The following is a 115343-nucleotide window of genomic DNA, read 5'->3' as shown; positions in this document are numbered from 1 at the left end:
GTGACGATCAAGCCACCGGCCGATGTCGTGGCCGGCGTCGCCGCCTGACGCACCACGCAGGCCATCTGCGGAGCCCCGCCCGGCACCAGCCGGGCGGGGCTCCGTCGATTCCGCCGGGGCGACCGGTGGCATCCGCACGGATCCGTGGGGCGGCGGGGACGGAGCCTGGTGCGGTGGCTCGACCACTCCCCGTCGGCCGATCGTTTATACGATGACCAGACCCGTACATTCCCGGACGTTTCGGGCCGCTGCCGGTGCCGGGCGTCCGTCCTCAGGAGGAGAGCTGGATGTCTGTGGTCACGAGCACGCTGGCCGACGCCGACCGCGCCGTCGTGGGGGAGGCGCTCCAAGGCGCCCTGGTCGATCTGGTGGATCTCTCCCTCGTCGCCAAGCAGCTGCACTGGAACGTTGTCGGCCCGCGGTTCCGTTCCGTCCATCTCCAACTCGACGAGGTGGTCGCCGTGGCGCGCACGCACGCGGACACGGTCGCGGAGCGGGCGTCCGCGGTGGGGGTGCCGCCGGACGGCCGGGCGGCGACGGTCGCGCGGAGCACCGGTATCGCGGAGATGCCGGAGGGATGGGTCGCCGACGAGGCCGCGGTCACCGCGCTGGTCACCGCGCTCGGCACGGTCATCGGGCGGATGCGGCAACGGATCGACGCGACCGGGACGCCGGACCCCGTTACCCAGGACCTGCTCATCGGCCTCACCGGTGACCTGGAGAAACACCACTGGATGTTCCAGGCCGAGGCCCGCTGACGGACGCCGGACGCCCGCCGCGCGGGCCGGTTCGCAGGGGTGCCGGCCGGGGACGGCGTACGGGCCGTGCGCGGGGTCCCGGCCCGTGGGCGGGTACGGCGGGGACGCGCGCCGGGGGAGCGCCGATGCGCCCTGTCCCGCCGTCGTGGGGCGCCACTAGCGTCGTACGGGGCAGGGGGCGAGGCCCGGACGGCGGCCGGCCGGAGGAGGCGGCGATGAGCGGACACGGAGCGGGGCGGCGCGCATCGGCCGGCCGGAGGGCCGGCGGCCGGCCGGGGGGTCCGCGGGGCGGTGCCAGGGGGCGGATCGTCCTCGCGGTGGTGGCCGGGGCGGTGTGGTGGTGGGCGGTGGCCCGGCTGGTGTGGTGGCCCGCCGCCTCGGGGCCGGTCGAATCGGCGGTGGCCGCGGGGGGCTGGGGACTGAGCCTGCTGCCGGTGCACTGCGTGCCCTGGGCGGGGCGGCGCGCGGCGCCCCGGCGGGGCGGCGGGAGGGGGCCGGGTGTGCTGCCACCCGGTGGTCTCCGCCGGGCGGGCGGGGACGCGGTGCGGAGCGTGCTGCGGTGGGCCCGGGAGGGGCGGATATCGGGCGGGTCGGGGGAACGGGGGTGACCTGGGGGGACGCTGGGGGGCTGGACCTGGATCTGGACGGGTGGAGGAGGCATGGGGCGTGGCCTGCGGCGGGGTGGAGGGGCTTGGGGCTGGCTCCGGATGGGGTGCGCCGGTGGGGCGGGTGGGCCGGGGCCGGTGCGGGGGAGGGCTGAGGGCGGGGCCGGAGGGGGGAGCTGGTCCGCCGTGGGGGCGTTTTGCCTGGTGGGGCAGTGGGGCGGGACGGGCTGGGGCTCGGTACGGATGGGTGGAGCCGGGAGCCGGGAGCCGGGAGAGGGACGGGGCGAGGTGCGGGTGGGCTGACGGGCCGGTGCGCGAGGAGGCGGGGCGCGTCGAGGTGCGGGCGTACGGGGGAGGAGGTGCGCCGGTGTGGGGGAGCGTCGGGGCATGGTGCCGGGCGCGGGCGCGGTAGAGGGCCGAGGGGTGCCGGGGCTGGAGTTCGAGGGCGGCAGGCGGGCCGAGGGGCGGGGGTCGGACCTGGGGTTCTGGTGGGCTGAGGGCGGGAGTCGGGACCAGGTCGGTGGTGGGGCGCTCGCCGGAGGGGCGCGGGCGCCGGACGGGTGCGGGGCGGTCGGCGGGCCGGGGCGGGAGTGGGGCCAAGAGGGGCCGGGCCCGGTGCGGGGCGTTTCGCCAGGAGGCGCCGAAGGCGGGACGTGCGCCGGGCGTGGGCGGTGCGGGCGTTCACCGGGCCTGGGAGCGGTGCGGGGCGTGCGCCGGGGCGGTGGGCCAGGTCAGGTGTCCGGGGTGGGCGCCGGGTGGGTCAGGTGTCCGGTGCGGGGCCCGGTTGGCAGGTCGGGCACCAGTAGGTCGTCCGGGCGTCGGGTGTCGGGCCGTGCGGTTGGTGGCGTACGGGGGTGCCGCAGCGGTGACAGGGGCGGTCGGCGCGGCTGTAGACCCACAGGCGGCGGTCGGGGCGGGCACCGGGGACGGTGCGCCGCTCGGGGCGGTCCTTGTTGGCTTCCAGCAGTTTCCGGGCCAGGGCCGGTGCGCGGGCGGGGTCGGGGAGCTGTCCGACCGGCAGCCAGGGGGAGGCGCCGAGGAGGAAGCACAGCTCGCACCGGTAGACGTTCCCGATACCGGCGAGATTGCGCTGGTCGAGCAGGGCGTCGCCGAGGGGGCGTTCCGGGGCGGCGAGCAGACGGCGCAGCGCCTCCTCCGGGTCCCAGCCGGGACCCAGCGGATCGGGCCCCAGATGGCCCAGGGCCCCTTCCTCGGAGGTGGTCCGCATCAGTTCCAGCACGGGTAGCCGGAACCCGACAGCGGTGCGCCGCGCCGTGCCGAGCACCGCCCGGATCTGGTGCGCGGGGCCGCCGCGCCACCGTTCCCCGGGCGCGTAGATCCGCCAGGCGCCGTCCATCCGCAGGTGGGAGTGGAGGGTCAGCCCGCCCTCGACGCGGGTGAGCAGGTGCTTGCCGCGCGGTACCACCTCCAGGACCGTCCGGCCGGACAGGTCGACCGTCGCGAGCCGCGGCACCCGTAGATCGCACCGGAGCAGTACGTCCCCGGCCAGCGCTTCGTGCAACTGCCGGGCGACCCGCCAGATCGTGTCGCCTTCGGGCATACGGCCATGATGCCGGGGCGGGGGCGTCGGGGCGGGGTGGCGCGGTGCGTGGGGTTGGTCGGCGAGGGCGGCGGGCTTTGCTGGGGCGGGGGTTTCCGTCGTGCGGGTGCAGGGGTGTGCCGGCCGGGTGGGTGCGGGGTTGCGGGGCGGGCACGCGAGGTGGGCCGTGTGGGCGGGCGGGGTTCGGCCGCGGGTGGTGGAGGAGCCCGGGGACGAGGGCGCGGGATGCGGTGTGGGGCGGGCACGCGAGGTGGTGTGCGGGCGGGTTCCGGCTGGGCGTGGCGGGTGGGGCCCGGCTGGGAGGGGGCGGGTGGGTGCGTGTGGCGGGCGGGGCTCGGGGCGGGCGTGAGGACGCACGAGGTCACCCGGGCGTACGAGGTGGGGGATGTCCGCCGTTGAGGTCGTCGCCCGGTGCCGCCTCCTGGACCGACGGGGCGGGGGCGGGGGCCGCTCCACCCCGGCGCCCCGTCCGTTCCGGCTCCGGGGCGTGGAGGGACAGGCCCCCGCCCCGCTCATGCCCGCAGGCGCAGGCCCCGGGGTGTGGGGTGGAAGCCCGCTTCCTCCAGGAGGGGGGCGAACGGGGAGGTCAGGGCGGATATGCCGTTGATGCGCTCGGTGGTGATCGTGCCCAGGGCGCCCGCGCGGGCGAGGGCGGTCAGCGCCTCGACCGCCTGCCGCAGCCGGGCGTCGGGCCGGGGCGCTTCCGTGCCGAGCGGCCAGAGCAGCAGGGTCTTGCCGCCGCGTTCCATGTAGAGCGTCAGCTCACCGTCGACCAGGACGACCAGGGAACCGGCCTTCCGGCCCGGCTTGTGGGTGCAGCCCGGGGGCGGCTCGGGCCACGGCAGCGCCGCGCCGTAGGCGTTCGCCGGATCGGCCGCCGCGAGTACCACCGCCCGCTGCGCGTCCTCGCCCTGCCCGGCACCGCCCGGACGGTCCGGGGCGAAGCCGTCCGCGCTCTCGCGCTCGCGGCGGTTGTGCACCGCGCGGAGCCGGTCGACCGCGCCGTCCATCGCGAACTGCGCGGCGCCCAGCCCCTCGACGACGTAACCCCGGCGGGCCTGCCCGCTCTCCTCGAACGCGGACAGTACGCGGTACGCCGCCGAGAAGCCGCCCTCGACGCCCTCCGCCGCGACCGCGCCACGGGTGACGATGCCGTGGCGGTCCAGGAGCGTGCGGGCCAGGGCGTGGGCGCGGTGCGTCGGATCGGGCTCCGGGGCGGGCAGCAGAGACCAGCGGCCTCCCGTGGTCGGCGGGCCGGAGCGGGACGCGGGCGGGCGGCCGGCGCGCATCGTCGAGGCGCCGTACCGGCCGCGGGGTACCGAGCGGCGGGCGCGGTGCGCGGTGGCACCGGCCGTGCGGCCCGAGCCCAGGAGTGCGCGCAGCGGTGCCAGGGTGTCGTTGGTGAGCCGGCCCGACCACGTCAGCTCCCAGAGGGCGTCGGCGAGTTGCGGATCGGTGACCTCGGGGTGGGTGGTGGCGCGGACCCGGTCGGCGAGCTGCCGGAAGAACAGGCCGTACCCGGGCGCGAGGGCGTCCAGGACGGAGGCGTGCAGCGCCGACACCTCCAGGGGCAGCGGCGGCGCCAGTGACAGTGGCGCGGTGTCGGCGAGATGGAGGGTGAGCCAGCCGTCCTTGCCGGGCAGCGCGCCCGCGCCCGCCCACACCACCTCGCCGGTGGCGGTGAGTTCGTCCAGCAGCGCGGGGGAGTAGTCCGCGACCCGGGACGGCAGGACGAGCTTCTCCAGCGCGGAGGCCGGCACCGGCGCGCCCTGCAACTGCTCGACCGCGCGCACCAGTCCGTCGATCCCGCGCAGCCCGGGGGCGGCGCCCTGCGGCGGCCGTGCGGTGCCCGGGGGACGGACCGCGCCGACCTGCTGCCACCGGGGCAGGAACGCGGCCAGCGCGGCGGGCGGCACCGGTTCCAGCTCCTCGCGCAGCGCCGCCAGCGAACGGCGCCGCAGCCGCCGCAGCACCTGGGCGTCGCACCACTCCTGGCCGGTGCCGTGGAGAGGGGCGGTGCCCTGTGTTTCCGGGGCGGGGTGGGCGCCGGGCGGGCGGAACTCGCCCTGCACCAGACGGCCGGACGCCGCCAGACGCTGCAGCGCGCCGTCGGTGACGGCCGGGCCCAGCCCGAAGCGGGCCGCCGCCTGCTCGGAGGTGAACGGGCCGTGGGTGCGGGCGTACCGGGACAGCAGATCGCCCAGCGGATCGGCCACCGGCTCGGTGAACGCCTCCGGGACACCGACCGGCAGCGCCGTGCCCAGGGCGTCGCGGAGCCGTCCGGCGTCCTCGATCGCGGCCCAGTGCGCGGTGCCCGCCAGCCGTACCGGGATGGCGCGGCGGGCCGTGGCCAGCTCCGCGGCCCACGCCGGATCGGCGCCCCGCTCGGCCAGCTCGGCGTCGGTCAGCGGTCCCAGCACCCGCAGCAGGTCGGCGACGCCCTCGGCGTCCTTGACCCGGCGGTCGTCGGTGCGCCACTGCAACTCCCGCTCCAGCTCCGCCAGTACCTCCGGGTCGAGCAGTTCCCGCAGCTCCGCGCGGCCCAGCAGCTCCCCCAGGAGCCGGGAGTCCAGCGACAGCGCGGCGGCACGGCGCTCGGCGAGCGGGGAGTCGCCCTCGTAGAGGAACTGCGCGACGTAGCCGAAGAGGAGGGAGCGGGCGAACGGGGACGGCTCGGGGGTGGTGACCTCGACCAGGCGGACCCGGCGGGCCTCGATGTCGCCCATCAGCTCCGTCAGCCCGGGGACGTCGAACACGTCCTGGAGGCATTCGCGGACCGCCTCCAGGACGATCGGGAACGAACCGAACTCGCTCGCCACCTGGAGGAGTTGCGCCGCGCGCTGGCGCTGCTGCCACAGCGGGGTGCGCCGGCCGGGGCTGCGCCGCGGCAGCAGCAGGGCGCGCGCCGCGCACTCCCGGAAACGGGAGGCGAACAGCGCCGAGCCGCCCACCTGGTCGGTGACCAGCTGATCGACGTCACCGGGGTCGAGGACGACATCGGCGGCGCCGACCGGCGACTGCTCCGGGTCGAACTCCGCGCCCGCCGGGGGGCCCGCACCGCCGTCCGGCCCGTCGAGGAGGTCCAGGCCCAGCAGGTCCGCGTCGGGCAGCCGCAGCACGATGCCGTCGTCGGCGTGCATCACCTGGGCGTCCAGACCGTGGCGCTCGGCGAGCCGCGCGCCGAGGGCGAGCGCCCACGGGGCGTGCACCTGCGCGCCGAAGGGGGAGTGCACCACGATGCGCCAGTCGCCCAGCTCGTCGCGGAACCGCTCGACGACGACGGTGCGGTCGTCCGGCACATGGCCGCACGCCTGGCGCTGTTCGGCGAGGTAGCCCAGGACGTTGTCGCAGGCCCAGTCGTCGAGACCGGCGGCGGCGAGCCGGGCCCGCGCGTCCTCGGGCGCCAGCGCCCCGATCTCGCGGAGGAACGCGCCGAGCGCCCGGCCCAGCTCCAGGGGGCGGCCCAGCTGGTCGCCCTTCCAGAAGGGCAGCCGGCCCGGCACCCCGGGGGCGGGGGTGACCAGGACGCGGTCGCGGGTGATGTCCTCGATGCGCCAGGAGGTCGTGCCGAGGGTGAAGACGTCACCGACGCGGGACTCGTAGACCATCTCCTCGTCCAGCTCGCCGACCCGGCGGCCACCGCCCTTGCCGTCGCCACCGGCCAGGAAGACGCCGAACAGGCCGCGGTCGGGGATGGTGCCGCCGGAGGTGACGGCGAGCCGCTGGGCCCCGGGGCGGCCGGAGACCGTCTGCGCGACGCGGTCCCACACCACGCGCGGCCGCAGCTCGGCGAAGGCGTCGGACGGGTAGCGCCCGGCGAGCATGTCCAGGACGGAGGTGAACGCCGACTCAGGGAGGGAGGCGAACGGCGCCGCCCGGCGCACCAGGGTCAGCAGCTCGCCGACGTCCCAGGTGTCGAGCGCGGTCATCGCCACCAGCTGCTGCGCCAGGACGTCCAGCGGGTTGGCGGGCACCCGCAGTGCCTCGATGGCGCCCGTCCGCATCCGCTCGGTGACCACCGCCGCCTGCACCAGGTCACCGCGGTACTTCGGGAAGACGATGCCCTTCGACACCGCGCCCACCTGGTGTCCGGCGCGGCCCACCCGCTGGAGACCGGACGCCACCGACGGCGGCGACTCCACCTGGATCACCAGGTCGACCGCGCCCATGTCGATGCCCAGCTCCAGGCTGGAGGTGGCGACGACGGCCGGCAGCCGGCCCGCTTTGAGGTCCTCCTCCACCAGGGCCCGCTGCTCCTTGGAGACCGAGCCGTGGTGGGCGCGGGCCAGCACCGGTGGCGCGCCCCTGGCGGCGCCGGACTCGGCCATCAGCTCGGCCGGGGAGTGGTCCTCCGGCAGCGGTTCGCCGGTGGCCCGCTCGTGGGCGATCTCGTTGAGGCGGTTGCAGAGCCGCTCCGCCAGGCGGCGGGAGTTGGCGAAGACGATGGTGGAGCGGTGGGCCTGCACGAGGTCGGCGATGCGCTCCTCGACCTGCGGCCAGATCGACGGCTTCTCGCCCGCCTCGCCCTCCCGGGCGGGCGCGCCGCCCAGCTCGCCCATGTCCTCCACAGGGACGACCACCGACAGGTCGAACCGCTTCCCGGAGGGCGGCTGGACGATCTCCACCCGGCGCCGCGGCGACAGGTAGCGGGCCACCTCCTCCACCGGGCGGACCGTCGCCGACAGTCCGATACGGCGGGCCGGGCGCGGCAGCAGCGCGTCCAGCCGCTCCAGGGACAGTGCCAGGTGCGCGCCGCGCTTCGTCCCGGCGACGGCGTGCACCTCGTCGAGGATCACCGTCTCGACGCCCTCCAGCGCCTCCCGCGCCGACGACGTGAGCATGAGGAACAGGGACTCGGGGGTGGTGATCAGGATGTCGGGCGGGCGGGTGGCGAGCGCGCGGCGCTCGGCGGGCGGGGTGTCGCCGGAGCGGATGCCGACGGTGAGGTCCGGCTCGGGCAGCCCGAGCCGGACGGACTCCTGCCGGATGCCGGTCAGCGGGCTGCGCAGATTCCGCTCGACGTCGACCGCGAGGGCCTTCAGCGGCGAGACGTACAGCACCCGGCAGCGCTTCTTGGGCTGGGCCGGGGGCGGGGTGCTCGCGAGTGCGTCCAGCGAGGCGAGGAAGGCGGCCAGCGTCTTGCCGGAGCCCGTCGGCGCGACCACCAGGACGTCCGAGCCCTCGCGCAGCGCGCTCCAGGCGCCTTCCTGCGCCGCCGTCGGCGCGTGGAAGGCGCCGGTGAACCAGCCGCGGGTGGCGGCGGAGAAGGAGTCGAGCGCTGTCCCGTCCATGCCCCCCATCCTGCACCGCACCACTGACAACGCCGCCGGAACGCGGCGTCCGTGCAGGTCGGCGCGGGTGCGGCGGCCCGGCCGCAGCCGCGGGGAGCGGCCGTGCGCCGACTCCGCGTCCCGGCCCCGGCCGCTCCCCGCTCAGGCGGGCGTCCGCCCGTACGCCCGCAGCGTCAGCAGGGCCCGCAGCGTGGCGGCCGGGCGGTTCTCCGCCGCCGAGACCGGTGCCCGGACGTCCCCGTCGGCGGGCCAGCCGCCGTCCGCGCGCTGGAGCGCGGCGAGGTGGTCCAGCGACCGCGCCAGCTCGGCGTCGGTGAACCAGCCGCGGGCCAGCGAGCCGGGCGTGGCCGCGTAGTCGTACGCGAAGTGGTGCTCCCCGGGGGCGTACCCCGGGGCGACCGGCGTGTGCGGGGCCCGCGCCGGATCGAGGACGACCAGGCCCCGGCCCCGTACCAGGGCGCCCAGACGGTGCGCGGCGGCCGCGGCGCGGGGGCGGTCCGGGACGCCGTCCAGGAAGGCGAGCGCCGCCCGGACCTCGTAGGGGTGGGTGTCGGTCAGGGATTCCACGGCGGCCCAGCAGTACTCCGTGGCCCGGAACAGCCACGCGTGCCAGGCGTCGTTGCGGTGCAGCACGCCCACCACGGGCCCGGTGGCCAGCAGGGAACTGCGCGGTTCACCGGTGGCCGGCAGCCACGGGACGGCCGGGTACCCGTGCGCCACCGGGTGCAGCGCGGGCAGCGCCCCGTCCCGGGTCGAGATCCGCGTCAGATAGCGGCAGACGTGCTCGATGTGGCGGCTGCCGCACCGCCCGATGCCGTCCAGCACCCCCAGGGCGTACGCGGTGTGCAGCGGCTGGCTGGCCGGACCGCGCAGCTGCGGCGCCAGCGCGTGGCCGTAGCCGCCGTCATCGTTGCGGTACGCGGCGAGGGCCGTCTCCACCGGGCCGTCACCGCCGTCGCGGAAGTGGAACGCGAAGAGCCGCTGTTCCAGCACCCGGGCGGTGAACCACATGAAGCGCTCGGCACGGGCCAGCGGGGACGGCGACGGGCTGGTGTTCTCGGCCATGCCCCGCACCGTAGGGCCGGATCGCGCCCCGGCGCACCGCCCCGGGGCCCGTGCCCTCCCAGGGCGGGACCTCCGGGGCGCCGCATTGACGGCGGCGGGCCCCGGCGGGAAGGGCATACGCTGCGGAGAGCCACGGTGCGCTGCCGGCCGCGGACCGGCGGACGGAGGGCCGGGCCAGGAGGAGACGGGATTCATGAGGCTGACGGATTTCTGGCAGCGGATGGCGGACCACTTCGGACCGGCGTACGCCGACTCGTTCGCCCGCGACCACGTGATGTCCGGCCTCGGGGGCCGCACCGTGCACGAGGCGCTGGACGCCGGCTGGAGCGCCAAGGAGGTGTGGCGGGTGGTCTGCGCCACGATGGACGTCCCGCAGGAACGGCGCTGACCGGCGCGCACGGGGCCCGCGCCCGGGGCGGGGCCGGCCCGCGCGCCCCGGGGCGGGTGGCCCGCCGCCGAACACCGGGCGACGGCCGGGATTGTCGTACGGGTGCGCGACACTGGGCCGGTGCCCGCGAATGAAGACACGCTCACCGACGACCGACGACCTCCCCAGCCGCCGGACGCGCGGATGCCGCGCTGGCTGCCGCGCGCCATGGTGCTGGCCCTCGCGCTGGTGGCCTGTTTCCAGCTCGCCAGCTGGGGGTTCCACCAGCTGATCAGCCTGCTGCTGAACATCCTGATCGCCTTCTTCCTCGCGCTGGCCGTCGAGCCCGCGGTGGACTGGATGGCGGCGCGCGGCGTCCGGCGCGGGCTGGCCACCGGCGCGGTCTTCCTCGGCATCCTCGTCGCCGCGGCGGGTTTCTTCGCCCTTCTCGGATCGATGGTCGCGGGCCAGATCGCGACCATGGTCGAGGAGTTCCCGCAGTACCTGGACTCCGTCATCAGCTGGTCGAACAGCACCTTCCACACCCACCTGTCCCGGCTGGAGGTGCAGAACAACCTCCTCAACTCCGACTGGCTCCAGAAGTACGTCCAGGACAGCGCCAACAACGTCCTCGCCGTCTCCGCGACGGTGCTGGGCAGCCTGTTCAACCTCCTGACGGTGGCGCTGTTCTCGTTCTACTTCGCGGCCGACGGGCCCCGGCTGCGCCGTGCGCTGTGCTCCGTGCTGCCGCCGCACCGCCAGGCGGAGGTGTTGCGCGCCTGGGAGATCGCGGTCGCCAAGACGGGCGGCTACCTCTACTCCCGCGGTCTGATGGCCCTGATCTCCGGGATCGCCCACTACGTCCTGCTGGAGATCCTCGGGGTGCCCTACGCACCGGCGCTGGGCGTCTGGGTCGGCCTGGTCTCACAGTTCATCCCGACCATCGGCACCTACCTCGCGGGCGCCCTGCCCGTCCTGATCGCCTTCACCGTGGACCCCTGGTACGCCCTGTGGGTCTTCGCGTTCGTCGTGGTCTACCAGCAGTTCGAGAACTATCTGCTGCAGCCCCGGATCACCGCGCGCACGGTGGACATCCACCCCGCCGTCGCCTTCGGCTCCGTCATCGCGGGCACGGCACTGCTGGGCGCCGTCGGCGCGCTGATCGCGATCCCCGCGACGGCCACCCTCCAGGCGTTCTTGAGCGCGTACGTCAAGCGGTACGAGGTGACCGACCCGAGGGTCCACGGCGGCCACCGCTCCCGCCGCACCGCGCGGGCGCTGGCCCGGGTCCGCCAGGGGCTGCACCGCGACGCACCCGGGGGGTCCGGGGCACCGGGGGACGGTGCCCCGGAGGGGAAGGAGCCGCCGGGGGACGCCCGGGGGCGCTGACACTCACTCCTCCAGCGCCGCCGCGATGCGGTCGAGGTCGGTCAGGAGCGCCGCGGCGCGCCGGGGCGGGACGGCGTCGGCCATGCGCTGCTCCACGGCGCGGACGGCGGTCCGGACCTCGGCCAGCCGCGCCCGGCCCTCCTCGGTGAGGCGGGCGGGCCGGGCCCGCCCGTGATCCGCCGCGGCGGGGCGGGTGATCAGCCCGGACTCCTGGAGCCCCCGCAGGACGACGTTCCCGGACTGCCGGGTGACGAAGGTCGCGCGAGCGAGCTCGGCGTTGGACATCCCGGGATGCTGCGCCAGCAGTTCGAGCGTGGAGTACTGCGGCACGGTCAACCCGTGTTCGCGCAGCGCCCTGTCCATGGCGCCACGCAGCGCCGCCTGGGCGCGTTTGAGCAGGTAGCCCAAGTGGTGGGTGACATCGTCCGCGGGCGTGGACGGTTCCGGCGACACGCTCTCCTTCATGTCAGTATTTTGACATGCCTCTTCCGTCGCCCCTAATCTCCCTCATGTCAAAGTCCTGACATTGAAATCCTGCGACAAAGCGAGGGAATCCCATGTCTGTTGCCGTCGACGGTCCCGTCTTCGCCGCCCTCCAGGTCCGTGACGTGGAGGGCGCCGCGGCCTTCTGCGAGCGGCACCTGGGGATGCGCCGGGCCGCGGTCTCGCCGCCCCACGGGGTGGTCTTCGACACCGCGCCGATCCCGTTCGCCGTCCGCGAGCTGTTCCCGGACACCGATCTCTCCGACGCCGCCCGCCCCGGCCTCGGGGTGGTCCTCTGGTTCCGGACCCCCGACGCCCGGCAGCTCCACGACCGGCTCGTCGCCGACGGCGTCAAGATCCTCACCCCCCTCGCCGACAGCCCCTTCGGCCCGATGTTCTCCTTCGAGGGCCCGGAGGGGTACCGGCTCACGGCGCACAGCGGGTGAGGGGGGTGCGAGGCGGCGTTCCGGCCCGGTGGCCGGAGCGCCGCATCCGTCCGGTCATGTCGCGAGGCGGCGGACGGGCCGCGGGGTCCGCTTGACAGTAAAATCGAACATCCATTCTCATGAGGATCCGACCTGTACGCCGGAGCGGGAGTTCCGGGGCTTCCCCGCCGAGTTGTCCACAGGCCGGAGCCGGGTCCGGGCGCATTGTCAGTGGCAGGCGTTAGCGTCGTGGACGTGAAGCGATCGACTCAAGCAAATCGGGTGGAACCCATGGCAGGCACTGACCGCGAGAAGGCGCTCGACGCCGCGCTCGCACAGATTGAACGGCAATTCGGCAAGGGCGCCGTGATGCGCATGGGGGAGCGGCCGAACGAACCCATCGAGGTCATCCCCACCGGGTCGACCGCGCTCGACGTGGCGCTGGGTGTCGGCGGCATCCCCCGCGGTCGCGTCGTGGAGGTCTACGGACCGGAGTCCTCCGGTAAGACGACCCTGACCCTGCACGCGGTGGCCAATGCCCAGAAGGCCGGCGGCTCCGTGGCGTTCATCGACGCCGAGCACGCGCTCGACCCGGAGTACGCCAAGAAGCTCGGCGTGGACACGGACGCCCTGATCCTGTCCCAGCCGGACAACGGTGAGCAGGCCCTGGAGATCACGGACATGCTGGTCCGCTCCGGCGCTCTCGACCTCATCGTCATCGACTCCGTCGCGGCCCTGGTGCCGAAGGCGGAGATCGAGGGCGAGATGGGCGACTCCCACGTCGGCCTCCAGGCCCGGCTGATGAGCCAGGCGCTGCGCAAGATCACCAGCGCGCTCAACCAGTCCAAGACCACCGCGATCTTCATCAACCAGCTCCGCGAGAAGATCGGCGTGATGTTCGGCTCGCCGGAGACCACGACCGGTGGCCGTGCCCTGAAGTTCTACGCCTCGGTGCGTATCGACATCCGCCGTATCGAGACCCTCAAGGACGGCACGGAGGCGGTCGGCAACCGCACCCGCTGCAAGGTGGTCAAGAACAAGGTCGCCCCGCCCTTCAAGCAGGCCGAGTTCGACATCCTCTACGGCCAGGGCATCAGCCGCGAGGGCGGCCTGATCGACATGGGTGTGGAGCACGGCTTCATCCGCAAGTCGGGCGCCTGGTACACGTACGAGGGCGATCAGCTCGGCCAGGGCAAGGAGAACGCCCGCAACTTCCTCAAGGACAACCCCGACCTCGCCAACGAGGTCGAGAAGAAGATCAAGGAGAAGCTGGGCATCGGCGTCAAGCCGCAGGACCCGGCGGCGGAGCCCGGTCCGGACGCCGCGGGCCCGGCCGAGCCCGCCAAGACGGTCCCGGCGCCCGCGGCCAAGAGCACCAAGGGTGCCAAGGCCACCGCGGCCAAGAGCTAGTCCGGCATGACGCGGCGAACGGAATGGCCCGAGGGTGGCCACGCCATGGGCGGCGTGGAGCACCGTGAGGGCCACGGCGGCCGTGACGACAGCGGGGACCCCTCCTCGTCGAGGGCCGGGCAGGGGTCTTCGCGTACGCCCGAGGAGCAGGCGCGGGCGATATGCCTGCGCCTGCTCACCGGGTCACCGCGCACCCGCAGCCAGCTCGCGGAGGCCCTGCGCAAGCGGGGCATCCCGGAGGAGGCGGCCGAGGAGGCGCTCTCCCGCTTCGTGGAGGTCGGACTCATCGACGACACGGCGTTCGCCGACGCGTGGGTGGAGTCCCGCCACCACGGGCGGGGCCTGGCCCGGCGGGCACTCGCCCGGGAACTGCGGACCAAGGGCGTCGAGTCCGACGTCATCGACCGGGCGGTCGGCCGCCTCGACCCCGAGCAGGAGGAGGCCACCGCCCGGGAGCTGGTCGAGCGCAAGCTCCGCTCCACCAGAGGGCTGGAGCGCGACAAGCGGCTGCGGCGCCTCGCCGGGATGCTGGCCCGCAAGGGCTACTCCGAGGGCCTTGCCCTGCGGGTGGTCCGCCAGGCACTGGAGGAGGAAGGCGAGGACCCCGAGCTGCTGGAGCACTGGGAGCGGGGATAGCGCTCCGGGGCCCGGCGCCCGCCGCGGCTCGTCACGCCCCGCCCGCCACCGGTGCGGGAAGGGGCGAGCCGGGAGCGCCGAGCACACCGGAGCCACCCGGGCCGGTCGTCCCGCCGTACCCGGGCTCTCCGGGGGTGCGGTGCGGCCGGGGCAGGCATCGCCGGGCGAGGCCGGTGCCCCGAGCGCCGGTCTCCCCCGTCACGCTCCGCCCGCCGTGACGCGGCACGACCGGCCGAAGCGCCGTCGAATGACCTGACGTCGCTCCGTACCGGTCACCCCGGAACATCCGGCCTTCCAGCGGTGCGGCACGGCCGGCCGGGACGTTCCGGCACGCCGACGCCGACGCCGACGCCGACGCCGACGCCGACGCCGACGCCGACGCCGACGCCGACGCCGACGCCGACGCCGACGCCGACGTGCTCCCCTACCGGCCGCCCCGCCGCCTCGGCCTTCCGGTGGCGTGGCATCCCCGGATCGTGGTGGGCCGGGCACCGCCGAGCGCGCTGACGCCGCTGCCCGGCCCACCACGATCGCGGCATACCTCGGCAGCCTGGGCACGTCTCGGCGCGGACCGGGGCGCGCCCACGTTCCCGCGAGCCCGACCGCCCCCGTACCGGTCAGCCGGAGGCGGGGCCCGTGCCGGGGACGACGGGGAGGCCGGCCGCGCGCCAGGCCTGGAAGCCGCCGGTCAGGTCGGTGGCGCGGTGCAGTCCCAACTGCTGGAGGGAGACGGCGGCGAGGCTCGACGCGTACCCCTCGTTGCAGATGACGACGGTGTGCAGATCGTGTCCGGTCGCCTCGGGAGCGCGGTGGGCGCCCGTGGGGTCGAGGCGCCACTCCAGCTCGTTGCGTTCCACGATCAGCGCGCCGGGGATGGTGCCGTCGCGTTCGCGCAGCGCCGCGTAGCGGATGTCGACGAGCAGGCCGCCCGCCCGCTGCACCGCCGCGGCCTGGGCCGGCTCCAACCGGTCCAGCTGGGTCCGGGCCTGCTCCAGCAGTGTGTCGATGGCGCTCAACTGCCCACCTCCGCCTCTCCGTCGGCTGTGTTCGCCGGGCGCCACGGGGCGCCCGGGAGGGTGTCCGGCACCGCGGCCGGTCCGGAGCTCATGCCCAGTCCGCCGGGCGCTCGACCTCTTCGAGGCGGAGCAGCGGGCCGGTGCGGCTGTAGCGGCGCATCAGGGGGAGCGGCGGATGGTAGGCGTGCACCGAGACCGCGTGGGCGCCCGGGGAGGCGTTGTACACCTGATGGACGTGGTGCGCGCCGAACGCCCGGCCCCGGCCGCCGGTCAGGACACGGGTGCGGTCGACGCCGTCGGCCAGTTCCAGGGTCCGCCAGCCCTCGGTGGGCAGCTGCACGGTGAGGGAATCCTCCGTCAGCGCCCCGGCGGCCGCGGCGAAGGCGCCGCGTGAGCCGCCGTGGTCGTGCCAGCCGGTGCCGGTGCCCGGCGGCCAGCCGATCAGCCATGCCTCGCTGCCGTCCGGACCGTCCAGCCGGAGCCAGGTGCGGCCCTCGGGATCGAGGGGGAGGGAGGCGACGAGCGCTTCGTCCGCGGCGGTGCGGCGGACGAAGGCGAGGAGTTCCGCGGCGCTCGGACCGCCCGTGGGCGGGGCGGTCCGAGGGCGGAGCGGGGTGGGGAGAGCGGGCACGGGACACCGTCCTGGAAGATCGCGAAGAGACGCGCTCACCGCGGCCGGACGGCCGCCGAGCGCGCGGGGAAGAACTGCGGATCAGCAGGACGGACGACAGGTGCAGCCCGCGTAGCGGAGCAGGTCGAGATGGACCCTCCGCCAAAAACGCGCGCCGTGCTCAGTCACCGTCGGAGTGAAACACGGGCGTTCCCGCAGGGTCAACCGCGGATTCCGCGCCCGCGGAACCTTCGGTCGCACCGCCGGAGGCCGTGGTGGCGCCCTCGTCCGGCGGCCGGTGCGCCGTCCCGCCGAAGGCCCCGCCGCGTACCGCCTCCGCGCAGGCGTACAGCTCGTCCGGGCGGACGCCGGACATCGCGGTGACCAGATGGCCGTCCGGGCGCACCAGCAGCACGGTGTGCGCGGCCGCCCCCGGGTACTCCTCGGCGACCAGCACCTCCGCGGTGAGCGGCAGTCCCTCGGCGGCGCCGGTCAGCCGGGGCATCAGCCCGGCGGACCGCCAGTGCCGCGGCTCCCACACGCCCGTACCGGGTGCGACGAGTACCAGCAGCAGCCCCTGGCCCAGCCGTTCGCGCAGCGGCAGCACCGTGCCGTCGGCGGTCGTCACCGGGACATCGGCGACCGGCGCGCCCGGGAGGGTGCCGACCGGTGCCGGCGCGGTGTGCGCAGGGGCCGGGGCGAGCGGCGACCGGGCGTGGACCGGAGGGGCGCCCAGCGGCCCGCGCCCCAGATGACCGTCGGTCAGCAGCGCGGAGCCACCGCGCGCGGCGCCCGGCAGGGCGCGCCGCACCCGGCCCGCACCGCCGTCGCGCAGCAGCGGAAGTGCCTGGTCGGCGGCGCGCAGCCGGGCGGCGACCGCCCCGCGCCGTTCGGCCTGGTAGCTGTCCAGCAGCGTCTCGGACGCCCCGTCGTGCCAGGCGAGCGCCAGTTTCCAGGCAAGGTTCTCGGCGTCCCGCAGTCCCTCGTCGAGGCCCTGCGTCCCGAGCGCGCCCAGCAGATGGGCCGCGTCACCGGCGAGGAAGGCCCGCCCGTGCCGCCAGCGCCGCGCCAGCCGGTGGTGGACGGTGTGCACACCGGTGTCGAGCAGTTCGTACGGCGGCACCGGGCGCTCCTGGCCGCGGCCGCGGGGCGGCTCGGGGGGCGCGGCGTCACCGGCGGCCAGGGCCGGTTCGGCGGCCCAGCCGGCCAGCGAGTCGCGGATCCTGGCCACCAGCGCGTCCGGGGTGACCAGGTCGCGGCCGGGCGGCAGCAGCCAGTCCAGCCGCCACACCCCGTCCGGCAGCGGCCGGGCGCAGACCTCCGTACCGCCGTGCCGCCCGGGGGCGCGGTGCAGCAGCGCCTCACCGGGCCAGGGCAGCTCCGCGCGGATCGCGGCCACCGCGTGCCGTTCGACGGAGGTGCGGCCGGGGAAGCGGATCTCCAGCAGTTTGCGGACGGTGGAGCGCGGGCCGTCGCAGCCGATCAGGAAGCTCCCGCGCCACCAGGTGCCGCCGGGGCCGCGGGTGTGGGCGCTGACGCCGCCGGCGTCCTGCTCCATCTCCACCAGGCGGCTGCCGCTGACGATCCGGGCCAGTTCCTCGCCCTCCAGCGCGGTGCGGAGCGCACCGGTCAGCGCGTGCTGGGGGAGGTGGACGGGCGAGGCGGGCGCGTCGCCGGCCTCCGGTGTCCACGGGCCGCCGGGGCCGAACTCCACCCGCTCCATCAGCCGCCGGCGGCGCACCGTGCGCCACGCCGTCCAGCGGGTGCCGGCCGAGGCCAGGGCGCCGCCGCTCAGCCGGGCCACGTACCCCGCGGTGTCCTCGCGCAGTACGGCGGTGCGGGCCGGGCGGGCGGGCTCCGGGCCGGTGGTGTCGTCGAGGACGACGGAGGGGACGCCGAGGCGGGCGAGGGAGAGGGAGAGGGCGAGGCCGACCGGGCCCGCCCCCACGACGATCACCGGGTCCACGAGGTGGCTCCCCGGCCCCGGAGGGGCGAAGCGGCGGTACGGGAACGGGCAGTTGGCGCCGGGTGCGTGATCACACAGCGTATGCAACCCACTGCGGCCGTCCGCGTCAAGTGACGGAGGGCGGCACCGGCCCCGGCACCGCCCCCGCGTCCCGTCCGCGCCGCCGCCCGCCGGCCGGTCACGGTGTCGCGGCGGTGTCCTTCCCGGCGGCGTCGGCCGGGTCGCCCGCGGGCGCCGCGGTGGCCGGTGCGCCGCCCCGCTTCGTCCGGCGGCCACGCCGCTCGATCCAGGTGGCCAGACCGGACAGCGCCAGGCACATCGCGACGTAGATGACGCCGGTGACGATGATGACCGGGACATAGGTGTCCGAGCCGCCCACGATGATGTTGGTGCTCATCTGGCGGGCGGTGTAGAGGAGTTCCTCGAACGTGATGATGTAGCCGAGGGAGGTGTCCTTCAGCGTCACCACCAGCTGGCTGATGATCGTCGGCAGCATGGCCCGCACCGCCTGCGGGATCAGCACCGTCGTCATGACCTGCGTCTTGCGCATGCCCAGCGCGTACGCCGCCTCGCTCTGGCCGCGCGGTACCGCCACGATGCCGGCGCGCAGCACCTCGGCCTGGACCGAGCCGTTGTACGCGGTCAGCCCCACCACCAGCGCCCAGAACTGCGGTCCGTTGCCGGACAGGCCGAGCGCGTCGCGGTTGGCGAGGAGGATCACCCACAGCACGTAGATGGTGATCAGCAGCGGGATCGCGCGGAACAGTTCGACGAAACCGGTCGCCAGCCACCGCACCGGCTTGTGGTCGGAGAGCCGCGCCACCGCCAGCAGCACGCCCAGCGCCAGCGAGAGGACCGCGGCGACGGCGAAGACGCCCAGGGTGGTCAGCACACCGTCACGCAGACTGGTCCGCACGTCGGCGTAGTTGAAGATGTTCCACATCTCGGGCTTGAACTGGCCCTTGGCGGCCAGCCGTGCGATGACGAAGCCGATCAGGGCCACCACCGCCACCGAACCGACGATGCTGTACAGGCGGTTGCGCGCCTTCGTCCTCGGGCCCGGTGCGTCGTAGAGAACGCTGGCGCCGCTCATGCCGATACCTCGCTTCGATCCGCCCCGCCTGCGCGCGGCACCCACGTCGTACTGATCCGCCGTCCGGCCCCGCTCACCGGGCCACCCCCATCCGCCGCTCCAGCAGCCGGAAGAGGCCGCTGATCGAGAAGGTGAGGACGAGGTAGGCCAGGGCGATCCACAGGAAGATCCAGCCGATGGCGAAGCCCCGGTCGCTCAGCAGCTTCGAGACGTTGAAGAGTTCGGTGACGCTGAAGGCGCCCGCGATGGCGGAGTTCTTCGTCAGCGCGATGAAGATGGAGCTGAGCGGCGGCAGCACCGTCCGGGTGGCCTGCGGCAGCACGATCATCCGCAGCGTCTGGGAGAACGTCATGCCCAGCGAACGGGCCGCCTCCGCCTGCCCGATCGGCACCGTCGAGATGCCCGAGCGCACCGCCTCGCACACGAACGACGAGGTGTAGAAGCCCAGTGCCAGCGTGGCCAGCAGGAACGGGCTGGTGCCGGGGAAGAGGATCTGCGGCACGACGAAGAAGGCGACGAGGAAGAGCAGGGTGAGCGGGGTGTTCCGCAACACCGTGACCCAGGCCGTTCCGAACGCGCGCAGCGGCGGGATCGGGGAGACCCGGAAGCCGGCTATGAGGAGGCCGAGCACCAGTGCCAGCAGCGCGCTGGCCGCGGTGATCGCCAGGGTCCCGAGGAAGCCGTCACGGAACTCGGGAAGATGATCGAGGAGTACGTTCATGGGGTCTCCGCGGTTGCGGTCGGGTCGGCGGCGGAAAAGGGGCGGGGCCCGCGCGGCGGACGGCAGCGCGCCCCGCACACCCGGCGCGGCGGGCGTACGGGGCGCAGCCCTGGGAATGCGGGGGCGGGCGCGTCCGTCCGCCCTCGGAAGGGGCACGGACGCGGCCGCCGCCGAAAGCGGGGCGCGAGGGCGTCAGCCTCGCGGAAGCGGCAGCTCAGGGGCGGTGTCGCCGGTGAACGCCGAACCGGACTTGCCCAGCGTGCCCTCGTACGCCTTCTTGTAGTCGCCGTTCTTGATGTGCTTCTCCAGCGCGTCGGTGATCGCGTCGCGCAGCGCCTTGTCGCCCTTCTTCAGGCCGACGCCGTAGGGCTCCTTGGTGAAGGGCTTCTCGACGACCCGCAGCTTGTCCTTGCGCTGCGCGGCGTAGCCCTTGAGGATCGCGTCGTCGGTGGTGACGGCGGCGACCTGGCCGTCGAGCAGCGACTTCACGCAGTCCGAGTACTTCGACAGCTCGATGGTCTCGGCGCCGTACTTCGGCTTCTTGATCTCCTCCAGCGGCGTGGAGCCGACGATGGAGCAGACCTTCTTGCCGCGCAGCGACGTCGGGCCGGTGATCGACTTGTCGTCCCGGGCCACCAGCAGGTCGGCGCCCGCGGTGTAGTACGGCCCCGCGAAGTCGACCTGCTTCTTGCGCTCCTCGTTGATGGTGTACGTACCGACGTAGAAGTCGACCTGTCCCTTGGAGATGGTGGTCTCACGGACGTTGGAGTCGATCGTCTTGAAGGTGATCTCCTTGTCGGAGAACCCGAGGTCGGCGGCGACCATCTTGGCGATCTCGATGTCGAAGCCGGAGTACGTGCCGGAGGTGTCCTTGAAGCCGAGGAAGGGCTGGTCGGCCTTGACACCGATGGTGATCCGGTGCGCCTTCTGGGCCTTCTGCAGCACCGCGGAGTCGACCTTGACGCCGGACGCCGGCTTGTAGGTGCCGCTGTAGACATCGCCGCCGGCCGGCTTGTCGCCCGCCGGGCCCGACTCGCCGCCGCACGCGGTCGCCGTCGCCGCCAGCGCGAGCACCGCGGCGCACGCGGTGGCCGTCTTACGCATCCTCATGGTGAAAGTCCTTTGTCTGCAACGGGTGTGGACGGTCATCGTGGCCCGGCCGCGGGCTCAGTGGTGCAGGATCTTCGAGAGGAAGTCCTTGGCGCGGTCGCTGCGCGGGTTGTTGAAGAACTGGTTCGGCTCCGCCTCCTCGACGATGCGGCCGTCCGCCATGAAGACCACGCGGTTGGCGGCGGAGCGGGCGAAGCCCATCTCGTGGGTGACCACGACCATCGTCATACCGTCCCGGGCGAGCTGCTGCATGACCTCAAGGACCTCGTTGATCATCTCCGGGTCCAGCGCCGACGTCGGCTCGTCGAACAGCATCACCTTGGGGTCCATGGCCAGGGCGCGGGCGATGGCCACACGCTGCTGCTGACCGCCCGACAACTGCGCGGGGTACTTGTCCGCCTGCGTGCCGACGCCGACCCGGTCGAGCAGGCCGCGCGCCTTCTTCTCGGCGGCCGCCTTGTCCGTGCGGCGGACCTTGGTCTGGCCCAGGACCACGTTCTCCAGCACCGTCTTGTGCGCGAAGAGGTTGAAGGACTGGAAGACCATGCCGACATCGGCACGGAGCCTGGCCAGTTCCCGGCCCTCCTGCGGCAGCGGTTTGCCGTCGATGCTGATGGCCCCGCTGTCGATCGTCTCCAGACGGTTGATGGTGCGGCACAGTGTCGATTTGCCGGACCCGGACGGTCCGATCACCACGACGACCTCACCGCGGTGGATCGTCAGATCGATGTCCTGGAGCACGTGCAACGCGCCGAAGTGCTTGTTGACGTTGTCCAGCACGACCAACTGGTCCCCGGCCGGTGCGGGGGCCTCGGTGCTCCCGGTCCCCGATACTTCGCTCATCGGCGTGTAGCTCCGTCCTCCTCGGTTGCCGAGACATTAGGACGGCCCGCGACCTGCGTCATTACATCTGAGGGGAACTTGAGCATCACGATCCGGCCGCGACGGCCGGAAGTCACCGCCCCGGTACGGAGGACGTCTTCACGCCACCGGGCCCGCACGGTGCGCCGGTGCGCCCCTTCCGCACTCCGGCGCCGCCGGGCGTACCGGCTGCGTAACGGATGGCGCCCGGGGCGCGGCCGCCCCTTGACGGGCACGCCGTTCATCGCCGTAGATGCCCTGTGGTTCCCGCACACGTCACCCGCAGACCGTCACCGAGGAGGAGGCCGGGCCGATGAGACTGCTGCTCGTCGAGGACGACGACCATGTCGCCGCGGCCCTGTCCGCGGTGCTCGCGCGGCACGGGTTCACCGTCGTGCACGCCCGCAGCGGCGAGGAGGCGCTCCAGGCGCTCCTGCCCGACCACGACGAACCGTTCGCGGTGGTCCTGCTCGACCTCGGCCTGCCCGACCAGGACGGATTCGAGGTCTGCGGCCGGATCCGGCGGATCCGCGCGGTGCCCGTCATCATGGTCACCGCACGCGCCGACGTCCGCTCCCGCATCCACGGGCTGAACCTCGGCGCCGACGACTACGTGGTCAAGCCGTACGACACCGGTGAACTCCTCGCCCGTATCCACGCCGTCAGCCGCCGCGGGGTGTCCGGGCCCGCCGAGCCGCGCGCCGAGGAGAGCGGTCCGGACGACGCGCTGCGGCTGGGCGCCGTCACCGTCGAACTGCCCACCCGCCAGGTCTCGGTGGACGGCACCGCCGTCCCGCTGACCCGTAAGGAGTTCGACCTCCTCGCGCTCCTCGCCCAGCGGCCCGGGGTGGTCTTCCGGCGGGAGCAGATCATCAGCGAGGTGTGGCGTACCAGCTGGGAGGGGACCGGCCGGACCCTGGAGGTGCACATCGCCTCGCTCCGCGCCAAGCTGCGGATGCCCGCGCTCATCGAGACGGTCCGCGGCGTCGGCTACCGCCTCGTCGCCCCCGCCACGCCGGTGCGGCCGCCCGCCGCCCCGGCCGGCTGAGGCCCGGCAGGTCCGTGCGTACCCGACTCCTCCCGCTCCTCATCGTCCTGCTCGCCGGGGTGCTGCTCGCCCTCGGCGTCCCGCTCGCGGTGATCACCGCGGGGGCCGCGCAGCAGAAGGTGGTCATCGACCGGATCGATGACGCGGCGCGGTTCGCCTCCCTCGCGCAGTTCGTCACCGAGCGCTCCGGCGCCGCCGCCGAGACCTCGGGCGACGAGGGCGAACGCCGCGCCACCCTCGCCGCGGAACTCGACCGCTACCACGACCTCTACGGCATCCGGGCCGGGGTCTTCCACCGCGACCGCACCCCGATGGCCGCCGCCCCGCGCGGCTGGCACGTGGCGCGCGACGGTATGGGCGCGCAGGCGTTCAAGGAGGCGCTGGCCGGGCACCGCAGCCACGACCCCGACCAGATCTGGCCCTGGGACGACGCCGGCCGCATCCCGGTCGCCTCGCCCGTCATCCGCGACGGTGACGTCGTCGCGGTCGTCGTCACCGACTCGCCCACCGGTCAGCTGCGCCACCGCATCCTGCGCGGCTGGCTGCTGATCGCCGCCGGGGAGTGCGCGGCGATGCTCGCCGCCGTCGCCGCCGCGTTCCGCCTCACCGGCTGGGTGCTGCGGCCGGTGCGGGTCCTCGACGCGGCCAGCCACGACATCGCCACCGGCCGGATGAAGTCCCGGGTCGCCCCCACCGCGGGACCGCCCGAACTGCGGCGTCTGGCGCGTTCGTTCAACGAGATGGCCGACCACGTCGAGGACGTCCTGGAGCAGCAGCGCGCCTTCGTCGCGGACGCCTCCCACCAGCTGCGCAACCCGCTCTCCGCGCTGCTGCTCCGCATCGAGCTGCTCGCCCTGGAACTCCCCGAGGGCAACGCCGAGATCGCCTCCGTGCGCACCGAGGGCAAGCGGCTCGCCCGCGTCCTCGACGACCTCCTCGACCTCGCGCTCGCCGAGCACGCCGCGGCCGACCTCCAGCTCACCGACGTCGCCGCCCTCGCCGCCGAGCGGGTCGGCTCCTGGCGCCCGCTCGCCGACGAGAAGGGGGTGCGCCTGACGTACGGGGGGCACGCGGCGGTCACCGGCTGGGCCGACCCTGTCGCCCTCTCCAGTGCCCTGGACGCGATCGTCGACAACGCCCTGAAGTTCACCCCGCCCGGCGGCCCGGTCACCGTCACTGTCGCCCCGCGCGGCGACGGCGTACGGATCACCGTCGCCGACGGCGGACCCGGCCTCACCGACGACGAACTCGCCCGGATCGGCGACCGGTTCTGGCGCAGCGGCCGTCATCAGAACGTCTCCGGCTCGGGGCTGGGCCTGTCCATCAGCCGTGCGCTGCTCGCCGCGGGCGGCGCCACGCTCCGCTTCGCCCCGCACGTCCCGCACGGTCTCCAGGTGCGGGTGACGGTGCCGCGGGACGCCCCGGACGGCGGGTGAGACGGGGCCACGGGGCGGCGCCACGGGGCGGGCCCGTTCCGGCGCGCGGGGGCTGTGCTACTGTGAATGGTGTTGCAGTTGTGGTACCCATGAACGTCGTGTGCGCCCGGAGGCTGGTAGCCCCGGGCGTTCCGTGTTTTTACCGGAATCCTCCGGTGTCGGGCACTCATCTCGGCGACAGGGAGTCCGCGCAGTGCGGGCTCCGTGCCCCATGAAGGAGAAAATTATGGCTTCCGGCACCGTGAAGTGGTTCAACTCGGAAAAGGGCTTCGGCTTCATCGAGCAGGACGGCGGCGGCCCCGACGTCTTCGCCCACTACTCGAACATCCAGGCCCAGGGCTTCCGTGAGCTCCTCGAGGGCCAGAAGGTCACCTTCGACGTGACCCAGGGCCCGAAGGGCCCGCAGGCGGAGAACATCATCCCCGCCTGACGCCCACGCGTCTCGCGGACGGGGCCCGCACCGGCCGGTGCGGGCCCCGTCCCGTCCCCGCGGGGCGCCGAGCGCACCGCCGCCCGCCGGCGGACGGTCCGCATGCCGTGACCGTCCGGCCCCGCCCCACCGCGCACCCGTACGCCTCGTGTCCCGAGTGCCGTCCCACGGGGGAGTGCGCGGTCGACACGACCACGCCTCACCTCACCCGAAGGGTCTTCAGTGACACGAGCGACCGCTCCGCGACGCAGCGCCGCACCCCGTACGCCGTCCCCCAGGACGCCCGCCCCCGCCCCCGTGGCCTCCTTCGCGGAGCTGCCGCTGGCCCCGGAGCTGCTGACCGCGCTCGGCGCGCAGGGCGTCACCGAGCCGTTCCCCATCCAGGCGGCGACCCTTCCCGCGACGCTCGCCGGGCGTGACGTCCTCGGCCGGGGCCGCACCGGCTCGGGCAAGACCCTCGCCTTCGGCCTCGCGCTGCTCAGCCGCACCGCGGGCCGCCGCGCCGACAGCAAGCGGCCGCTGGCGCTGGTGCTCGTTCCCACCCGCGAACTCGCCGGGCAGGTCGCCGACGCGCTCGCCCCGTACGCCAAGGCGGTCGGGCTGCGGACCACCACCGTCGTCGGAGGGACGTCGATCAACCGGCAGACCGACGCGCTGCGCCGCGGCGCGGAGGTGCTGGTCGCGACGCCCGGACGGCTCGCCGACCTCCTCGACCGGGGCGCCTGCGCCCTCGACCAGGTCACCGTCACCGTCCTCGACGAGGCCGACCAGATGACCGACATGGGCTTCCTTCCGCAGGTCACCCGGCTGATGGAGAAGGTCGACCCGAACGGTCAGCGGATGCTGTTCTCCGCCACGCTCGACCGCAATGTCGACAAGTTGGTCCGCCGCTTCCTCAGCGACCCGGTCACCCACTCCGTGGACCCGTCGGCCGCCACCGTCACGACCATGGACCACCACGTCCTCTACGTCGACGACACCGACAAGCGCGCCACCGCCACCGAGATCGCCGCCCGCGAGGGCCGCGTGATCATGTTCGTGGACACCAAGCGCGGCGCCGACCGGCTCACCAAGCACCTGCTCGCCCAGGGCGTGCGCGCCGCCGCGCTGCACGGCGGCAAGTCGCAGCCGCAGCGCAACCGCACCCTGGAGCAGTTCCGCACCGGCCACGCCTCGGCGCTGATCGCCACCAACGTCGCCGCCCGCGGTATCCACATCGACGGCCTCGACCTCGTCGTCAACGTCGATCCGCCCACCGAGGCCAAGGACTACCTGCACCGCGGCGGCCGCACCGCGCGGGCCGGGGAGTCCGGCACCGTCGTCACGCTCGTCACCCCCGGACAGCGCCGCGACATGACCCGGCTGATGCGCCAGGCGAAGATCACCCCGGACACCGCCACGGTCCGCCCCGGCGACACCGAGCTGATACGGATCACCGGGGCCCGGACGCCCTCGGGCGAGCCGGTCCAGCTCGCCGCGCCCGCCCCGCAGCAGCCCGCCCGTCGGCGCCCCGCGGGCGGCGGACGGCGCAGCCCCGCCGGTGGCGGCGGAGCGGGCGGTGGCGCGGCAGCCGGCCGCCGCCGGCCGCGCCGCAGCCGCTCGGGCCGCCGCCCCGGCGGAGCGCCCGCCGCCTGATCCGGACGCCCCGGGGCGGCGCGGCCCGTGAGGGATACGGCCCGCGCGCCCCGGACGGCCCGGCCCGGCCCCGGTTGTCACACAGCCGGGACCGGGCCGCGCCGCTTTCAGGGCTTCTCGGACACGTAGTACCGCCGCGCGCCCCGGTGCAGCGCCAGCGGGTCGGTGAAGACGGCCGTCCGCAGGTCGACCTTCTGGGCGGCGTGCACCTCCTCGCCGATCGCGTCCCGGCTCCGTATCACCGTCCGGGTCATCGCCTCGGTCAGCGCCGCGTCCTGGCGGTCGGTGGTGACCAGCAGATTGGCCACCGCGATCGTCTTGACGCCCTGGCCGTGCTGGGCCCGGGGGTAGGCGTCGGCCGGCATCACGGCCTCCCGGTAGTAGCGCGACTGCCCGCCCTGACGGTGCAACGCGGCGGCCAGGTCGCCCAGTTGCACCAGCCGGACGGGGAAGCGGGCCTCCAGGTGCTGCACCGCGGTGGTCGGCAGCCCGCCGGACCAGAAGAACGCGTCGAGCTTCCCGTGCCGCAGCAGCGCGGGCATGGTGTCGATACCGGCACGCACCGGGCGGATGTCGCGGTCGAAGTCGAGGCCCGCCGCCGCCATCAGCCGCCGGGTGATCAGCTGGACGCCCGAACCGTCGGAGCCCACCCCCACCCGCAGTCCGCGCAGATCCTTCGCGGACCGCACCCGCGACCCCTCCGCCACCACCAGCTGCATGTAGTCGTCGTAGAGCCGGGCGCAGGCGCGCAGCGAGCGGGCGCCCGGCTCGCCGCGCTCCCGGTACGCGGCGACCGCGTCGGCCGTCGCGATGGTGAACCCCGCGCGCCCGGAGGTCAGTTGGCGCAGGTTGTCGATGGAGCCCTCGCTGCGGGCCAGCCGGACGTCCAGCTGCGGCATGTCCCGGGCGAGGTCCTGCCGCAGCAGTTCGCCGTAGCGCGCGTACACCCCGGTGGGGACGCCCGTCGCCAGGGTCACGGTGCCCCGGGGGGACGGGGCGCCGCCCAGAGGCAGCAGCCACCACGCGAGCAGCGCGAGCGCCACCGCGGCGCAGGCCACGGCGGGCAGGGGGCGGCGCAGGGCCCCGGCGAGGCGCCGGGGGAGTGCGGAGAGCGACGAGAACGCCGGAAACATGACCGGAATCCTGCCAGGGCGTGTCCGGAAGGGGGAGGGGTGCGGGCCGGACGGTCGCGGGGCGCGTGCCCCGTCCACCGGGCGGTGCGGGCGCCCCGCCCCCAACGCCGGTGCGGGCCAAGGCCGTCACAGGGCGATCACGGAGCCATCACGAGGCAACGGGGATGCAACCGGAAGGCGGCTTCCGGGTGTCCCCTTGGGTGATCTTCCGCTCTCCGGGGTGCGACGCGGCCCGTGGAGCGCCGGATCGCACCCCCGCGGCGGGGGACGGGGGCGGTGCCCGGTGGGCCGGGCGCCGTACGCACGCAACGACAGACCGATACCGATCTCCAGGAGGCCGAGTGCGTAAGCGCACCAGGGGAGCGATAGCCACGGGCGTGGGAGCCGTCGTCGTGGGGGCGCTCGCCGTCACCGCGGGCGCCGTCACGTCCGGTGGTACCGACCCCGGCAGCACCCCCCGGGCAGCCGCCGGGAAGACCGTGCTGAAGGAGGACTTCAACGGCGACGGCTACGACGACCTGGCCGTCGGCGCCCCCGGGACGTCGGGCAACGCCGGGTACCTCACCGTCGTCTACGGCTCCGCGCACGGACCGGACCCGAGGACCCGCACCGTCATCGACGCGCAGACGCCCGGCATCCCCTCCGTCGAGGGCCGCTTCGCGGACACGCTGGTCGCCCGTGACCTCGACGGTGACGGCGTCACCGACCTCGCCGTCCTCGTGGCGGGGCAGGAGGACACCCTGCTCGCCCTGTGGGGCACCAAGGGCAAGGGGATCAGCGGTGCGGGCGCCGCCGTGCTCAGCCACGCGGACAAGGCCGTGGGCGGCGACTTCGACGGCGACGGCCACCAGGACCTCTTCACCACCGCGTACGGGCAGGAGCAGCGCGCCGAGCTGCTCCAGGGGCCGTTCACCCGGGCCGGTGAGCCCGCGCGGAAGCAGACCGTGTCGGTGGCCGACGGCGACTCCGAGACGCTGTCCCTGGCCGCCGGCGACTTCAACGGCGACGGCGCCGACGACGTGTACGTGGCCCGCGCCATGGAGGAGTCGGCCCGGCCCGGCGCCCTCCTCCTCGGCGGTCCGAAGGGGCTGACCAAGCAGACCGACAAGGGCCCGCAGGCGCTCCCCGCCACCGTGGGCGACTTCAACGGCGACGGCCGCGCGGACCTCGCCTGGCGTGAGGCGCCCGGCGGCATCGTCGAGGGCCCCTGGACCGACTCCGGCACCGTCAAGGTCCGCTACGGCGCCGCCTCCGGTCTCGGCAGCCGCACCGACACGTTCACCCAGGCCACGCCCGGCGTGCCCGGGGCGAACGAGGAGGGCGACGTGTTCGGCGCGTCGCTCTCCGCCGGTGACACCGACGGCGACGGCTACGACGAACTGGCCGTCGGCGCCCCCGGCGAGGCCATCGGCACCAAGGCCAAGGCCGGTTCGGTGGTGCTGCTGAAGGGCTCGGCCGAGGGGCTGACCGGCACCGGTTCGCTCGCCTTCAGCCAGGACACCCCCGGTGTGCCCGGCGTCGCCGAGGCGGGCGACCTGTTCGGCGCCGCCGTGCGGCTGCTGGACACCGACGGTGACGGCCACGCCGATCTGACGGTCTCCGCCTCCGGTGAGAACGCCGGCCACGGCGCCGTCTGGTCCGTACCGTCCGGCGATCCGGGCCGCGGCGGTGTGAGGTCCTTCGCCCCCGCCGACGTCGGCGCCCCGCAGCGCCCCGCCCTCTTCGGCGACACCTTCAACGGCTCCACCCCGTCCCCCTACTGGGGCCTCGACGCGAGCTGACACCCCCGCGCCCACCGGCCCCCGTCCGTACGCCGGCGGGGGCCGGTGGCGTGTCCGGGGGTGCGGTGCGGCGGCCCGTACGGTGTCCCAGAAGGGCATGGGGCGTACGGGGCGGGTGTACGGCGCGGGGCGCGCGGCCCAGGTCTCCGGGCACCCGTGCGCAGCGGTGCCGTCCGCCGTCCGGCCGCCCCGTGCGGGCCCGCGCCGTCAGTCCGCCCGCAGGTCCACGACGACCTTCACGTCCTCCGGGCCCTTGCGGAGCGCGTCGGCGAAGCCGCTCATCGGGACGCGGCGGGTCAGCAGCCGCTCCAGCCAGGCACGGTCGGCCCGCGCCAGCGCGTCGGCCGCCTGCTCGTAGTTGCGGCGCGCGGCGTTGACGGAGCCGAAGAGCACCGCGTTCTTCAGCACGATCTCCTTGTTCAGCAGATCCGCGCCGACGGGCACCGTCGCCGTCGCCGAGGAGAGCCCGGTCAGACAGATGACGGCGCCCGGGGTGACGATCCGGGTCAGCGGGCCGATCAGCGGGCCGTGGCCGGTGCACTCGATGACGACGTCGGGGCGCACGCCGAGCGTGTCGGGCGTACCGGTGTGGAACGTCGCCCCCAGATCCGCCACCAGCCCCGGCTTCGGTCCGCTGTCGTTGAGGTCCAGCACATGGACCTCCAGGCCCCGCTGCACCCCCAGCAGCGCCGCGAACAGCCCGACAGGACCCGCGCCGGTCACGAGCGCCACCTTCGGGCGGCCCGCCGTCCGGGTGAGCATGCGTTCGGTCTGCTCCCACGCCTTGGCCAGCACCGACACCGGCTCCAGCAGCACTCCGCAGTCCGCCAGGGCCGGATCGAGACGGACCGCGAACTCCGGTGGCAGGCTCCAGAGTTCCGCACCGTAGCCGTGCAGCTCCTTGATGCCGCGCTCGGTGTAGCGGCCGTTGCGGCAGAAGTCCCACTGGCCGTCGGCGCACGCGGCGCACGGCTCCGGGTCGGGCCGCCGCACGATGCCCGCGACGCGGTCCCCCGGGGCGAACCCCGAGCCCTCGGGCGCCGTCAGGACCGTGCCCAGCGACTCGTGCCCCACGACCAGCCGGTCCTGCCCCGGTGGCGGCGCCCCGTACCCCTGCTCGACGATGTCGGCGTCCGTCCCGCAGATGCCCAGCAGGTCCCCGCGGACCAGGAGGGCGTCCGGGGCGGGGTCGGGGTCCGGTGCCTCGGCCACCCGCACCTGCGCGGGAGAGCCGGGCACCACCGTGATGGCCCGCATGCTGCCGCCTTCCCGTGGCGCGGCTGCTCAGCCGCCGCCCCACGCGTCGATCCGGAACCAGCCGGTCCGTAACAGCGTGCCGTGGCCCGCACCGCCCCGCAATCGCGGCCGCCCGGCGCCGTACGGACAGGTTTGGGCGCCGGACGGATCAGGAACCTCTGCTGAGCGCGCGGCCCCCGCGCGCGGGCGACGACCGTGGCGTGGAGGCAGGACGTGGTACAGGGCTTCTCCCGGGAACCGGGCACCGAAGGACCGCTCGACGAGGTGCCGCCCGCCGGACTGCGCACGATCCGGCGCTGGGCGTCGGTGATCGCCCTCGGCGGCTTCCTCTTCGGCTTCGACACCGGAGTCGTCTCCGGCGCGCTGCTGTTCATCAGGAAGGACTTCGGGCTCGACGCCGCCGAACAGGGCGCCGTGGTCAGCGTCCTGCTCATCGGCGCGATGGCCGGGGCGCTCGGCGCCGGACGCCTCGCGGAACGGCTCGGCCGCCGCAAGGCCCTCGCCCTGGAGGGCACCGTCTTCCTCATCGGCACCGCCCTCGCCGTCCTCGCCCCCGGCTTCGGCGTGCTGCTCGTTGCCCGGGTGGTGCTCGGACTTGCGGTCGGCGCCGCCTCCGCGACCGTCCCCGTCTACCTGTCGGAGATCTCCCCGCCCGACATCCGCGGCCGGGTCCTCAGCGCCAACCAGCTCATGATCACCGTGGGCATCCTCGTCGCCTACCTGATCAACCTGGTCTTCGCCGGCAGCGGGAACTGGCGCGCGATGTTCGCGGTCGGCGCCGTCCCCGCCGTGCTGGTGGTGGCCGGCGCCGCGCTGCTGCTGCCGGAGTCGCCGCAGTGGCTGATCCTGCACGACCGGCCCGACCGGGCCCGGAAGATCATCGCGTCGGTCACCAACGACGCCACCGCCGACCGGCTGCTGGAACGCGCCCGGCAGCGCCGCGCCCGCCACGCCTCCGCGGAGTCCGGCACCACCAAGGGCGCCGGACGGCGGGCCCTGCTGGCCCCGGCGGTGCGGCCCGCGCTGATCGTCGGCCTCACCCTCGCCGCCGTGCAGCAGTTCGGCGGGATCAACACGATCATCTACTACGCCCCGACGATCATCGAGCAGACCGGTCTGACCGCCTCCAACTCGATCTTCTACTCGGTCTTCATCGGCGTGGTGAACCTCGCCATGACCCTCGTCGCGATCCACCTGATCGACCGCTGGGGACGCCGCCGCCTGATGCTGATCTCCCTGACCGGCATGTGCGTCACACTCGTCCTGCTCGGGCTGTCCTTCGTCGCCGGCTGGGGCTCGGGGATGCCGCTGATCTTCATGCTGCTCTACATCATCGCGTACAGCGGCGGGCTCGGGCCGGTCTTCTGGGTGCTGGTCGGCGAGCTGTTCCCGCCCGCCGTCCGCTCCCGCGGCTCCAGCGTCTCGACCACCACGAACTGGGCGTCCAACTTCGTCGTCGGGCAGGCGTTCCTGCCCGTGGTCCAGGCGATCGGCCAGGGCCCGGCCTTCTGGATCTTCGCCGCGGTCTGTGCCGGCGCGCTCCTCTTCGTCGCCCGCTTCGTCCCCGAGACCAAGGGCCGCACCTACGAGGAGGTCGACGCCGCGCTCCGGTCCCGCTTCCACCGGCGCGCCCCGGCCCCCGCGCGGTGAGCAGGGAGCGGGGCGCGCCCCCGCGCTCCGGGGCGCATCCGGGGGCCCGCCGCGCCGGCGTCGCCCGCGACCGGATCAGGGCGGCGGCCTGGCCGCTGCTCCAGCAGACCGCCGCGGTGACCGCCTCCTGGGTGGTCGCCACCCACCTCGTCTCGCACCATCAGCCGTTCTTCGCCCCCATCGCCACCGTCGTGGCGCTGAACGCCTCCCGCGGCGAGCGCGGCTCCAACGCCGTACGGCTGCTCGTCGGCGTCGTCGTCGGCATCCTCGCCGGTGAGGCGGCGCTGTTCCTCCTCGGGCACGGCGCCGCCGCGCTCACCGTCGCCACCTGTGCCGCGCTGGTGGCCGCCCTGGCGCTCAGCGACGAACGGATCGTGCTCGCCCAGGCCGCGGCGAGCGCCATCCTCACGGTGGCCACCGGGGTCCGCGGCTCGGGGATCGACCGGCTCACCGACGCCCTCATCGGCGCCGGAGTCGCCCTCCTGGTCAGCCAGGTCCTCTTCCCCGCCGAACCGATCGCCCTGCTGCGCCGCGCCGAGACGGCCGTCCTGCGCACCCTCGCGGACGCGCTGCGCCGCACCGCCGACGCCCTCACCCGTGGCGACACCCGCCCCGCCCAGGAAGCGGCCCGCCTGCTGACGGACGCGCACGAGCCGCTCGCCGAGGTCGCCCGGATGCGCGAGGCGGGCCACCACGCCGCACGGCGCACGGTCCGATGGTGGGGGCGCACGGACGACATCGCGCGCGAGGTGGCGTACGCGGGGGAGTTGGCGCCCCTCACCCACAGCTGCTTGGCGCTGATCCGGGTGGCGGCAAACACCCCCGCCGCCCGCCGCGGGCCCGTGGTCCGCGCCGTCGCCGTCTTCGCCGACGCGGTGGCCACCCTCGCCGCCGCCCCCGGCGACCACGCCACCCGCAGGGGCGCGGCGGAGGAGGCGCGGACCGCCGTCCGCGACCTCATCCGGGACGAGGCCGGCGCCCCGTACCCCGAGCGGCTGGCGACGGGCGCCGCCGCCCGTGCCGCCGCCACCGATCTGATGCGCTTCGCCGGCGTCGCCCCCGACCAGCTCCGGGACGCCGCCTTCGCCCCCGGCGCCGCCCCGCTCGACCTGCCCGCCCCGCCGCCCGCCCCGCGCGGTCTGCCGGGGCTGCCGCCGCGCCGGGCCCGCCGCTGACCGGCGCGGCCCGCCCCGTGCGGGCCCCGTCCCGTCGGTGCGGGGACACCCGCTCCCCGCACCCCCTTACCCTTGGGGGGTGACCAGCAGCAGTGACCGGAGTTGTGACGTGGGCGTTGAGCGAAGCTACGAGATCCGCACCTACGGGTGCCAGATGAACGTCCACGACTCCGAACGGCTCTCGGGCCTCCTGGAGGACGCCGGCTACGTCCGCGCCCCCAAGGACGCCGACGGCGCCGACATCGTCGTCTTCAACACCTGCGCGGTCCGCGAGAACGCCGACAACCGCCTCTACGGCAACCTCGGCCAGCTCGCCCCCAAGAAGGCCGCCCGCCCCGGCATGCAGATCGCCGTCGGCGGCTGCCTCGCCCAGAAGGACCGCGACACCATCGTCAAGAAGGCCCCCTGGGTCGACGTGGTCTTCGGCACGCACAACATCGGCAAGCTGCCCGTCCTGCTGGAGCGCGCCCGCGTCCAGGAGGAGGCGCAGGTCGAGATCGCCGAGTCCCTGGAGGCGTTCCCCTCGACGCTGCCCACCCGCCGCGAGAGCGCGTACGCCGCGTGGGTCTCCATCTCCGTCGGCTGCAACAACACCTGCACCTTCTGCATCGTCCCGGCGCTGCGCGGCAAGGAGAAGGACCGCCGGCCCGGCGACATCCTCGCCGAGATCGAGGCGCTGGTCTCCGAGGGCGTCTCCGAGATCACCCTCCTCGGCCAGAACGTCAACGCCTACGGCTCCGACATCGGCGACCGCGAGGCGTTCTCCAAGCTGCTGCGCGCCTGCGGGAAGATCGAGGGCCTGGAGCGGGTCCGCTTCACCTCCCCGCACCCGCGCGACTTCACCGACGACGTCATCGCCGCCATGGCCGAGACCCCGAACGTCATGCCGCAGCTGCACATGCCGCTCCAGTCCGGCTCCGACCGCGTCCTGAAGGCGATGCGCCGCTCGTACCGCCAGGAGCGCTTCCTCGGCATCATCGAGAAGGTCCGCGCCGCCATGCCGGACGCCGCGCTCTCCACCGACATCATCGTCGGCTTCCCCGGCGAGACCGAGGAGGACTTCGAGCAGACCCTCCACACGGTCCGCGAGTCCCGCTTCGCCCAGGCGTTCACCTTCCAGTACTCCAAGCGCCCCGGTACCCCCGCCGCCGAGATGGACGACCAGATCCCCAAGGAGGTCGTCCAGGCGCGGTACGAGCGCCTCGTCGCCCTCCAGGAGGAGATCTCCTGGGAGGAGAACAAGAAGCAGGTCGGCCGCACCCTGGAGGTCATGGTCGCCGAGGGCGAGGGCCGCAAGGACGACGCCACCCGCCGCCTCTCCGGCCGCGCCCCCGACAACCGCCTCGTCCACTTCACCCGCCCCGAGGAGCCGGTCCGCCCCGGCGACATGGTGACCGTCGACATCACCTACGCCGCCCCGCACCACCTGCTGGCCGAGGGTCCCGTCTCCGCGGTCCGCCGCACCGCCGCGGGCGACGCCTGGGAGCGCCGCAACGCCGCCCCCGCCGCCAAGCCCGCCGGCGTCATGCTGGGCCTGCCCACCATCGGCGCCCCGGCCGCCGCCCCCGCCCCGACCGGCGGCTGCGGCTGCGACTGAGGGATGCGCCCGGGGCGGCCGCACCGCCGCGCCGGGCGGACCCCGCGTGCCGGGGCGGGCCTCGCGGGGCGGCCCGTCGCGCCCCCTGAGGAGCCCCGCCCCGCCGCGGGACGCCCCCCATGGCGGGCCCCCGCTCCGCGACGGCGGGCCTCCCGCCCCGGCCGGACACGCGTCCCCCACCGGCTCCCCTGCAAGCTCACGGCGTGCCCGGATGCCCGCCCGGCCTCCGGTCCGCCCCACCCGGACGCGCGGCCCACGGCGGCCCCGCCCCGGCCGGACACGCGTCCCGCGGCGGGAAAGACCGAGGACCGCGGTCCGGCTGGGTGCCGTCCCCCCTGCGGGCTACGCTGCCTGCCATGCTCGTAGCCGCCGCCCTGTGCCCGTGCCCGCCCCTGCTCGTCCCCGAGGTCGCCGCCGGCGCCGCCGGTGAGCTGGACCCGCTCCGCGCCGCCTGCCGGGAGGCCGTCGGCGCCCTCGCCGCCGCCCGCCCCGACCGGCTGGTCGTCGTCGGCCCCACCGACCCGGCCGGACAGGGCCCGTACCCGCAGGGCGCCACCGGCTCGTTCCGTGGCTTCGGCGTGGACCTCGACGTCGCCCTGGGCACCGCGCCGCACCCGGCCGGGCGCCCGCTGCCGCCCTCGCTCGCCGTCGGCGCCTGGCTGCTCGCCCACGCCGCCCCCGTCGGCGCCCCCGTGACCGGCCTGGGCGTGGACACCGCGCTCGCCCCCGGGGACTGCCTGGAGGCGGGCCGCGAGCTGGCCGCGTCCGCCCCCCGGGTGGCGCTCCTGGTCATGGGCGACGGCAGCGCCTGCCGCACGGTCAAGGCCCCCGGCTACCTCGACCCCCGCGCCGCGGACCACGACGCCGCCCTCGCCCGCGCCCTGGGCGACGCCGACACCGAGGCCCTCGCCGCCCTCGACCCCGAGGAGGCCGCCTCCCTGAAGGTGACCGGCCGCGCCCCCTGGCAACTCCTCACCGGCGCCGCCCGCGCGAGCACCCCGCTCCGCGGCACGCTCCGCCACGACGAGGCGCCGTACGGGGTCGGGTACTTCGTGGCCGACTGGCGATAGGGGGCGCCCCGCCGGACGCCGTCCCCGGTCCGCCCCGTGCGGACCGGCCCCGGGCCCCGTCCACCGGCGAGGTTTGGGAGACTGGCTCCGTGAACACCGCAGTCCCCGCTCCGCGGGTCATCGCCGTCGTCGGGCCCACCGCGGCCGGGAAGTCCGATCTGGGGGTCGCGCTCGCCGCGCACCTGGGCGGCGAGGTGATCAACGCCGATTCCATGCAGCTCTACCGCGGTATGGACATCGGCACCGCCAAGCTCACGGAGGCGGAGCGGCAGGGCGTCCCGCACCACCTCCTCGACATCTGGGACGTCACCCGCGCCGCCAACGTCGCCGAGTACCAGCGCCTGGCCCGTGCCGAGATCGACCGGCTGCTCGCCGAGGGCCGCACCCCCGTCCTCGTCGGCGGCTCCGGGCTCTACGTACGCGGCGCCCTCGACGCCCTGGAGTTCCCCGGCACCGACCCGGAGGTCCGCGCCCGCCTGGAGGCCGAGCTGGCCGAGCTGGGCAGCGGCGCCCTGCACGCCCGGCTCGCCGCCGCCGACCCGGAGGCCGCCCGCGCGATCCTGCCCGGCAACGGCCGCCGCATCGTGCGCGCCCTGGAGGTCATCGAGATCACCGGCCGCCCCTTCACCGCCAACCTCCCCGGTCACGACGCCGTCTACGACACCCTCCAGATCGGCGTCGGTGTCGGGCGGCCGGAGCTGAACGACCGCATCGCCCGCCGTGTCGACCGCATGTGGGAGGACGGACTCGTCGCCGAGGTACGCGCTCTGGAGGCCGTCGGACTGCGCGAGGGCCGCACCGCCTCCCGCGCCCTCGGCTACCAGCAGGTCCTCGCCCACCTCGCCGGGGAGTGCACGGAAGCGGAAGCACGCGAGGAGACCGTACGGGCCACGAAGCGGTTCGCCCGGCGGCAGGACGCGTGGTTCCGCCGCGACCCCCGGGTCCACTGGCTCAGCGGCGCCGAGGTCGACCGCGCGGAACTGCCGCGGCACGCGCTTTCCCTCGTCGAACGACCGGTCACAGCCTGATCACGTCATGGCATCGGGACGCTCCGCCCGTCATCGGGGCCCCGGAGCGCGTGTCATCATCAACCGTCGATCGAGCGTGCAGTCAGCAGTGGGGAGGGCGCGTGGCAATGGAGGCCGGCCCTCGTGACGGAGCGCAGCAGCCGGACCGGAACGGCACCGGCACGGCGCCGCGCGATCCACAAGCCCCCGCGCCGCACCCCCGGGACGCCGCTCCGTACGCCGTCCCCGACGAGCGCGCCGACGACCTGCCGGAGCCGGACGGCACCGCTCTCCAGGCCCCGCGGAGCCCCGCGCTGGACGGTTCCGACGGGCCCGACGCCGAGGAGCCGGCCGCCGAGGGCGGTGAGTCGTTCCGGGAGCTGCGTCCGCCGCGGCGGCTGCGGCTGTGGCAGCTGGCGCCGGTCGTGGCGCTCGCCGCCGTGGGCTCGCTGATGTTCGCCTTCCCCCTCGCCTTCGAGTTCGGCGGCGACGGCGGCGCCCCCATCGCCATGCTCGGGCTGCTGCTGTGCTGCTGCGCCGCGGGCTGGGGCATGATGGCGGCCCGCCGCGTCGGCCACACCTGGCCCGGACTCCCCACCCGCGGCTCCGGCCGCCGCGCGAGCTGGCGGGTGGTCCTCGCCTACACCGCCGTGGTGGTCGTCCCCGCCGCCCTCGCCATCTGGCGCGTCACCCGCCTCCGCTGAGCCCGCGCCGCCCGGCCCCGCCCGTCCGCCGCGCCACGGGCGGGCGTCCCGCCCGTGCGCCCCGCCTCCGCCGGTCCGCCCGCGCCCCGCTCGGCCCCGTGCCGCCGTGGCGCCCCGCGTGCCGGAACGTCCCTGCGGCCCGTACGATTCAGGGGTGAGCACCGCGCGTATCGACTTCCTCAAGGGCCACGGCACCGAGAACGACTTCGTGATCGTTCCGGACCCGGACGGCCGGCTCGACCTGACCGCCGCCGAGGTCGCCCGGATCTGCGACCGGCGCGCCGGGATCGGCGCGGACGGCGTGCTGCGCGTCGTGCGGTCCGCCGCCCACCCCGAGGCACGGGCGATGGCCGGTGACGCCGAGTGGTTCATGGACTACCGCAACGGTGACGGTTCGGTCGCCGAGATGTGCGGCAACGGCGTCCGGGTCTTCGCCCGCTACCTCCTCCACGCCGGACTGGCCGAGGCCGGTGACCTCGCCGTCGCCACCCGCGCGGGGGTCCGCCGGGTGCACCTCGCCAAGACCGGTGACGTCACCGTCGGCATGGGGCGCGCCGAGCTGTCCGAGGGCGCGGCCGACATCACCGTGGGCGAGCGCACCTGGCCGTCCCGGAACGTCAGCATGGGCAACCCGCACGCCGTCGCGTTCGTCGAGGACCTGGCGCACGCCGGAAGCCTCCTCGACGCACCCGGTGTCGCGCCCGCCGCGGTCTACCCGGAGGGCGTCAACGTCGAGTTCGTCGCCGACCGCGGACCGCGCCACGTCGCCATGCGGGTGCACGAGCGCGGCTCCGGCGAGACCCGCTCCTGCGGCACCGGTGCGTGCGCCGTGGCCGTCGCCACCGCCCGCCGCGACGGCGTCGACCCGGCGCTGACCGGCACCCCCGTCACGTACACCGTCGACGTCCTCGGCGGCACCCTGGAGATCACCGAACTGCCCGACGGCACGGTGGAGATGACCGGGCCCGCCGTGATCGTCGCCGAGGGGACCCTCGACCCCGCGTGGCTCGCCGGGGAAACCGCCTGACCGTACGCCGCCGCACCGCCGCCCTCCCAAGACACGGGCGCCCCCGGGAAGTTCGCTCGAACGGGTGATCCGTTTCGTAGGGGGGAGGGGGCGGGCAACGGCGCGTGGTGGGCTCGGTAGCATCAATCACCGGCCCGGCCGCTCAACCGACGGCGCCAGACCGCCGGTCGACTCGCTGCCGGAGGTGCCCATGAGCGCAGAGGCCACGAACCCTGGAAACCCGGACACGGCCCGGAGCCGCCGTGGCCTGCCCCGTCCCGCGCTGCGCGGACTGCGCCGCATCGGCCGGGCCGCGCTGCTCGGCCCGGCGCCGCGCGGCGGTCTGCCCGACGCGCTGGAACACGTCGCCAAGGTCCACCGCGGTCACCATCCGGACGCCGATCTCGCCATCCTCGCCAAGGCGTACACGCTGGCGGAGTCCTCGCACCGCGGCCAGATGCGGAAAAGCGGCGAACCCTACATCACCCACCCGCTCGCGGTGACCCTCATCCTCGCCGAACTCGGCGCGGAAACCACGACGTTGACCGCCTCGCTGCTCCACGACACCGTCGAGGACACCGAGGTGACGCTCGACCAGGTGCGGGCGGAGTTCGGCGCCGAGGTCCGCTATCTCGTCGACGGTGTCACCAAGCTGGAGAAGGTCGACTACGGCGCCGCCGCCGAACCGGAGACCTTCCGCAAGATGCTCGTCGCCACCGGCCACGACGTCCGCGTGATGTCGATCAAACTCGCCGACCGGCTGCACAACATGCGCACCCTCGGCGTGATGCGCCCCGAGAAACAGGTCCGGATCGCCAAGGTCACCCGCGACGTCCTCATCCCGCTCGCCGAACGCCTCGGCGTCCAGGCCCTCAAGAGCGAGCTGGAGGACCTGGTCTTCGCGATCCTGCACCCCGAGGAGTACGCCGCCACCCGCCGCCTGCTGCGCGCGCACGCCGACCGCCCCGATCCGCTCGCCGCGCTCGCCGGCCGGATGCGTACGGTCCTGGCCGACGCCGGTATCGACGCGGAGGTCCGGCTGCGCCCCCGCCACCTCGTCTCCGTGCACCGGGTGCGGCGCGCCCGCGGTGAGCTGACCGGCGCCGACCTCGGGCGGATCCTGGTGCTCGTCCCCGAGGACGCCGACTGCTACGCCGTCCTGGGGGAGCTGCACACCTGCTTCACGCCCGTCGTCTCGGAGTTCAAGGACTTCATCGCCGCTCCCAAGTTCAACCTCTACCAGTCACTGCACACTGCCGTCGCGGGCGAGGCGGGGGAGATCGCCGAAACGTTGATCCGCACCCACCAGATGCACCGCGTCGCGGAGGCCGGGGTGATCGCCCTGGGCAACCCGTACGCCCCGGCGGCCGGTGCGGACGCGCAGGACGGCGAGCGGGCCGACCCGACGCGCCCCGGGTGGCTCTCCCGCCTGCTGGAGTGGCAGAGCGCCACCCCCGACTCGGACACCTTCTGGTCCTCGCTCCGCGACGATCTCGCCCAGGACCGGGAGATCACCGTCTTCTGCGCCGCGGACACCGATCGGCCGGGCCGCGCCGCGGGCGCCCGGCCGATCGGCCTGCCCGCCGGATCGAGCTGTGTGGACGGTGCGTACGCCCTGCACGGCGAGGACGCGCACCGCTGTATCGGCGCCCGGGTCAACGGCCGCCTGGTGCCCCTCTCCACCGTGCTGCGCGACGGCGACGGCCTCCACCTGCTGATGGCGCCCGACGCCGCCGCCGGACCGTCCCCGGAATGGCTCGACCACACCCGCACCCCCGCCGCCCGCCTCGCCATCGGCCGCTGGCTGGCCGAGCGCGGCGCGCCCCCGGAGCCGGCACCGGGCGACGGGGCGGGTGCCCCGGCTGCTCCCACACCCTCGGACGGCGCGGTTCCCCCCGCGGAGGCGCCGTCCCCGGTCGGCCCGAGGACGGGCGGGGACGGGGCGCGGGAGGCCGCGGCGGGCGCCCCCGGCGACCGCCCCGCCGCCGGGGCCCCGCGCCGCCCGGCCACCGGCCCCGCCTCCCGCGCCTCGGCCGGAACCACCGGCCCCGCCGCTCCGGAGGAGGCGTCCGGGCCCGGCGCCCCCGAGGACGACGGCCCCGGTCCGGTGCCCGAGGCCCTCGCCGTCGACGGGCTGCCCGACGCCGCCGTCCGCCTCGCCGGGTGCTGTACGCCGGTACCGCCCGACGCCGTCACCGGATTCGCCGTACGGGGCGGCAACGTCACCGTGCACCGCGCCCTGTGCCCCGTCGTGGCCCGGATGGCCGCCACCGGGCGGAAGCCGGTCGGGGTGCGCTGGCACGGCTCCGGACCGGCCGGGCACGGCTGCCGGGTCACGCTCCGCGCCGAGGCGTTCAGCCGCCCCCATCTCCTCGCCGACCTCACCGAGGCCATCGCCGTCCAGGGCGCCGCCGTCGTCTCCGCCGCCGTCGAGCCCCCCTACGAGCAGCGCGTCCGCCACACCTACACGCTCCGGCTGCCCGACGCCGCCGCGCTGCCCGCCCTGCTGCGCGCCATGCGCCAGGTGCCGGGCGTCTACGACGTCACCCGGGCGGTCAAGCCCCGTCGCACCGGGGCACCGCGCCCCTGACGCTCCCGGGCCGCGCTGCCGCGCCGGGCCCGCGGAGCCGTAACGGCCGGGCGCGCCCGCCACCGGACGCGCCCGGTGCCCGCACCGGTGACCGGGGCACGCCGCCCACCGAACACACCCCCGCCCCGCGCCCGCGTATACGGGCCACGGCCCGCCGCGCGCCGCCCGTTCGGGTGCCGTGGTGGAGAGCCGTCAGCGGAGCGGCGGGCGGCGCTGGTAGCCGTAGCCCATGCTGCTTCCCCCGTATCTCCGGCGCCTTCCGTCCCCCGCGCGTTCCGGGCCGCGTCCGCGCCCCCGGGGCGCCGTGCCGCGTCCCGCCGCCCGCCGCGCCACCGCCCTCGCCCTGGCGGCCGTCGCCGTCCTGGGCGCCGCCGCGCCGTCCGCGCCCGGCCCCGTGGGCATCGGCGACCGGCTCTTCCCCCGGCTCGGCAACCCCGGCTACGACGTCCTCGGGTACGACATCGCCCTCGACTACAGCGGCCGCAACGACCGGCCGCTGGCCGCCGTCACCACGATCACCGCCCGCGCCACCACGGCGCTCGACCACTTCAACCTCGACTTCGCCCGCGGCACCGTCGCCTCCGTCACCGTCGGCGGACTGCCCGCCGGTTCCGTCCGCCGGGGCGAGGACATCGTGATCACCCCCGCCGTCCCGGTGCCCGCCGGGGCGCCGCTGCGGATCGTCGTCCGCCACACCAGCGACCCCCGGGGCGGCGCCGACGGCGGCTGGATCCGCACCCCCGACGGCCTCGCCATGGCCAACCAGGCAGACGCCGCCCACCGGGTGTTCCCCTGCAACGACCACCCCTCCGACAAGGCGTACGTCACCTTCCGCCTCACCGCGCCCCGGGGCGTCACGGCGGTCGCCGGCGGTGTGCCCGTACCGGGCGGCGACGACGGGCCCCGCCCCACCCGCACCTTCCGCTCCGTCCACCCGGTCGCCACCGAACTGACCCAGGTCTCCTTCGGGAAGTCCGCCGTCCGCACCCGCCGGGGACCGCACGGCCTGCCGGTGCGCGACGTGGTGCCCGCCGCCGCCCGCACCGCCATGGAGCCCTGGCTCGACCGCACCCCGGGCCAGATCGCCTGGATGGAGCGCCGGGTCGGCCGCTTCCCGTTCCCGCTCTACGGGCTGCTCATCGCCGACACCCGCACGGGATTCGAGCTGGAGACCCAGACCCTCTCCCTCTTCGAGAAGGGCCTCTTCACCGAGGATCGCCTGCCCTCCTGGTACGTCGAGTCGGTGATGGTGCACGAACTGGCCCACCAGTGGTTCGGCGACAGTGTCAGCCCCCGCCGCTGGTCCGACCTCTGGCTCAACGAGGCCCACGCCACCTGGTACGAGGCGCTCTACGCCGAGGAGAAGGGAGGCAAGAAGCGCGCCTCCCTGGAGGAGCGGATGCGTCGCGCCTACACCGAGTCGGACGGCTGGCGGACCGACGGCGGACCGCCCGCCGCCCCGAAGCGGCCCGTCCCGGGGCAGAAGATCAGCATCTTCCGCCCCGTCGTCTACGACGGCAGCGCCCTCGTCCTGTACGCGCTGCGCCAGAAGATCGGCCCGGCCGCCTTCGACCGCCTGGAGCGCGCCTGGGTCGCCCGCCACCGCGACGGCAACGCCTCCACCGCCGACTTCACCGCCCTCGCCTCCGCCGTCTCCGGCCGCGACCTCTCCGCCTTCCTGCACGCCTGGCTGTACGACGCGAAGACCCCGCCGATGCCCGGCCACCCGGGGTGGACCTCCCGTCGCCCGAAGTGAACGCGCGGGCCCGCCCCGCGCCCGGCGCACGGGGCGGGCCCGCACGGGGCACGGGGCGGGCCCGCACGGGGCACGGGGCGGGCCGGTGCCCCGTGCGGGGCGCCGTGCCGTACGGCCCGCCACGGTGCCGTGTCCGTCCGGCCGGCCCGGCCGTGCCCCCGTGCCACGGGCGCGTCCGTCCGCCGGGAATCGGTGGAAACACCGGGAAACTCGCGTGACGGTCCCCACCGCCCGTGCGACCATCGACGGGTCGACTCCGGCGGCCGGGAATCTCCGGCGCGGCCCGGACGTTGTCACCACCGACGGTCCCAGCGCGGCCGACCGGCCCCCCGTAGGACCTCCCATCGACACAAAGGATCAAATGACCTCCTCCTCTTCCCTTCCCGCGGACCGCCAGCGCCTCCCCGAGAGCCTTCGGGCCGACGCCCTGATGGAAGAGGACGTCGCCTGGAGTCAGTCGATCGACGAGGCCCGTGACGGCGAGCAGTACGACAGGTCGGAGCGTGCCGCGCTGCGCCGCGTCGCCGGACTCTCCACCGAGCTCGAGGACGTCACCGAGGTCGAGTACCGCCAGCTCCGTCTGGAGCGCGTCGTGCTCGTCGGTGTCTGGACCTCCGGCACCGCGAGCGACGCGGAGAACTCCCTCGCCGAGCTGGCCGCACTCGCCGAGACGGCCGGTGCCCTGGTGCTCGACGGCGTCATCCAGCGCCGCGACAAGCCCGACCCGGCCACCTACATCGGCTCCGGCAAGGCCCTGGAGCTGCGCGACATCGTCCTCGAATCCGGCGCCGACACGGTGGTCTGCGACGGTGAGCTCTCGCCGGGCCAGCTGATCCACCTGGAAGACGTCGTCAAGGTCAAGGTCGTCGACCGCACCGCGCTGATCCTCGACATCTTCGCCCAGCACGCCAAGTCCCGGGAGGGCAAGGCGCAGGTCTCGCTGGCGCAGATGCAGTACATGCTGCCGCGGCTGCGCGGCTGGGGTCAGTCGCTGTCCCGGCAGATGGGTGGCGGTGGCTCCGGATCCGCGGGCGGCGGTATGGCCACCCGTGGCCCCGGTGAGACGAAGATCGAGACGGACCGGCGCCGGATCCGCGAGAAGATGGCGAAGATGCGCCGGGAGCTCGCGGAGATGAAGACCGGCCGGGACATCAAGCGCCAGGAACGCCGGCGCAACAAGATCCCCTCGGTCGCCATCGCCGGTTACACCAACGCCGGTAAGTCCTCGCTGCTCAACCGCCTCACCGGCGCCGGTGTCCTGGTGGAGAACGCCCTGTTCGCCACCCTGGACCCGACCGTCCGCCGCGCCGAGACGCCCAGCGGGCGGCTCTACACCCTCGCCGACACCGTCGGCTTCGTCCGCCACCTGCCGCACCACCTCGTCGAGGCGTTCCGTTCCACGATGGAGGAGGTCGGCGACTCCGACCTGATCCTGCACGTCGTCGACGGCTCGCACCCGGCGCCCGAGGAGCAGCTCGCCGCCGTCCGCGAGGTCTTCCGCGACGTCGGCGCGGGCGACGTCCCCGAGATCGTCGTCGTCAACAAGGCGGACGCCGCCGACCCGCTGGTTCTCCAGCGGCTGCTGCGCCAGGAGAAGCACGCCCTCGTGGTCTCCGCGCGGACCGGCCAGGGCATGGCCGAGCTGCTGGAGCTGCTCGACGAGGAGCTGCCGCGCCCCGAGGTCGAGATCGAGGCGCTGGTCCCCTACACCCAGGGGAAGCTGGTCTCCCGCGCCCATGCGGAGGGCGAGGTCCTCTCCGAGGAGCACACCGCGGACGGCACGGTCCTCAGGGCCCGGGTCCACCAGGAACTCGCCGCCGAGCTCCAGCCGTTCGTCCCCGCCGCCTGACCGGCGCGGACACGGCACAGCAGAAGGGCCGCTCCCCCTCGGGGGAGCGGCCCTTCCCGTACGTCAGGGGCGGATCAGCCCTTGGCGGCCCAGCGCTTGCTCATCGCGTTGAACATGTTCCGCGCCTCGGGGCCCAGGTGCGGGCCGGCGGACCAGCGGGCCGGACGCGGCCCCATCGACATGTTGGAGATCAGCTCCGGCTTGCCGTCGGCGCCCTTCACGAACCAGGGACCACCGGAGGAACCACCGGTCATGGTGCAGCCGATGCGGTACATGGTGGGCTTGACCGCGTCCATCGACAGCCGGGTCGGCTTGTCGGTGCACTGCTCCTGGAGCGCTCCGTCGAACGGCGCCTCGGCCGGGTAACCCTGCGCGGTCAGGCTCGGGATCTTGCTCATCGCGGGCGCGTTGAAGTTGACCGTGTACGCACCGCCGGCCATCTCCTCCAGCGACTTGCCGCCCGTGCTCTGCTCCGGCTTGACGTGCATCAGCGCGAAGTCGTACGGCGCCATCGGCACACCCGGCACCGCGCCGCCGTCCTTGATCCACTCGCTGGAGGTGGCCATGTCGTCGGCCCACCACTTACCGGCCGGGACGCGGTCCTCGAACGGCGCGGACTTCATCCCGGCGGCGGACACACCGTTCCGGTTGAAGTTCGGCACGAACATCATGTTGCGGTACCAACCGCCGTTCTTACCGGCGTGCACACAGTGCGCGGCCGTCCACACCAGGTTGGACCTGCCGGGGTGCGCCGGGTCCTTGACGACGGTGGCCGAACAGCGCGACTCGCCCTCGGGCGTGCTGAAGAGCAGCAGACCCACACCGGGCGCGGTGGAGGTGTACGGCGTCCGCACCGGCCGCGCAGGGACGGCGACGGGCTCCGGGTCGGTCTTGCCCTGGTCCTCGGAGATGTCCTCGGGCTTGCTCGGGTCCTGCGGCGGCTTGACCTTCTCGATCTTGTCCGGGTTCCAGAAGTCCTTGATGATCGGGTTGATGAATTCCCCGGCCTCACGGAGCCACTTGTCGCGGTCCCAGTTCTTCCACTCGCCGTCCTTCCACCGGTCCAGGTCGATGCCGCGTTCCTTCAGCTTCTCCCGGATGTCCTGCGGAATCTTGATCTCGGTGCCGCCGGGGGCCTCCTGCTCCGCGGAGGCGCCGGTCTTGGCGTCGGCGTCGCCACCGGGCCCGCAGGCGGTCGCGGTCAGTGCCACGACAGCGGTCAGCGCGGCGGCCAGAACCGGGGAACGGCGCGCGCGCGAGGCGGCGCGGCGGGCCGGCGGACGTATGGAACGCATGGGTGAACTCCCCCTGAGACATCGGACTGAGCTGGTACGGCACGCCCGCCGCGGTTCTTGTCATGAACCCCAAGTCGCCGGACGCAAGCCCCCACTATGCCGGTGCCGGGAGGGACGGCGTTAGCCGGGCCCCCGGTTCCCGGCTGGTTAAGGATCTCTCCCCCGACCGTGATCCCGCGCCCGGACCGTCGTTGGTACGTACGGGGGAACGCCGGGCCGCCCGCCGGGCCCGTGCGCCGCAGCTCTTCATCCGGAGGACACGACCGACGTGGCGTTGACCGAATCCGTACCGACGGCGTCGCCGCCGGGACACGAGGGGATCCTGCGACGGCAGGCCCAGCGGGAATCCGCGGCCCGCACCTATGCGCGCTCCCTGCCGATCGTGCCGGTGCGCGCCCGCGGGCTCACCGTCGAAGGGGCCGACGGCCGCCGCTACCTCGACTGCCTCTCGGGCGCCGGGACCCTCGCCCTGGGGCACAACCACCCCGTCGTCCTCGAAGCCGTCCGCGCCGTCCTCGACTCCGGCGCCCCGCTGCACGTCCTCGACCTCGCCACGCCGGTCAAGGACGCCTTCGTCACGGAGCTGTTCGCCACTCTGCCCGCCGAGTTGGCCGAAAACGCGCGGATCCAGTTCTGCGGACCGGCCGGGACGGACGCCGTCGAGGCCGCCCTCACCCTCGTGCGCACGGCCACCGGCCGGGACGGGCTGATGGCCTTCTCCGGCGCCTACCACGGCATGACGACCGGAGCCCTCGCCGCGTCCGGCAGCGCCCGGCACACCACCGTGACCCGGCTGCCGTACCCGTACGACTACCGCTGCCCGTTCGGCACCGGCGGTGCGCGCGGCGCCGAACTCGCCGCCCGCTGGACCCGGTCGCTGCTCGACGACCCCGGGAGCGGGGTGCCCGAGCCGGCGGGGCTGATCGTCGAACCGGTCCAGGGCGAGGGCGGCGTGATTCCCGCCCCGGACGCCTGGCTGCGCCGGATCCGGGAGATCACCGCGGCCCGCGGCGTGCCCCTGATCGTCGACGAGATCCAGACCGGCGTCGGCCGCACCGGCGCCTTCTGGGCCATCGAACACAGCGGCATCGTCCCTGACGTCCTCGTCCTGTCGAAGGCGATCGGCGGCAGTCTGCCGCTCGCCGTGATCGTCTACCGCGAGGAGCTGGACACCTGGCCGCCCGGCGCGCACGCCGGCACCTTCCGCGGCAACCAACTCGCGATGGCCGCCGGGCGCGCCACCCTCGCCCACGTCCGCGAGAGCGGCCTGGACCGGCACGCCGCCGCCCTCGGCGCCCGGATGCTCACCCGCCTCCAGGCGCTCGCCGTCGGCCACCCCTGTATCGGCGACGTCCGCGGCCGTGGCCTGATGCTCGGCGTGGAACTCGTCGACCCGGAGGGCGAGACGGGTCCCGCCGGCGACCTGCCCGCGGCCCCCGGCCTCGCCACCGCTGTCCAACGCGCCTGCCTGGACCGCGGCCTCATCGTCGAACTGGGCGGCCGCCACCGGTCCGTCATCCGGCTGCTGCCGCCCCTGACCCTCACCGACGAACAGGCCGAAGCGATCCTCGACCGCCTCGCCGACGCCCTCGCCGCGGCGACCCGCCCCACCGCCGGCCCGACCCCCACCACCCTGTGAGGCCCCTCCCCATGAACGAACGCACCGCCACCGACGGGACGCAGGCCCCCGAGCGCCCCGCCCGCCCCGGCACGGACACCCTCGGCCCCGGCGTCCCGCGCCAGCCGCGCCGCCGCGCCGCCGACCCCGACCTGCCGGGCGCCGCGCCGCACGCCCTGCCCGCGGAGCCCGACCCCCTCGACCACCCCGACCCCGCCCGCGCCGCCGACGCCGCCGCCGTCGAGAACCTGCTGCGCTGCTGGCTGAGGGAGAGCGGCGGCCACCGCCCGGCGGGCGGCCGGCTCCGCCTCCCGCTGCCCGCCAGCGCCACCGCCCTGCAGATCCCCGTCCGCTACTGGTCACCCACCGGTCTGCACCGCCTCGGCGCCCCCGCCCTGGAGGGCGCCCCGGACGGCGCCGCCCCGCTCGACGCGGTCACCCTCGCCGCACTGCTGCGCCGGGAGGCCGCCCACGGCGCGGCCCGGACCGGCGCCGACACCGCCTGCGGCGACGGCGCCGACCTCGTCGGCCGGGTCGCCTCCTCCGTCCGCACCACCGCGCTCTTCCTCGCCGACCGCCGCGCCCGCCCCGCCGACACCGGGCACCTCCGCTTCCTCGACGGTGAGCAGTCCCTCCTCCTCGGCCACCCGCTCCACCCCACCCCCAAGAGCCGTGAGGGCCTCACCGACGCCGAACACCACGCCTACGCACCCGAGTTGCGCGGCGGCTTCCCCCTGCACTGGATGGCCGTCCGCCCCTCGGCCCTCGCTGCCGACTCCGCCTGGACCGAACGCGGCCGGACCGTCCCCGCCGACCGGCTCGCGCACGCCCTCGCCGCAGGCGCCCCGACCCCGCCCGCCGGCACCGTCCCGCTGCCGCTCCACCCCTGGCAGGCCCGCGACCTCGCCGCCCGGCCCGAGGTCGCCGCCCTCCTCGGCTCCGGGGTGCTCACCGACCTCGGGCCGGGAGGGCCGCTCTGGTACCCGACCTCATCGGTCCGTACCGTCTGCCGCCCCGGCGCCGACGCGATGCTCAAGCTCTCCCTCGGGCTGCGGATCACCAACTCCCGCCGGGAGAACCTCCGCAAGGAACTGCTCCGCGGCGTCGAGATGCACCGGCTGCTGCGCACCGGTCTCGCCGCCGACTGGCAGGCCGCCCACCCCGGGTTCGACATCATCCGCGACCCCGCCTACCTCGCCGTCGACGGGCCGGACGGCACCCCCGTCCAGGGCCTGGACGCCGTCATCCGCCACCAGCCCTTCCGCCCCGGCGACGACGCGGTGTGCCTGGCCGGGCTCACCTCGCCCCGCCCGTGGCCGGGGCGTCCCGCGATGCGCTCGCGTCTCGCCGTCGTCGTCACCGCCCTCGGCGCGCGGACCGGCCGCACCCCCGCCGCCGTCGCCACCGAATGGTTCCTGCGCTACCTCGAAGCCGTCGTCCGGCCGGTGCTGTGGCTCGACGGCACCGCGGGCGTCGCCCTGGAGGCCCATCAGCAGAACACCCTGGTCCTCCTCGACGCCGACGGCTGGCCCGCGGGCGGCCGCTACCGCGACAACCAGGGCTACTACTTCCGCACCTCGCGGCGGGACGAGCTCACCGCCCGCCTGCCCGGTCTCGGCGAGGCCAGCGACACCTTCGTCCCCGACGACGTCACCGACGAACGCTTCGCCTACTACCTCGCCATCAACAACGTCCTCGGCCTCATCGGGGCGTTCGGCGCCGAGCGCCTGGTCCGCGAGGAGGTCCTGCTCGCCGCCTTCCGCCGCTTCCTCACCGACGCCGCCACCGCTCCGGCCGCCCACCGCTCCCGTCTGCCGGAGCTGTTGCTGACCACCCGCACCCTGCGCTGCAAGGCCAACCTCGCCACCCGCCTGCACGGTCTCGACGAACTCGTCGGTCCCGTCGACACCCAGTCCGTCTACGTCGCCCTGCCCAACCCGCTGCTCCCCTGAGCGGGGTCCGCGACGCCGCGGACCCCGCCCCGGCCCGTCCACCGCAAGCAACCTGCGCACCCCGGGGCGCGGCGTACCCCGCCGACCGCCCCGCCGGCCGCCCCGGGTACGCGCCGATCCGCGTCCCCGGGGCCACGAGAGGAGAGCGCCGCCGTGCCATCCACCGAATCCGGCCCCGGCACCACGGATGTCCGCGCGCTGCCCGGCGGTCCGCGGCCACCGTCCGGCCCGCAGCCCCCGCAGCACGCGGGTCCCGCCGCCGGCCCGCTCCTCGACGGTCCGGCCCACTGGCCGCCGACCGTCACCGACGCCGGTCCGTTCGCCCTCGTGCCCGTCGATCCTGTCGCCGATCTCGCCCGCCTCACGGCGTGGATGAACGATCCGGCGGTCGCGGCTTTCTGGGAACTCGCCGGTCCGCCCGCGACCACCGCGGCCCATCTGCGCCCCCAACTCACCGGTGACGGCCGCAGCGTCCCCTGTCTCGGCGTTCTGGCGGGCGTTCCGATGAGCTACTGGGAGATCTACCGCGCCGACCTCGACCCGCTCGCCCGTCACTACCCGGCCCGTCCGCACGACACCGGCGTGCACCTCCTCCTCGGCGCGGACCACCGGGGGCGCGGCCTCGGCTCGGCCCTGCTGCGGGCCGTCGCCGCCCTCGTCCTCGCCCACCGCCCGCGCTGCACCCGCGTCGTCGCCGAACCGGACGTCCGCAACACCCCCTCCGTCGCCGCCTTCCGCGCCGCCGGATTCCGGTACGACGGCGAGATCGAACTCCCCGGCAAACGCGCCGCGTTGATGATCCGCGACCGCGACCCGCACTGACCCTGGCCCGTCACCCGACGGCCCCGCACCGCTGTCCGGACCGCCCGCCGCTCCTGTGGCCCCCACCCGTCCTGTCGGTCCCGCGCCCGCCCGGACCACCGTCCTTCCGACCGTCCGCCCGCGTCCACCCCTCCGACCGCCCGGCCGCCCCGCGGCCCGGCACCCGCCCGAGCCACCGCCCCTCCGAAGGAAAAGCGCCGCCCCTGACCGACCCCCTTTCACCCGGTGACCGCCGGCTGTCCCCGCCGTGCCGGTGCGGTCCCACAACGAGGAGTCCCGCCGTGACCGTTGAACACCGGCCCACCGCACCCCGTACCGCCGACGGGGCCGGGCCCGCCCCGCACCTCTGGCAGCGCGCCGCGCGCCGCCTGCTCGCCAAGACCCTGGCGGAATTCGCCTACGAGGAGATCATCCGCCCGGAACCCGATCCGGAGCCCGCGGCCGCGCCCGGCGACGGCGCCCCGGCCGACGCCGCCGCACCGGCCCCCGACGGCGCCGCCCCCGCCGGAACGCCCGCAACGTCTGGAACACCCGCGCCCGGCGTCGTACCGGGCGCCGGGACCGCGCCGGTGACCGATGGCATGGCGGTCACCGAGCCCGCGTCCGGCGACGCCCCCGCCGGAACGCCCGGCACACCCGTCCCCGGCGCCGCCCCCGCCCGCTACCGGCTCCGCGTGGCCGACGATCTCGTCTACCGCTTCACCGCCCGCCGCGGCGCGTACGGCCACTGGCGGGTCGACCCCGACTCGATCACTCCGGACGCCGATCCGCTGCGCTTCCTCGCCCGCGCCCACGACACCGTCCTGGACCTGCCCGGCGACACCACCGGGCACCTGCTGCGGGAGCTGACCGCCACTCTCGCCGCCGACGTCCGGCTGGACGCCACCGCTCTCGACGCCGGAGCCCTCGCCGACCTGGACTACGCCTCCCTGGAAGGCCACCAGAGCGGCCACCCCTGGCTCGTCGCCAACAAGGGCCGGCTCGGCTTCTCCGCCCGGGACGCCGCGGAGTGGGCCCCCGAAGCCCGCACCCCGCACCGCCTGCCGTGGCTCGCCGCCCACCGCGACCTCGCCCGCTACCGCGCCGTCCCCGCACTCGCCACCCCCGATCTTCTCTACGGCGAGGAGCTGACCCCCGCCGTCCGCGACCGCTTCGCCGCCGCCGTCGCCGCCGAGGGCCGCGACCCCGCCGACTACCTCTATCTCCCCGTCCACCCATGGCAGTGGGACGAGACCGTCGCCCCGCTCTTCGGCCCGCAGCTCGCCGACAGATCCATCATCGCGCTGCCCACTGACAACGACCTCCGCCTGCCGCAGCAGTCGATCCGTACCTTCCTCAACCTCAGCCGCCCACGCGCCCGCACCGTCAAGCTCCCGCTGTCGATCCTCAACACCCTCGTCTGGCGCGGACTGCCCACCGAACGCACCGCCGCCGCCCCCGCCGTCACCGGCTGGGTCCAGCAACTGCGCGACAACGACCCGTATCTGCGCGACGAAACGCGGGTGATCCTCCTCGGCGAGACCGCCTCCGTCACCGTCCGCCACCCGCTCTACGACCGGCTGCCCGGCGTCCCCTACCAGTACAAGGAGCTGCTCGGCTGCATCTGGCGCGAGCCGCTCACCCGCCACCTCGACCCCGGTGAACGCGCCCGCACCCTCGCCTCACTGCTCCAGACCGATCCGCACGGCCGCGCCCTGACCGCCGAACTGATCCGCCGCTCCGGCCTGCCGCCGCGGGTCTGGCTGCGCCGTCTCTTCGCCGCGCTGCTGCCGCCGCTGCTGCACTTCCTCTACCGCTACGGCACGGTCTTCTCCCCGCACGGCGAGAACGCCATCGTGGTCTTCGACGACGGTGACGTGCCCGTCCGGCTCGCCGTCAAGGATTTCGTCGACGACGTCAACATCAGCGCCACCCCGCTGCCCGAGCACGCGGCGATGCCGGACGAGGTCCGCGCGGTGCTGCTGACCGAGCCGCCGGCGTTCCTCACACAGTTCATCCACTCCGGTCTGTTCGTCGGCGTCTTCCGGTACCTCGCGCCGCTCTGCGAGGAGCAGCTGGGTGTTCCCGAACGGGAATTCTGGTCCCTCGTCCGGGCGGAGATCCTGCGCCACCACGAACGTTTCCCCGCCCTCAAGGAGCGCCACGCCCTCTTCGACCTGCTCACCCCACGGATCGAGCGGCTGTGCCTGAACCGCAACCGGCTGCACACCGACGGCTACCGCGACCGCGCCGAACGCCCGCACGCCACGGTCCACGGCACCGTCCCCAACCCGTTGCACGCGCCATGACGGGGCGGGCTGTCAGTGGTCCCGCGTAGGCTTGCCACGCTATGACGAAGCCCTCCCTCAACGATCTGCTGCACGCCGCCGTCGCCGCCGTGGGCGGCACCGAGCGGCCCGGCCAGGTGGCGATGGCCGAGGCCGTCGCCGAGGCCGTGCACGACCAGTCGCATCTGCTGGTCCAGGCCGGCACCGGCACCGGAAAGTCCCTCGGCTATCTGGTGCCGGCGCTGGCCCACGGTGACCGCGTGGTCGTCGCCACGGCCACCCTCGCGCTCCAGCGGCAGCTCGTCGAGCGGGACCTGCCACGCACCGTCGACGCGCTCCATCCGCAGCTGCGCCGCCGCCCCGACTTCGCCATGCTCAAGGGCCGCTCCAACTACCTCTGCCTGCACCGCCTCCACGAGGGCGTGCCGCAGGAAGAGGAGGAGGGGCTCTTCGACCCGTTCGAGGCGGCGACGCCCACCAGCAAGCTCGGCAAGGACCTGCTGCGGCTGCGCGACTGGGCGGACGAGACGGAGACCGGTGACCGCGACGACCTGACCCCCGGCGTCTCCGACCGCGCCTGGGGCCAGGTCTCGGTCTCCTCCCGGGAGTGCCTCTCCGCCTCGAAGTGCGCGTACGGCGCGGAGTGCTTCGCCGAGGCCGCCCGGGAGCGCGCCAAGACCGCCGATGTCGTGATCACCAACCACGCCCTGCTGGCCATCGACGCGATCGAGGGCGCGCCGGTCCTCCCGGAGCACGACGTCCTGATCATCGACGAGGCCCATGAGCTGGTCTCCCGGGTCACCGGTGTCGCCACCGGCGAGCTGACCCCGGGGCAGGTCAACCGCGCCGTCCGCCGGGCCGCCAAGCTCGTCAACGACAAGGCCGCCGACCAGCTCCAGACGGCGGCCGAGACGTTCGAGCGGCTGATGGAGCTGGCCCTGCCCGGCCGCCTGGAGGAGATCCCGGAGGACCTCGGCTACTGCCTGATGGCGCTCCGGGACGCCGCCCGCACGGTGATCTCCGCGCTCGGGTCGACCCGCGACAAGAACGTCCAGGACGAGGACGCGGTCCGCAAGCAGGCCCTCGCCGCGGTGGAGAACGTCCACGCCGTCGCCGAGCGCATCGCGGGCGGCTCCGAGTACGACGTGGTCTGGTACGAGCGGCACGACCGGTTCGGCGCCTCGCTGCGGGTGGCGCCGCTGTCGGTCTCCGGGCTGCTGCGCGAGAAGCTGTTCGCGGACCGTTCGGTGGTCCTGACGTCCGCCACCCTGAAGCTCGGCGGCGACTTCAACGGCGTCGGCGCTTCCCTGGGCCTCTCCCCGGAGGGCGCGCGGGAGGACGACGCCCCGGTCTGGAAGGGCCTGGACGTCGGCTCCCCCTTCGACTACGGCAAGCAGGGCATCCTCTACGTCGCCAAGCACCTCGCCCAGCCGGGCCGGGAGGGCAGCCGGGACGACATGCTCGACGAGCTGGCGGAGCTGATCGAAGCGGCCGGCGGGCGGACGCTGGGCCTGTTCTCGTCGATGCGGGGGGCCCAGGCGGCGGCCGAGGCGATGCGCGGCCGGCTCGACATGCCGGTGCTCCTCCAGGGCGAGGAGACCTTGGGCGAGCTGATCCGTACGTTCGCGGCGGACGCCCGGACCTGCCTGTTCGGCACGTTGTCGCTGTGGCAGGGCGTGGATGTGCCGGGACCGAACTGCCAGCTCGTGGTGATGGACCGGGTGCCGTTCCCGCGTCCGGACGATCCGCTGATGAGCGCCCGGCAGAAGGCGGTGGAGGAGGCCGGCGGCAACGGCTTCATGGCGGTGGCGGCGACGCACGCCGCGCTGCTGATGGCTCAGGGCGCCGGGCGGCTGGTGCGGGCGACGGGGGACCGCGGCGTCGTCGCCGTCCTCGACCCCCGGCTGGAGCGGGCCCGGTACGGCTCGTTCCTGCGGAAGTCGATGCCGGACTTCTGGTACACCACCGACCGCAATCAGGTCCGCCGGTCGCTCGCGGCGATCGATGCGGCGGCCCGGGAGGCGGAGAGCGGCGCGTGACGCTGCCCGGCGGGATCCCCGCCGGGCAGCGCAGAGCCCCGGAACCGGCGCAGTGGTCCCGGGGCTCGCTCGTGGGGGCGAGGTCAGACCCGCCGCAGGACCGCCACCACCTTGCCGAGGATGGTGGCCTCGTCGCCGGGGATCGGCTGGTAAGCGGCGTTGTGCGGCAGCAGCCACACATGGCCGTCCTCGCGCTTGAAGCGCTTGACGGTGGCCTCGCCGTCCAGCATCGCGGCGACGATGTCGCCGTTCTCCGCGACGGGCTGGCGGCGGACGGTGACCCAGTCGCCGTCGCAGATCGCCGCCTCGATCATGGAGTCACCGACGACCTTGAGGACGAACAGCTCACCGTCGCCGACCAGCTGCCGGGGGAGCGGGAAGACGTCCTCGACGGACTCCTCGGCGAGGATCGGGCCACCGGCGGCGATCCGCCCGACGAGCGGGACGTAGGAGGCCGCGGGCTTGCCCGCCGTCTCGGTGGCCGCGCTGCTGGCCTGGTCGGAGCCGCGGACCTCGTACGCCCGGGGGCGGTGCGGGTCGCGCCGGAGGAAGCCCTTGCGCTCCAGGGCCATGAGCTGGTGGGCGACGGACGAGGTGCTGGAGAGCCCGACGGCCTGGCCGATCTCCCGCATCGACGGCGGGTAGCCGCGGCGCTGGACGGAGTCCCGGATGACCTCGATCACCCGGCGCTGGCGATCGGTCAGCCCCGAGCTGTCGGCCCGGATGCCCGGTGGCCTCCCGGGCAGGGCGCGGGTGGGCTTCTGCTCCGCAGAGTCCGGCGCGGCATCGTCCATCGGTGTGCTCCGTGCCACTTGAGGGTGTTCGAACCGGCTCTGGGAGTGGCTCTGTGCGGTGATGGTCGCGCTGTCTGCGGTGGTGGTCACGTCGGCCCCTCTCGGAATGTGCTCCCTAGCTAGCCAACGGTAGTTGCTTTCGAAAGGTTGCGCCAAACACACGTTCGAGTGAAAATCTTCGAATCTGCTGACTCGCTCGCATGTCTGGTGTATGGGCTGTAGCTCCGAACGGCGATTCGGGCCCGCCGTGCGACCCGCTCCGCGCCCCGCGCGACCCGTCGCACCCGGAAACCGGGACGAGGGGAAGCCGCGCCGGGAGGAGGAGCGGCCGACGGCTCCCGGGGCGGACTCCTGATGCCGCTTCGCTCCGTATTATCCCCTTCGGCCGCCAGGCATCCACGACGGGTCCGGAAGGGGCGGGGAGCGCTCGCCCGAGGCCGGGTCCGCCCCTTCGTCGCGGTGTGCGGGATCTGCCGTCCCGGCCCCTGCGGCCCGCTGCGCGGGAGGCTTCCCGTACGCTCGTGGGTGACCCCGACGGCCTGCCTCCACCGCGACACGCGGTAGGCGGTTATGTGCGACCCGACACCACATCTAGTGCTTGGATGGCGTTCGCCACCTATAAGTTGTGGTGCCTGGTCCGGTGGGCCCTCCCGGATCGCCTATGCTGGTGACTGCTCCGAGGGTCCGGCAAGGGCCCCCGTGGGGCCGATCAGCCGTACGCGGATTCCGGTGGCGTACGTCCGCGCAGTTCCGAGATGAGGAGGGTGGAGCCATGTACTGCCCCTTCTGCAGGCACTCGGACAGCAGGGTCGTCGACAGTCGCACCACCGACGACGGCACATCGATCCGCCGCCGTCGTCAGTGCCCCGACTGCTCCCGCCGTTTCACCACCATCGAGACGGCGTCCCTGACGGTGATCAAGCGGAGCGGGGTCACCGAGCCCTTCAGCCGTACCAAGGTCATCGCGGGCGTGCGCAAGGCGTGCCAGGGGCGGCCGGTCACCGAGGACGCCCTCGCCAAGCTCGGCCAGCGGGTCGAGGAGGCGGTGCGCGCCACCGGCAGCGCCGAGCTGTCCACCCATGATGTCGGGCTCGCCATACTGGGACCGCTGCGGGAACTCGACCTCGTCGCGTACCTGCGTTTCGCGTCCGTGTACCGGGCCTTCGACTCGCTGGAAGACTTCGAGGCGGCCATCGCCGAGCTGCGTGAGCAGCGCGAGCAGGGCCCGCCCGAGCGGGAGTGCGGGACGTGCGGCGGCGACGCCGCGTCCGTTCCCGAGCCCGCCACCGCCGCCGACTGAGCGCGGCGCGATCACACCTGACCGGGGCGCGTGCAGGCGCTCCGGTTGCAGAACGACAGACACCGTGCCACGGGAAGAAGTGCGCACATATGGGCGTTTTTGCCCGTACAGGGAGGCGGAATGACAGAGACGACGAGCGGCCCGGCACGCGGCTCCCGCGCCAAGGGCGGCAGCAAGGCGAGCAAGGGTCTGCGCATCGAGCGCATCCACACCACCCCCGGCGTGCACCCGTACGACGAGGTGGAGTGGGCGCGCCGTGACGTCGTCATGACCAACTGGCGCGACGGCTCGGTCAACTTCGAGCAGCGTGGCGTCGAGTTCCCCGACTTCTGGTCGGTGAACGCGGTCAACATCGTCACCAGCAAGTACTTCCGTGGTGCGGTGGGCTCGCCGACCCGCGAGTCGAGCCTGCGGCAGCTGATCGACCGCGTGGTCACGACGTACCGCAAGTCCGGTGAGGAGAACGGCTACTTCGCCTCCCCGGCGGACGCCGAGATCTTCGAGCACGAGCTGGCGTACGCCCTGCTCCACCAGATCTTCAGCTTCAACTCGCCGGTGTGGTTCAACGTCGGCACCCAGCAGCCGCAGCAGGTCAGCGCCTGCTTCATCCTCTCCGTCGACGACTCCATGGAGTCGATCCTCGACTGGTACAAGGAAGAGGGGATGATCTTCAAGGGCGGTTCCGGCGCGGGCCTGAACCTCTCCCGCATCCGCTCCTCCAAGGAGCTGCTCTCCTCCGGCGGCAACGCCTCCGGCCCGGTCTCCTTCATGCGCGGCGCCGACGCGTCCGCCGGAACGATCAAGTCGGGCGGCGCCACCCGCCGCGCCGCCAAGATGGTCGTGCTCGACGTCGACCACCCCGACGTCGAGGCGTTCATCGAGACCAAGGTCAAGGAGGAGGAGAAGGTCCGCGCGCTGCGCGACGCCGGCTTCGACATGGACCTGGGCGGCGACGACATCACCTCCGTCCAGTACCAGAACGCCAACAACTCCGTCCGCGTCAACGACGAGTTCATGAAGGCGGTCGAGTCCGGCTCGAAGTTCGGGCTGCGCGGCCGGATGAACGGTGAGGTCATCGAGGAGGTCGACGCCAAGGGCCTCTTCCGCAAGATGGCCGAGGCCGCCTGGGCCTGCGCCGACCCCGGCATCCAGTACGACGACACCATCAACCACTGGCACACCTCGCCGGAGTCGGGCCGGATCACCGCCTCGAACCCGTGCAGCGAGTACATGCACCTGGACAACTCCTCGTGCAACCTCGCCTCGCTCAACCTCATGAAGTTCCTGCGCGACGACGACCAGGGCAACCAGTCGTTCGACGCCGAGCGCTTCGCCAAGGTCGTCGAGCTGGTCATCACGGCGATGGACATCTCCATCTGCTTCGCCGACTTCCCGACCGAGAAGATCGGCGAGACCACCCGCGCCTTCCGCCAGCTGGGCATCGGCTACGCCAACCTCGGCGCCCTGCTGATGGCCACCGGCCACGCCTACGACTCCGACGGCGGCCGCGCGCTCGCCGGCGCCATCACCTCGCTGATGACCGGTACGTCGTACAAGCGCTCCGCCGAGCTGGCCGCGGTCGTCGGCCCGTACGACGGCTACGCCCGCAACGCCGACGCCCACAAGCGCGTCATGAAGCAGCACTCCGACGCCAACGGCGCCGCCACGCGCATGGACGACCTGGACACCCCGGTGTGGGCCGCGGCGACCGAGGCGTGGCAGGACGTGCTGCGGCTGGGTGCGAAGAACGGTTTCCGCAACGCGCAGGCGTCCGTTCTCGCGCCGACCGGCACCATCGGCCTGATGATGGACTGCGACACCACGGGCGTCGAGCCGGACCTCGCCCTGGTCAAGTTCAAGAAGCTGGTCGGCGGCGGCTCCATGCAGATCGTGAACAACACGGTCCCCAAGGCGCTCAAGCGGCTCGGCTACCAGCCCGAGCAGGTCGAGGCGATCGTCGCCCACATCGCCGAGCACGGCAATGTCATCGACGCCCCGGGCCTGAAGCAGGAGCACTACGAGGTCTTCGACTGCGCCATGGGCGCCCGCTCGATCTCGGCCATGGGCCACGTCCGCATGATGGCCGCGGCGCAGCCCTTCCTGTCGGGTGCGATCTCCAAGACCGTCAACCTGCCCGAGACGGCCACCGTCGAGGAGGTCGAGGAGGTCTACTTCGAGGGCTGGAAGCTCGGCCTGAAGGCGCTCGCGATCTACCGCGACAACTGCAAGGTCGGCCAGCCGCTCTCCGCCAAGAAGAAGGAGGAGGAGAAGAAGGCTGAGCCGGTCGCGGAGAAGGTCGTCGAGTACCGCCCCGTCCGCAAGCGCCTCCCCAAGGGCCGCCCCGGCATCACCACCTCCTTCACGGTGGGCGGCGCCGAGGGCTACATGACCGCCAACTCCTACCCGGACGACGGTCTGGGCGAGGTCTTCCTGAAGATGTCCAAGCAGGGTTCGACCCTCGCGGGCATGATGGACGCCTTCTCCATCGCCGTCTCGGTGGGCCTCCAGTACGGCGTGCCGCTGGAGACCTACGTCTCGAAGTTCACCAACATGCGCTTCGAGCCCGCCGGTATGACGGACGACCCGGACGTGCGGATGGCGCAGTCGATCGTCGACTACATCTTCCGCCGTCTGGCGCTGGACTTCCTGCCCTTCGAGACCCGCTCCGCGCTCGGCATCCACTCCGTCGAGGAGCGGCAGCGCCACCTGGACACCGGCTCCTACGAGCCGTCCGAGGACGTCGACGTCGAGGGCCTGGCGCAGTCCGCGCCGCTGCAGACCGGCGCGCCCGCGCCGGCCCCCGCCGCGGAGGCCGAGGCTCCGGCCCCGAAGAAGCAGGCGCACACCAACGCCGAACTGGTCGAGATGCAGCTCGGCATCAACGCCGACGCTCCGCTCTGCTTCTCCTGCGGGACGAAGATGCAGCGCGCGGGCAGCTGCTACCTCTGCGAGGGCTGCGGTTCGACCAGCGGTTGCAGCTGACCGCTGAGCCCGCGGCGGGCGTGAATTAGCTGTTCAGGTGGGGTGTCGACGGTGGCGTCGGCACCCCACCCGTGCGTCGCGCCGGTACGGCCGGTACGGCTGCGGCCTGCGGCGCGATGCCGCCGGGGCGCCGGTGTGACTGCTCGGTCTGCTCGTCAGCGGCAACGACCCGCCGCGAGATCCTTGGGTGGGGAGAGGGGGCCGGCGCCGTGCCGGCTCCCTCTTCGCCGTCGGTGTGCCGGTCCGCCGTGGCTCCTCCCCGGCCGCGTCGCACCGGCGATTCCCGGGGCGGTCCACCGGTGTGGGCTCCCCGGGCGGGGCCGCGGTCAGGTCCCCATCAGGGCGGTGTACGCGTTGGGGTCGGCGTCGAAGCCGCGCAGGCCCTTCCGGAGCCGCCATTCGCCGTCGGCGTCGCGGGTGAAGACGGCGACGTTGGCCGCCGTCGACGGGGCGACCGAGGCGAAGTCGTCCCGGACGAGATCGGTGTAGCCCTCGCGGATCTGGATCTCGGTGTTGGGTACCTCACCGAAGGTCTTGCGGCCGCCGCCCTGCTGGATGACGACGCCCACCACGACCCGGGTGTAGCGCTCCGCCAGGCGCTCCAGCTCCAGCGTCATGACCTCGTCGGAGCCGAAGCCCTGGCCCGTGCGGCTGTCGCGGTTGAGGGTGATGGTGCCGTCGGGGGAGCGGCTGTCGAAGTGGACGAGGTAGGCCGGCTCACCCGCGGGGGTGCCGGCCTCGTAGGTGGCGGCGATGAGGTCGAGGTCGTTGTCCGGCTCGCCGGCGGGGCTGGGGTCCCACTTGAGCGTGACCTCGACCTTTTCGATGCCTTTGTTGAGCGTGCTCACCGGGCTCTTCCTTCCGTCGCTTTCCGTCTCACCGCCACGCGCGGAACGGCTCCGCGCGCGGTCGGCCGCCCTTCCCGGCCCGGGGATGGGGCGCAGGACCGGTGGCGGCGGCCGAGGAGCGCCGGGCGGTCCGCCCGTGGTCGTGCGGGCAGTGCGCCGTAACACCCCGTTGGGTGTCCATGGTGCCATGACGGCGTCCCGGCGCGGCGGGGCGAACTCTGCCTGTGGACAACTGCGTTGTCCGGGAATCTGGCCGGATCCGTTGCCCCGTAAGGGTGTTGGGCGGCGACCCGGCGGGGCTCACTCCTGCGGTTCGCCCCACAGGCGGCACAGGTGGTGGTCGAGGGCGTCGAGGGCGGCGGCGGGGGAGATGTGGTCGATCAGCACATGGGTGGTGAGGCCGTCGACGAGGGCGAGGAGGGTGCGTGCCTCCAGAGAGGCGTCCGCCTCGGGTGCCGCCTGGGTGAGCAGAGCGGTGAACGCCTCGTGGAGCGCGGTGTAGTTGGCGCGCAGAATCTCCGCCAGCGGGCGGCTGACGGTGGCCTGGGCGAGGAACGCCAGCCAGACGCGGGCCTCGGCCCGGTGCTCCTGGCGCAGCAGGGAGAGTTCCGTCGCCGCGTGCCCCAGGGTGGTGCGGGCCGACTGCGCGGGGGAGGCGGAGATACGGGCGGAGACCCGGGTGGCGATCCGTTCGCCGATGTAGGTCAGGGCGAAGGTGAGCATCTCGTCCTTGGTGCGGAAGCAGCGCTGGACCGCCCCCATGGAGACGTCCGCGCGGGCCGCGACGTCCCGGAGGGTGACCCCTTCCAGGCCGCGTTCCTCGGCGAGCCGGCAGACGGCGTCGGCGATCTGCCGGCGTCGGCCCTCGTGGTCCACCAGTTTCGGCATGGCACCCCGCTTATTCGATGCGTACGTATCGCTGATCAGGGTACGGTGTTTTTTCGATGCGACCGCATCAGTACGACTGGTGGGGGCCGGAATGCGACAGCACCGCCCCCGGGACGCCCCGGACGGGGCGGCGGAGGGAGCCGGAGATGCACGACGAACCGTGGCGGTGGACGGCGGAGGCCCAGGCGGTGGCCGTACGGGAGGGGACGGTGACGGCCGCCGCACTGCTGGAGGCGCATCTGGCCCGGATCGCCGAGGTCAACCCGGCGGTCAACGCGGTGACCCAACTCGTCGCCGACCGGGCGCGCGCCGACGCGGAGGCCCTCGACCGGCGCCGGGCGGCCGGTGCGGAGCTGGGGCCGCTGGCCGGGGTGCCGTTCACGGTCAAGGAGACCACCGCCGTCGAGGGCGTCCCGACGACCTTCGGCGCGGCCGCCTTCCGGCACGCCACGGCGCGCGCCGACGCGCCCCCGGTGGCGCGGCTGCGCGCCGCCGGCGCCGTTCCCGTGGGGCACACCAACATGCCCACCCTCGTCCTCGCCGGGATGCACACCCGGAGCGAGCTGTTCGGTGACACCGTCAACCCCTGGAACAGCGCGGTCACCCCCGGGGGCTCCAGTGGCGGCGACGGGGCGGCCGTGGCTAGCGGCATGGTGCCCCTCGGCCTCGGCAACGACGCCGGAGGGTCGGTCCGTATCCCCGCCGCCTTCTGCGGCGTCGCGGGGCTGAAGCCCACCACGGGCCGGTACCCCGCCGACCACCGCGTCGGCGCCGACGATCCCGCCCTGGCCGCCCAGGAGTTGGTGGTCGACGGGCCGCTCGCCCGCACCGTAGCGGACCTGCGGCTGGTCCACGGGGTGCTGGCCGGGGCCGCCCCGTGCGACCCGAGGGCCGTCCCCGTACCGGCCTTCGGCGCGCCGCTCCCGGGGCCCCTCAAGGTGGCGAAGGTGGCCGACCCCGGGGGAGAAGGGGTGCACCCCTGGGTCCGCGCGGCGGTCGACGCCGCGGCGGACGCCCTGAGCGACGCCGGATACGAGGTGTGCGAGGTCGCCGACGTCCCGCGCCTGGAGGAGACGCTGGAGGCGTACACCCGGATGACGCTCACCGAGTTCGCCGCCGGGTGGCCGCACATCAAGCCGCTCCTGGGGGAGGGCGGTCACCGCTACATCGAATGGGGCATGGCGCGCAGCCGCCCCGCCGATCTCGCCGGGTACCTGCGGCTGACCGGGGTCCGCCTGGGCATCCGCCGTGACTGGGCCGCGTTCCTCCAGGAGTACCCGCTGGTCCTGGGGCCGGTGTTCACGCTGCCGCCGTTCGCCCCCGGGGAGGAGCTGCGCGACCCGGAGAGCTCGGCGCGTCTGCAGCGCGCCATGCGGCTGTGCAGCGCCACCAGCTTCGCGGGGCTGCCCGCCGTCGCGGTGCCCGCGGGGGTCGCCGAGGGGCTGCCCCGGGGCGTCCAGCTCATCGGCCGCCCCTTCCGGGAGGATCTGTGCCTGGACGCCGCCGAGGAGGTGGAGCGGCGGCTCGCCGTCCCGGTGCCCCTCGACCCTCGTCCGTAGCACGGTTCGTCCGCGACGGTCCCCGGGGCGGGTGTGCCCGCGGGCGCCCCCCGGGGATGTTCACCGGGCGACGGCGGTGATCCGGCCGGTTCCGGGCCGTACGATGGCGCGGTGCTTGTCAAGTGGATTCGTCTCACCGTCGTGGACCGTCGAGGGTTCGAGCGGGGGCAGCGGAAATGGGCGGGACTGCTGGGGGAGCCGGGATTCCGGGGGCAGGGGGGCGGCTGGAGCAGAAGCCGCCCCGGGGTCGCGCACCTCGTGGCCTTCTGGGAGAGCCGGGCGTTCTACGACTCGTTCATGGCGCGCTCCCACGACCGGCTCGCCGCCGCCCAGGTGGGCACCTTCAAGGACAGCCAAGTCCGCCTCTTCGAGCACGAATTCGATGTGAAGGTGGGCTTCGAGCCGGTCTTCACCGACGTCGACGTCCTGCGGCTGGCGCACTCCCAGGTCCGCGCGGACCGCGTGGACCACTTCACGCTGGTGCAGGAGAAGGTCTGGAACCCGGCGATGGCCGGCTCGCCCGGCATGGTGCGCGGGATGCTCGGGCGCGCCCCCGGTGAGGAGTTCCTGGTCCTGTCGATGTGGCAGTCGGCCGCCGAGCGCGGCAAGTACCGCCCGGAACGGGTGGAGCGGCTGGCCCTGCGCGCCCAGATAGCGGCCGATGTGGAGGCCCTCGCGGGCGACGTCGTCCAACTCGAACCGGCGTGGACGGTCTGACCGCACGCCCCCGTACTGTCCGGCGCGCGCCGGGCACCTCCGGACCACGAAGGGCCCGGAGCCGACCCGCCGCGCCCCCGGCCCCCCCCCGGGGCGCGCACTCCCACGGTGCCACGCCCGCCGGACCCGAGCCGCGCCCCGTGTCCGGCGGTCGCGGCCCGCGCGCCGGGCGTTCTAGGGTGGCCGCATGGCACGGCCGCGACGCATCGTCCTCATCCGCCACGGGGAGTCGGAGGGCAATGCCGACGACACCGTCTACGAACGCGAGCCGGACCACGCGCTCAGCCTGACGGAGAAGGGCCTCCACCAGGCCCGCGAGGCCGGCGGCCCGCTCCGGGACATCTTCGGCGACGAGCGGATCTCCGCCTACGTCTCCCCGTACCGCCGCACCCACCAGACCTTCCGCGCCCTCGGCCTCGACCTGGACCGCGTCCGCGTCCGCGAGGAGCCGCGGCTGCGCGAGCAGGACTGGGGCAACTGGCAGGACCGCGACGACGTACGCCTCCAGAAGGCGTACCGCGACGCCTACGGGCACTTCTTCTACCGCTTCGCCCAGGGGGAGTCCGGCGCCGACGTCTACGATCGGGTCGGCGCGTTTCTGGAGAGCCTCTGGCGCAGCTTCGAGGCGCCCGACCACCCGCCGAACGTCCTGATCGTCACGCACGGACTGACCATGCGGCTGTTCTGCATGCGGTGGTTCCACTGGTCGGTCGCGGAGTTCGAATCGCTCGCCAACCCCGGCAACGCCGAGCGGCGCACCCTCCTCCTCGGCGACGACGGCCGCTACACCCTGGACCGGCCGTTCGCGCGCTGGCGGGAGCCGGAGCCGTACGGCATCTCCGGTTAGAGTGCCAGCGATGACCGCCGACGACCGTGACGCAGACCGCCGCGCGCGGGCCCTCGCCAGCCTGCGCGGACTCGCCGTGGGCGACGCCCTCGGTGCCCGCTTCGCCACCCCCGCGCACCTCCCCGCACTCCGCCGCCGCGCCCTGCCGCCCGGCCCCTGGCGGTGGACCGACGACACCGAGATGGCCTGCTCCGTCCTGGCCGTCCTCGACGCCCACGGCCGCGTCGACCAGGACACGCTCACCCGGTCCTTCGCCGACCACCACCACCCCGACCGCGACTACGGCCCGGCCGTCGACCGCCTGCTGCGGCAGATCCGCGACGGCGCCGACTGGCACGAGATCTCCGCCGCCCTCTTCAACGGCCACGGCTCCTGGGGCAACGGCGCCGCGATGCGCATCGCCCCTCTGGGCGCCTGGTACGCCGGCGACCCCGAGCAGGCCACCCACCAGGCCGAGATCTCCGCCTACCCCACCCACCAGCACCGCGAGGCCGTGGTGGGCGCCATGGCGGTCGCCGCTGCCGCCGCCCTCGTCGCCGACCCGGAGCGGACCACCGGCCCCGCGCAGCTGATCGACGACGTCCTCGCGCTGATCCCGCGCAGCGCCGTCCAGGCCGGACTCCGCCGCGCCCGGGACATGCTCGACTACGGCGACCCCGGCACCGTCGCCGCCGTCCTCGGCTGCGGCCGCCGCACCAGCGCCCACGACACCGTCCCCTTCACCCTCTGGGCCGCCGCCCGGCACCTCGGCGACTACCCGGAGGCGTTCTGGGCCACCGCCCGCGCGGGCGGTGACGTGGACACCACCTGCGCCATCGTCGGCGGCATCGTCGCCGCCGCACCCGCCGGAACCCCGCCGTCCGACTGGCTCGCCGCCACGGAACCCCTCCCCGGCTGGGCGCCCGCCTGATCCGCCGCGCGGTGCCCGGCCCGCCCCGGGCCGCCACCCGGGGGTGCGCCAACGACCGCCCCGGACCGGCGACTTCGCCCCGGGGGAGCGCCGTCCGGCACTCCGTGCCACCCGCCCCGTGCGCCCCCGTGACCGGCCTTCGCGGCAGCGGTCGCACCCTCATCCGGATCCGGTGGCGACGCACGTCCCGAATAGGCGTACGCTTGCTGGCGCCATGCCGTACGAGCCTCCCACCCATACCGTCGAGCGATCACTGCGCGCCACGACGGGCGCCAAGATCGTCGCCGGTGTCGACGAGGTCGGGCGAGGAGCCTGGGCCGGTCCCGTGAGCGTCTGCGCGGCCGTCACCGGCCTGCGCCGCCCGCCCGCCGGACTCACCGATTCCAAGCTGCTGACCCCCAAGCGCCGCACCGACCTCGCCGAGGTCCTCGACGACTGGGTCACCGCCTACGCCCTGGGGCACTCCTCCCCGGAGGAGATCGACGCCCTGGGGATGACCGCGGCGCTCCGGCTCGCGGCCGTCCGCGCCTTGGAGGCGCTGCCGGTCCGCCCGGACGCGGTCATCCTCGACGGCAAGCACGACTACCTGGGCGCGCCATGGCGGGTCCGCACGGTCATCAAGGGCGACCAGTCCTGCATCGCGGTCGCCGCCGCATCCGTGATCGCCAAGGTGCGACGCGACGCGATGATGGCCGAACTGGGCGCGGAACACGCCGCGTTCGACTTCGCGGGCAACGCCGGCTACCCCTCCCCGACCCATCGCACCGCCCTGGAGGAGCACGGTCCCACGCCGTACCACCGGGTGTCGTGGTCCTACATGGACGCGTTGCCCCGGTGGCGGCATCTGAAGAAGGTGCGCGTCACCCCCGAAGCAGCCGCTCTGAAGGCCGGTGGCCAACTCGGCTTCGACTTCTGAGCGGTGCGGGCGCCGAGGCGGACCCGCCGACGCGTCCCGCACCCACGTTTGATAGACAACCCTTCATGCCTCTCATCCCCGAGGAGCCTCAGATTCACGAGAGTGTCCCGGGTCCCCGCGCAACTCCGGCCGCCGGCCGCACCGCGCCGACCCCTCGACCCGTTCCTGGCCCCGGCCCCCGCCCCGCACCCGGGCGCGGACCCCACGCGGCAGGAGTCCGTCCGGGCAAGCCCGGCCCGCCCGCCCCGCCGCGGGGGCCCGTCACGGCCCCGCCCGCACAGCGCACCGGCCCTCGCCCCGCGGCGGCCACCGACGCGCAGCTCCAGCTGATCCCGGCCCCCGCCGACGGCGCCCTGGACGCCGCCGACGAGGCCGTCGATCTGCTGCTGGACTCCGGACGCGCACCGAGCGACATCCTGGTGCTCACGACCGGTGACCCGCACCCCTGGGCCGCGCACGAACTGTCCTTCGGCGAGGCGTCCTACTGGGCGCAGTACGACGCCGCGGACGACGTGTTCTACGCGGACGCCCGCGCCACCCGGCCCGCCGGACGGCCCGTCGTGGTCGTCGCGGTCAACGGCGGCACCGACGAGACCACGGCGCAGGCCCTGCCCGCCGCCCTGGCGCGCGCCGGAGCGCTGCTGATCGTCTGCGGTGACCCGCAGCGGATCAACGCGGTGCTCGGCACCTCCGCCTGACCCTTCCCGTACGCAGCGGCCCGCCGGCCACCAGGCCGGTCGGGCCCGCACGCGTGCCCGGGAACGGCCGTTGCCGCCGGAGCCGCGTGCCCGCCGCCACGGGCGCGGTGGAGACAGGACGCGGGTGCCGCCGTGGCGTCCCGTGCGCGGCCGGCCCGTACGCCCCGCGCCCGCCCGGAAGCGCCGGCCCGGCTTCCGCAGCGGCCCGCCGCCCCGGGCCCGCCGTCTCAACTCCCGCTCGCGGCAACGCTCCTTGGCCCCCGGGTGCCCGCCGGATCCTCGGGTTCCGGCAGGTGCCGGGGCCGCTCCACGCCGTCGGGGAGCCGCCGCGTCCCGCCCGGCCGCCGCACCGTCTCCGCCCGGGGCCGCTCACCACCGGCCGCGACCACGGCCCGTCCACCCGGCTTCGTCCGCCCGCCCGGCCGCCGCCCGCCGCGCTCCTCGCCCAGCACCCGCCAGCGCTCGCCGTTCATCATGAGGTACGCCCCGCACCGCAGCCCGTGCAGTGTGCACGCGTCCCGCAGCCCCCACATCCAGGCGCCGTCGGTCTCCGTCCACCGCAGCTCGCCCGTACGGCAGTACACGAGGACGGCCGTACGCACCGGGATCCGCAACCGCAGGTCGTGCGGCACGATCCGGCGCAGATGGACCAGCAGGGCGTGGCGGAACCGCCAGCCGTCGGGCTCGGCGGCGGTGAGGGTGAACGACGCGCTCGCCCGCACCCGCTGATCCGGATCGAGTACCACCACCACCGCGGTGGACGGCACCGGGGCGTGCCTCTCGTGCACCCCGTTGATCAGCTCACGGGGGTTACGCAGCAGGGGAATCCCGGCCGTGGCCCATTCGGCGGGCTCCAGCAGTCGGCCGGGCCGGGCGGCCGGAGCGGCGGACGCGGACCGGGCTGCGGGCATGAGCGGGGCGTCGGCGAAGTCCACATTCCTCCCTTCGGGCGCACCTCCCTCGGCGGGCGGCGCGGGGTGTGCGATGCCTCGGCGACCGGGCGTGACCGGCCTTCCGAGCGGGTGGCGCCCACCGGTCCCGGTGTCCGTACGGGGCCGCTGCCGTACCCCCACACGCGCGCACTCCCGCCTCACCGATGGCGCTGCTTCCATCCTTCCCGCCACCGCCTGCCCCGACGCCCTGCCGCTCCCTCGGCATCGGATCCGTGCGGCCTCCTTCCGGGCGGACGGGCGCCCCGCGTCGGCATCCGTGACGCCCGTCGCGTGCCGGTCCGCCGGCGCCGCCCGACCCGCCGCGGCGGCGGATCGCGCGCCGCGGGCTCGGCGGACCGGGCCTCCTACGGGTACGGACCCCCGATTCGACCGCTTTCTAGGTCCCGCACCGCGACCGTGACGCGCTCACGAGGCCCCGTGCATCACGTCTCTGACCTGCGCGAACAGCACCGTGCACAGGGCTCGGGCGGGTTCCTCCGCGCGGACGCCGAAGCCGTTCGTGCCCACCGCCGCGGCGGTGGGCAGGTGGCTGTTTGTCAGTGCCGTGCGGTTGCATGGAGGGCATGAACGAACAGGAGCTGCGTGCCGAAGCCGACGCCATCCTCGCCGAGCTGGTCGGCGTGGAGAAAGGCTCGGCGACGCTTCGGGAGGACCAGTGGCAGGCGGTGGCCGCCCTGGTGATCGAGCGCCGCCGCGCACTGGTCGTGCAGCGCACCGGTTGGGGCAAGTCCGCGGTCTACTTCGTCGCCACCGCGCTGCTGCGCCGCCGCGGCTCCGGCCCGACGGTGATCATCTCGCCGCTGCTGGCACTGATGCGCAACCAGGTCGAGTCCGCCACCCGCGCCGGAATCCAGGCCCGCACGATCAACTCCGCCAACCCGGAGGAGTGGGACGCCATCCACGAGGAGGTCGAGCGCGGCGACGTCGACGTCCTCCTGGTCAGCCCCGAGCGCCTCAACTCCGTCGACTTCCGCGAACGGATGCTGCCGAAGCTGGCGTCCACCACCGGCCTGCTCGTGGTGGACGAGGCACACTGCATCTCCGACTGGGGCCACGACTTCCGCCCCGACTACCGCCGGCTGCGCACGATGCTCGCGGAACTCTCCCCGGGCGTCCCCGTCCTCGCCACCACCGCCACCGCCAACGCCCGGGTCACCGCGGACGTCGCCGAACAGCTCGGCACGGGCGCGGGCGAGGCGCTCGTGCTGCGCGGCACCCTGGAACGCGAGAGTCTGCGGCTCGGCGTGGTCCGGCTGCCGGACGCCGCACACCGCCTGGCCTGGCTCGCCGACCACCTCGACGACCTGCCGGGCTCCGGAATCGTCTACACCCTCACCGTCTCCGCCGCCGAGGAGGTCACCGCCTACCTCCAGGGCCGCGGCTTCCGCGTGGCCTCCTACACCGGCCGCACCGAGAACGCCGACCGCCAGCAGGCCGAGAGCGACCTGATCGGCAACCGCGTCAAGGCGCTCGTCGCGACGTCCGCGCTCGGCATGGGATTCGACAAACCCGACCTCGGATTCGTGATCCACCTCGGCTCACCGTCCTCGCCCATCTCCTACTACCAGCAGGTGGGCCGCGCGGGCCGCGGCGTCGCCCACGCCGATGTCCTGTTGCTGCCCGGCAAGGAGGACGAGGCCATCTGGCGCTACTTCGCCGAGGTGGCCTTCCCGCCCGAATCCCAGGTCCGCCAGACCCTCGCCGCCCTCGCCGACGCCGGACGCCCCCTGTCCGTACCGGCCCTGGAGGCCCAGGTCGACCTGCGGCGCAACAGGCTGGAGATGATGCTGAAGGTGCTGGACGTCGACGGCGCGGTCCGCCGGGTGAAGGGCGGCTGGACAGCCACCGGCGCCGACTGGATCTACGACGCCGAGCGCTACGCCTGGGTGGCACGGCAGCGCTCCGCCGAACAGCAGGCCATGCGCGACTACGTCAGCACCACCCGGTGCCGGATGGAGTTCCTCCGCCGCCAGCTCGACGACGAGGGAGCGGCCCCGTGCGGCCGCTGCGACAACTGCGCGGGGCAGTGGGCCGCCGCCGAGGTCTCCCCGGCGGCGCTGGCGGGCGCCACGGGCGAACTGGACCGCCCGGGTGTGGCGGTCGAGCCCCGCCGTATGTGGCCGACGGGCATGGCCGCCCTGGGCATCGATCTCAAGGGCCGCATCCCGGCACAGGAACAGTGCGCCCCCGGACGCGCCCTGGGCCGTCTCTCCGACATCGGCTGGGGCAACCGCCTGCGCCCGCTGCTGGCCGAGCAGGCCCCCGACGGCCCCGTCCCGGATGACGTCCTCGACGCCGCGGTGGCGGTCCTCGGTGACTGGGCGCGCTCCCCGGGCGGCTGGGCCTCGAAGGACCCGGACGCCACCGCCCGGCCGGTGGGCGTCGTCGCCGTCCCGTCCCTGAGCCGCCCCCAACTCGTCCACTCCCTCGCCGAAGGCATCGCACGGATCGGCCGCCTCCCCTTCCTCGGCGCCCTCGCCCACACCGAGCAGAGCGCCGCCCACCGAGCCCACCGCAGCAACTCCGCCCAGCGCCTCCAGACCCTCTCCGCCGCCTTCACCGTCCCCGGAGAACTGGCCGAGGGCCTCGCCCGCACCCCGGGCCCGGTCCTGCTCGTGGACGACTACACCGACTCCGGCTGGACCCTCGCCGTCGCCGCCCGCCTCCTGCAACGCGCGGGTACGTCCCGCGTCCTGCCCTTGGTCCTCGCGGCGGCGGGCTGAGGGGCGGGGCCGCCGGGGCCGAGCTGTGGGGTGAAGGGCTGGGCCCCGGGACGTGGGCCGTGCGAGGCCGAGGCGTTGTGCCGGAGCGGGGGCGGTCGGCGGGGTGCTCGGCCATGGCGCTCGGCCCGGGGCCTTCGCCTCGGGACGGTGGCAGGGGCCGAAGGCTCCGGCAGGATCTGGAGGCGGGGAGCCGGGCGGGCTCGCCTTCCGAGGCTGCTGCTTTTGTCACGGCTCCCTGCACGGATTGTGCTGCCTCCCGGTTTCAGTGGCCTGCGGGTCCGGTGCCGGCTGGCGCGCTGTGCGGGTTGCTCGGCGATGTGCGGGACTGCGCCTTTCCTTCCCGAGGGCGGGCAGCCCGCGGCCGGTGCTGGGTCGCTGCGAACCAGACCGCTACCACGGGGCCTGGGGCGACACGTTCGTGGATGCTGTGCCGGAGGCCTGCCTTTGAGAGGGAGCTTGCCCCGGTACGGAGTTCCGGTCCCTGCCCGGTTCCGCTTCGGCCCGGCTCCGCTCCGGTCCGGTCCCGCGCCGGCTGTCGGCACCGCTTGGCACTCGTACGAACGCCAGGTGACGATCGCGGGCTGCCTGCGCCGGTTGCCTGTTGCCAGGGGCGTGGCGCCAGGCTTGTGACCGGCCCTGGCGCCATAAGGGTGAGGGCGGATGCGGCTCGGTACGGCGATGTCCGGGGGCTGCACTTCGACAGATCGGTAGCTCCGAGCAGCGGCGGCCCGCAAACTGCCCGGGGAGCATTGCCCCTCGCCCGGAGCACCGTTGCCCGATTCCGTACGCCATGACGGCCCGGCCGTACCCGCCCAGCCCCCAGGGAAACGCGGCTTTCCACCAACCCGGCCGACGCCACGACCCCGCCACACGCCAGCTCCCCACGACGAGCCGACCACCGCCCCGCCCCTGTGGAAATCTCCATCACCCGGGCGTTATCCACAGGGGTCGCGGCGCAGCGGGCCCCCGCGGGATCTTCGACCCATGAACCAGCACAACGAACCACCTCACGACGGCCCGAACGCCACCCGCCGTCCGCGCTCCCGTCCCGGCACGCCTCCCGCCTCCGGCGACACGGAAGGTCCGCCCACGGCTTCCGCCGTACCTCCCACGCGGCCACCGTCCCCTGCGATCCCCGCGCCCCGTCCGGCCGTGTCCGCCCGGAGCCCGGAGCCCACAGCACCCCCACGGAAGACCTCCCGCCCCGACGCCGGTACCGCCCGCGTCACCGGCCCACGACACCCCACCGCCCAGTACCCCGGCACGTTCCTCCCCGGTGAGCCGACCGGCCTCTCCCTGACCGCGAACCTCTTCCTCCCGACCGGCCCGGCCCTGGACGACGACTTCGACCCGGCATCTGCCACCCCGGCCGGCGCCGCACCAGCAGACGGCAGCCACACCGCCCACCGCGACCCCGGCACCGACCCACAGCAACAGGTCACCCTGAGCGACGCCGCCGGTCTCGCCGACGCCTTGCCGTATCTCATGGGGTTCTATCCCGACGACAGCATCGTCCTGGTGGCCCTCCACGGCCCCCGCGGACGTTTCGGCGCCCGGGTCAGGATCGGCATCCCCGCCGACCCTGAGCAGTGGCCCGGCACCGCCGACCAACTCGCCTCGGTCCTCATCTCCGCAGCCGAGGACCGGGGCGGCCACCCCGCCGGCATGCTCGTCTTCCTCTGCCAGGAGCCGGCGGACGGTGAGCGCGGCCAAGACGTCACACAGCGGCTCCGGCCCCTCGCCCAGCGCCTGCGCACCGCCTGCGGCGCTCTCGACGTCCCCGTCCTCGAAGCGCTCTGCCTCTCCAACAACCGCTACTGGTCGTACTGCTGCCCCGGCTACCGCTGCTGCCCGGCCGATGGCACACCCATGGTCATGCCCGGCACCTCCGTCATGGCGGCCGCCGCCGCGTACGCGGGCCTGCAGGTACGCGGTTCCCTCAAGGAGATGGAGGCACGCCTCGCCCCACGTACCGGCCCCCGCGCCGCCGACCAGGTCGAAGCGCTGGACACCGCACTCGGCCGGTTCCTCCCCCGGATGCTCCACGCGAACGGCGCCCGGACCGTCCGCCAGGACACCCTCGACCGGGTCACCGCCATGATCCACCGCTTCCGGCAGGACGTTCCCACCGGAAGCAACCGGGCCCGCGACGCCTGCGACGACGCCCTCCTCACCGACACCGAAGCCGCCGAACTCATCCTCGGTCTCCAGGACCGCCGCGCCCGGGACCAGGCCGCCGAGTGGATGGAAGGCCCCTCCGCAGCAGCCGCCCTCCGCCTCTGGCGTGCCCTCGCCCGCCGCTGCGCGGGCGCCTACCTCGAACACTCCGTCGCCCCGCTGACCCTCGCCGGCTGGGTCGCCTGGTCCACCGACGACCAACCCTCCGCCCGTGTCGCCCTCAGCCGCGCCCTGGGCATCGACCCCGAGTACCTCTTCGCCCAACTCCTGCACCACGGCATCAACAAGGGACTCGACCCCGAGCCACTACGCCGCTGCCTGCGGAGTGAACGCGAGGAACGCGAGGCACGGACGGGCCGGGAGACGACCGACACCCGCGACGCGGCCGCCGCCACGTACACCGCACCCGCCACCACCCCTGCTCCCGGAACTGTCCCCGCCCCCGTCCAGCGACCCCGCTCCCACCGTGCGAAGACCGGCCGCGCCACGGCACCACGAGGCGCCTCGGGCCCACCCGGCAACCACGCCACACCCCGCCGCACCCCGCGCGGCGGGAACCGGAGCCGCAGGTGACCCAGAAACGCGGTGCGGCCGGCGTGACCTGCACGCCGGCCGCACCGTTCAGGTGGATGGCGTCAACCGCCACCAGCACCGAAACCACCAGGGAGCACCGCCCGTGCCAGGCACCGACCACCTCACCCCACCGACCCCCCGCACACCTGGAATACCCCGCCCTGCCCCACAGCGGGCCCCGCAGCCTCAGCCCCTCCACACCGCACTGATCTCCGTGGCGCTGCCCCACCTCACCATCTCCCCGCCAGACGGCCAGCTCAGAGGCGAGAACGCCGACGGCTGCTACCACGACGGCCGCCGCATACTCTCCCGCTGCGAACTGCGTGCCGGAGCGGGCGAACCCGTCATCCTCCAGAGCAGCCAGACCGCAGCGGATCACACCCGATTCGTCGGCACCGTCCGCCTGACCGGCGACCGCAGCCCCGACCCCGACATCCGCCTGGAACGACTGCGCCGCGCCGACGGCAGCGAGCGCCTCACCTTCCGCAGCAGCGCCTCCCGCCCCATCCGTCTCCCCGTCGACCTCCGACTCGGCACCGACCTCGCCGAACTCGGCGCCGCCGCCACCGGCCGACCAGGCCCCGACCTGCGCCCCGCCGTCCACGGAGCGGGCCTGCGCTGGTCCGGCCCCGGGGCACACGCCGCGATCACCGCGACCCCTGCCCCCGACGACGCCCTCGCCTCAGCCGGCCTCCTCCGCTGGGAACTCGAACTCCCACCCGGCGGCACCTGCACCATCGACCTCCGCCTCACCCTGGAACTCGCCCCGCCCACAGGCCCGCAGTCGGCACTCCGCCCCGCTGCCCCGCGCCCTCGCACCGCGCGGCCGCAACGCCTGTGGACCGCACACCTGGAATCCGACGATCGCCGCGCCGACGCCCTCCTCGCCACCTCCCTCGACGATCTCCACGGCCTCCTGACGCGCGACCCCCACACCTCGACCGACCTCTACACCGCCGGCGGCATCCCCTGGCGGCCCGGCCTCTCACCGGCCGAAGCCCTGTGGTCCGCCCGCATGCTCCTCCCGCTCGGCACCCACCTCGCCGCAGGCACCCTCCGCCTCCTCGCCCGCACCCAACACCCCGCTCCCGGCCCCGACCACGGCCGTCTCCCCGGCCCGCTCCGCGACGCCGGGCCCCACGCCCCACCCAGCTGCACCGGCATCGAAGCCACCCTGCTCTTCCCCACCGTCCTCGCCGAGGCACGCCGCTGGGGCCTGCCCGACCACGAGACAGAGCACCTGCTGCCCACCGCAGAACGCTGCCTGGACTGGCTGCTCCGCACCTCCGCCACCGCCCGCCCGCCCTACATCCCCGACCCCGCCCCGACCGGCCCGTACCGCTGCGAAACCCAGGCACACGCCCACCGCGCCGCCCTCCTCGGCGCCGACCTCCTCGACGCCTACGGGAAGCCCCGCGCCGACGACCTGCGGGAATGGGCAGCCCGTCTCCGTACCCACTTCCGCACCGACTTCTGGTACGAGGACCGCTACGGCGGCCGTCCCACCGCCCTGATCACCCCGCAGGGCCGCCCTTCAGCCCACCTCGGCTCCACCACCGCCCACCTCCTCGACACCGGCCTGCTCGGCGGTGGCCGGCACGCCCCCGGTCTCCTCGACCCCGTCCGCACGGCGCAACTCGCCGCACTCCTGAGCGGCCCCGCCATGGACACCGGTTGGGGCCTGCGGAGCCTGAGCGCCAAGGAGCCGGGCCACAACCCGTTCGGCCACCGCAGCGGAGCGGTGCGCCCCCACGAAAGCGCCATAGCCGCCGCCGGACTCGCCGCCGCAGGCCACGAACCCGCAGCGAACGCCCTGATCAAAGGCGTCCTCGACGCATCGGAGAGCTTCGGTCACCGCCTCCCCGAGATGTACGCGGGGGAGCAGCGCACCACGGGAGCCACCCCCGTTCCCCACCCCGCAGCCTGCCGCCCCGCCTCTGTAGCCGCGGCCGGCGCGGTCCACCTCCTGCTGGCCCTCGCCGGTCTGCGCCCCGATGTCCCCGGCGGCACCCTCACGCTCCGGCCCGTCGCCGGCGCCCCGCTCGGCGCGCTCCAGTTCACCGGTCTGCGAGCCGCCGGCCGCCCCCTCGCCGTACGGATAAGCCGCCTCGGCATGGGCATGGTGGAGGAGGCCGCCGACGGCTTGCGACTGAAGTCCTGATCCGGCGCGAGGGCCTGTTTATCGTCAGGCGGACGACTATGATCATGACATGCCTCCCTACGACCCGTCGGCCTTCCCGCCCTTCGCCGTCACCGTCGATCTGGTCGTGCTCACCGTGCGCCGCCACTCCCTGTGCGCCCTGGCCGTGCGCCGCGGCGAGCCGCCGTTCCAGGGGCGATGGGCGCTGCCCGGCGGCTTCGTCCGCGCCGACGAGGACCTGGCGGGCGCCGCGGCCCGGGAGCTGGCCGAGGAGACGGGCCTGCACGCCCACGACCCGGCAGACCCCTCCGCCCCGTACGGCGCGCACCTCGAACAGCTCGCCACCTACGGCGACCCGAAGCGCGACCCTCGTATGCGGGTGGTGAGCGTCGCCCACCTCGTGCTCGCCCCCGACCTGCCCGCCCCCCGGGCCGGCGGCGACGCCCACAGCGCCCGCTGGGCACCGGTCGAGACCTTCCTCGACCAGGAACCCGCGGATGGCCCTGACGAGGAGACTCCGGCGCCACTCGCCTTCGACCACGCCCGGATCCTCGAGGACGGGGTGGAACGCGCCCGCTCCAAGATCGAGTACTCCTCGCTCGCCACCGCCTTCTGCCCCCAGGAGTTCACGGTCGGCGAGCTGCGCCGCGTCTACGAAGCGGTCTGGGGCGTCGCCCTGGACCCCCGCAACTTCCACCGCAAGGTCACCGGAACCCCGGGCTTCCTCGTCCCCACCGGCGGCACGACGACCCGTCAGGGCGGCCGCCCGGCCCAACTCTTCCGCGCGGGTGGCGCCACCCTGCTCAACCCGCCGATGCTGCGCCCCGAGGCATGACCCCTCCCGCCGGCTCCGACGGGCGCGCTCGCGTCCCCGTCGTGACACGGCATGTCACCTCAACCAGTAATTACGAGTAAATAAGACATATAGGGCTACCTTGGCAGGGTGAGCCCTCTCGTGCCCCCGACCTCGTCCGACCGGTCTCACGCCCTGCGAGGGACGCGATGATCCAGGCCATCGGATTGACCAGCGAACCCCGCGACGAGCGCCCGCCTGCCGTCGATGACCTCACCTTCGATGCCCGGCCGGGTCACGTCACCGTACTGCTCGGCCCCGCCGCATCGGGGAAGACCACCGCGCTGCGCCTGATGCTCCAGCTGCAGTCCGGCCGCGGCGTCGCCCTCTTCCGCGGACGCCCCCTGCACCGTGTGCCCAACCCCCCACGCGAAATCGGCGTCGTCCTCGGCGACGTGCCCGGAGACCCCTCCCGCACCGCCATCGGCCACCTGCGCCTGCTCAGCGCGGCAGCCGGCGTCCCCGCCGGCCAGGCCGACGACGTCCTGGACCTCGTCGGCCTCACCGGTCTCGCCGACAAGCGGCTCGGCGACCTCTCCCGCGGCATGGACCGCCGCCTCGCCCTGGCCGCCGCCCTCCTCGGTGACCCCCACACCCTCATCCTCGACGAACCCACCGAAGGACTGCAGCCCCGCGACACCGCCTGGCTCCACGCACTGCTGCGCGGCTACGCCGCACAAGGCGGCGCAGTCCTCACCACCTCGCGCCACACCCGCGAAGCCACCCGCATCGCCGATCGCGTCATCACCCTTGACGACGGCCACCTCACCGCCGACCAGGACGCGGCGACCTTCGCACGCACCCGCATGCGCCCCCGCGTCGTCGTCCACTCCCCCCACGCCGACCGGCTCGCTGCGCTGCTCCTCGACGAATCGCAGCGAGCCCACCGTGCGACGACCTCCGTCATCGGCCGCGGGGTCGAAGTCGTCCGCGAGAGCGGCAGTCGTCTCGCGGTGTACGGCAGCAACTGCGCCGCAGTCGGCGAAACCGCCTTCCGCCATCGGGTACTGGTGCACCAACTCGCCGACGAGGAAGGCGACAGCGGCCTCGTCGAGCCACTCCACCGGGCGGATGGTCGACAAAGATACGCGGTCGCTGCGCCTTCCGACGCAAGCGACGTTCTGGACCACGCCACTGCCACGCACCCCGCGCCCACAGTCACAGCCGCCAATATCGACATGCCGACATCCTGTGCCGGCGATACGACGACACCCGCCGACGACAACTGTCACCACCCGCCCACCACCGAACCAACCGACACCCTCACCCTGCCGGTCTTCCCCGCACCCGCACCCGCACCCGCACCCCGCCCCCCTCGGCCCGCACCGGCCGAGCATCTGCGCATCCCCCAACTCCCGGCCCCCGGCCCCGCGTGGCCGTTGCGATACGAAGTCCGCCGCACCTTGAGCGACCGCTCCGTCACCCTCGTCGCCGCTGTTTCGCTCCTGGCGTCGCTGGTGGCGGCACTCCTGCTGGCGCGGCACGGCGCCGCACCCATGTCGCGTGTCCTGAGCGGATGGCCGCGCCAACTCCCCTTCCCGCCCGCAGCGCTGGGCGCGGGACTCGTCGGATCGCTGGCGTTCGGGCAGGAGTTCCGCTTCCCCGCGCTCGCCCATGAGTGTGGCGCCGTTCCTCGCCGACTGGGACTGCTGATGGCGAAGCTGGCGGTCGGTGGAGGCTGTGCGCTGGCTCTCGGCGCAGTGATCCTCCTGGTCGACGAGGCCGCTGTCCGGCTGGTGTTCGGGGCCGACGCCCTCGGCGGTCTCCCCGATGCGCCGGTGTTCGTGGTCGGTTGGGCGGGCCTGCTGATCGGATGCGCCTGGGCAGGGGTACTCGCCGCCGGGCTGTTCCGTTCCACGGCAATGGGGTTGGCGGCCGTGCTCGCCGTCCCGGTACTCGTCGTACCGGCCTTGCGGTACGTGCTCGCCGAGCAGGCGGGGCGCTCCCTGGCGGGAATCACCGCGAGATTGCGGGCTTCGGGTCCCGTTCGGTGGCCTTCCGGAATCGATCACGGAGCATCTGTTGTCGTGCGCTGGGTGACTCAACCCGTAGGCGGGGCGCTGGCGTTGTCCGTCACCGCGCTGGTCTGCGCCTATGGGCTGACGGTGCTCCGAGGTCGGGTGCGCTGACCGTCGTGTACGGGGGAGGTGCGTGTCTCCAGGGCGTTCACTGTCCGCAACTCGCCTTGGAGAGTGCGTTTCTTTCCGATAAAGCGTCAATTGTGAGGTGCCGGGCGATCACCCTTTCGTGTGCTTTTCACCAAAGACCTCAAGGGTGTTCGGGACGCCGCCGACAAATGATGCGTGAGTACCCTTGCGCACACCATGATGACCGCGGCTCGCCCCGCCGATGCCGGCCACGCAGGCCCGGGCGAGCTCGACCGCTACCCCTACGGCACCGCCGTCAACAGCGCCGCGGACCGCGTCGCACCGGCGTGGGACGGCGCCGAGGCCGACATCGCCCGCGCCGGCCGGCGCACCGCCAGCAGCCGCGGCCGCGGCCTCCACGGCCAACTCGTCCAGCAGCTCGGCCAGATGATCGTCTCCGGCGACCTCGGCGCCGACCGGCCGCTCGTCCCCGAGGAGATCGGCCAACGATTCGAGGTCTCCCGCACCGTCGTCCGCGAATCGCTACGGGTGCTGGAGGCCAAGGGCCTCGTCAGCGCGCGACCCAACGTCGGCACCCGGGTACGCCCCGTGAGCGACTGGAACCTTCTCGACCCCGACATCATCGAGTGGCGCGCCTACGGCCCGCAGCGGGACGCCCAGCGCCGCGAGCTGTGCGAGCTGCGCTGGACGATCGAGCCGCTCGCCGCCCGCCTCGCCGCCGGCCAGGGGCGCGAGGACATCCAGCAACGGCTCGCCGACATGGTCGACGTCATGGGGCACGCCGCGGCTCAGGGCGACACCATGAACTTCGCCCGCGCCGACACCGAATTCCATGCCCTGCTGCTCCAGCTCGCCGGGAACCGCATGCTCGACCACCTCTCCGGCATCGTCTCGTCCGCCCTGCACGTCTCCGGCGGGACCTCGGGCGGGTGCGAGCGACCGGCCGAGACGTCCGTAGGCCAGCACATGCGGATCGTCGACGCCATCGTCGCCGGAGACGCCGCGGCCGCCGAGAGCGCCATGCGTCAGCTCCTCACCGCCCACGGCGAGGGCGGCGGGCAGGCCACCGGGGCGCCCGCGGACCACGTCGTGCCCGCTCCTCGCGAGCACTGAGGGCGGGTCGGCTCCCGCGTACCCGCCGCAGGCCCCGAGGCGGTCGGTCCGCCGGTGCGCCCCGAAGGCCGGGGCGTCGCGTCGCGGCGCGACCGCAGCCCGCCGGATCCGGGTGTCATCCGGATCCGGCGGCGGGCTTCGGCAGGGTTGCGTGGCGTATGAGGGGGAATGTCTCGTTATGAGGTGTGACTCGGGCCACGCGGATTGGGCGTAACGCTCTCCGGGGAAGCGCGATGACTTAAGAGGTGATAGCCGAGGAGGGAATACGAGCGGCGCCGAAGGCGCTGTTCCACTCCCCGGTTACCCCTGCGCCGCCGGCCATCCCCTCCGGCGGTCGTCGGCTCCGATCCACACTGGACGGGGTCGGAAGCCGTTTCCATCGTTCCGAGAGGTTGTTCGTGTCGGCCAGCACATCCCGTACGCTCCCGCCGGAGATCGCCGAGTCCGAGTCTGTGATGGCGCTCATCGAGCGGGGAAAGGCTGATGGGCAGATCGCCGGCGATGACGTGCGTCGGGCCTTCGAGGCTGACCAGATTCCGCCAACCCAGTGGAAGAACGTTCTGCGCAGCCTCAACCAGATCCTCGACGAGGAGGGTGTGACGCTGATGGTCAGTGCCGCAGAGGCGCCCAAGCGCACCCGCAAGAGCGTCGCAGCGAAGAGTCCGGCAAAGCGCACCGCCACCAAGACCACCGCGGCCAAGACCGCAGCGGTGAAGAAGGCCACCACGGCCGCCGCCTCCCTGGGCGACGCGCCGTCCGCCGAAGCGGAGCCCGCGCCTGCCAAGAAGGCCGCGGCCAAGAAGACCACGGCCAAGAAGACGGCCGCGAAGAAGACCACGGCCAAGAAGGCGACCGCCAAGAAGACGGCGGCCAAGAAGGACGTCGACGAGCTGCTCGACGACGAGGTGACCGAGGAGACCCCGGCGCCCGGCAAGGGCGACGCGCCCGAGGCCACCGAGGGGGCCGAGGCCGCCGGTTTCGTCCTGTCCGACGACGACGAGGACGACGCGCCCGCGCAGCAGGTCGCCGCGGCCGGCGCCACCGCCGACCCGGTCAAGGACTACCTCAAGCAGATCGGCAAGGTCCCGCTCCTCAACGCGGAGCAGGAGGTCGAGCTCGCCAAGCGCATCGAGGCCGGCCTCTTCGCCGAGGACAAGCTGGCCACCGAGGAGAAGATCGCCCCCAAGCTCAAGCGTGAGCTGGAGATCATCGCCCAGGACGGCCGCCGCGCCAAGAACCACCTCCTGGAGGCCAACCTCCGTCTGGTCGTCTCCCTGGCCAAGCGGTACACCGGCCGCGGCATGCTCTTCCTGGACCTCATCCAGGAGGGCAACCTCGGTCTGATCCGCGCGGTCGAGAAGTTCGACTACACCAAGGGCTACAAGTTCTCGACCTACGCGACGTGGTGGATCCGCCAGGCCATCACCCGCGCCATGGCCGACCAGGCCCGGACGATCCGTATCCCCGTCCACATGGTCGAGGTCATCAACAAGCTCGCGCGCGTCCAGCGCCAGATGCTCCAGGACCTGGGCCGCGAGCCCACCCCGGAGGAGCTGGCCAAGGAACTCGACATGACCCCCGAGAAGGTCATCGAGGTCCAGAAGTACGGCCGCGAGCCGATCTCGCTGCACACCCCGCTGGGCGAGGACGGCGACAGCGAGTTCGGTGACCTGATCGAGGACTCCGAGGCGGTCGTCCCCGCCGACGCGGTCAGCTTCACGCTCCTGCAGGAGCAGCTGCACTCGGTCCTCGACACTCTCTCCGAGCGCGAGGCCGGTGTCGTCTCGATGCGTTTCGGCCTCACCGACGGCCAGCCGAAGACGCTGGACGAGATCGGCAAGGTCTACGGCGTCACGCGTGAGCGGATCCGCCAGATCGAGTCCAAGACCATGTCGAAGCTGCGTCACCCGTCGCGCTCCCAGGTGCTGCGCGACTACCTCGACTAGCCGATACGGAAATACCGGCGTTGTGGGCCCGGCACCCTTCGAGGGGCCGGGCCCACAGCCGTCCGGGTGCGCGAGCCATCCGTTTGGGTCACTCTGGGTGGGCGATCACTGCCTCGGAGTCAGGAGTCCGTATGCGCCCTATCTTCCGCGCCGTACCCGGAGCACTCGCCCTGGTCCTCGCCATACCGTCGCTGGCCGTGGCCGATGCGTCCGTGGTCGGGGGGCAGCCCGTACAGGCCGTGGAGAGCCCCTGGGTGGTGGCTCTCGCCTCCCAGAACCGCTTCGGAAGGCAACGGTCCGGTCAGTTCTGCGGCGGCGTCCTGGTGGGCCGCTCAACGGTGGTGACCGCCGCGCACTGTCTGAGCGCCGAGGTTCTGGGGATGCCCTGGCGACAGGTCCGTGACCTCCGGGTTCTCGTGGGCCGCGAAGATCTCGCCGGCACCGGGGGCCAGGCACTGAAGCCCGCCCGGGTATGGGTCAACCCGCGCTACGACAGCCGGACGAACGCCGGGGACATGGCGGTCATCACCCTGCCGGCACCCGTCACCGACCGCTCCCTTCCGATCGCCCCTGAGGGCTCGGACGCCTACGACGAGGGAACTTCCGCCGTGGTGTACGGCTGGGGTGACACCACGGGGCGCGGCAGCTACGCCACGCGTCTGCGGTCCGCGGAGGTGAACATCCTGTCCGACGCCACGTGCGCCCGTGCCTATCCGGGCAGCGCCGACGGCGCGTTCCAGTCCGCTTCCATGCTCTGTGCGGGGGAGCCGCAAGGGGGGCGGGACGCCTGCCAGGGGGATTCCGGGGGCCCGCTGGTCGCCGCGGGGCGACTGGTGGGGCTGGTGTCGTGGGGGGCGGGCTGCGGTGAGCCCGGGAGTCCGGGGGTCTACACGCGGGCGTCCTCGCTGATCCCGGCTGTCGCGACGCACGGCGCGGGCTGAGCGCCGCCCGCCGGATCTCGGGTGAACTCACGAGTGCGGGCGGTCACCCCGGAGATGACCGGGGAGACCGCCCGCCGCACGGCCTGGGCCGCTACTCGCTCGTCGTCGTGGATGCGATGTGTCAGCGTTCCTCATCGGGCGCAGACGCCGGAGGGGCGGTCAGCCGCTCCGTCTCGTCCTGTATTTCCGCGGCGATCTTCTTGAGTTCTGGCTCGAACTTGCGACCGTGGTGGGCGCAGAAGAGCAGTTCTCCGCCGGACATCAGGACGACGCGCAGGTAAGCCTGGGCGCCGCAGCGGTCGCAGCGGTCAGCGGCCGTCAGCGGGCTCGCGGGTGTCAGAACAGTAGTCACGTCGCCTCTTCTCTAGCTCGACGAGCTGTCGTACCAGGGTCAACATCCAACCAGGCCGAAAACGTTCCCGCTCGTGCCTTTTCCTCGAAAAAAATCTTCGAGAGCCTGGCCGGGTGCTGCCGGGTGGCGGCGAATGAGCCGTATTACCGGGTGGTTCGATTCACGTGGTTGCCGGGTGGGTCCTCCCGGCTGGGTTGCCGGTCGTTGATGAGGACGTGCCCGGAGCCTAAATGGTTCATGCCTCGAAGGGAACGTGATGTTCGCGTCACGCGGCCTTCATCCTTTCGAGGGATCGAACTGGCGATCGAAATTCTACTACCATGAGCGTGCTGACGGGTGGCGTCACATCGGCTCTACCTGGCCTCGGTACGCTCTGACCGGCGATACCGCCACAACCGAGTCCGCGGAATGCGGACTGCCAGAAATTCAGCGAGGAGCGAACCGCGTGACCGCCGAGATGTCCGTGCCGTCCACCGCAGTGCTGACCGGGGCAGACCGGGACGGTTCCAACTACACCGCGCGGCATCTGCTCGTCCTGGAGGGTCTGGAAGCCGTCCGCAAACGTCCGGGCATGTACATCGGCTCCACGGACAGCCGCGGTCTGATGCACTGCCTGTGGGAGATCATCGACAACTCCGTCGACGAGGCGCTCGGCGGTTACTGCGACCGCATCGAGGTGATCCTCCACGAGGACGGCTCCGTGGAGGTCCGCGACAACGGCCGTGGCATCCCCGTCGACGTCGAGCCCAAGACCGGTCTCAGCGGCGTCGAGGTCGTCATGACCAAGCTGCACGCCGGCGGGAAGTTCGGCGGCGGCTCCTACGCCGCCTCCGGCGGCCTGCACGGTGTCGGCGCCTCCGTCGTCAACGCCCTCTCCGCCCGCCTCGACGTCGAGGTCGACCGCAACAGCAAGACACACGCGATCAGCTTCCGCCGGGGCGTCCCCGGGACCTTCACCGCATCCGGCCCGGACGCCCCCTTCGACCCGGGCAACGGTCTCGTCAAGGGCAAGCGTGTCGCCAAGACGAAGACCGGCACCCGGGTGCGCTACTGGGCCGACCGCCAGATCTTCCTCAAGGACGCCCGGCTCTCCCTGGAGACGCTGTACGCCCGCGCCCGTCAGACCGCATTCCTGGTCCCCGGGCTCACCCTCATCGTCCGTGACGAACGTGCCACCGACGGCGCCCCCGTCACGGAAGAGACCTTCCACTACGACGGTGGCATCAGCGAATTCTGCGAGTACCTCGCCCAGGACAAGGCGGTCTGCGACGTCCTGCGGCTGAGCGGACAGGGCACCTTCAAGGAAACCGTCCCCGTCCTGGACGAGCGCGGCCACATGACCCCCACCGAGGTCACCCGCGAACTGGGCGTCGACATCGCCCTCCGCTGGGGCACCGGGTACGACTCCACGATCAGGTCCTTCGTCAACATCATCGCGACGCCCAAGGGCGGCACCCACGTCTCCGGGTTCGAGCGGTCGGTCGCCAAGACCGTCAACGAGGTGCTGCGGTCGAGCAAGCTCCTCCGCGTCGCCGAGGACGACGTCGTCAAGGACGACGCCATGGAAGGGCTCACCGCCGTCGTCACCGTGCGGCTCGCGGAGCCCCAGTTCGAGGGGCAGACCAAGGAGGTGCTCGGCACCTCGGCCGCCTCCCGCATCGTCGCGCAGGTGGTGGGCCGGGAGCTCAAGGCGTTCTTGACGTCCACCAAGCGCGATGCGAAGCAGCAGGCCCGCGCCGTTCTGGAAAAGATCGTCGCCGCCGCCCGTACCCGTATCGCGGCGCGTCAGCACAAGGAGGCGCAGCGCCGGAAGACGGCCCTGGAGTCCTCCTCGCTGCCGGCCAAGCTCGCCGATTGCCGCAGCGACGACGTCGAGCGCAGCGAACTCTTCATCGTCGAGGGCGACTCGGCGCTCGGCACCGCCAAACTCGCGCGCAATTCCGAGTTCCAGGCGCTGCTGCCGATCCGCGGCAAGATCCTCAACGTCCAGAAGTCCTCCGTCTCGGACATGCTCAAGAACGCCGAGTGCGGCGCGATCATCCAGGTCATAGGAGCGGGATCCGGCCGCACCTTCGACATCGACACCGCCCGTTACGGCAAGGTCATCTTCCTCGCCGATGCCGATGTCGACGGCGCGCACATCCGGTGTCTGCTGCTGACGCTGTTCCAGCGCTACATGCGGCCCATGGTCGAGCAGGGCCGGGTCTTCTCCGCCGTACCGCCGCTGCACCGCATCGAACTGACCAACCCCAAGAAGGGGCAGGAGAAGTACCTCTACACCTACTCCGACAACGAGCTGCGGCAGACCCTGCTCGAACTGGAGCGGAAGAAGGTCCGCTACAAGGACAGCATCCAGCGCTACAAGGGCCTCGGTGAGATGGACGCCGACCAGCTCGCCGAGACCACCATGGATCCGCGTCACCGCACCCTGCGCCGGATCAACATCAGCGATCTCGAGGCGGCGGAGCGCGCCTTCGACCTCCTCATGGGCAACGAAGTCGCACCGCGCAAGGAATTCATCACCAACTCCGCCTCCACGCTGGACCGGTCGCGCATCGACACCTGAGCGCCGCCGGTGCGCCGAGGGGGTGTTCCTCCACCCAGGGGTGGAGGAACACCCCCTCGGCTTTCCACCCGGCTCCCACCCGCGGGCCGATCCGCCGGCGAGGTGCGCTCCGTAGCGTCGAGGACGTCAGCGTTCCCGTCCTTCCGGAGGCCAGGGTCCATGAGCGGCCTGTTCAACACCGTAGTGATCATCGCGGTGGTCGTGTATGTGTTCATCCGCCAGTTCAGCGCGCAGCGACTGCCGGCGGGCGGCCGCAAGGTGTGGCTTGTTCCCGCGATTCTTGGCGTGATGGCGTTCCGTGAACCGCACCTGCTGGACACCGCGCACCCGACCGAGTCAGCTGTCCTGCTGGTCGCCGGGGTCCTGCTCGGGCTCGTGAGCGGTGCGGGATGGGCCTGGACCACCACGATGTGGACGGATGCCGATGGCGGCGTCTGGACCAAGGGCGGTCCGCGGACCGTGGCGGTCTGGCTGTGCTGCTTGGTCGTACGCCTCGGGCTCGGTGGAGCGGCTGCCGCATGGGGCGTCCACCAAGGGACGGGCGCCATGATGCTCTCCGTCGCTGTGATGCTGCTGTCGCGCAGCGGTGTCACTCTCCTGCGGGCCCGTTCCGTGCAGCCCGCGTACCGTGTTCCGGTGGGTGGCTGAGAAACACCGTCGCCCGGGAAGGACACCGAGTGCCGCAGAACGCCTGGACACGCTGGCCCCTGAGGGAAGCGCTCGCCCATGAGGGCATGAACGAGACGCGCCGGTGGATCGGCAGAGTCGTCCGCACAGTGCTCATCGGCCTGTTGCTGTGGGCCACGCTCACCCGGCCGCCGTTCGACGGCTGGTGGAAAGCGGTCGGAGCCGTCGCGGTAGTCCTCACGGCAGCGGTCTTTCACCGCTTCTTCCGGACCACACTGCACCAACGGCTGTGGCCGTCGCTCGGACTGTTTCTCGCCATGGAAGGCGGCGCGTTCGCCTTCCATGCCGTCGGCGCCTCGCTGCCCGCGGTGGTGCTCTGGTGCGGCTGCGCCGTCGTCGCCATGGAACGCCTGCCACTCGCCGTCGCACTGCTCTGCTCGACCGCCGCACTCACCGCCTACGCCCTGGTGAGCGACGACAACTGGGTGACGACGGCGACAACCACGGGCGGACTTGCCCTCGCCGGCTACGTGATGCGCCTCGACGCGGAGGCGCGCGGCAACACCCAACGGCTGCTCGCCCAGGAACGCGCCGCACGCACCGCCGAGGCGGAGACCGCAGCGCTGGCGGAACGGGGCCGCATCGCCCGGGAGATCCACGACATCCTCGCCCACAGTCTGAGCGCCCAACTGGTCCATCTGGAGGCGGCCCGGCTGCTCATCCAGCGCAGCACCGACCTCGAGGCCGATCGCGCACAGCTCCTCGACCGGGTGACCGCCTGCCGCGCCATGGCGCGAGAGGGGCTCGACGGAACCCGCGAGGCGCTGTCGGCCCTCCGCGGTGAGATGCGTCCCGTAGAGGAATATCTGGGGGAGCTGACAGCCGCCGAAGGCGCCCGTCTGAAGATCACGGGAGAGTGCCGTGAGCTCCTTCCCGAAGCGGCCCTGGCGGTACGCCGGGTCGCGCAGGAAGCGCTGACCAACGTCCGCAAACACGCACCCGGAGCCCGTACCGATGTCACCCTCGCCTACGCGGAGGACACGGTCGGCCTGGAGGTGTGCAACACGGTGCGCCACGCCGAGCCCGGCGAACTCGCGTCCAGTGGTTCCGGATACGGTCTGGTGGGCATGCGCGAACGCGCCGAACTCCTCGGCGGCACACTGGAGTCAGGCCCGGAAGGGGAGAGCTTCGTGGTGCGGTTGCGGGTGCCGGCATGACGGGCGGACCGAAGCGGCGCGTGGTGGTCGCCGACGATCAGACCGTGGTGCGTGAGGGCATCGTGATGCTGCTGGGGCTTCTGCCCGGCATCGAGGTCGTCGGCTCCGCGCCGGACGGTGAGGAAGCTGTCCGCCTCGTCGCCGAACTCGCCCCGGACATCGTCCTGATGGATCTGCGCATGCCCCGGTGCGACGGAGTCGAGGCGACGCGTCGTATCAGGACGGATCACCCGGGCACGCAGGTGGTGGTCCTCACCACCTACGCCGACGACGACTCCCTCTTCCCCGCACTTCAGGCCGGTGCGCGCGGCTACCTGACCAAGGACGCGGACGGTGACGAGATCGTCCGTGCCATCGACGGAGTCCTCTCCGGGGAAGCCGGATTGTCCCCCAGGATCCAGCGGCGACTGCTGGAACGTGTCGCCGAGCCCGCACCACTGCCACGCAGGCCCTCCGCGGAGCCACCGGACGGGTTGACCGCCCGTGAGGTCGAGGTGCTGCGGCTGGTTGCCGAAGGGCTGTCCAATCCGGAGATCGCACGTACGCTCCATGTCTCCACCGCGACGGTAAAGACACATATCAACAATCTCTTCGGGAAGGCCGGGCTGCGAGATCGGGCGCAGGCGATCCACTACGCGTACCGACACGGTCTGGCGCAGCCACCCGGTGAGAACCTCACCTGATGGAGTGAACGGACCAGAAGGCGTAACCGGGCATCACCCTCCCCACCCATCCTTGACGAAACCGGCCAACAGGTCGGTGCAACAAGGAGCGTTCGGTGGACAAGCAGCACAGCGGCACGGCCGCACCACGTGGAAGCGGTCCCGCCACCGCGGCCTGGAGCGGTACGACCGTCCCCAGGCAGAACGGTACGGGCGAAACGACGGCGTCCGGGGGGCCCCCTCACGAGGCCATGCCCCTCTGGACGAGGGAGGCGACAACGCAACAAGGGGGTGTGGGCCCCGGTCTGCCGCGCCCACGGTCTGCTGCCCATGACGAGGTGTACCGCGCGGTCCAGCGCAGCGCCGCCTTCCAAGAGGTGCGCCGTCGGTACCGTGGCTTCGCCTTCCCCGCCACCGTTCTCTTCCTCGGCTGGTACCTCGCCTACGTCATCACCGCGACCGTCGCACCGGACCTCATGCGCCGACCCGTCGTCGGCATGTTCAACGTCGCATTGCTGGCAGGCCTGGGGCAGTTCCTGACGACCTTCCTCCTGGCCTGGGCGTACGCCCGTCACGCGCGTCTACGCCGCGATGCCGTAGCGCTGGAAATCCGCTGGGAAACCCAGGAGCTGACAGGAGGCAACACACGATGACGGGCGACCACCAGACACTTGCCCTTGTCCTCTTCAGCACCTTCATCGCGGTCACACTCGCGATCACTGCCTGGGCGGGGCGCCGACGGCACGGGTCCGCGGAGGAGTTCTACGCGGGCGGCCGCCTCTTCTCCCCACTGGAGAATGGATTCGCCATCGCCGGCGACTACATGTCCGCCGCTTCGTTCCTCGGCATCTCCGGACTCATCGCCCTCTTCGGCTACGACGGTTTGCTCTATTCCGTGGGGTTCTTCGTCGCCTGGCTCGTCGTGCTGTTCCTGGTGGCCGAACTCGTCCGGAACTGCGGTCGGTTCACCCTCGCCGACGTCGTCGTCTCCAGGATGCGGGCGCGCCCCGTACGCATCGCCTCCGGGACAGCTTCGGTCACTGTCTCCGTGCTCTACCTGGTGGCCCAGATGGTCGGTGCCGGGAGCCTTGTCACCCTGCTGCTCGGTAATGTCGATATAGCGGCCCGTACATGGACGGTGATCGGGGTTGGTGCCCTGATGGTGTTCTACGTGACGCTCGGAGGCATGCGAGCCACGACCTGGATCCAGATCATCAAGGCCGTGCTCCTCATAGGCGGGGCCTTGACCCTTACTGTCCTGGTGCTGGCACGTTTCCACGGTGACCTCGGTGCGCTCCTCGCCACCGCCGCTGGGCGCAGCGGTCACGGTGCAGACTTCCTGACTCCGGGGCTCAGGTACGGCGGAGACTGGACATCTCGGCTGGACTTCATCAGCCTGGGCCTGGCACTCGTTCTCGGGACCGCTGGGCTGCCGCACATCCTGTCGCGGTTCTACACCGTCCCCACGGCCCGTGCCGCCCGCCGCTCCGTCATGTGGTCGATCGGTCTCATCGGCAGCTTCTACCTGATGACCATCGTGCTCGGCTTCGGCGCGGCAGCGGTGCTCGGCAGCGGCACCGTGCGGGCTGCCGACGCCGCGGGCAACACTGCGGTGCCGCTCCTCGCCCTCCAGCTTGGCGGCGGCGCTGGGTCCACCGGCGGAACGGTGCTGTTCGCCGTGGTCGCTGCCGTCGCGTTCGCCACCATCCTCGCGGTGGTGGCCGGTATCACCCTCGCCTCATCTGCCTCTGTCGCGCACGATCTCTACGCCTCGCTGCGGCGCAGCCGGAGTCGCGGCACAGTGGAGAGTCGACAAAGTGACGTAACCGTCGCACGGGTCGCGGCTGTCGTCGTAGGGGCCCTGGCCATCGCGCTCTCGCTCCTCGCACAGGATATGAACGTCGCCTTCCTCGTCGGCCTGGCCTTCGCCGTTGCCGCCTCGGCCAACCTGCCGGTACTGCTCTACACACTCTTCTGGCGGCAGTTCACCACCCGTGGCGCCGTGTGGTCCGTCTACGGCGGGCTCATCCCGGCCGTGGTCCTGGTGCTCGTCTCCCCTGTTGTCTCGGGCAGCCCCGACGCGCTCTTCCCTGGAGTCGACTTCCATTTCTTCCCTCTGGAGAACCCCGGTGTCGTATCCATTCCTCTGGGGTTCTTGGCGGGATGGTTCGGCACGGTCACTTCTGATGAACCTGCGGACGAAGCCCGGCATGCGGAGACCGAAGTGCGGTCCCTCACCGGGGCCGGCGCGGCCTAGCCCGCATGCTCATACCCATGCATAGCGATGCTCGGGGCGTCCGGTCTCGCCGTACCTGAGAGTGAGCCGGACGCGCCCCGTCCGTTCCAGCAGTTTCAGATAACGCTGCGCTGTCTGACGACTGAGCCCGGCCCGTACGGCAACGTCCTGGGCGGACATAGGCGCGTCAGCGGTACGGAGAACGCGGCGCACACGGTCGGCCGTGGCGACAGAGTGGCCTTTGGGGAGTTCTGCCGTCTCCGCTCCGGTTGTCCCCAGGGCTCCGAAGATTCGGTCGACTTCTGACTGCTCGGTCTGCCCGCCGCTCTCGAAGGTGCGGCGCAAGGCTGCGTACGCCTCCAACTTGGAGCGCATACCGGCGAATGTGAACGGTTTGACGAGGTACTGCAGTGCCCCGAACCGCATCGCTGCCTGAACCGTCGTGACGTCGCGTGCCGCGGTCACCATGATCACGTCGGTGGGGATGCCGCGGCTTCGCAGGCTGCTCACCAGTTGCAGTCCCGTGCCGTCGGGAAGGTAGTGGTCCAGGAGCATCAGGTCGACTGTGTGGGTGAGCAGCGCTTCGTGGGCCTGAGCTGCAGTGTGGGCAAGGCAGCCGACCTGGAAACCCGCCACTTTGTCGACATAGGCAGCATTGATTTTCGCTACGTGAACGTCATCATCCACGACTGCGACGTTGATCATTGGTGAGCTCCTGTCGCCTCATCGGGGAACGCGGTCGCGGTGGTGTCATCGTTTCGCGGACGGCCTGTCGTGGTGACCTGTCTTGGGGGAGTCGAGCCCTTCTCGGGCAACTCGTCGGACAGCGCGTCAGGGAGAGTGACTGTGAAGACCGCTCCTCCGCCGAGGCGATCACCGATAGTTGTGGTACCGCCGTAGCGCTCGGCGAGCCGTTGTACAAGCGCCAAACCGATGCCACGCTGCCCATGAAGTGGTGGCTCCTTCGTCGTCCACCCCTCGGTGAAGATCGAAGCACGATGGCCCGCCGGGACTCCGGGGCCGTTGTCACTGACGCGAACGATTGCCGTCCGCCCGTCCATGTGGACCCGAACCTCCAACTGCGCGTCGGGAACTGTCGCTGTGGCGTCGAGGGCGTTGTCCACCAGATTGCCGAGAACAGTGACCACACTGTGCGGGTCTATGAGTCGGTCGGGGAGATGAGTGTCGGAAGCGAGGGTGAGTGAAGCACCACGTTCGGTTGCCACAGTCGCTTTGCCGACAAGGAGAGAGGCCACCAGCGGATCATGAACACACTCCGTGATCTGTTCGGCGGTTGCTCGATGGACACCGACCGCCTGGGTGATGAAGGAGCCGGCCTCCTCGTGGAGTCCCAGCTCCAGCAGTCCGAGGAGCGTGTGGAGCTGGTTGGCATGTTCATGGTCCTGGGCGCGTAGTGCGTCGATGAGTCCTCGGGTGCCGTCCAGTTCGCGCCCCAGCCGTTCCAATTCCGTGCGGTCCCGGAGTGTGATGACTGCGCCACCGTCGTCGGTGGGCATCCGGTTGATCACGAGAACACGTTGGCCGCTCACGGCCAGCAGGTCCGTCCCTGCCGCCCGGCCGGCCAGTACGTCCGCTGTACGGCCAGGGGGGAGGGCGGTGTCCACGACCGTCCCGGTGGCGTCGGGGGACAGGTCCAGGAGCCGTTGTGCCTCGTCGTTCATCAAGCGGATGCGTCTGTTGTGATCGAGGGCGAGAAACCCCTCGCGGATGCCGTGCAGCATCGCTTCCCGCTCGCTGAGCAGTGCGGAGATGTCGGAAAATGCCAGGTCGTGCGTACGGCGCTGCAAGCGCCGGGCGACCAGGTATGCGGCGAGAGCTCCTGCGGCCAGGGCGCCGCCGGCGTAGGCGAGCAGCTGCGGAACTGTGGAGAGGAGCCGTTCATGCACACTCTCGTAGGCGATGCCTACGGAGACGGCGCCGATGATCTCCTTTCTGCCATTGCGTAGCGGTACCTTGCCGCGGGCGGAGCGACCGAGGGTGCCGTTGTCTATTTCCATGACCTCGCGGCCGGTGAGGGCCGGGCTCGGATCGGTGGAGACATGCCGTCCGATTTCATGCGGGTCGGTGTGGGACCAGCGCACACCCTGCCGGTTCATGATCACGACGTATTCGGCGCCGGTGGCGTTGCGGATTCGTTCGGCTGCCCGTTGGACGGGGCCGTGTGGTGTGGGACGGGAGCTCTCCAGCGCGTTGTCCAGCCGGGGCTCGGCAGCGGTGGTTTGGGCGATGGCCAGGGCGCGGTGCATCGCCTGGTTGTCGAGTTCCACGCTGAGCGGGGCCAGGAAGAGGCCGGTGGCCAGCGCTGTCACTCCGGTGGCTATGGCCAACTGCACCATCAGGACCTGCGCGAAGACGCGGCGCGGCCAGTGGATGCGTGGCCGCGGCAGCCAGCGCGGATAGACCCGGTGGTCGCTAGTAGCTGTTCGTCTCCTCCAGCGCGCCGACGGCCGGCGAGGCGTACCGGATGTCCAGGGCGGGGTGCCTCCGCCTTCACCACCTGGTGGGCTGGGCAGGCCGGTGGAGCCTGAGGGCTCTTCCGCACTCGGGCTCGGAGGCTGTGGTCTTTCCGGCTCACCCATGTGGACGAAGGGTAAGGGCGGCCGATTGCCCCTCGGTAATCCCTCTCGGTGTGAGCCGCGACCTCTGTACTGCTGGTATTCGTTCGATAACGGAAGGGAGCGCTGAGCAGCCGGAACCTGCGACAGCGGAGTTATCCACAGGGCTTTCGGCTGCGGATTGTGAAGTCCTAACCTCGCGGAAGAGAGAGCGGGGACGTCGATTCTTGGGGATTGAACGGGGACGGCTGTGAAGGTAGAGCGTCTCCGCGCGCGATCGCAGTGAGCGGGGGAGAGGCAGGAATGACAGCAACGACACGGGGCTCTGCGGGACGGGAGATGCTGCCTGGGGCACGCGGTCAACGAGGTACATACCTCGTGTGGTCGGTGCTCGGGGCCGGTATCACGGTCGCGGTTGCTCTGGCCCTTCAGTCGAGGAGGGCCGGAGAAAGGGGCCAACGGGTGGCTGCACCGGCTCGTCAGGTGGGGGGACCGGTTTCCAGGCAGGTGTGTAGGCCTGCTGCAAGTACGTCAGGGCGCCGCGACGAGATGACCACCACCCGGGCCCGCGAGCGAACCACTGTTGCGGTGCGTGATGGCCGCAACGGCCATACGAGCAGGTGGGCCGAGCAGCGAGCCACAGCTCGCGGGCGCAGGAGCGTCGTCGGCCCGCTGTTCGACCAGCACCTGCCACATACGGCCGTCGGAATGGGCGACGGTCACGGACCACGCGGGGAGAGGCCCCGGGGCGATGGCGCGCCGGGAGGCCGTGCGGTCGGCGCACACCGTTTCGGGCCGCACCGCGTCGGTCCGTACGACATCGAGTGCGTCCGCGCGGTACTCCCTCAGCATGTCCCGGACGGCGAGGTCGGCGGTCTGCGCCGGCCGGCCCCAGGTGGAGCGTCCTCGGCAGTGGTCGAGCGTGATCTGTCCGCTGCCCGCCGCGGCGACAGCGTTCCTGACCAGTTCGACGGAGGCACGGCCGTAGACGTATCCGTAGGGCAGCACGACGAGGGTCGGTGCGAAGCGGTGGCCACCGATGTGGGTGACCTCCCAGGTTTCGGTGCCGGCGTTCGCGAGGTCGGCGGCGAGCGGGCGTCCCAGGACGGCGCAGCACTTGTCCCGCTTGCCGTTCGTGCAGACGAGGACAAGAGGGGGACCGGAGTAGGCGTCCCAGAGGCCTCCGTGATGACCGGCCGCCGCGGCAGCGAAGTCCAGCCGGGTCAGGGTCTTCGGATCGGCGAGGGTGGCGGTGCGGATCCAGGAGCGGCCCGGAGCGGTGTGTGCGAGGAACACTCGACGCCGGAGCGCGGTGTTTCTCCTGCTGGGCGGGCCGGGGCGTCGGATCAACGCGACGCGGACGCCGGTTCCGTCGGCGGCCGCGGTCAGGGCTCGGCCGAGGTCCGGGTCGAGGCGGCTGTTCGTCAGCGCCTGGGCTCCCCACGGGCCCGGTTGCTCGATGAGCAGCCAAGTACGGGCGGTGGCCGCGGTTCCGGCGAGGGGCTCGGAAACTTCGCGGGAAGCAAGGGTGCAGGCGCTCACGAAGGTAAGCCTAACCTGCCTGGTGAGGGGGAGGAGAGCGACGGTGCGCCGACCTTGAAACAGTCGGCGGGCGGAGCCGGAGAGACCGAACGCACCGATACGCGCGGTGAGCACCGGAATAATCGCCGTCACCATGCAGTGACGGGCGATGGAGGAAGGCGTCGTAGGAAGTCCGCTGCCACGACGGGGCCACGTGGGGCGGCGCGGCCTGCCGGTGGGCCTGGGCGGAGTGGTGCCGGGCGGACACGGCGGCCAAGGCGGGGCTAGGTGCCCGGGTTGCTCGGAGGCTGGGCTGATCTGCGACTCCGACAGCCGGGGCAAGGCGGAGGGCGAGTGTCCTCTGCCCATGCACCCATGCACGTGTCTCGGGGTGAGGCATCGCGGTTTGAGGGTGTCGGGACTACTGCTACAGAAGCGGGGTCTGCCTTGACCTGAGGGCGAGCACTGCCATGGGGGCGGAGGCTCGGTCCGTGAGGTGTGCGCCACGAGGCGGAGGATCTGGCGGCTGGCGGCCGGATCGGTTGCTGCGGATGCGGAAGCCTCCTTCGTTATGACGGGCCGCATCATCTGGGGGCCGATCAGAGGTCCGTTACGATCGGCAGCCCGTTTTCCGCCGGTCCGGTCGGCCCGTCTTCGTGCCGCGGCCCGGCTTCCGAACCATGGAGGCGCCCCCTTGACCACGCAGCAGATCCCGGTTGTCGTCCTCGCCGGATTTCTGGGATCGGGTAAGACCACGTTGCTCAACCACTTCCTGGCAGCGGGCGACGGCACGCGTATCGGTGCGATCGTCAACGACTTCGGGAGTATTGAGATCGATGCGATGACAGTCGCCGGCCAGGTGGACTCGATGGTTTCGCTCGGCAACGGATGCCTGTGCTGCGCAGTCGACACCAGCGAGTTGGACGAGTACCTGGAACGTCTGGCACGGCCTGCGGCCCGTATCGACGTCATCGTCATCGAAGCCAGCGGCTTGGCCGAACCTCAGGAACTCATCCGCATGATCCTCGCCAGCGAGAACAAGCGGATTGTTTACGGTGGGCTGGTCGAAGTGGTCGACGCCGCCGAGTTCGATACGACCCGGGAGCGCCATCCCGAACTTGACCGGCATGTGGGAATCGCCGACCTTGTCGTGCTCAACAAGGCTGACCGTATCGGGGACGAGCAGCGTGAACGGCTCACCAACACGTTGAGTGAGCTGGCGCCCGGACGGCCTGTGGTCTGCGCCGCTTACGGGCGTATCGACCCGGAGATGTTCTTCGACCGAGGGCCGGGGGATGACTGCGACCCGGCGGTGAAGCAGCTGTCATTCGAGGACCTCCTGCGGGAAGCGGCCGACTACCGCATGGCGTATCACCGTGACGAGGAGGCGGCGGCACTCATCGGATCGGAGAGCGACAGCGAGTCGGGCACCGCGCTTCGTGACAGTCAGCAAACGCAACCATCCGACAACCTGGGGACTACGGGAGGCGACACCGCGCTGGCACATGACCCGTTGCGTGAGAGGAAGCGGCAGTCACCCTCACACGAGGGTCACAGTCACTCCACCGGTGAGCCGTGCCTCGGTGGCTGCCACGGCCGACACCTGCACAGCGGCTACCAGAGCGTGGAGTTCGTCTCGCGTATCGCGATGCACCCGCGTCGGTTGATGGACTTTCTCGACAGTCGCCCAGCAGGTCTGTACCGCATCAAGGGGTTCGTGCACTTCGACGTTCCGGGAAGCCGGCAGAAGTTCGGGGTTCACGCGGTAGGTGACTTTCTCCGCTTCTACCCGACCTCTTGGGAGCGTGGTGAAGAGCGCTGTACACAGCTCGTTCTCATCGGCAGCGGTATCGATGCAGAGTCGTTGAGGGACAGGTTGACTGCCTGCAGGATGCCGGAAGCGGTGACTGCCGCCGCCCCGACCCCCGGTGACGCACTCACGCACAGCCAGCCGCCCCGGAGTGCGACGTCACCCCAAGACTACGCACCACCCCACTCCACCTTCCCTCACGACAGCGCCCCGTCCTCCCCCGACGACGACCTGCTGGAGCGCGCCATGTGGGGCGTGCTGCGTTACGTCGCCGACCGCGACGACCAGGACGGCCAAGAGGGATAGCGCGACGCAAGATGCGACGCAAGAGACGACGAACCCAAGGGCACAAGACGCGGAAGAGACAGCAACACCCCCGCACCCCGCCTGCAGCCTCCGCCCCCGGCCAGCAGTGACAGCAGCCCGCCCGTACATCTCGACGCCCCGTCCCCACTCCGCACACGGAAGGGGGCGCCCCTCCACCACCTCACGTGGTACAGGAACGCCCCATCAGCACCCAGGCGCCGTTGTCGGCCACTGCTACCGGCGCAGCGGCCGACAGCGGCCCCGTCATGCCGCTACGCCGGGCCCGCCAGTGCCGCCACCGGCTTGGTGAGCGGTACGCCGGAGCCGTCGCGGCGCGGGTCCGGTTCCGGGAGGGGGACCGGGGTGCCCTTGGCGTCGGCGGCGCGGGCGGGAGCGGTGCCCGCCCAGGCGAGGGTGAGACAGTCCTCGCCCTTCAGGAAGCGCTGGCAGCGGACGCCACCGGTGGCGCGGCCCTTGCGCGGGTACTGGTCGAACGGCGTGATCTTGGCGGTTGCCACCGAGTCGTCGAGCGTGCCGTGGGAACCGGCGACGGTGAAGACCACCGCGTCGGCCGCCGGATCGACGGCATGGAACGAGAGCACCTTGGCGCCCGCGCCGAGCTTGATGCCGGCCATACCGCCCGCCGGGCGGCCCTGGGGCCGGACCTGCGCCGCCGGGTACCGCAGCAGTTGCGCCTCGTCGGTGATGAAGACCAGGTCCTCCTCACCGGTGCGGAGTTCGGCGGCGCCGACGATGCGGTCGCCCTCCTTGAGGGTGATGACCTCCAACTCGTCCTTGTGCGCCGGGTAGTCGGGCACCACGCGTTTGACGATGCCCTGTTCCGTACCGAGCGCGAGACCCGGTGAGGACTCGTCGAGGGTGGTCAGGCAGATCAGACTCTCGCCGTCCTGCAGCGTCAGGAACTCCGACAGCTGCGCGCCGCCGGCGAGGCTGGGGGCGGCCGCCGTCCCGGGCAGCTGCGGCAGGTCGATCACCGGCAGGCGCAGCAGCCGTCCCGCCGAGGTCACGGCGCCGACCTCACCGCGGGCGGTCGCGGGCACGGCGGAGACGATGACGTCGTGCTTGACCCGCTTGGCGTCGGCGTCGAACGGGGTGTCCACCCCGGCGGTGCGGGCCAGCAGCCCTGTCGACGACAGCAGCACCCGGCACGGGTCGTCGGAGACCTCCAGCGGGACCGCGGCGACCGAGGTGCCGGCGGACTCCAGCAGGACGGTGCGGCGCTCGGTGCCGTACTTCTTGGCGACGGCGGCGAGTTCGCCGGAGACCAGCTTGCGCAGTTCGGCGTCGGACTCCAGGATGCGGGTCAGCTTCTCGATCTCGGAGCGCAGCGTGTCGCGCTCCGACTCCAGCTCGATGCGGTCGAACTTGGTGAGCCGGCGCAGCGGCGTGTCCAGGATGTACTGCGTCTGGACGTCGCTCAGGGAGAAGCGCTCGATCAGTCGCTCCTTGGCCTGTGCGCTGTTCTCGCTGGAGCGGATGAGGCGGATGACCTCATCGATGTCGACAAGGGCGGTGAGCAGGCCCTCCACCAGGTGGAGCCGGTCGCGGCGCTTGCCGCGGCGGAACTCGCTGCGGCGGCGGACGACCTCGAAGCGGTGGTCGACGTAGACCTCCAGCAGCTCCTTGAGGCCCAGGGTCAGCGGCTGGCCGTCGACGAGGGCGACGTTGTTGATGCCGAAGGACTCCTCCATCGGCGTCAGCTTGTAGAGCTGTTCCAGGACGGCTTCCGGGTTGAAGCCGTTCTTGATCTCGATGACCAGACGCAGACCGTGTTCGCGGTCGGTGAGGTCCTTGACGTCGGCGATGCCCTGCAGCTTCTTCGCGCCGACCAGATCCTTGATCTTCGAGATGACCTTCTCGGGGCCGACGGTGAAGGGCAGTTCGGTGACGACGAGGCCCTTGCGGCGCGCGGTGACGTTCTCGACCGCGACCGTGGCGCGGATCTTGAAGGTGCCGCGGCCCTTCTCGTACGCGTCGCGCACCCCGCCCAGCCCCACGATCCGGCCACCGGTGGGCAGATCGGGGCCCGGCACGAACCGCATCAGCGTCTCGAGGTCGGCGTCGGGGTGCTTGATGAGGTGGCGGGCGGCGGCGATGACCTCGCCGAGGTTGTGCGGCGGCATATTTGTCGCCATACCGACGGCGATCCCGGACGCGCCGTTGACCAGGAGGTTCGGGTACGCGGCGGGGAGCGTGACCGGCTCCTGCTCCTGGCCGTCGTAGTTCGGCGTGAAGTCGACGGTGTCCTCGTCGATCGACTCCGTCATCAGGGACGACGGGGACGCCATCCGGCACTCGGTGTACCGCATCGCGGCGGGCGGGTCGTCGTTGCCGAGCGAGCCGAAGTTGCCGTGGCCGTCCACCAGGGGCAGCCGCATCGAGAACGGCTGGGCCATGCGCACCAGGGCGTCGTAGATGGAGGCGTCGCCGTGGGGGTGCAGCTTGCCCATGACCTCGCCGACGACGCGGGCGCACTTGACGTAGCCGCGGTCGGGGCGCAGACCCATCTCGTTCATCTGGTAGAGGATGCGGCGCTGCACGGGCTTCATGCCGTCCCGGGCGTCCGGCAGGGCGCGGGAGTAGATGACCGAATACGCGTACTCGAGGAAGGAACCCTGCATCTCGTCGACGACGTCGATGTCGAGGATCCTCTCCTCGAAGTCGTCCGGCGGCGGGGTCTTCGTGCTGCGGCGGGCCATCGCGGCTGCGGCTCCTTCTGCTGCGTCTACATGTCGATGTGTGGGGTGGGCCGGCCGTCGGTGGACGGCTGCCGTTCCGGCCGGCGGGGATCGGCCGGTGAGTCTGCTGATGACTTTGACGCGGACCATTGTGGACCGCCCCACCGACAACGCCGGACGCGACTCCCCTCCACGGGGCCGTGGCGCGTCCGCCGCCGCTCGTACGGGGGCGGTCGGGCGGGAACTTCGCCAGATGTCGGCGCGGTTGCATACAGTGACAGGACTTCTTCGCAAGCGGATCGAAGGGACGTACATGCCCATGGGTCACACGGCCACAGAAAAAGCCGGCTCCGGCGGCCTGACAGCGACCGAGCACCGGCTGGCCAACGGCCTGCGCGTGGTGCTCTCGGTGGATCCTCTGACACCGGTGGCGGCGGTCTGCCTCTGGTACGACGTCGGCTCCCGCCACGAGGTCAAGGGCCGCACGGGCCTGGCCCACCTCTTCGAGCACCTGATGTTCCAGGGGTCCGCGCAGGTCAAGGGGAACGGCCACTTCGAGCTGGTGCAGGGCGCCGGCGGCTCGCTGAACGGCACCACGAGCTTCGAGCGCACCAACTACTTCGAGACCATGCCCGCCCACGAGCTGGAACTGGCGCTCTGGCTGGAGGCGGACCGCATGGGCTCCCTCCTGACGGCGCTCGACGAGGAGTCCTTGGAGAACCAGCGCGACGTCGTCAAGAACGAACGCCGTCAGCGGTACGACAACGTCCCCTACGGCACGGCTTTCGAGAAGCTGACGGCGATGGCGTACCCGGAGGGGCACCCGTACCACCACACGCCCATCGGGTCGATGGCCGATCTGGACGCGGCGTCCCTGGAGGACGCGCGGGCGTTCTTCCGTACCTATTACGCGCCCAACAACGCGGTCCTGTCGGTGGTCGGCGACATCGACCCCGAGCAGACGCTCGCCTGGATCGAGAAGTACTTCGGGTCGATCCCCTCGCACGACGGCAAGCAGCCGCCGCGCAGCGGTGAGCTGCCGGAGATCATCGGCGGTCAGCTGCGGGAGGTCGTCGAGGAGGAGGTGCCCGCCCGTGCCCTGATGGCGGCCTACCGCCTGCCGCACGACGGCACCCGTGAGGCGGACGCCGCCGACCTCGCGCTGACTGTGCTGGGCGGCGGCGAGTCCTCGCGCCTCTACAACCGCCTGGTGCGCCGCGACCGCTCCGCCGTCGCCGCCGGGTTCGGCCTGCTGCGGCTGGCCGGCGCCCCGTCCCTGGGCTGGCTGGACGTGAAGACGTCCGGCGGTGTGGAGGTCGCGGACATCGAGAGCGCCGTCGACGAGGAACTGGCCCGGTTCGCCGCCGAGGGGCCCACCCCGGAGGAGATGGAGCGGGCGCAGGCCCAGCTGGAGCGCGAGTGGCTCGACCGCCTCGCGACGGTCAGCGGCCGCGCCGACGAACTGTGCCGCTACGCCGTCCTGTTCGGCGACCCGCAGCTGGCGCTGACCGCCGTGGGGCGTGTCCTGGACATCACGCCCGAGGAGGTGCAGGCGGTCGCCCAGGCCCGGCTGCGCCCCGACAACCGCGCGGTGCTCGTGTACGAGCCGACCGCCGCCGACGACAGCGCCGACAACGACGAGGAGGCGGACCGGTGAGCGACGCCACCACCCGCGAGGACCTGGCCATGAGCGAGATGACCTTCCACCCGCAGCCCAAGGGCGGGGCGCCCCGGCCGTGGGCCTTCCCGGCGCCCGAGCGCGGCGCACTGCCCAACGGCCTGACGGTGCTGCGCAGCCACCGCCCCGGCCAGCAGGTCGTCGCCGTCGAGGTCGACATCGTCGCGCCGCTGGAGACCGAGCCGGAGGGGCTGGACGGCGTCGCCACGATCATGGCGCGGGCGCTGTCGGAGGGGACCGACCGGCACGACGCCGAGGAGTTCGCCGCCGAACTGGAGCGGTGCGGCGCCACGTTGGACGCCCACGCCGACCACTCCGGTGTCCGGGTCTCCCTGGAGGTCCCGGCCTCCCGGCTGCCGGGCGCCCTGGGGCTGCTCGCCGACGCGCTGCGCGCCCCCGCCTTCCCCGAGAGCGAGGTGGAGCGCCTGGTGCGCAACCGCCTCGACGAGATCCCGCACGAGCTGGCCAACCCGGGGCGCCGCGCCGCGATGGCGCTGTCCAAGGAGCTGTTCCCCGCGTCGTCCCGGATGTCGCGGCCCCGGCAGGGCACCGAGGAGACCGTCGGCCGCATCGACGCGGCGGCCGTCCGGGCGTTCTACGCGGCGCATGTGCGACCCGCGGCGGCCACCGCCGTGATCGTCGGTGACTTCACCGGCATCGACGTGGACGCGGCGCTCGCCGACACGCTGGGCGTGTGGCAGGGACCCGCCGCCGAGCCGGTGACCGTCACGCCGATCACCGCGGACGACACCGGCCGTGTGGTGATCGTCGACCGTCCCGGCGCGGTGCAGACGCAGCTGCTCATCGGCCGGATCGGAGCCGACCGTCACGACCGTCAGTGGCCCGCGCAGGTCCTCGGCACGTACTGCCTCGGCGGCACGCTGACGTCGCGTCTGGACCGGGTGCTGCGGGAGGAGAAGGGCTACACCTACGGGGTGCGCTCCTTCGGGCAGGTGCTGCGCTCGTCGGCGCCGGACGCGCCCGGCGGCCCGGTCGGCGCCTCGCTGCTGGCGATCAGCGGCTCGGTCGACACGGAGTCCACCGGGCCGGCCCTGGAGGACCTGTGGAAGGTGCTGCGCACCCTCGCGGCGGAGGGCCTCACGGACGCCGAGCGGGATGTCGCGGTGCAGAACCTCGTCGGTGTCGCGCCGCTGAAGTACGAGACGGCGGCGGCGGTCGCGGGGACCCTCGCCGACCAGGTGGAGCAGCATCTGCCGGACGACTACCAGGCGCAGCTGTACGCGCGGCTGGCCGAGACCGGCACGGTCGAGGCGACCGCCGCCGTGGTCAGCGCCTTCCCTGCCGACCGGCTGGTGACGGTGCTGGTCGGTGACGCGGCGCGGATCGCGGAGCCCGTGCGGGCGCTGGGTATCGGTGAGGTGAAGGTCGTCAGCGGCTGACGGTCCGGTGGAGCGGTGGCCCGGCCGGGCCACCGCGGCGCCCGCCTTCCGGTGCGGAGGCTCGGCGTAAGGGGACGAAACGGGATCCCGGGGGCGGTCGTCCGCCCCCGGGATCGCCTGTATGTCCGGTTCTGGTTCCGCTGTCGCGGTGTGGTGTAACGCACAATATGGCGTTTCTGTTTGCCGATTGAAAGTTGCCACGATTAGCGTCATGCGCGCTGTCCGTCAGTAGCACGCCGCAACCGCGGCACCGGACAGTCATCGCCGAGTCCCCGTACGGCGCGAGCCAGGGGAGCCGGGGACCCACATGTCCCCTGGGGTGAATCGGGCGCCTCCCCGGAGGAGCCCGTAGGAGACCTTCCTGCTCCGAACCCGTCAGCTAACCCGGTAGGCGAGAAGGAAGGAAAGGACCAGCCAGCACATGGCGTTCACCCGTGCCACCGGGAAACACCGCCGTCCGAGCCGCAGCGCCCGGACGACCCGCAACATCGCCTCCGTCGCGGGTCTCGCCGCCACCGGCGTCGTCGCCTCCGTCGCCTCGCCCGCGATGGCCGCCACGTCCGGTGCCGCGCACGACACCGGACTGCACCGCGCCGTCGTGATCGGTGACGAACTCGCCGAGCGGATCGAGGCCCAGGCCGACGCGCAGCAGGCCGTCGCCGAGACCGCCGAGGCCAAGGCGAAGGCCGAGGCCGACGCGGAGAAGCAGGCCAAGGCCGCCAAGGCGGCGGCCGACAAGCGGCACGAGGCGAAGGTCCGCGCGGCCCGTGAGGAGGAGCGCAAGCGCCTCAACGCCTTCGTCGCGCCCATCTCCGGCTCGTACGTCTCCACCGCCTACCAGGCGTCCAGCGGACTGTGGTCCTCCGGTTCGCACACCGGTATCGACTTCCACGCCGCCACCGGCACGAGCGTGCACGCCGTCGGCGCGGGCACCGTCGTCGAGGCGGGCTGGGGCGGTGCGTACGGCAACAACATCGTCATCAAGATGAACGACGGCACCTACACCCAGTACGGCCACCTGTCGCAGCTGGGCGTCTCGGTCGGCCAGCGGGTGATGCCCGGCCAGCAGATCGGTCTGTCCGGCGCGACCGGCAACGTCACCGGTGCCCACCTGCACTTCGAGGCCCGTACCGGCCCGGACTACGGCTCGGACATCGACCCTGTCGCCTACCTGCGCGCGCACGGCGTCAACGTCTGACGTCCGCCCGCCCCGCGCGGCCCCCGGAGCCCCGGCTCGCCCCCACAGGGCGACCGGGGCTCCGCCGTGTCCGGTGACGGGTGGTCGGTCGGCCGGATTTCCCGGGGTCCGGGAATGCGCTCACCAAAAGATCTCCATGAACAAGTGAAGGCGGTGAAGGAGCCTTCACCGTCGAATAGAGTCGCCGGAAAGGCGCCGCGGGGCGGCGTTTTCCGGGAAGGACGGTGGAGGCGCCCACGATGACGCGAGGTCAGATTTCCGTGCAGCGCATCTCCACGGCGATCCGCGACGACATCGTCTCCGGCGCGCTGCTTCCGGGCAGCCGGCTCGTCGAGGACCTTCTGGCCGCCCGCTACGGCGTCTCCCGGGTGCCGGTCCGTGAGGCGCTGCGCACCCTGCAGTCCGAGGGGTTCGTCACCGCGCGGCGCCATGCGGGGGCGTGTGTCGCGGCGCCCACCGCGCAGGAGGCGGCCGACCTCCTGGACCTGCGGGCACTCCTGGAGCCGATGGGCGCCGCCCGCGCCGCCGCCCGCCGCACCGACGCGCAGCTGAAGGTGTTACGGGGCGTGGTGCGGCTCGGCAGGGAGCGGGTCCACCGCGGCTGCCCCGGTGATCTGCCCCGGCTGGACGGCTGGTTCCACGAGACGCTGGCGCGGGCGGCGGGCAACCCGGGACTGACCGCGCTGCTGACCCAGGTGCGCCGGAAGATCGACTGGATGTACGTCGTCGAGCGCCCGGCACGGTACGCGGAGACGTGGGACGAGCACGGCGCGGTGCTGGACGCAGTCGCCCGGGGCGACGCGGAGGCGGCGCGCGCCCTGATGGCGTCGCACGTCGCGCGGTCGCTCCCGGCGTACCGTCCGCGCCGCCGCCCGGCGACCGCGGTACGCCGTCCGCCGTGCTCCGCCGGCGCCGGGCGGATGCGTTCCGTTTAGGACCCGGTTTACGGGACGGCGGACCGGTGGCGGAATCTTTTCGGTGCCGTGCGGGGAATTACGGAAATCGACGCGAGCGGAAATCGGACCGGCCCGGGGAATTCCCGCGCCGTGGAATTGCGCGTTTTCCGTGTACGGGCCGCTCGTGCGGTGGAGAAGCGCGCGGGCGGGGAGCGGTCCGCTCGGCGGGTGCCCGCCGGCTCGTGCGGGGCCGCGCGGCGGGAGCGCCCGGGAAAGGGAAGACCCCGCCGCGGGTGACCGTGTCGGTCGTGGCGGCGGGGCGGTGCCCCGGTCAGGGGGCGGTGGGGGCGTCCCGGTTCAGACGGTCTCCGGCAGCTCGTCGAGCCCCTCGGCGACCAGCTTCGCCAGGCGCTCCAGCGCGGCTTCCGCCCCTTCGGCGTCCGAGGCGAGCACGATCTCCTCGCCGCCCTGGGCGCCCAGGCCCAGCACCGCGAGCATCGAGGCCGCGTTCACGGGGGTGCCGTCGGTCTTGGCGATCGTCACGGGGACCCCGGCGGCGGTGGCCGCACGGACGAAGATCGAGGCGGGACGGGCGTGCAGCCCCTCGGCCCAACCGACAGTGACGCGGCGCTCAGCCATGGTGTTGCCCTTCAAGTCGTTACGGTTGTCTAGACCACTCTCTCATGGCGGCCCCCGTGCCGCGGAAGCCCCGCCCCCGGTGTTCCGCGCCACGTCCGCCCCGGCCCGCCGGCCCTGCCCGGGGACGGGCGGCCGGGCGTCCCCGGGCAGGGCCGCACACCGAGCCGGTTGTCGGTGCCCGGCCGTACGCTGTCCGCATGCAGCAGCCGCCGGATCACGCCTACCCGAGCCACTGGGAAGCCGATGTGGTGCTGCGCGACGGCGGCACCGCCCGGATCCGCCCGATCACCCCCGACGACGCCGCACGTCTGGTCTCCTTCTACGAGCAGGTCTCGGACGAGTCGAAGTACTACCGCTTCTTCGCGCCCTACCCCCGTCTCTCCGACCGCGACGTGCACCGCTTCACCCACCACGACTACGTCGACCGGGTCGGCCTCGCCGCCACCGTGGGCGGCGAGTTCATCGCCACCGTCCGCTACGACCGGATCGACGCCCGGGGCCGGCCGGCCAAGGCCCCGGGGGACGACCAGGCGGAGGTCGCCTTCCTGGTGCAGGACGCCCACCAGGGCCGCGGGGTCGCCTCCGCGCTCCTGGAACACATCGCCGCCGTCGCCCGGGAGTGCGGCATCCGCCGGTTCGCCGCCGAGGTGCTCCCCGCCAACACCAAGATGATCAAGGTGTTCACGGACGCCGGCTACGTCCAGCAGCGCACCTTCGAGGACGGCGTCGTCCGGCTGGAATTCGACCTCGAACCGACCGAGCAGTCCATGGCCGTGATGCGCGGCCGCGAGCAGCGTGCCGAGGCCCGCTCCATGCAGCGGCTCCTCGCCCCCGGATCGGTCGCCGTCATCGGCACCGGCCGCGAGCCCGGCGGCGTCGGCCGCACCGCCCTGCGCCACCTCCTCGACTCCGGCTTCACCGGCCGCGTCCACGCCGTCAACCACGCCTTCCCCGAGGGGGCCGGCCGCCTCGACCCCGAGGGCGTCCCCGCCGTCCGCTCCCTGCGGGAGATCGACGGCCCCGTCGACCTCGCGGTCATCGCCGTCCCCGCCGACCGCGTCCCCGAGGTGATCGACGACTGCGGGGAGCACGGCGTCCAGGGCGTCCTGGTCCTCTCCTCCGGATACGCCGAGGCCGGGCCGGAGGGGCGCGAGCGCCAGCGCGCCCTGCTGCACCGCACCCGTTCCTACGGCATGCGGCTGATCGGCCCGAACGCCTTCGGCCTGATCAACACCGCGCCCGGCGTCCGGCTGAACGCCTCGTTCGCACCGGTGATGCCCGCCACCGGGCGCATCGGGCTGTTCACCCAGTCCGGCGCGATCGGCATCGCCCTGCTCAGCGGGTTGCACGAGCGCGGCCCCGGGGACGGCTCGCCCGCCGGCGTCTCCACCTTCGTCTCCGCGGGCAACCGCGCCGACGCCTCCGGGAACGACCTGCTCCAGTACTGGTACGACGACCCGGACACCGACGTCGCGATCCTCTACCTCGAATCCATCGGCAACCCCCGCAAGTTCACCCGCCTCGCCCGCCGCACCGCCGCCGTCAAACCGGTCGTCGTCGCCAAGGGCGCCCGCCACCACGGCACCGCGCCCCCGGGGCACGCGGTCCCCACCGTCCGCATCCCGGACAGCACCGTCGCCGCCCTGATGCGGCAGGCCGGCGTCATCCGCGTCGACACGGTCACCGAACTCCTCGACGCCGGGCTGCTGCTGGCCTCCCAGCCCCTCCCGGCGGGCGCCCGCGTCGCCGTCCTCGGCAACTCCGAGGCGCTCTCCCTCCTCGCCTACGACGCGTGCCTGACCGAGGGCCTGCGCCCGCGGCGCCCCCGGGTGCTGCCCTCCGCCGCGACCCCGCGCGACTTCCACACCGCCCTCACCGAGGAGCTGGCGGGCGAGGGCTGCGACGCCGTCGTGGTCACCGCGATCCCCTGGGTGGGCGAGGGCGACGCGACGACCCCCGGGGAGGCCGAGGAACTGGCCGAGGCGCTCCGCTCGGCGGCCGCCGCCGGCCCCGCTAAACCGGTTGCCGTCGTCCACCTCGCCATGGACACCCTCGCGGCGGCGCTCGCCGCCCCGGGCGTCCCGGGCGGGCCCGACGACGCCTCCGGGGGCGGCGCTCCGGGGGCGACCGCCGCAACGCCCCCTGGCGGCGCCACTCCGTTCGCCCGCCCCGCCGCCGCGCCCGGCCCCACCCCGCAGGACACCGAAGCAGCGACCGGACCCGAAGCATCCGCCGAACCCGTTGCCACCCCGGGCGGCGCGCCTGCCACGGCATCCGCGCCCGCCACGTATCCGCCCGCCCGCACGCCGCTCCCCGCCTATCCCGCCGCCGAGCGGGCCGTCCGGGCCCTCGCCGAGGCCGTGCGGTACGCCGCCTGGCGCCGGGAGGCCGGGGAGCCGGGCCGGGTCCCCGCGTACGACGACATCGAGGAGGCCGCGGCCGGCGCCGGCATCGCGCGGCTGCTCGACCGCCTCGATCCGCCGCCCGGCCGCTCCGTCCCGCTGCCCGCCGAGGACGCCGCCGCCCTGCTCGCCCGCTACGGCATCGCCACCCAGCCGTCGCTGCCCGCCCCCGGCCCGGACGCCGCCGTCCGCGCCGCCGCCCGCCTGGGCTACCCCGTCGCCCTCAAGACCACCGCGCCCCACCTGCGCCACCGCAGCGACCTGGGCGGTATCCGCCTCGACATCGCCGACGAGGAGGACCTGCGCCGCACCTACGGCGAGCTGACCGCCGCCCTCGGCACCCCGGAGGAGCTGGCGCCGGTCGTCCAGAAGATGGTGCCGCGCGGCGTCGACACGGTGGTCCGCGCCGCCATCGACCCGGCGGCCGGCGCCGTCCTCTCGTTCGGCCTGGCGGGCGCCCCCTCACAGCTGCTGGGCGACATCGCGCACCGCCTCATCCCCGCCACCGACCGCGACGTCGAGGCCCAGATCCGTTCGATCCGCGCCGCTCCTCTCCTCTTCGGCTGGCGCGGTTCGCAGCCCGTCGACACCGCGGCGCTGGCCGAGGTGCTGCTGCGGGTCTCCCGCCTCGTCGACGACCACCCCGAGGTGGTGGGCGTCGACCTGGAGCCGGTCGTCGTCGCCCCGCGCGGCCTGTCCGTCCTCGGGGCGACCGTCCGCCTGGCCCGCCCACCCGCCACCACCGACCTCGGCCCCCGCCGCCTGCCCGTCTACTGACCGCCCGCCCGGCCCGCGGAGCGGCCCCGTGCCCACCGCCCCGGACGGGCCGGACCGGCCCCGCGGACCGGCCTGTCCCGGGCGTCCTGCCGCCCGCGTGCGGGCCCGTAAGATGGAGGACATGGCTAAGACCGGTACGACGACCCAGGGGCTGCGCGCGGCGATCGAGCGCAGCGGCTACTACCCGGCCCTCGTGGCCGAGGCGGTGCAGGCCGCCGTCGGCGGTGAGCCGGTCGCGGCGTACCTGGTGCACCAGGAGACGACCTTCGACGCCAACGAGGTCCGCCGCCATGTGACCGTCCTCGTCCTCACCGGCACCCGCTTCATCGTCAGCCACACCGATGAGCAGGCCGCCGACGCCACCTCCCCGTCCCCGTACGCCACGACCTCCACCGAGTCCGTGAAGCTGGGCCGGATCTCGTCGGTGGTGCTCAGCCGGGTCGTGGCCAATCCGGAGTCGTACACCCCGGGTCAGCTGCCCCGCGAGGTCGTGCTCACCATCGGCTGGGGCGCCGTCGCCCGACTCGACCTGGAGCCCGCCACCTGCGGTGACCCCAACTGCGAGGCGGATCACGGCTACACCGGCTCCTCCACCGCCGACGATCTCTCGCTGCGGGTCAGCGAGGCCGGCGACGGACCGGACTCCGTCCGCGAGACGCTCACCTTCGCACAGGCGCTCTCCGAGGCCACCGCGGCCACCACGAGCGCCCGCTGATGGGGTACACCGCCCCCGCCTGGCCGGAGCCCGAGCCGCTCGACCCGCTGACCGCCCCGCTGCCCCGTTACGGCACGGGCTCGCTCGCCGATCTGCTGCCTGCCGTCGTCGCAGGTCAGGGCGTGTCCGGCCCGCCGACGGCGATGGAGCTGGCGCCCGCCGACCGGGCCTGCGTCTTCCTCGTCGACGGTCTCGGCTGGGAGCTGCTGCGCGCCCACCCGGACGAGGCGCCGTTCCTGACGTCCCTCCTGGACACCTCGTGCAACGGCACCGGCCGCCCGCTCACCGCCGGTTTCCCCGCCACCACCGCCACCTCCCTCGCCTCCGTCGGCACCGGCCTGCCCCCGGGCGCGCACGGTCTGCCCGGCTACACCTGCGAGGACCCGTCCTCCGGCGCGCTGATGAACCAGCTCCGCTGGCAGCCGTGGACCGATCCGTACGCCTGGCAGCCGTACCCGACGGTGTTCCAGCTCGCCGACGCGGCGGGTGTGCACACCTGCCAGGTCTCCGCGCCGCACTTCGCCCAGACCCCGCTGACCAAGATCGCGCTGAGCGGCGGCACCTTCCACGGCCGCCTCAGCGGCGAGGAGCGGATGGACCTCGCCGCCGCCCAACTCGCCGCCGGTGACCGCTCGCTGGTCTACACGTACTACGCCGAGGTCGACGGCAACGGCCACCGCTACGGCGTCGACTCCGACGCCTGGCGCGGTCAGCTGATGTACGTCGACCGGCTCGCGCAGCGCCTGGCCGAACAACTCCCGCCGCGCAGTGCCCTGTACGTCACCGCCGACCACGGCATGATCGACATTCCCTTCGATCCGGAGTCGCGCATCGACTTCGACGAGGACTGGGAACTGCGCGCCGGTGTCCGGCTGCTGGGCGGTGAGGGCCGGGCCCGCCACGTCTACGCCCACCCGGGCGCGGCGGACGACGTGCTCGCCGTGTGGCGGGAGGTCGTCGGTGAGCAGATGTGGGTGGCGAGCCGCGAGGAGGCCATCGCGGCGGGCTGGTTCGGTCCGCACGTCGACGACCGGGTGCGCGGCCGGATCGGCGATGTCGTCGCCGCCGCCCACGCCGACATGGTGATCATCGCGAGCGAGCGTGAGCCCGGTGAGTCGAAGATGGTCGGTATGCACGGGTCGATGACCCCGGTGGAGCAGCTTGTTCCGCTGCTGGAGGTCCGTACCTGATCCGCGTGTCCGTGCCCGGCCGTGCCTGACGCCGCGCCGTCCCGCCACTCCGTCCTGCCACCATGAGCCCGAAAGGCCCGCGATCCGTCATGCCCCGAAGCGGCCGCCCGCCCGGAGGGGCCGGGCGGTGCTCCGGGCCGCGCGGCGTCCCCCGCGTCCCGCCCGTCCGAAAGGTCACCCTCTCCTGATGTCCGAACTGGTCTTCTTCTCCGGCACCATGGATTGCGGGAAGAGCACCCTGGCGCTCCAGATGGGCCACAACCGCTCGGCGCGCGGCCTCCAGGGCGTGATCTTCACCCGTGACGACCGGGCGGGCGCGGGCAAACTCTCCTCACGGCTCGGTCTGGTGACGGACGCCGTCGAGGCGGCGCCAGGCATGGACCTCTACGCCCATCTCGTCTCGGAGATGTCCAAGGGCGGCAAGGTCGACTACGTGATCGTGGACGAGGCGCAGTTCCTCCACCCCGAGCAGATCGACCAACTGGCCCGCGTCGTCGACGACCTGGGGCTGGACGTCTTCGCGTTCGGCATCACCACCGACTTCCGTACCCGGCTCTTCCCCGGCTCCCAGCGGCTGATCGAGCTGGCGGACCGGATCGAGGCGCTCCAGGTCGAGGCGATGTGCTGGTGCGGGGCGCGCGCCACGCACAACGCCCGCACCGTGGGCGGCGAGATGGTCGTCGAGGGCGAACAGGTCGTCGTCGGTGACGTGAACCAGCACGAGGGCGAGATCGGCTACGAGGTTCTGTGCCGGCGCCACCACCTGCGCCGGGTGACCAGCGCCACCGCCCGCGCGGATGTCCTCTCCCCGGACGTCCTGCCGGTCGACCCCGCCTGACCTCCACTCCAGCCCCGCCGTCCCGGTGCCCTTTCAGGGCTCTACGCGGGCCCCGGCGCGGGAGCCCGCGGGCCGACCTCCGTGATCATTCCGGGGAGGTGCGGCCCTGCCGTTCGGCGGGCCCTTCCCGGAAGTGGCGGACACTTACGGACGCCTGCCGTCCCGGTCCTTGGGCACGGCGTTCTCCTGGGCCGCGCTGTACCCGTACCGCGAGGCCACTGGGACGGTCAGCCGTCCGCCTGCTCCGTGAGCAGCTCCGCGGGCGGGTACTGCGCCAGGTAGAAGTGGTCACCGGCCAGTGTCCGCAGCGTGAACGCGCCCCGCGTCGCCTCCCGCCAGGCGGCGGCCTCTCCGATCGCCACCCGGGGGTCCGTGTCCCCGACGAGCGCGGTCACCGGGCACGACAGAGGGCCCCGGGGCGGCGGCCCGTACAGGGAGAGCATCCGGAAGTCGGCCTTGACGTACGGCACCACCAGCTCCAGGAAGGCGGGGTTGTCCAGCAGTTCGGCGTCGGTGCCGCCCAGCTCGGCCAGGGTCGCGGTGACCGCCGCGTCGTCCCAGGCGGCGGCCGCGGCGGGGTCGGCCCGGACCAGCTGCGGCGCACGGGCGCCGGAGGCGAAGAGATGCCGGGGCGGGCGTCCCGCCTCCTCCAGCGCCACGGCCGCCTCGTAGGCGACCATCGCTCCCATGCTGTGACCGAAGAGCACCGTGGGCCGCCCGTCGCGCAGCAACGTGCCCAGCTCGCCGGCTATCCGGCGGGCCATCGCCACCAGATCGGTGGCGGGCTCCTCCATGATCCGCTCGGCGCGTCCCGGGTAGCAGACCACGTGCACCTCGGTGTCGGAGAGGGCCTTGCTCCAGCTCCGGAAGAAGAAGGGTGACCCTCCGGCGTGCGGGAAGCAGATCACCCGCCGTGCCGCGAACGGCCGCGGCTCAGCACACTGCGTCCAGCTCATCCTGCCTCCCCGACCAGCACGTTCCCTCACCACAACGAACTGGAGCCAGTCTAACGACGCCCACTGACAGCGACCCGGCGCGCCCGCGCGGTGCGCTCCCGGGAACCACCTCCGGTGACAGGAATTCCGTACCGTGCCACCGGCCGCCGGCCGGGAGGGGCCAGGCGACGTGCCCGTGTCGCTGACGCCCCGGACACCGGAGGACGCGGCACCGCCCCTCTCGACGACCAGGAAGCCCCCTCCTCCTGTCGCACGACGAACGCCGGTACACGCTGTGGGGGCACGCTTCCGCTCAGCACCGCCGAGGGCCGGGAGGCGGCCCTTCGGCCAGGCCCGGGACGCCGCCCCCGCCACGTCGAGACACCGGACCATGACGAGCCCGCGCGGCCTGCGCTGATCCACGCGACCGTGCGGCGCCGTCCCCGATTCCGCGCCGCCCCCCGCCCGTACACACAAGGGCCTTGGGCACGCCGGGCCCGCCCCGTGGGGCACCGCAACGGGCCGGTCCTCCGGAACCCGTGCCGCCCGGCAATTCCCGCGCACACGGACCTGCGCGGTCCGGGCCGCGCCCCCACCGCCCCACATCACCCGCCCTACGCCTCCACCCCCGCCGCCTCCCCGGACATCGGCCGGATGACGGTGAAGACGGCGCCCCCGGGGTCGGTCACCGTGGCGAGCCGCCCCTGGGGCGAGTCGCGCGGCGGCCGCACCACCCGGCCGCCGAGCCGCTCCACCCGCCGGGCCGCGGCATCGGTGTCCGGCACCGCGAAGTACGTCAGCCACCGCGGTCCCGCCCCACGCGGCAGCGCGTTGCCCACCCCGTGCAGCCCGGCCACCGGGCGCCCCTTGAGGCACAGCGTCAGGTAGTCGAAGTCCGCCGAGACCACCGCCCGCGGCTCGTAGCCGAAGACCTGTGTGTAGAACGGCCCGGCGGAGTGGGTCTCGCGGGTGACCAGTTCGTTCCACACCGGGGTGCCCGGCTCCCCGGCGGCCGCGGTGCCGGTCATCGCACGGCCCTGCCACACACCGAAGACCGCACCCTGGGGATCGCTGGCGAGCGCCATCCGCCCGGCGTCGTCGGCGTCCAGCGGCCCCACGCCCACCGTCCCGCCGCAGTACCGGATCCGCTCCGCCGTCGCGTCCGCGTCGTCGCTGGCCAGATAGGTCGTCCAGGCGACGGGCAGCCGCCGGTCGGCCGCGGGCTCCCCGAGCCCGGCCACCTCCCGCCCGTCCAGAACGGCACGGCAGTACGGCCCCAGATGCTGCGGCCCCGGCCGGAACTCCCAGCCGAACAGCGCACCGTAGAACTCCTGCGCCACGGCCAGACGGTGCGTCAGCAGGCTCACCCAGCAGGGCGCACCCGTCATCCGCCGGGTCACTGCCTCGGTCGTCATCGTCACTCACTCCTCGCACCCTCGCGGGGCACCCGTGGGACGGGCACCAGGCCCGGGGCAGAGATGCTCGCACCAGGCGCCCCGTGGCAGACCCCGGCCGCGCCGTACCCGGAGCCCGCCTCCCGCAGAGCGCCCGTTTTCGGGGGTGTTACCCCGATACCGTGACCGGAGCGGGCGGCATTCCCTCCGCCATACGGAGGGTGTGCGCCCGCCTTCCCTACGTAGCCGCCCCTACGCAAGGATGACTGCCATGAGTGACATCATCACCGCTACCGAACTCGCGAGCGCGTCGGACGGTGCCAACCCGCCCGTCCTCCTCGACGTCCGCTGGCAGCTCCAGGGACCGCACGGCCGCGCCGACTACGAGGCGGGCCACCTGCCCGGCGCCGTCTTCATCGACCTCGACGCCGACCTCGCCGGCCCGCCCGGCGACGAGGGCCGCCACCCCCTCCCCGACCTCGCCGTCCTCACCGCCGCCCTGCGCCGCGCCGGCGTACGGTCCGACCGCCCCGTCGTCACCTACGACGCCGGGCTCGGCTGGGCCGCCGCACGTGCCTGGTGGCTGCTGCGCTGGGCCGGACACCGCGACGTCCGCGTGCTCGACGGCGGCCTCGCGGCCTGGATGGCGTCCGGTGGCGCGGTGACGACGGAGATCCCGCAGCCGCCGGAGAGCGACTTCACGCCCGAGCCCGGCGGGCTGCCGCAGCTGACGGCGGACGAGGCGGCGGCCCTGGCCCGCCGCGGCGTCCTGCTGGACGCCCGCTCCGCCGAGCGGTACCGGGGCGAGGCCGCCTCCGTCGACCGCGTAGGCGGCCACATCCCCGGCGCCGTCTCCGCCCCGACCACGGAGAACGTCACCGACGACCAGACCTTCCGCCCTGCCGCCGCACTGGCCGAGCGGTTCGCGGCACTGGGCGCCGAACCCGGCGCCGAGGTCGGTGTCTACTGCGGTTCCGGCGTCTCCGGCGCCCAGGAGGTGCTGGCCCTGTCCCTGGCAGGCGTCCCCGCAGCGCTGTACGTCGGCTCGTGGAGCGGCTGGACCGCCGACTCCTCCCGCCCCGTCGCCACCGGCGACCGGCCCGGCTGAGCCCTCACACGACGAGCAGCCCGCCCCGTGCGGAACGGGACGGGCTGCTCGTGAGCGCGTCGGCGCTACTCCTGCTTCTTGCGCCGGGTGCCGAAGACGATCTCGTCCCAGCTCGGCACGGCGGCCCGGCGTCCGGGGCGGACCCCGTCGGCCTCCGCCTGCCGGTCGGTGGTACCGGTCAGCCGGTCCCGGTGCCCCGCGACCGCCCGCGGCATCAGCACATCGGCGTACGCGGACCCGGCCCCCGCACTCGCCGCCGGGGCGGCCGGCTCCTCGACCTCGTCATCCATCGGCTCGTCCACCGGCGCCGCCGCGACACTGTCCGGTACGACCATGTCGCCCCGGAAACTCGGCACCGCCTCCAGCAGACTGGTCAGCGAATCCCGCTCCCGCTCGGCGCCCGCCTCCTCGACGGCCTGCGGCGCGGCCTCCTCCTCGACGGGGGCGACACGCTCCGCACGCTCGGTACGCTCCGGCGTCTGCCGGTCCAGGGCGCGGTCCAGCGGCCGGTCGCGCGGCAGCCGCGCGATCCGGGGCACGAACGGGAAGCTGGGCTCGGGCGTGTCATCGGCCTCGCCGATCAACGCCCGCGCCTCCTCGCCGACGGCCTGGACGAGCCGCCGGGGCGGGTCGTACGTCCAAGCGGCCGAGAACGGCTCACCGGCGACGCGGTAGACCAGCAGGACCTCCCAGGTGCCGTCGTCCCGGCGCCAGGAGTCCCACTGCACACTGTCCTTGTCGGCGCCGCGCAGCAGCAGCCGCTCGGCCACCGCCTCACCCAGCTGCGGCCCGGCGTTCTCCCCGGGGCGCCGGACCGGCGTCTTCCGGGCCCGCTCCGCCATGAAGGCACGCTCGGCGAGGACCGGCCCCTCGAAACGGCGGACACGCTCGACGGGGATCCCGGCGAGTTGGGCGACCTCCTCGGCGGAGGCTCCCGCCCTTATCCGCGCCTGGATGTCACGCGGCCGCAGGTGGCTCTCGACTTCGATCTCGATCTGGCCCAGGCGCGCGCGGTCGTTACGGACGGCGGCACGCAGCCGCTCGTCGATCGGCAAGGTGTACTCGGTGCTGTCCGCAGCTTTGAGCACCAGCCGTGTGCCGTCGTTGGAGACGGCCACGACACGCAGTTC

87 protein-coding genes and 1 riboswitch (2 of these 88 cut by a window edge) are annotated in these 115343 nt (G+C 73.4%); of the genes, 59 read left to right on the top strand and 28 right to left on the bottom strand.

The window, feature by feature from the left end; all coding sequences use genetic code 11:
• Both ACZ4M8_RS28940 and ACZ4M8_RS28935 read left to right on the top strand, forming a co-directional pair.
• Positions 1-48, top strand: the 3' portion of a protein-coding gene (locus ACZ4M8_RS28940; protein WP_399084943.1) for a helix-turn-helix domain-containing protein. Its footprint begins 336 nt before the window's first position; only the last 48 of its 384 coding nucleotides appear in the window; its start codon lies off the left edge, out of view; it ends in the stop codon at positions 46-48.
• Between the two features lie 239 nt (positions 49-287).
• Positions 288-758, top strand: a complete 471-nt coding sequence (locus tag ACZ4M8_RS28935) for a Dps family protein (protein ID WP_467612646.1) — start codon at positions 288-290, stop codon at positions 756-758.
• Between the two features lie 1365 nt (positions 759-2123).
• Here ACZ4M8_RS28935 and ACZ4M8_RS28930 read toward each other — a convergent pair.
• The 3 genes from ACZ4M8_RS28930 to ACZ4M8_RS28920 all read right to left on the bottom strand — a co-directional run bounded on the left by ACZ4M8_RS28930 (position 2124) and on the right by ACZ4M8_RS28920 (position 9280).
• Positions 2124-2924 (bottom strand): Fpg/Nei family DNA glycosylase, encoded by an 801-nt coding sequence (locus ACZ4M8_RS28930; RefSeq protein ID WP_467612643.1) that lies wholly within the window; start codon positions 2922-2924, stop codon positions 2124-2126.
• Positions 2925-3436: 512 nt separating this feature from the next.
• On the bottom strand, positions 3437-8215 hold the full coding sequence (locus tag ACZ4M8_RS28925) for a DEAD/DEAH box helicase (RefSeq protein WP_467612640.1): 4779 nt from the start codon (positions 8213-8215) through the stop codon (positions 3437-3439).
• Between the two features lie 141 nt (positions 8216-8356).
• Positions 8357-9280, bottom strand: coding sequence for a hypothetical protein (locus tag ACZ4M8_RS28920; RefSeq protein ID WP_467612637.1), 924 nt, complete (start codon positions 9278-9280; stop codon positions 8357-8359).
• 193 nt (positions 9281-9473) lie between these two features.
• Between ACZ4M8_RS28920 and ACZ4M8_RS28915 the strand changes: the two genes are divergently transcribed.
• Both ACZ4M8_RS28915 and ACZ4M8_RS28910 read left to right on the top strand, forming a co-directional pair.
• Entirely contained in the window at positions 9474-9668 is a 195-nt protein-coding gene (locus ACZ4M8_RS28915) for a DUF3046 domain-containing protein (RefSeq protein WP_399084925.1), read from the top strand.
• 183 nt (positions 9669-9851) lie between these two features.
• Positions 9852-11036, top strand: coding sequence for an AI-2E family transporter (locus ACZ4M8_RS28910; protein ID WP_467612704.1), 1185 nt, complete (start codon positions 9852-9854; stop codon positions 11034-11036).
• A 3-nt stretch (positions 11037-11039) separates the two neighbouring features.
• Here the strand turns inward: ACZ4M8_RS28910 and ACZ4M8_RS28905 are convergent, their stop codons facing one another.
• Positions 11040-11501, bottom strand: coding sequence for a MarR family winged helix-turn-helix transcriptional regulator (locus ACZ4M8_RS28905; RefSeq protein WP_467612634.1), 462 nt, complete (start codon positions 11499-11501; stop codon positions 11040-11042).
• Between the two features lie 92 nt (positions 11502-11593).
• Here ACZ4M8_RS28905 and ACZ4M8_RS28900 point away from each other — a divergent pair, with 92 nt between their 5' ends.
• The 3 genes from ACZ4M8_RS28900 (at position 11594) to recX (ending at position 13990) form a co-directional block, all read left to right on the top strand.
• Complete coding sequence (locus tag ACZ4M8_RS28900) at positions 11594-11965, top strand: VOC family protein (protein WP_467612631.1); 372 nt, start codon at positions 11594-11596, stop codon at positions 11963-11965.
• 270 nt (positions 11966-12235) lie between these two features.
• The gene (recA, locus tag ACZ4M8_RS28895; protein ID WP_467612628.1) at positions 12236-13354 is read left to right on the top strand and encodes a recombinase RecA; all 1119 of its coding nucleotides are present in this window, start codon (positions 12236-12238) and stop codon (positions 13352-13354) included.
• A 6-nt stretch (positions 13355-13360) separates the two neighbouring features.
• Positions 13361-13990: a recombination regulator RecX gene (gene recX / locus ACZ4M8_RS28890; RefSeq protein ID WP_467612626.1), complete on the top strand. Its 630-nt coding sequence runs from the start codon at positions 13361-13363 to the stop codon at positions 13988-13990.
• A gap of 272 nt (positions 13991-14262) precedes the next feature.
• On the opposite strand, the gene ACZ4M8_RS28885 is transcribed toward recX, so the two are convergent.
• The 8 genes from ACZ4M8_RS28885 to ACZ4M8_RS28850 all read right to left on the bottom strand — a co-directional run bounded on the left by ACZ4M8_RS28885 (position 14263) and on the right by ACZ4M8_RS28850 (position 21349).
• Positions 14263-14457 (bottom strand): hypothetical protein, encoded by a 195-nt coding sequence (locus ACZ4M8_RS28885; RefSeq protein WP_467612624.1) that lies wholly within the window; start codon positions 14455-14457, stop codon positions 14263-14265.
• Positions 14458-14607: 150 nt separating this feature from the next.
• Positions 14608-15006: a rhodanese-like domain-containing protein gene (locus ACZ4M8_RS28880; protein WP_467612621.1), complete on the bottom strand. Its 399-nt coding sequence runs from the start codon at positions 15004-15006 to the stop codon at positions 14608-14610.
• Between the two features lie 88 nt (positions 15007-15094).
• Positions 15095-15637: a cupin domain-containing protein gene (locus ACZ4M8_RS28875; protein WP_467612618.1), complete on the bottom strand. Its 543-nt coding sequence runs from the start codon at positions 15635-15637 to the stop codon at positions 15095-15097.
• A gap of 160 nt (positions 15638-15797) precedes the next feature.
• Positions 15798-17582 (bottom strand): FAD-dependent monooxygenase, encoded by a 1785-nt coding sequence (locus ACZ4M8_RS28870; RefSeq protein ID WP_467612615.1) that lies wholly within the window; start codon positions 17580-17582, stop codon positions 15798-15800.
• 178 nt (positions 17583-17760) lie between these two features.
• Positions 17761-18675 carry an amino acid ABC transporter permease gene (locus ACZ4M8_RS28865; RefSeq protein ID WP_467612612.1) on the bottom strand — a complete coding sequence of 305 codons (915 nt, stop codon included), beginning with the start codon at positions 18673-18675 and terminating at the stop codon, positions 17761-17763.
• 73 nt (positions 18676-18748) lie between these two features.
• On the bottom strand, positions 18749-19396 hold the full coding sequence (locus tag ACZ4M8_RS28860; RefSeq protein ID WP_467612609.1) for an amino acid ABC transporter permease: 648 nt from the start codon (positions 19394-19396) through the stop codon (positions 18749-18751).
• A 192-nt stretch (positions 19397-19588) separates the two neighbouring features.
• Positions 19589-20506: a glutamate ABC transporter substrate-binding protein gene (locus ACZ4M8_RS28855; RefSeq protein WP_467612606.1), complete on the bottom strand. Its 918-nt coding sequence runs from the start codon at positions 20504-20506 to the stop codon at positions 19589-19591.
• A gap of 57 nt (positions 20507-20563) precedes the next feature.
• On the bottom strand, positions 20564-21349 hold the full coding sequence (locus tag ACZ4M8_RS28850) for an amino acid ABC transporter ATP-binding protein (protein WP_467612604.1): 786 nt from the start codon (positions 21347-21349) through the stop codon (positions 20564-20566).
• Positions 21350-21680: 331 nt separating this feature from the next.
• On the opposite strand from ACZ4M8_RS28850, the gene ACZ4M8_RS28845 reads away from it, so the two are divergent.
• The 4 genes from ACZ4M8_RS28845 to ACZ4M8_RS28830 all read left to right on the top strand — a co-directional run bounded on the left by ACZ4M8_RS28845 (position 21681) and on the right by ACZ4M8_RS28830 (position 25916).
• A complete protein-coding gene (locus ACZ4M8_RS28845) occupies positions 21681-22415 on the top strand; it encodes a response regulator transcription factor (RefSeq protein WP_467612602.1) in 735 nt (244 codons plus the stop codon).
• A 14-nt stretch (positions 22416-22429) separates the two neighbouring features.
• Positions 22430-23851, top strand: a complete 1422-nt coding sequence (locus tag ACZ4M8_RS28840; protein ID WP_467612599.1) for a sensor histidine kinase — start codon at positions 22430-22432, stop codon at positions 23849-23851.
• A 226-nt stretch (positions 23852-24077) separates the two neighbouring features.
• The gene (locus ACZ4M8_RS28835; RefSeq protein WP_033267390.1) at positions 24078-24281 is read left to right on the top strand and encodes a cold-shock protein; all 204 of its coding nucleotides are present in this window, start codon (positions 24078-24080) and stop codon (positions 24279-24281) included.
• 222 nt (positions 24282-24503) lie between these two features.
• Positions 24504-25916 (top strand): DEAD/DEAH box helicase, encoded by a 1413-nt coding sequence (locus ACZ4M8_RS28830; RefSeq protein WP_467612596.1) that lies wholly within the window; start codon positions 24504-24506, stop codon positions 25914-25916.
• A 107-nt stretch (positions 25917-26023) separates the two neighbouring features.
• Here ACZ4M8_RS28830 and ACZ4M8_RS28825 read toward each other — a convergent pair whose 3' ends face one another.
• Positions 26024-27049, bottom strand: coding sequence for a TAXI family TRAP transporter solute-binding subunit (locus ACZ4M8_RS28825; protein ID WP_467612593.1), 1026 nt, complete (start codon positions 27047-27049; stop codon positions 26024-26026).
• 341 nt (positions 27050-27390) lie between these two features.
• On the opposite strand from ACZ4M8_RS28825, the gene ACZ4M8_RS28820 reads away from it, so the two are divergent.
• Positions 27391-28830 carry an FG-GAP-like repeat-containing protein gene (locus tag ACZ4M8_RS28820; protein ID WP_467612590.1) on the top strand — a complete coding sequence of 480 codons (1440 nt, stop codon included), beginning with the start codon at positions 27391-27393 and terminating at the stop codon, positions 28828-28830.
• A gap of 207 nt (positions 28831-29037) precedes the next feature.
• Here ACZ4M8_RS28820 and ACZ4M8_RS28815 read toward each other — a convergent pair whose 3' ends face one another.
• Positions 29038-30087, bottom strand: a complete 1050-nt coding sequence (locus ACZ4M8_RS28815) for a glucose 1-dehydrogenase (protein WP_467612587.1) — start codon at positions 30085-30087, stop codon at positions 29038-29040.
• Positions 30088-30300: 213 nt separating this feature from the next.
• On the opposite strand from ACZ4M8_RS28815, the gene ACZ4M8_RS28810 reads away from it, so the two are divergent.
• The 10 genes from ACZ4M8_RS28810 (at position 30301) to hflX (ending at position 44491) form a co-directional block, all read left to right on the top strand.
• Positions 30301-31737, top strand: a complete 1437-nt coding sequence (locus tag ACZ4M8_RS28810; protein ID WP_467612701.1) for a sugar porter family MFS transporter — start codon at positions 30301-30303, stop codon at positions 31735-31737.
• Positions 31734-32912 (top strand): FUSC family protein, encoded by a 1179-nt coding sequence (locus ACZ4M8_RS28805; protein WP_467612584.1) that lies wholly within the window; start codon positions 31734-31736, stop codon positions 32910-32912. Before ACZ4M8_RS28810 ends, ACZ4M8_RS28805 begins: the two co-directional genes overlap by 4 nt.
• A 109-nt stretch (positions 32913-33021) precedes the next feature.
• Positions 33022-34509, top strand: coding sequence for a tRNA (N6-isopentenyl adenosine(37)-C2)-methylthiotransferase MiaB (gene miaB, locus ACZ4M8_RS28800; RefSeq protein ID WP_467612698.1), 1488 nt, complete (start codon positions 33022-33024; stop codon positions 34507-34509).
• A 356-nt stretch (positions 34510-34865) separates the two neighbouring features.
• Positions 34866-35579 (top strand): class III extradiol dioxygenase subunit B-like domain-containing protein, encoded by a 714-nt coding sequence (locus ACZ4M8_RS28795; protein ID WP_467612581.1) that lies wholly within the window; start codon positions 34866-34868, stop codon positions 35577-35579.
• A gap of 89 nt (positions 35580-35668) precedes the next feature.
• Positions 35669-36607, top strand: coding sequence for a tRNA (adenosine(37)-N6)-dimethylallyltransferase MiaA (gene miaA, locus ACZ4M8_RS28790; RefSeq protein WP_467612578.1), 939 nt, complete (start codon positions 35669-35671; stop codon positions 36605-36607).
• Positions 36608-36714: 107 nt separating this feature from the next.
• Positions 36715-37290, top strand: a complete 576-nt coding sequence (locus ACZ4M8_RS28785; protein ID WP_467612695.1) for a hypothetical protein — start codon at positions 36715-36717, stop codon at positions 37288-37290.
• A gap of 154 nt (positions 37291-37444) precedes the next feature.
• On the top strand, positions 37445-38317 hold the full coding sequence (dapF, locus tag ACZ4M8_RS28780) for a diaminopimelate epimerase (RefSeq protein WP_467612575.1): 873 nt from the start codon (positions 37445-37447) through the stop codon (positions 38315-38317).
• Positions 38318-38507: 190 nt separating this feature from the next.
• On the top strand, positions 38508-40886 hold the full coding sequence (locus tag ACZ4M8_RS28775; RefSeq protein WP_467612572.1) for a RelA/SpoT family protein: 2379 nt from the start codon (positions 38508-38510) through the stop codon (positions 40884-40886).
• A gap of 229 nt (positions 40887-41115) precedes the next feature.
• Positions 41116-42642 (top strand): M1 family metallopeptidase, encoded by a 1527-nt coding sequence (locus ACZ4M8_RS28770; protein WP_467612569.1) that lies wholly within the window; start codon positions 41116-41118, stop codon positions 42640-42642.
• Between the two features lie 361 nt (positions 42643-43003).
• The gene (hflX, locus tag ACZ4M8_RS28765) at positions 43004-44491 is read left to right on the top strand and encodes a GTPase HflX (protein ID WP_467612566.1); all 1488 of its coding nucleotides are present in this window, start codon (positions 43004-43006) and stop codon (positions 44489-44491) included.
• Positions 44492-44565: 74 nt separating this feature from the next.
• Here the strand turns inward: hflX and ACZ4M8_RS28760 are convergent, their stop codons facing one another.
• Positions 44566-45786 (bottom strand): trypsin-like serine peptidase, encoded by a 1221-nt coding sequence (locus ACZ4M8_RS28760; protein WP_467612563.1) that lies wholly within the window; start codon positions 45784-45786, stop codon positions 44566-44568.
• 268 nt (positions 45787-46054) lie between these two features.
• Here ACZ4M8_RS28760 and ACZ4M8_RS28755 point away from each other — a divergent pair, with 268 nt between their 5' ends.
• From ACZ4M8_RS28755 to ACZ4M8_RS28735, 5 genes are all read left to right on the top strand, one after another.
• A complete protein-coding gene (locus ACZ4M8_RS28755; RefSeq protein ID WP_467612560.1) occupies positions 46055-47425 on the top strand; it encodes a diaminobutyrate--2-oxoglutarate transaminase family protein in 1371 nt (456 codons plus the stop codon).
• 11 nt (positions 47426-47436) lie between these two features.
• A complete protein-coding gene (locus ACZ4M8_RS28750) occupies positions 47437-49356 on the top strand; it encodes an IucA/IucC family protein (protein WP_467612557.1) in 1920 nt (639 codons plus the stop codon).
• 153 nt (positions 49357-49509) lie between these two features.
• On the top strand, positions 49510-50178 hold the full coding sequence (locus ACZ4M8_RS28745) for a GNAT family N-acetyltransferase (protein WP_467612554.1): 669 nt from the start codon (positions 49510-49512) through the stop codon (positions 50176-50178).
• A gap of 281 nt (positions 50179-50459) precedes the next feature.
• Positions 50460-52466: an IucA/IucC family protein gene (locus ACZ4M8_RS28740; protein ID WP_467612551.1), complete on the top strand. Its 2007-nt coding sequence runs from the start codon at positions 50460-50462 to the stop codon at positions 52464-52466.
• A gap of 41 nt (positions 52467-52507) precedes the next feature.
• Complete coding sequence (locus tag ACZ4M8_RS28735) at positions 52508-54484, top strand: ATP-dependent DNA helicase (RefSeq protein WP_467612548.1); 1977 nt, start codon at positions 52508-52510, stop codon at positions 54482-54484.
• 83 nt (positions 54485-54567) lie between these two features.
• Here ACZ4M8_RS28735 and lexA read toward each other — a convergent pair whose 3' ends face one another.
• A complete protein-coding gene (gene lexA / locus ACZ4M8_RS28730; RefSeq protein ID WP_399084827.1) occupies positions 54568-55368 on the bottom strand; it encodes a transcriptional repressor LexA in 801 nt (266 codons plus the stop codon).
• 682 nt (positions 55369-56050) lie between these two features.
• On the opposite strand from lexA, the gene nrdR reads away from it, so the two are divergent.
• Positions 56051-56578: a transcriptional regulator NrdR gene (gene nrdR / locus ACZ4M8_RS28725; RefSeq protein ID WP_467612545.1), complete on the top strand. Its 528-nt coding sequence runs from the start codon at positions 56051-56053 to the stop codon at positions 56576-56578.
• A 120-nt stretch (positions 56579-56698) separates the two neighbouring features.
• Positions 56699-59560: a vitamin B12-dependent ribonucleotide reductase gene (locus ACZ4M8_RS28720; protein WP_467612542.1), complete on the top strand. Its 2862-nt coding sequence runs from the start codon at positions 56699-56701 to the stop codon at positions 59558-59560.
• Between the two features lie 326 nt (positions 59561-59886).
• Here ACZ4M8_RS28720 and ACZ4M8_RS28715 read toward each other — a convergent pair whose 3' ends face one another.
• Together ACZ4M8_RS28715 and ACZ4M8_RS28710 are read right to left on the bottom strand one after the other, a co-directional pair.
• Positions 59887-60504, bottom strand: coding sequence for a TerD family protein (locus tag ACZ4M8_RS28715; protein ID WP_467612692.1), 618 nt, complete (start codon positions 60502-60504; stop codon positions 59887-59889).
• A 204-nt stretch (positions 60505-60708) separates the two neighbouring features.
• Positions 60709-61296, bottom strand: coding sequence for a TetR/AcrR family transcriptional regulator (locus ACZ4M8_RS28710; protein WP_467612539.1), 588 nt, complete (start codon positions 61294-61296; stop codon positions 60709-60711).
• A 146-nt stretch (positions 61297-61442) separates the two neighbouring features.
• On the opposite strand from ACZ4M8_RS28710, the gene ACZ4M8_RS28705 reads away from it, so the two are divergent.
• The 6 genes from ACZ4M8_RS28705 to ACZ4M8_RS28680 all read left to right on the top strand — a co-directional run bounded on the left by ACZ4M8_RS28705 (position 61443) and on the right by ACZ4M8_RS28680 (position 66943).
• Positions 61443-62855 carry an amidase gene (locus ACZ4M8_RS28705; RefSeq protein ID WP_467612536.1) on the top strand — a complete coding sequence of 471 codons (1413 nt, stop codon included), beginning with the start codon at positions 61443-61445 and terminating at the stop codon, positions 62853-62855.
• 111 nt (positions 62856-62966) lie between these two features.
• Positions 62967-63572, top strand: a complete 606-nt coding sequence (locus ACZ4M8_RS28700; protein ID WP_450957690.1) for a YdbC family protein — start codon at positions 62967-62969, stop codon at positions 63570-63572.
• A gap of 187 nt (positions 63573-63759) precedes the next feature.
• Positions 63760-64419, top strand: coding sequence for a histidine phosphatase family protein (locus ACZ4M8_RS28695; RefSeq protein ID WP_467612533.1), 660 nt, complete (start codon positions 63760-63762; stop codon positions 64417-64419).
• Between the two features lie 10 nt (positions 64420-64429).
• Positions 64430-65329, top strand: coding sequence for an ADP-ribosylglycohydrolase family protein (locus tag ACZ4M8_RS28690; RefSeq protein WP_467612530.1), 900 nt, complete (start codon positions 64430-64432; stop codon positions 65327-65329).
• 214 nt (positions 65330-65543) lie between these two features.
• Positions 65544-66245, top strand: coding sequence for a ribonuclease HII (locus ACZ4M8_RS28685; protein ID WP_399084803.1), 702 nt, complete (start codon positions 65544-65546; stop codon positions 66243-66245).
• A gap of 65 nt (positions 66246-66310) precedes the next feature.
• Positions 66311-66943, top strand: a complete 633-nt coding sequence (locus tag ACZ4M8_RS28680) for a hypothetical protein (protein WP_399084801.1) — start codon at positions 66311-66313, stop codon at positions 66941-66943.
• A 227-nt stretch (positions 66944-67170) separates the two neighbouring features.
• Here ACZ4M8_RS28680 and ACZ4M8_RS28675 read toward each other — a convergent pair whose 3' ends face one another.
• Complete coding sequence (locus tag ACZ4M8_RS28675) at positions 67171-67854, bottom strand: hypothetical protein (protein ID WP_467612689.1); 684 nt, start codon at positions 67852-67854, stop codon at positions 67171-67173.
• A gap of 605 nt (positions 67855-68459) precedes the next feature.
• Between ACZ4M8_RS28675 and ACZ4M8_RS28670 the strand changes: the two genes are divergently transcribed.
• The 8 genes from ACZ4M8_RS28670 to ACZ4M8_RS28635 all read left to right on the top strand — a co-directional run bounded on the left by ACZ4M8_RS28670 (position 68460) and on the right by ACZ4M8_RS28635 (position 82471).
• Positions 68460-70619, top strand: coding sequence for a RecQ family ATP-dependent DNA helicase (locus ACZ4M8_RS28670; RefSeq protein WP_467612527.1), 2160 nt, complete (start codon positions 68460-68462; stop codon positions 70617-70619).
• A gap of 1152 nt (positions 70620-71771) precedes the next feature.
• Positions 71772-73370, top strand: coding sequence for a DUF4192 domain-containing protein (locus ACZ4M8_RS28665; RefSeq protein WP_467612524.1), 1599 nt, complete (start codon positions 71772-71774; stop codon positions 73368-73370).
• Positions 73371-73584: 214 nt separating this feature from the next.
• Positions 73585-75531 carry a glycogen debranching N-terminal domain-containing protein gene (locus ACZ4M8_RS28660; RefSeq protein ID WP_467612521.1) on the top strand — a complete coding sequence of 649 codons (1947 nt, stop codon included), beginning with the start codon at positions 73585-73587 and terminating at the stop codon, positions 75529-75531.
• A 49-nt stretch (positions 75532-75580) separates the two neighbouring features.
• Positions 75581-76345, top strand: a complete 765-nt coding sequence (locus ACZ4M8_RS28655; protein ID WP_467612519.1) for an NUDIX hydrolase — start codon at positions 75581-75583, stop codon at positions 76343-76345.
• Positions 76346-76512: 167 nt separating this feature from the next.
• Positions 76513-78492 (top strand): ATP-binding cassette domain-containing protein, encoded by a 1980-nt coding sequence (locus ACZ4M8_RS28650; RefSeq protein ID WP_467612516.1) that lies wholly within the window; start codon positions 76513-76515, stop codon positions 78490-78492.
• Between the two features lie 195 nt (positions 78493-78687).
• Positions 78688-79584 (top strand): FadR/GntR family transcriptional regulator, encoded by an 897-nt coding sequence (locus ACZ4M8_RS28645; protein WP_467612687.1) that lies wholly within the window; start codon positions 78688-78690, stop codon positions 79582-79584.
• A gap of 392 nt (positions 79585-79976) precedes the next feature.
• Positions 79977-81530, top strand: a complete 1554-nt coding sequence (locus ACZ4M8_RS28640) for an RNA polymerase sigma factor (protein ID WP_467612513.1) — start codon at positions 79977-79979, stop codon at positions 81528-81530.
• 131 nt (positions 81531-81661) lie between these two features.
• On the top strand, positions 81662-82471 hold the full coding sequence (locus ACZ4M8_RS28635; protein WP_467612510.1) for a serine protease: 810 nt from the start codon (positions 81662-81664) through the stop codon (positions 82469-82471).
• Between the two features lie 121 nt (positions 82472-82592).
• Here the strand turns inward: ACZ4M8_RS28635 and ACZ4M8_RS28630 are convergent, their stop codons facing one another.
• Positions 82593-82823, bottom strand: coding sequence for a DUF7455 domain-containing protein (locus ACZ4M8_RS28630; protein WP_391641079.1), 231 nt, complete (start codon positions 82821-82823; stop codon positions 82593-82595).
• 445 nt (positions 82824-83268) lie between these two features.
• Between ACZ4M8_RS28630 and ACZ4M8_RS28625 the strand changes: the two genes are divergently transcribed.
• From ACZ4M8_RS28625 to ACZ4M8_RS28600, 6 genes are all read left to right on the top strand, one after another.
• Entirely contained in the window at positions 83269-85389 is a 2121-nt protein-coding gene (locus tag ACZ4M8_RS28625) for a DNA gyrase/topoisomerase IV subunit B (RefSeq protein WP_467612507.1), read from the top strand.
• Between the two features lie 159 nt (positions 85390-85548).
• Positions 85549-86037, top strand: coding sequence for a DUF1453 domain-containing protein (locus tag ACZ4M8_RS28620; RefSeq protein WP_467612504.1), 489 nt, complete (start codon positions 85549-85551; stop codon positions 86035-86037).
• 29 nt (positions 86038-86066) lie between these two features.
• Positions 86067-87233, top strand: a complete 1167-nt coding sequence (locus tag ACZ4M8_RS28615; RefSeq protein WP_467612501.1) for a sensor histidine kinase — start codon at positions 86067-86069, stop codon at positions 87231-87233.
• Complete coding sequence (locus tag ACZ4M8_RS28610) at positions 87230-87916, top strand: response regulator transcription factor (RefSeq protein WP_467612498.1); 687 nt, start codon at positions 87230-87232, stop codon at positions 87914-87916. Before ACZ4M8_RS28615 ends, ACZ4M8_RS28610 begins: the two co-directional genes overlap by 4 nt.
• Before the next feature lie 230 nt (positions 87917-88146).
• Complete coding sequence (locus ACZ4M8_RS28605; protein WP_467612684.1) at positions 88147-88548, top strand: DUF485 domain-containing protein; 402 nt, start codon at positions 88147-88149, stop codon at positions 88546-88548.
• Positions 88545-90152, top strand: a complete 1608-nt coding sequence (locus ACZ4M8_RS28600) for a solute symporter family protein (protein ID WP_467612495.1) — start codon at positions 88545-88547, stop codon at positions 90150-90152. The genes ACZ4M8_RS28605 and ACZ4M8_RS28600 overlap by 4 nt, the downstream gene beginning before the upstream one ends.
• A gap of 9 nt (positions 90153-90161) precedes the next feature.
• Here ACZ4M8_RS28600 and ACZ4M8_RS28595 read toward each other — a convergent pair whose 3' ends face one another.
• The 3 genes from ACZ4M8_RS28595 to ACZ4M8_RS28585 form a co-directional block, all read right to left on the bottom strand.
• Positions 90162-90836: a DUF7342 family protein gene (locus ACZ4M8_RS28595; RefSeq protein WP_467612492.1), complete on the bottom strand. Its 675-nt coding sequence runs from the start codon at positions 90834-90836 to the stop codon at positions 90162-90164.
• Positions 90833-92488, bottom strand: coding sequence for an ATP-binding protein (locus ACZ4M8_RS28590; protein WP_467612489.1), 1656 nt, complete (start codon positions 92486-92488; stop codon positions 90833-90835). Before ACZ4M8_RS28590 ends, ACZ4M8_RS28595 begins: the two co-directional genes overlap by 4 nt.
• A 750-nt stretch (positions 92489-93238) precedes the next feature.
• On the bottom strand, positions 93239-94249 hold the full coding sequence (locus tag ACZ4M8_RS28585) for a sucrase ferredoxin (RefSeq protein ID WP_467612486.1): 1011 nt from the start codon (positions 94247-94249) through the stop codon (positions 93239-93241).
• Positions 94250-94922: 673 nt separating this feature from the next.
• Here ACZ4M8_RS28585 and ACZ4M8_RS28580 point away from each other — a divergent pair.
• Positions 94923-96344, top strand: a complete 1422-nt coding sequence (locus ACZ4M8_RS28580; protein ID WP_467612482.1) for a CobW family GTP-binding protein — start codon at positions 94923-94925, stop codon at positions 96342-96344.
• Between the two features lie 272 nt (positions 96345-96616).
• Here the strand turns inward: ACZ4M8_RS28580 and ACZ4M8_RS28575 are convergent, their stop codons facing one another.
• Complete coding sequence (locus ACZ4M8_RS28575; protein ID WP_467612479.1) at positions 96617-99064, bottom strand: DNA gyrase/topoisomerase IV subunit A; 2448 nt, start codon at positions 99062-99064, stop codon at positions 96617-96619.
• 298 nt (positions 99065-99362) lie between these two features.
• Here ACZ4M8_RS28575 and ACZ4M8_RS28570 point away from each other — a divergent pair, with 298 nt between their 5' ends.
• From ACZ4M8_RS28570 to ACZ4M8_RS28555, 4 genes are all read left to right on the top strand, one after another.
• Positions 99363-100700 (top strand): M16 family metallopeptidase, encoded by a 1338-nt coding sequence (locus ACZ4M8_RS28570; RefSeq protein WP_399096720.1) that lies wholly within the window; start codon positions 99363-99365, stop codon positions 100698-100700.
• 38 nt (positions 100701-100738) lie between these two features.
• Positions 100739-102121, top strand: coding sequence for a M16 family metallopeptidase (locus ACZ4M8_RS28565; RefSeq protein WP_467612681.1), 1383 nt, complete (start codon positions 100739-100741; stop codon positions 102119-102121).
• 252 nt (positions 102122-102373) lie between these two features.
• Positions 102374-102529, top strand: a riboswitch (cyclic di-AMP (ydaO/yuaA leader).
• A gap of 13 nt (positions 102530-102542) precedes the next feature.
• A complete protein-coding gene (locus tag ACZ4M8_RS28560) occupies positions 102543-103319 on the top strand; it encodes a M23 family metallopeptidase (protein WP_467612476.1) in 777 nt (258 codons plus the stop codon).
• A gap of 239 nt (positions 103320-103558) precedes the next feature.
• Positions 103559-104254, top strand: a complete 696-nt coding sequence (locus tag ACZ4M8_RS28555) for a GntR family transcriptional regulator (protein ID WP_467612473.1) — start codon at positions 103559-103561, stop codon at positions 104252-104254.
• A 318-nt stretch (positions 104255-104572) separates the two neighbouring features.
• On the opposite strand, the gene ACZ4M8_RS28550 is transcribed toward ACZ4M8_RS28555, so the two are convergent.
• Positions 104573-104854, bottom strand: a complete 282-nt coding sequence (locus tag ACZ4M8_RS28550) for an HPr family phosphocarrier protein (protein WP_399084731.1) — start codon at positions 104852-104854, stop codon at positions 104573-104575.
• A 197-nt stretch (positions 104855-105051) separates the two neighbouring features.
• Here ACZ4M8_RS28550 and ACZ4M8_RS28545 point away from each other — a divergent pair, with 197 nt between their 5' ends.
• From ACZ4M8_RS28545 to ACZ4M8_RS28530, 4 genes are all read left to right on the top strand, one after another.
• Positions 105052-108033, top strand: a complete 2982-nt coding sequence (locus ACZ4M8_RS28545; RefSeq protein ID WP_467612469.1) for a bifunctional acetate--CoA ligase family protein/GNAT family N-acetyltransferase — start codon at positions 105052-105054, stop codon at positions 108031-108033.
• 121 nt (positions 108034-108154) lie between these two features.
• On the top strand, positions 108155-108748 hold the full coding sequence (locus tag ACZ4M8_RS28540) for a DUF5998 family protein (RefSeq protein WP_399084725.1): 594 nt from the start codon (positions 108155-108157) through the stop codon (positions 108746-108748).
• Positions 108748-109938 carry an alkaline phosphatase family protein gene (locus ACZ4M8_RS28535; protein WP_467612466.1) on the top strand — a complete coding sequence of 397 codons (1191 nt, stop codon included), beginning with the start codon at positions 108748-108750 and terminating at the stop codon, positions 109936-109938. Before ACZ4M8_RS28540 ends, ACZ4M8_RS28535 begins: the two co-directional genes overlap by 1 nt.
• A gap of 187 nt (positions 109939-110125) precedes the next feature.
• Positions 110126-110776 (top strand): thymidine kinase, encoded by a 651-nt coding sequence (locus ACZ4M8_RS28530; protein ID WP_467612463.1) that lies wholly within the window; start codon positions 110126-110128, stop codon positions 110774-110776.
• Between the two features lie 227 nt (positions 110777-111003).
• Here ACZ4M8_RS28530 and ACZ4M8_RS28525 read toward each other — a convergent pair whose 3' ends face one another.
• Entirely contained in the window at positions 111004-111732 is a 729-nt protein-coding gene (locus ACZ4M8_RS28525) for a thioesterase II family protein (RefSeq protein WP_467612460.1), read from the bottom strand.
• A 593-nt stretch (positions 111733-112325) separates the two neighbouring features.
• Positions 112326-113126, bottom strand: coding sequence for a VOC family protein (locus ACZ4M8_RS28520; protein WP_467612457.1), 801 nt, complete (start codon positions 113124-113126; stop codon positions 112326-112328).
• Between the two features lie 250 nt (positions 113127-113376).
• Here ACZ4M8_RS28520 and ACZ4M8_RS28515 point away from each other — a divergent pair, with 250 nt between their 5' ends.
• Positions 113377-114213 (top strand): sulfurtransferase, encoded by an 837-nt coding sequence (locus ACZ4M8_RS28515; RefSeq protein ID WP_467612454.1) that lies wholly within the window; start codon positions 113377-113379, stop codon positions 114211-114213.
• A gap of 65 nt (positions 114214-114278) precedes the next feature.
• Here ACZ4M8_RS28515 and sepH read toward each other — a convergent pair whose 3' ends face one another.
• On the bottom strand, positions 114279-115343 hold the 3' portion of the coding sequence (gene sepH / locus ACZ4M8_RS28510) for a septation protein SepH (RefSeq protein ID WP_467612451.1). It continues 6 nt past the right edge of the window; only the last 1065 of its 1071 coding nucleotides appear in the window; its start codon lies off the right edge, out of view — the gene reads right to left on this strand; its stop codon occupies positions 114279-114281.

The organism is Streptomyces sp. NPDC027185, from assembly GCF_055567035.1.
The sequence above is the reverse complement of the archived record's forward strand: the minus strand, read 5'-3'. Positions and strand labels throughout refer to the sequence as shown.

Coding starts and splice junctions, on each gene's coding strand:
- ACZ4M8_RS28825 (WP_467612593.1), bottom strand. CDS start 27,049: ATGTTTCCGGCGTTCTCGTCGCTCTCCGCACTCCCCCGGCGCCTCGCC.
- ACZ4M8_RS28605 (WP_467612684.1), top strand. CDS start 88,147: ATGCCCCTCTGGACGAGGGAGGCGACAACGCAACAAGGGGGTGTGGGC.
- ACZ4M8_RS28535 (WP_467612466.1), top strand. CDS start 108,748: ATGGGGTACACCGCCCCCGCCTGGCCGGAGCCCGAGCCGCTCGACCCG.
- ACZ4M8_RS28930 (WP_467612643.1), bottom strand. CDS start 2,924: ATGCCCGAAGGCGACACGATCTGGCGGGTCGCCCGGCAGTTGCACGAA.
- ACZ4M8_RS28855 (WP_467612606.1), bottom strand. CDS start 20,506: ATGAGGATGCGTAAGACGGCCACCGCGTGCGCCGCGGTGCTCGCGCTG.
- ACZ4M8_RS28520 (WP_467612457.1), bottom strand. CDS start 113,126: ATGACGACCGAGGCAGTGACCCGGCGGATGACGGGTGCGCCCTGCTGG.
- ACZ4M8_RS28900 (WP_467612631.1), top strand. CDS start 11,594: ATGTCTGTTGCCGTCGACGGTCCCGTCTTCGCCGCCCTCCAGGTCCGT.
- ACZ4M8_RS28860 (WP_467612609.1), bottom strand. CDS start 19,396: ATGAACGTACTCCTCGATCATCTTCCCGAGTTCCGTGACGGCTTCCTC.
- ACZ4M8_RS28570 (WP_399096720.1), top strand. CDS start 99,363: ATGGGTCACACGGCCACAGAAAAAGCCGGCTCCGGCGGCCTGACAGCG.
- ACZ4M8_RS28720 (WP_467612542.1), top strand. CDS start 56,699: ATGACAGAGACGACGAGCGGCCCGGCACGCGGCTCCCGCGCCAAGGGC.
- recX (WP_467612626.1), top strand. CDS start 13,361: ATGACGCGGCGAACGGAATGGCCCGAGGGTGGCCACGCCATGGGCGGC.
- ACZ4M8_RS28785 (WP_467612695.1), top strand. CDS start 36,715: ATGGAGGCCGGCCCTCGTGACGGAGCGCAGCAGCCGGACCGGAACGGC.
- ACZ4M8_RS28885 (WP_467612624.1), bottom strand. CDS start 14,457: ATGCCACGCCACCGGAAGGCCGAGGCGGCGGGGCGGCCGGTAGGGGAG.
- ACZ4M8_RS28540 (WP_399084725.1), top strand. CDS start 108,155: ATGGCTAAGACCGGTACGACGACCCAGGGGCTGCGCGCGGCGATCGAG.
- ACZ4M8_RS28545 (WP_467612469.1), top strand. CDS start 105,052: ATGCAGCAGCCGCCGGATCACGCCTACCCGAGCCACTGGGAAGCCGAT.
- ACZ4M8_RS28635 (WP_467612510.1), top strand. CDS start 81,662: ATGCGCCCTATCTTCCGCGCCGTACCCGGAGCACTCGCCCTGGTCCTC.
- hflX (WP_467612566.1), top strand. CDS start 43,004: ATGACCTCCTCCTCTTCCCTTCCCGCGGACCGCCAGCGCCTCCCCGAG.
- ACZ4M8_RS28595 (WP_467612492.1), bottom strand. CDS start 90,836: ATGATCAACGTCGCAGTCGTGGATGATGACGTTCACGTAGCGAAAATC.
- ACZ4M8_RS28760 (WP_467612563.1), bottom strand. CDS start 45,786: ATGCGTTCCATACGTCCGCCGGCCCGCCGCGCCGCCTCGCGCGCGCGC.
- ACZ4M8_RS28575 (WP_467612479.1), bottom strand. CDS start 99,064: ATGGCCCGCCGCAGCACGAAGACCCCGCCGCCGGACGACTTCGAGGAG.
- ACZ4M8_RS28650 (WP_467612516.1), top strand. CDS start 76,513: ATGATCCAGGCCATCGGATTGACCAGCGAACCCCGCGACGAGCGCCCG.
- ACZ4M8_RS28530 (WP_467612463.1), top strand. CDS start 110,126: ATGTCCGAACTGGTCTTCTTCTCCGGCACCATGGATTGCGGGAAGAGC.
- ACZ4M8_RS28685 (WP_399084803.1), top strand. CDS start 65,544: ATGCCGTACGAGCCTCCCACCCATACCGTCGAGCGATCACTGCGCGCC.
- ACZ4M8_RS28515 (WP_467612454.1), top strand. CDS start 113,377: ATGAGTGACATCATCACCGCTACCGAACTCGCGAGCGCGTCGGACGGT.
- ACZ4M8_RS28835 (WP_033267390.1), top strand. CDS start 24,078: ATGGCTTCCGGCACCGTGAAGTGGTTCAACTCGGAAAAGGGCTTCGGC.
- ACZ4M8_RS28920 (WP_467612637.1), bottom strand. CDS start 9,280: ATGGCCGAGAACACCAGCCCGTCGCCGTCCCCGCTGGCCCGTGCCGAG.
- ACZ4M8_RS28655 (WP_467612519.1), top strand. CDS start 75,581: ATGCCTCCCTACGACCCGTCGGCCTTCCCGCCCTTCGCCGTCACCGTC.
- ACZ4M8_RS28695 (WP_467612533.1), top strand. CDS start 63,760: ATGGCACGGCCGCGACGCATCGTCCTCATCCGCCACGGGGAGTCGGAG.
- nrdR (WP_467612545.1), top strand. CDS start 56,051: ATGTACTGCCCCTTCTGCAGGCACTCGGACAGCAGGGTCGTCGACAGT.
- ACZ4M8_RS28620 (WP_467612504.1), top strand. CDS start 85,549: ATGAGCGGCCTGTTCAACACCGTAGTGATCATCGCGGTGGTCGTGTAT.
- ACZ4M8_RS28750 (WP_467612557.1), top strand. CDS start 47,437: ATGAACGAACGCACCGCCACCGACGGGACGCAGGCCCCCGAGCGCCCC.
- ACZ4M8_RS28680 (WP_399084801.1), top strand. CDS start 66,311: ATGCCTCTCATCCCCGAGGAGCCTCAGATTCACGAGAGTGTCCCGGGT.
- ACZ4M8_RS28710 (WP_467612539.1), bottom strand. CDS start 61,296: ATGCCGAAACTGGTGGACCACGAGGGCCGACGCCGGCAGATCGCCGAC.
- ACZ4M8_RS28735 (WP_467612548.1), top strand. CDS start 52,508: ATGACGAAGCCCTCCCTCAACGATCTGCTGCACGCCGCCGTCGCCGCC.
- ACZ4M8_RS28935 (WP_467612646.1), top strand. CDS start 288: ATGTCTGTGGTCACGAGCACGCTGGCCGACGCCGACCGCGCCGTCGTG.
- ACZ4M8_RS28610 (WP_467612498.1), top strand. CDS start 87,230: ATGACGGGCGGACCGAAGCGGCGCGTGGTGGTCGCCGACGATCAGACC.
- ACZ4M8_RS28775 (WP_467612572.1), top strand. CDS start 38,508: ATGAGCGCAGAGGCCACGAACCCTGGAAACCCGGACACGGCCCGGAGC.
- ACZ4M8_RS28550 (WP_399084731.1), bottom strand. CDS start 104,854: ATGGCTGAGCGCCGCGTCACTGTCGGTTGGGCCGAGGGGCTGCACGCC.
- ACZ4M8_RS28525 (WP_467612460.1), bottom strand. CDS start 111,732: ATGAGCTGGACGCAGTGTGCTGAGCCGCGGCCGTTCGCGGCACGGCGG.
- ACZ4M8_RS28925 (WP_467612640.1), bottom strand. CDS start 8,215: ATGGACGGGACAGCGCTCGACTCCTTCTCCGCCGCCACCCGCGGCTGG.
- ACZ4M8_RS28600 (WP_467612495.1), top strand. CDS start 88,545: ATGACGGGCGACCACCAGACACTTGCCCTTGTCCTCTTCAGCACCTTC.
- ACZ4M8_RS28690 (WP_467612530.1), top strand. CDS start 64,430: ATGACCGCCGACGACCGTGACGCAGACCGCCGCGCGCGGGCCCTCGCC.
- ACZ4M8_RS28770 (WP_467612569.1), top strand. CDS start 41,116: ATGCTGCTTCCCCCGTATCTCCGGCGCCTTCCGTCCCCCGCGCGTTCC.
- ACZ4M8_RS28645 (WP_467612687.1), top strand. CDS start 78,688: ATGATGACCGCGGCTCGCCCCGCCGATGCCGGCCACGCAGGCCCGGGC.
- ACZ4M8_RS28795 (WP_467612581.1), top strand. CDS start 34,866: ATGCTCGTAGCCGCCGCCCTGTGCCCGTGCCCGCCCCTGCTCGTCCCC.
- ACZ4M8_RS28910 (WP_467612704.1), top strand. CDS start 9,852: ATGCCGCGCTGGCTGCCGCGCGCCATGGTGCTGGCCCTCGCGCTGGTG.
- ACZ4M8_RS28865 (WP_467612612.1), bottom strand. CDS start 18,675: ATGAGCGGCGCCAGCGTTCTCTACGACGCACCGGGCCCGAGGACGAAG.
- ACZ4M8_RS28565 (WP_467612681.1), top strand. CDS start 100,739: ATGACCTTCCACCCGCAGCCCAAGGGCGGGGCGCCCCGGCCGTGGGCC.
- ACZ4M8_RS28845 (WP_467612602.1), top strand. CDS start 21,681: ATGAGACTGCTGCTCGTCGAGGACGACGACCATGTCGCCGCGGCCCTG.
- ACZ4M8_RS28555 (WP_467612473.1), top strand. CDS start 103,559: ATGACGCGAGGTCAGATTTCCGTGCAGCGCATCTCCACGGCGATCCGC.
- recA (WP_467612628.1), top strand. CDS start 12,236: ATGGCAGGCACTGACCGCGAGAAGGCGCTCGACGCCGCGCTCGCACAG.
- ACZ4M8_RS28850 (WP_467612604.1), bottom strand. CDS start 21,349: ATGAGCGAAGTATCGGGGACCGGGAGCACCGAGGCCCCCGCACCGGCC.
- ACZ4M8_RS28675 (WP_467612689.1), bottom strand. CDS start 67,854: ATGCCCGCAGCCCGGTCCGCGTCCGCCGCTCCGGCCGCCCGGCCCGGC.
- ACZ4M8_RS28590 (WP_467612489.1), bottom strand. CDS start 92,488: ATGGTGCAGTTGGCCATAGCCACCGGAGTGACAGCGCTGGCCACCGGC.
- ACZ4M8_RS28815 (WP_467612587.1), bottom strand. CDS start 30,087: ATGCGGGCCATCACGGTGGTGCCCGGCTCTCCCGCGCAGGTGCGGGTG.
- ACZ4M8_RS28905 (WP_467612634.1), bottom strand. CDS start 11,501: ATGAAGGAGAGCGTGTCGCCGGAACCGTCCACGCCCGCGGACGATGTC.
- ACZ4M8_RS28560 (WP_467612476.1), top strand. CDS start 102,543: ATGGCGTTCACCCGTGCCACCGGGAAACACCGCCGTCCGAGCCGCAGC.
- ACZ4M8_RS28670 (WP_467612527.1), top strand. CDS start 68,460: ATGAACGAACAGGAGCTGCGTGCCGAAGCCGACGCCATCCTCGCCGAG.
- ACZ4M8_RS28705 (WP_467612536.1), top strand. CDS start 61,443: ATGCACGACGAACCGTGGCGGTGGACGGCGGAGGCCCAGGCGGTGGCC.
- ACZ4M8_RS28915 (WP_399084925.1), top strand. CDS start 9,474: ATGAGGCTGACGGATTTCTGGCAGCGGATGGCGGACCACTTCGGACCG.